Annotated in this window: 113 protein-coding genes, 6 tRNA genes and 2 pseudogenes (1 of these 121 cut by a window edge); 67 read left to right on the top strand and 54 right to left on the bottom strand. The window is 70.8% G+C overall.

The features are described 5' to 3' along the window. A protein-coding gene (locus tag IC605_RS11055) for a citrate/2-methylcitrate synthase (protein ID WP_216323358.1) crosses the window boundary here: on the bottom strand, positions 1–581 show its 5' portion. It extends 580 nt beyond the left edge of the window; the window shows 581 of its 1,161 coding nt (coding positions 1–581); the start codon lies at positions 579–581; the stop codon falls past the left edge of the window. Positions 582–680: 99 nt separating this feature from the next. Here IC605_RS11055 and tsaB point away from each other — a divergent pair, with 99 nt between their 5' ends. The 5 genes from tsaB to IC605_RS11030 all read left to right on the top strand — a co-directional run bounded on the left by tsaB (position 681) and on the right by IC605_RS11030 (position 5,807). Beyond that, entirely contained in the window at positions 681–1,253 is a 573-nt protein-coding gene (gene tsaB / locus IC605_RS11050; protein ID WP_246580703.1) for a tRNA (adenosine(37)-N6)-threonylcarbamoyltransferase complex dimerization subunit type 1 TsaB, read from the top strand. Positions 1,254–1,424: 171 nt separating this feature from the next. Further along, on the top strand, positions 1,425–2,657 hold the full coding sequence (locus IC605_RS11045) for an ABC transporter substrate-binding protein (protein WP_216323352.1): 1,233 nt from the start codon (positions 1,425–1,427) through the stop codon (positions 2,655–2,657). An 18-nt stretch (positions 2,658–2,675) separates the two neighbouring features. Further along, complete coding sequence (locus tag IC605_RS11040) at positions 2,676–3,611, top strand: carbohydrate ABC transporter permease (protein WP_216323349.1); 936 nt, start codon at positions 2,676–2,678, stop codon at positions 3,609–3,611. Position 3,612: 1 nt separating this feature from the next. Next, positions 3,613–4,455, top strand: a complete 843-nt coding sequence (locus tag IC605_RS11035) for a carbohydrate ABC transporter permease (RefSeq protein ID WP_246580702.1) — start codon at positions 3,613–3,615, stop codon at positions 4,453–4,455. Between the two features lie 218 nt (positions 4,456–4,673). Beyond that, positions 4,674–5,807: an LLM class flavin-dependent oxidoreductase gene (locus IC605_RS11030; protein WP_216323346.1), complete on the top strand. Its 1,134-nt coding sequence runs from the start codon at positions 4,674–4,676 to the stop codon at positions 5,805–5,807. A 251-nt stretch (positions 5,808–6,058) separates the two neighbouring features. Here the strand turns inward: IC605_RS11030 and IC605_RS11025 are convergent, their stop codons facing one another. Next, positions 6,059–6,406: an FUN14 domain-containing protein gene (locus IC605_RS11025; RefSeq protein ID WP_216323343.1), complete on the bottom strand. Its 348-nt coding sequence runs from the start codon at positions 6,404–6,406 to the stop codon at positions 6,059–6,061. A 73-nt stretch (positions 6,407–6,479) separates the two neighbouring features. Here IC605_RS11025 and IC605_RS11020 point away from each other — a divergent pair, with 73 nt between their 5' ends. Continuing rightward, a complete protein-coding gene (locus IC605_RS11020; RefSeq protein WP_216323339.1) occupies positions 6,480–7,055 on the top strand; it encodes an RNA polymerase sigma factor in 576 nt (191 codons plus the stop codon). A 63-nt stretch (positions 7,056–7,118) separates the two neighbouring features. Then, entirely contained in the window at positions 7,119–8,126 is a 1,008-nt protein-coding gene (locus IC605_RS11015) for a CAP domain-containing protein (protein WP_343216584.1), read from the top strand. A gap of 149 nt (positions 8,127–8,275) precedes the next feature. Here IC605_RS11015 and IC605_RS11010 read toward each other — a convergent pair whose 3' ends face one another. The 3 genes from IC605_RS11010 to IC605_RS11000 all read right to left on the bottom strand — a co-directional run bounded on the left by IC605_RS11010 (position 8,276) and on the right by IC605_RS11000 (position 10,523). After that, entirely contained in the window at positions 8,276–8,635 is a 360-nt protein-coding gene (locus IC605_RS11010; protein ID WP_216323337.1) for a DUF3060 domain-containing protein, read from the bottom strand. Positions 8,636–8,745: 110 nt separating this feature from the next. Beyond that, the gene (locus IC605_RS11005; protein WP_343216583.1) at positions 8,746–9,978 is read right to left on the bottom strand and encodes a sensor histidine kinase; all 1,233 of its coding nucleotides are present in this window, start codon (positions 9,976–9,978) and stop codon (positions 8,746–8,748) included. Continuing rightward, positions 9,975–10,523 (bottom strand): hypothetical protein, encoded by a 549-nt coding sequence (locus IC605_RS11000; RefSeq protein WP_343216582.1) that lies wholly within the window; start codon positions 10,521–10,523, stop codon positions 9,975–9,977. Before IC605_RS11000 ends, IC605_RS11005 begins: the two co-directional genes overlap by 4 nt. A gap of 138 nt (positions 10,524–10,661) precedes the next feature. Between IC605_RS11000 and IC605_RS10995 the strand changes: the two genes are divergently transcribed. Next, a complete protein-coding gene (locus IC605_RS10995; RefSeq protein ID WP_216323334.1) occupies positions 10,662–11,576 on the top strand; it encodes a DUF4384 domain-containing protein in 915 nt (304 codons plus the stop codon). A 65-nt stretch (positions 11,577–11,641) separates the two neighbouring features. Here IC605_RS10995 and IC605_RS10990 read toward each other — a convergent pair whose 3' ends face one another. Then, positions 11,642–12,139 (bottom strand): hypothetical protein, encoded by a 498-nt coding sequence (locus tag IC605_RS10990; protein ID WP_216323331.1) that lies wholly within the window; start codon positions 12,137–12,139, stop codon positions 11,642–11,644. Positions 12,140–12,353: 214 nt separating this feature from the next. Here IC605_RS10990 and pdhA point away from each other — a divergent pair, with 214 nt between their 5' ends. The 5 genes from pdhA (at position 12,354) to IC605_RS10965 (ending at position 18,677) form a co-directional block, all read left to right on the top strand. After that, the gene (gene pdhA / locus IC605_RS10985) at positions 12,354–13,448 is read left to right on the top strand and encodes a pyruvate dehydrogenase (acetyl-transferring) E1 component subunit alpha (RefSeq protein ID WP_216323327.1); all 1,095 of its coding nucleotides are present in this window, start codon (positions 12,354–12,356) and stop codon (positions 13,446–13,448) included. Between the two features lie 82 nt (positions 13,449–13,530). Beyond that, positions 13,531–14,532, top strand: coding sequence for an alpha-ketoacid dehydrogenase subunit beta (locus tag IC605_RS10980; RefSeq protein ID WP_216323324.1), 1,002 nt, complete (start codon positions 13,531–13,533; stop codon positions 14,530–14,532). A gap of 102 nt (positions 14,533–14,634) precedes the next feature. Beyond that, complete coding sequence (locus IC605_RS10975) at positions 14,635–15,876, top strand: C39 family peptidase (RefSeq protein ID WP_216323321.1); 1,242 nt, start codon at positions 14,635–14,637, stop codon at positions 15,874–15,876. Between the two features lie 101 nt (positions 15,877–15,977). Continuing rightward, positions 15,978–17,669, top strand: a complete 1,692-nt coding sequence (locus IC605_RS10970) for a glycoside hydrolase family 15 protein (protein ID WP_216323318.1) — start codon at positions 15,978–15,980, stop codon at positions 17,667–17,669. 36 nt (positions 17,670–17,705) lie between these two features. Beyond that, a complete protein-coding gene (locus tag IC605_RS10965) occupies positions 17,706–18,677 on the top strand; it encodes a hypothetical protein (RefSeq protein WP_216323316.1) in 972 nt (323 codons plus the stop codon). Positions 18,678–18,745: 68 nt separating this feature from the next. Here the strand turns inward: IC605_RS10965 and IC605_RS10960 are convergent, their stop codons facing one another. The 6 genes from IC605_RS10960 to rpmH all read right to left on the bottom strand — a co-directional run bounded on the left by IC605_RS10960 (position 18,746) and on the right by rpmH (position 22,356). Continuing rightward, a complete protein-coding gene (locus IC605_RS10960) occupies positions 18,746–19,273 on the bottom strand; it encodes an SRPBCC domain-containing protein (protein ID WP_216323312.1) in 528 nt (175 codons plus the stop codon). 35 nt (positions 19,274–19,308) lie between these two features. Continuing rightward, a complete protein-coding gene (locus IC605_RS10955) occupies positions 19,309–19,692 on the bottom strand; it encodes an ArsR/SmtB family transcription factor (protein ID WP_216323538.1) in 384 nt (127 codons plus the stop codon). Between the two features lie 207 nt (positions 19,693–19,899). Then, entirely contained in the window at positions 19,900–21,483 is a 1,584-nt protein-coding gene (locus IC605_RS10950) for a YidC/Oxa1 family membrane protein insertase (RefSeq protein ID WP_216323309.1), read from the bottom strand. Continuing rightward, complete coding sequence (gene yidD / locus IC605_RS10945) at positions 21,480–21,734, bottom strand: membrane protein insertion efficiency factor YidD (protein WP_216323307.1); 255 nt, start codon at positions 21,732–21,734, stop codon at positions 21,480–21,482. Before yidD (IC605_RS10945) ends, IC605_RS10950 begins: the two co-directional genes overlap by 4 nt. Continuing rightward, entirely contained in the window at positions 21,731–22,123 is a 393-nt protein-coding gene (gene rnpA / locus IC605_RS10940) for a ribonuclease P protein component (protein WP_216323535.1), read from the bottom strand. The genes yidD (IC605_RS10945) and rnpA overlap by 4 nt, the downstream gene beginning before the upstream one ends. Positions 22,124–22,212: 89 nt before the next feature. Then, positions 22,213–22,356: a 50S ribosomal protein L34 gene (rpmH, locus tag IC605_RS10935; protein ID WP_011530697.1), complete on the bottom strand. Its 144-nt coding sequence runs from the start codon at positions 22,354–22,356 to the stop codon at positions 22,213–22,215. Positions 22,357–22,720: 364 nt separating this feature from the next. On the opposite strand from rpmH, the gene IC605_RS10930 reads away from it, so the two are divergent. From IC605_RS10930 to IC605_RS10920, 3 genes are read left to right on the top strand one after another with little or no spacing between them, the layout of a single operon-like run. Continuing rightward, positions 22,721–23,770: an Mrp/NBP35 family ATP-binding protein gene (locus IC605_RS10930; RefSeq protein ID WP_216323304.1), complete on the top strand. Its 1,050-nt coding sequence runs from the start codon at positions 22,721–22,723 to the stop codon at positions 23,768–23,770. 1 nt (position 23,771) lies between these two features. Then, the gene (locus tag IC605_RS10925) at positions 23,772–24,434 is read left to right on the top strand and encodes a helix-turn-helix transcriptional regulator (RefSeq protein ID WP_216323301.1); all 663 of its coding nucleotides are present in this window, start codon (positions 23,772–23,774) and stop codon (positions 24,432–24,434) included. 5 nt (positions 24,435–24,439) lie between these two features. Continuing rightward, complete coding sequence (locus IC605_RS10920) at positions 24,440–25,024, top strand: 2'-5' RNA ligase family protein (RefSeq protein ID WP_216323532.1); 585 nt, start codon at positions 24,440–24,442, stop codon at positions 25,022–25,024. Positions 25,025–25,282: 258 nt separating this feature from the next. On the opposite strand, the gene IC605_RS10915 is transcribed toward IC605_RS10920, so the two are convergent. From IC605_RS10915 to IC605_RS10895, 6 genes and pseudogenes are all read right to left on the bottom strand, one after another. Then, positions 25,283–26,377: a bifunctional 3-deoxy-7-phosphoheptulonate synthase/chorismate mutase gene (locus tag IC605_RS10915; protein ID WP_216323298.1), complete on the bottom strand. Its 1,095-nt coding sequence runs from the start codon at positions 26,375–26,377 to the stop codon at positions 25,283–25,285. Between the two features lie 95 nt (positions 26,378–26,472). Further along, positions 26,473–26,901 (bottom strand): globin domain-containing protein, encoded by a 429-nt coding sequence (locus IC605_RS24605; protein ID WP_246580721.1) that lies wholly within the window; start codon positions 26,899–26,901, stop codon positions 26,473–26,475. Positions 26,902–27,114: 213 nt separating this feature from the next. Next, a pseudogene (locus IC605_RS25390) lies at positions 27,115–27,729 on the bottom strand (ABC transporter permease subunit); the annotation flags it as partial. Further along, positions 27,719–28,621, bottom strand: a complete 903-nt coding sequence (locus IC605_RS10905; protein ID WP_216323294.1) for an ABC transporter ATP-binding protein — start codon at positions 28,619–28,621, stop codon at positions 27,719–27,721. The gene IC605_RS10905 and the pseudogene IC605_RS25390, both read right to left, overlap by 11 nt. A gap of 337 nt (positions 28,622–28,958) precedes the next feature. Next, positions 28,959–29,960 (bottom strand): MBL fold metallo-hydrolase, encoded by a 1,002-nt coding sequence (locus IC605_RS10900; RefSeq protein ID WP_216323292.1) that lies wholly within the window; start codon positions 29,958–29,960, stop codon positions 28,959–28,961. Positions 29,961–30,059: 99 nt separating this feature from the next. After that, a complete protein-coding gene (locus IC605_RS10895; RefSeq protein ID WP_216323290.1) occupies positions 30,060–30,692 on the bottom strand; it encodes a YczE/YyaS/YitT family protein in 633 nt (210 codons plus the stop codon). Positions 30,693–30,822: 130 nt separating this feature from the next. Between IC605_RS10895 and ychF the strand changes: the two genes are divergently transcribed. Continuing rightward, entirely contained in the window at positions 30,823–31,920 is a 1,098-nt protein-coding gene (ychF, locus tag IC605_RS10890) for a redox-regulated ATPase YchF (protein ID WP_216323288.1), read from the top strand. A gap of 94 nt (positions 31,921–32,014) precedes the next feature. Continuing rightward, complete coding sequence (locus IC605_RS10885) at positions 32,015–32,602, top strand: antibiotic biosynthesis monooxygenase (protein ID WP_216323276.1); 588 nt, start codon at positions 32,015–32,017, stop codon at positions 32,600–32,602. Between the two features lie 4 nt (positions 32,603–32,606). Here the strand turns inward: IC605_RS10885 and IC605_RS10880 are convergent, their stop codons facing one another. Next, positions 32,607–33,293 carry an MBL fold metallo-hydrolase gene (locus tag IC605_RS10880; RefSeq protein ID WP_216323274.1) on the bottom strand — a complete coding sequence of 229 codons (687 nt, stop codon included), beginning with the start codon at positions 33,291–33,293 and terminating at the stop codon, positions 32,607–32,609. A gap of 90 nt (positions 33,294–33,383) precedes the next feature. On the opposite strand from IC605_RS10880, the gene IC605_RS10875 reads away from it, so the two are divergent. Then, the gene (locus IC605_RS10875; protein ID WP_246580700.1) at positions 33,384–33,944 is read left to right on the top strand and encodes a TetR/AcrR family transcriptional regulator; all 561 of its coding nucleotides are present in this window, start codon (positions 33,384–33,386) and stop codon (positions 33,942–33,944) included. A gap of 46 nt (positions 33,945–33,990) precedes the next feature. Here IC605_RS10875 and IC605_RS10870 read toward each other — a convergent pair whose 3' ends face one another. Together IC605_RS10870 and murD are read right to left on the bottom strand one after the other, a co-directional pair. Further along, the gene (locus IC605_RS10870) at positions 33,991–35,103 is read right to left on the bottom strand and encodes an FtsW/RodA/SpoVE family cell cycle protein (protein WP_216323272.1); all 1,113 of its coding nucleotides are present in this window, start codon (positions 35,101–35,103) and stop codon (positions 33,991–33,993) included. Further along, the gene (murD, locus tag IC605_RS10865; protein WP_343216581.1) at positions 35,100–36,410 is read right to left on the bottom strand and encodes a UDP-N-acetylmuramoyl-L-alanine--D-glutamate ligase; all 1,311 of its coding nucleotides are present in this window, start codon (positions 36,408–36,410) and stop codon (positions 35,100–35,102) included. The genes IC605_RS10870 and murD overlap by 4 nt, the downstream gene beginning before the upstream one ends. Before the next feature lie 77 nt (positions 36,411–36,487). Here murD and IC605_RS10860 point away from each other — a divergent pair, with 77 nt between their 5' ends. Further along, entirely contained in the window at positions 36,488–37,279 is a 792-nt protein-coding gene (locus IC605_RS10860) for an aminoglycoside adenylyltransferase domain-containing protein (RefSeq protein ID WP_246580699.1), read from the top strand. Here the strand turns inward: IC605_RS10860 and IC605_RS10855 are convergent, their stop codons facing one another. Next, the gene (locus IC605_RS10855; protein ID WP_216323270.1) at positions 37,280–37,606 is read right to left on the bottom strand and encodes an HNH endonuclease; all 327 of its coding nucleotides are present in this window, start codon (positions 37,604–37,606) and stop codon (positions 37,280–37,282) included. Between the two features lie 87 nt (positions 37,607–37,693). Between IC605_RS10855 and IC605_RS10850 the strand changes: the two genes are divergently transcribed. Then, the gene (locus tag IC605_RS10850; RefSeq protein ID WP_216323267.1) at positions 37,694–38,158 is read left to right on the top strand and encodes an NUDIX domain-containing protein; all 465 of its coding nucleotides are present in this window, start codon (positions 37,694–37,696) and stop codon (positions 38,156–38,158) included. A gap of 45 nt (positions 38,159–38,203) precedes the next feature. Here IC605_RS10850 and IC605_RS10845 read toward each other — a convergent pair whose 3' ends face one another. Beyond that, positions 38,204–39,190, bottom strand: a complete 987-nt coding sequence (locus IC605_RS10845) for a DUF1517 domain-containing protein (protein ID WP_216323265.1) — start codon at positions 39,188–39,190, stop codon at positions 38,204–38,206. Positions 39,191–39,295: 105 nt separating this feature from the next. Here IC605_RS10845 and IC605_RS10840 point away from each other — a divergent pair, with 105 nt between their 5' ends. From IC605_RS10840 to IC605_RS10825, 4 genes are all read left to right on the top strand, one after another. Then, positions 39,296–39,691 (top strand): hypothetical protein, encoded by a 396-nt coding sequence (locus tag IC605_RS10840; protein ID WP_216323263.1) that lies wholly within the window; start codon positions 39,296–39,298, stop codon positions 39,689–39,691. 57 nt (positions 39,692–39,748) lie between these two features. Further along, positions 39,749–40,708 (top strand): YtxH domain-containing protein, encoded by a 960-nt coding sequence (locus tag IC605_RS10835; RefSeq protein ID WP_216323261.1) that lies wholly within the window; start codon positions 39,749–39,751, stop codon positions 40,706–40,708. Between the two features lie 118 nt (positions 40,709–40,826). Next, positions 40,827–41,162, top strand: a complete 336-nt coding sequence (gene clpS, locus IC605_RS10830) for an ATP-dependent Clp protease adapter ClpS (RefSeq protein WP_216323258.1) — start codon at positions 40,827–40,829, stop codon at positions 41,160–41,162. 10 nt (positions 41,163–41,172) lie between these two features. Further along, positions 41,173–43,398: an AAA family ATPase gene (locus IC605_RS10825; RefSeq protein ID WP_216323255.1), complete on the top strand. Its 2,226-nt coding sequence runs from the start codon at positions 41,173–41,175 to the stop codon at positions 43,396–43,398. Between the two features lie 299 nt (positions 43,399–43,697). Here IC605_RS10825 and IC605_RS10820 read toward each other — a convergent pair whose 3' ends face one another. The 3 genes from IC605_RS10820 to IC605_RS10810 all read right to left on the bottom strand — a co-directional run bounded on the left by IC605_RS10820 (position 43,698) and on the right by IC605_RS10810 (position 46,672). Further along, positions 43,698–44,924 carry an FAD-dependent oxidoreductase gene (locus tag IC605_RS10820; protein WP_216323252.1) on the bottom strand — a complete coding sequence of 409 codons (1,227 nt, stop codon included), beginning with the start codon at positions 44,922–44,924 and terminating at the stop codon, positions 43,698–43,700. 81 nt (positions 44,925–45,005) lie between these two features. Further along, entirely contained in the window at positions 45,006–45,566 is a 561-nt protein-coding gene (locus tag IC605_RS10815) for a putative glycolipid-binding domain-containing protein (RefSeq protein WP_216323249.1), read from the bottom strand. 2 nt (positions 45,567–45,568) lie between these two features. Next, entirely contained in the window at positions 45,569–46,672 is a 1,104-nt protein-coding gene (locus IC605_RS10810) for a Gfo/Idh/MocA family protein (RefSeq protein ID WP_216323245.1), read from the bottom strand. Positions 46,673–46,778: 106 nt separating this feature from the next. Here IC605_RS10810 and IC605_RS10805 point away from each other — a divergent pair, with 106 nt between their 5' ends. The 4 genes from IC605_RS10805 (at position 46,779) to IC605_RS10790 (ending at position 49,064) form a co-directional block, all read left to right on the top strand. Next, entirely contained in the window at positions 46,779–47,345 is a 567-nt protein-coding gene (locus tag IC605_RS10805) for a GNAT family N-acetyltransferase (RefSeq protein WP_216323228.1), read from the top strand. Positions 47,346–47,418: 73 nt separating this feature from the next. After that, positions 47,419–47,730 (top strand): membrane protein insertion efficiency factor YidD, encoded by a 312-nt coding sequence (gene yidD / locus IC605_RS10800; protein ID WP_216323225.1) that lies wholly within the window; start codon positions 47,419–47,421, stop codon positions 47,728–47,730. A gap of 107 nt (positions 47,731–47,837) precedes the next feature. Beyond that, positions 47,838–48,389, top strand: coding sequence for a GNAT family N-acetyltransferase (locus IC605_RS10795; RefSeq protein ID WP_246580698.1), 552 nt, complete (start codon positions 47,838–47,840; stop codon positions 48,387–48,389). A 45-nt stretch (positions 48,390–48,434) separates the two neighbouring features. After that, positions 48,435–49,064: a hypothetical protein gene (locus tag IC605_RS10790; RefSeq protein ID WP_216323220.1), complete on the top strand. Its 630-nt coding sequence runs from the start codon at positions 48,435–48,437 to the stop codon at positions 49,062–49,064. Between the two features lie 97 nt (positions 49,065–49,161). Here the strand turns inward: IC605_RS10790 and IC605_RS10785 are convergent, their stop codons facing one another. Further along, on the bottom strand, positions 49,162–50,478 hold the full coding sequence (locus tag IC605_RS10785) for a S41 family peptidase (RefSeq protein ID WP_343216580.1): 1,317 nt from the start codon (positions 50,476–50,478) through the stop codon (positions 49,162–49,164). 187 nt (positions 50,479–50,665) lie between these two features. Here IC605_RS10785 and ftsE point away from each other — a divergent pair, with 187 nt between their 5' ends. The 10 genes from ftsE (at position 50,666) to IC605_RS10735 (ending at position 58,461) form a co-directional block, all read left to right on the top strand. After that, the gene (gene ftsE, locus IC605_RS10780; protein WP_216323217.1) at positions 50,666–51,349 is read left to right on the top strand and encodes a cell division ATP-binding protein FtsE; all 684 of its coding nucleotides are present in this window, start codon (positions 50,666–50,668) and stop codon (positions 51,347–51,349) included. A gap of 10 nt (positions 51,350–51,359) precedes the next feature. After that, positions 51,360–52,223: a cell division protein FtsX gene (locus tag IC605_RS10775; protein WP_216323214.1), complete on the top strand. Its 864-nt coding sequence runs from the start codon at positions 51,360–51,362 to the stop codon at positions 52,221–52,223. Continuing rightward, positions 52,220–53,701, top strand: coding sequence for a murein hydrolase activator EnvC family protein (locus tag IC605_RS10770; protein ID WP_216323211.1), 1,482 nt, complete (start codon positions 52,220–52,222; stop codon positions 53,699–53,701). The genes IC605_RS10775 and IC605_RS10770 overlap by 4 nt, the downstream gene beginning before the upstream one ends. Before the next feature lie 319 nt (positions 53,702–54,020). Further along, entirely contained in the window at positions 54,021–54,626 is a 606-nt protein-coding gene (locus IC605_RS10765; RefSeq protein WP_216323208.1) for a carboxymuconolactone decarboxylase family protein, read from the top strand. A 510-nt stretch (positions 54,627–55,136) separates the two neighbouring features. Then, the gene (rpsP, locus tag IC605_RS10760) at positions 55,137–55,385 is read left to right on the top strand and encodes a 30S ribosomal protein S16 (protein ID WP_216323205.1); all 249 of its coding nucleotides are present in this window, start codon (positions 55,137–55,139) and stop codon (positions 55,383–55,385) included. Between the two features lie 145 nt (positions 55,386–55,530). Then, positions 55,531–55,770: a KH domain-containing protein gene (locus IC605_RS10755; RefSeq protein WP_216323202.1), complete on the top strand. Its 240-nt coding sequence runs from the start codon at positions 55,531–55,533 to the stop codon at positions 55,768–55,770. Next, entirely contained in the window at positions 55,767–56,306 is a 540-nt protein-coding gene (gene rimM, locus IC605_RS10750; protein ID WP_216323200.1) for a ribosome maturation factor RimM, read from the top strand. Before IC605_RS10755 ends, rimM begins: the two co-directional genes overlap by 4 nt. A 19-nt stretch (positions 56,307–56,325) precedes the next feature. Continuing rightward, positions 56,326–57,138 (top strand): tRNA (guanosine(37)-N1)-methyltransferase TrmD, encoded by an 813-nt coding sequence (trmD, locus tag IC605_RS10745; protein WP_216323197.1) that lies wholly within the window; start codon positions 56,326–56,328, stop codon positions 57,136–57,138. A gap of 104 nt (positions 57,139–57,242) precedes the next feature. Beyond that, positions 57,243–57,854 carry an LON peptidase substrate-binding domain-containing protein gene (locus IC605_RS10740; RefSeq protein WP_246580697.1) on the top strand — a complete coding sequence of 204 codons (612 nt, stop codon included), beginning with the start codon at positions 57,243–57,245 and terminating at the stop codon, positions 57,852–57,854. A gap of 91 nt (positions 57,855–57,945) precedes the next feature. Then, positions 57,946–58,461 (top strand): hypothetical protein, encoded by a 516-nt coding sequence (locus IC605_RS10735; RefSeq protein ID WP_216323194.1) that lies wholly within the window; start codon positions 57,946–57,948, stop codon positions 58,459–58,461. Between the two features lie 7 nt (positions 58,462–58,468). Here the strand turns inward: IC605_RS10735 and purU are convergent, their stop codons facing one another. Continuing rightward, a complete protein-coding gene (gene purU / locus IC605_RS10730; RefSeq protein ID WP_216323191.1) occupies positions 58,469–59,344 on the bottom strand; it encodes a formyltetrahydrofolate deformylase in 876 nt (291 codons plus the stop codon). Positions 59,345–59,390: 46 nt separating this feature from the next. On the opposite strand from purU, the gene IC605_RS10725 reads away from it, so the two are divergent. The 3 genes from IC605_RS10725 to IC605_RS10715 are packed head-to-tail and all read left to right on the top strand — an operon-like array spanning position 59,391 to position 61,417. Further along, on the top strand, positions 59,391–60,491 hold the full coding sequence (locus tag IC605_RS10725; RefSeq protein WP_216323188.1) for an aminopeptidase: 1,101 nt from the start codon (positions 59,391–59,393) through the stop codon (positions 60,489–60,491). Then, the gene (locus tag IC605_RS10720; protein ID WP_216323185.1) at positions 60,488–60,892 is read left to right on the top strand and encodes a hypothetical protein; all 405 of its coding nucleotides are present in this window, start codon (positions 60,488–60,490) and stop codon (positions 60,890–60,892) included. Before IC605_RS10725 ends, IC605_RS10720 begins: the two co-directional genes overlap by 4 nt. 12 nt (positions 60,893–60,904) lie before the next feature. Continuing rightward, complete coding sequence (locus tag IC605_RS10715) at positions 60,905–61,417, top strand: AAA family ATPase (protein WP_216323183.1); 513 nt, start codon at positions 60,905–60,907, stop codon at positions 61,415–61,417. Between the two features lie 5 nt (positions 61,418–61,422). Here IC605_RS10715 and IC605_RS10710 read toward each other — a convergent pair whose 3' ends face one another. The 4 genes from IC605_RS10710 to IC605_RS10695 form a co-directional block, all read right to left on the bottom strand. Next, positions 61,423–61,983 (bottom strand): C39 family peptidase, encoded by a 561-nt coding sequence (locus tag IC605_RS10710; protein ID WP_216323181.1) that lies wholly within the window; start codon positions 61,981–61,983, stop codon positions 61,423–61,425. A gap of 79 nt (positions 61,984–62,062) precedes the next feature. Continuing rightward, positions 62,063–62,620 (bottom strand): hypothetical protein, encoded by a 558-nt coding sequence (locus IC605_RS10705; RefSeq protein ID WP_216323179.1) that lies wholly within the window; start codon positions 62,618–62,620, stop codon positions 62,063–62,065. Positions 62,621–62,645: 25 nt separating this feature from the next. Then, complete coding sequence (locus tag IC605_RS10700) at positions 62,646–67,079, bottom strand: SNF2-related protein (RefSeq protein WP_216323177.1); 4,434 nt, start codon at positions 67,077–67,079, stop codon at positions 62,646–62,648. Positions 67,080–67,083: 4 nt separating this feature from the next. Further along, on the bottom strand, positions 67,084–68,667 hold the full coding sequence (locus IC605_RS10695; protein ID WP_216323175.1) for a peptide chain release factor 3: 1,584 nt from the start codon (positions 68,665–68,667) through the stop codon (positions 67,084–67,086). Positions 68,668–68,889: 222 nt separating this feature from the next. On the opposite strand from IC605_RS10695, the gene IC605_RS10690 reads away from it, so the two are divergent. Continuing rightward, positions 68,890–70,320 (top strand): hypothetical protein, encoded by a 1,431-nt coding sequence (locus tag IC605_RS10690; protein ID WP_216323172.1) that lies wholly within the window; start codon positions 68,890–68,892, stop codon positions 70,318–70,320. On the opposite strand, the gene IC605_RS10685 is transcribed toward IC605_RS10690, so the two are convergent. Beyond that, positions 70,310–71,239, bottom strand: coding sequence for a histone deacetylase family protein (locus IC605_RS10685; protein WP_216323159.1), 930 nt, complete (start codon positions 71,237–71,239; stop codon positions 70,310–70,312). The two genes, IC605_RS10690 and IC605_RS10685, sit on opposite strands and share 11 nt — an antisense overlap. 35 nt (positions 71,240–71,274) lie before the next feature. Between IC605_RS10685 and IC605_RS10680 the strand changes: the two genes are divergently transcribed. The 8 genes and pseudogenes from IC605_RS10680 (at position 71,275) to deoD (ending at position 76,793) form a co-directional block, all read left to right on the top strand. Beyond that, positions 71,275–72,288 carry an NAD(P)H-dependent flavin oxidoreductase gene (locus tag IC605_RS10680; RefSeq protein WP_216323157.1) on the top strand — a complete coding sequence of 338 codons (1,014 nt, stop codon included), beginning with the start codon at positions 71,275–71,277 and terminating at the stop codon, positions 72,286–72,288. Next, positions 72,279–72,830 carry a GNAT family N-acetyltransferase gene (locus tag IC605_RS10675; RefSeq protein ID WP_343216579.1) on the top strand — a complete coding sequence of 184 codons (552 nt, stop codon included), beginning with the start codon at positions 72,279–72,281 and terminating at the stop codon, positions 72,828–72,830. Before IC605_RS10680 ends, IC605_RS10675 begins: the two co-directional genes overlap by 10 nt. A 35-nt stretch (positions 72,831–72,865) precedes the next feature. Next, a complete protein-coding gene (locus IC605_RS10670; RefSeq protein WP_216323155.1) occupies positions 72,866–73,810 on the top strand; it encodes a S1C family serine protease in 945 nt (314 codons plus the stop codon). 20 nt (positions 73,811–73,830) lie between these two features. Further along, positions 73,831–74,424, top strand: coding sequence for a helix-turn-helix transcriptional regulator (locus IC605_RS10665; protein WP_216323152.1), 594 nt, complete (start codon positions 73,831–73,833; stop codon positions 74,422–74,424). A gap of 103 nt (positions 74,425–74,527) precedes the next feature. Further along, a complete protein-coding gene (locus IC605_RS10660; RefSeq protein ID WP_343216578.1) occupies positions 74,528–75,292 on the top strand; it encodes a class I SAM-dependent methyltransferase in 765 nt (254 codons plus the stop codon). A gap of 16 nt (positions 75,293–75,308) precedes the next feature. Further along, positions 75,309–75,473: pseudogene (locus tag IC605_RS25110) on the top strand (metallophosphoesterase family protein); the annotation flags it as partial. A 154-nt stretch (positions 75,474–75,627) separates the two neighbouring features. Then, a complete protein-coding gene (locus tag IC605_RS25105) occupies positions 75,628–76,050 on the top strand; it encodes a metallophosphoesterase family protein (protein WP_281416269.1) in 423 nt (140 codons plus the stop codon). Positions 76,051–76,070: 20 nt separating this feature from the next. Then, the gene (gene deoD / locus IC605_RS10650) at positions 76,071–76,793 is read left to right on the top strand and encodes a purine-nucleoside phosphorylase (RefSeq protein ID WP_216323149.1); all 723 of its coding nucleotides are present in this window, start codon (positions 76,071–76,073) and stop codon (positions 76,791–76,793) included. A gap of 473 nt (positions 76,794–77,266) precedes the next feature. Here the strand turns inward: deoD and IC605_RS10645 are convergent, their stop codons facing one another. The 4 genes from IC605_RS10645 to IC605_RS10630 all read right to left on the bottom strand — a co-directional run bounded on the left by IC605_RS10645 (position 77,267) and on the right by IC605_RS10630 (position 82,133). After that, positions 77,267–78,544: an RsmB/NOP family class I SAM-dependent RNA methyltransferase gene (locus IC605_RS10645; RefSeq protein ID WP_343216577.1), complete on the bottom strand. Its 1,278-nt coding sequence runs from the start codon at positions 78,542–78,544 to the stop codon at positions 77,267–77,269. Positions 78,545–79,125: 581 nt separating this feature from the next. After that, positions 79,126–80,355, bottom strand: a complete 1,230-nt coding sequence (locus tag IC605_RS10640) for an MFS transporter (RefSeq protein WP_216323143.1) — start codon at positions 80,353–80,355, stop codon at positions 79,126–79,128. Between the two features lie 173 nt (positions 80,356–80,528). Continuing rightward, positions 80,529–81,185, bottom strand: coding sequence for a TetR/AcrR family transcriptional regulator (locus IC605_RS10635; protein WP_246580696.1), 657 nt, complete (start codon positions 81,183–81,185; stop codon positions 80,529–80,531). A 105-nt stretch (positions 81,186–81,290) separates the two neighbouring features. Beyond that, complete coding sequence (locus IC605_RS10630; protein ID WP_216323140.1) at positions 81,291–82,133, bottom strand: hypothetical protein; 843 nt, start codon at positions 82,131–82,133, stop codon at positions 81,291–81,293. 73 nt (positions 82,134–82,206) lie between these two features. On the opposite strand from IC605_RS10630, the gene IC605_RS10625 reads away from it, so the two are divergent. Continuing rightward, a complete protein-coding gene (locus IC605_RS10625; RefSeq protein ID WP_216323139.1) occupies positions 82,207–82,533 on the top strand; it encodes a DNA-binding protein in 327 nt (108 codons plus the stop codon). Between the two features lie 11 nt (positions 82,534–82,544). On the opposite strand, the gene IC605_RS10620 is transcribed toward IC605_RS10625, so the two are convergent. From IC605_RS10620 to IC605_RS10610, 3 genes are all read right to left on the bottom strand, one after another. After that, on the bottom strand, positions 82,545–83,711 hold the full coding sequence (locus tag IC605_RS10620) for a sensor histidine kinase (RefSeq protein WP_216323135.1): 1,167 nt from the start codon (positions 83,709–83,711) through the stop codon (positions 82,545–82,547). 159 nt (positions 83,712–83,870) lie between these two features. Beyond that, a tRNA-Val gene (locus tag IC605_RS10615) sits at positions 83,871–83,945 on the bottom strand. 34 nt (positions 83,946–83,979) lie between these two features. Next, a tRNA-Cys gene (locus IC605_RS10610) sits at positions 83,980–84,053 on the bottom strand. A gap of 151 nt (positions 84,054–84,204) precedes the next feature. Between IC605_RS10610 and IC605_RS10605 the strand changes: the two genes are divergently transcribed. Then, positions 84,205–85,086, top strand: coding sequence for a glycerophosphodiester phosphodiesterase family protein (locus IC605_RS10605; RefSeq protein WP_216323131.1), 882 nt, complete (start codon positions 84,205–84,207; stop codon positions 85,084–85,086). Between the two features lie 50 nt (positions 85,087–85,136). Here the strand turns inward: IC605_RS10605 and thrS are convergent, their stop codons facing one another. The 4 genes from thrS to infC all read right to left on the bottom strand — a co-directional run bounded on the left by thrS (position 85,137) and on the right by infC (position 88,888). Next, positions 85,137–87,086, bottom strand: a complete 1,950-nt coding sequence (gene thrS, locus IC605_RS10600; protein WP_216323128.1) for a threonine--tRNA ligase — start codon at positions 87,084–87,086, stop codon at positions 85,137–85,139. Between the two features lie 243 nt (positions 87,087–87,329). Then, on the bottom strand, positions 87,330–87,827 hold the full coding sequence (locus tag IC605_RS10595) for a GNAT family N-acetyltransferase (protein WP_216323112.1): 498 nt from the start codon (positions 87,825–87,827) through the stop codon (positions 87,330–87,332). Positions 87,828–87,909: 82 nt separating this feature from the next. Beyond that, positions 87,910–88,155 (bottom strand): glutaredoxin domain-containing protein, encoded by a 246-nt coding sequence (locus IC605_RS10590; RefSeq protein WP_216323109.1) that lies wholly within the window; start codon positions 88,153–88,155, stop codon positions 87,910–87,912. A gap of 157 nt (positions 88,156–88,312) precedes the next feature. After that, complete coding sequence (gene infC / locus IC605_RS10585; protein WP_216323106.1) at positions 88,313–88,888, bottom strand: translation initiation factor IF-3; 576 nt, start codon at positions 88,886–88,888, stop codon at positions 88,313–88,315. A 258-nt stretch (positions 88,889–89,146) separates the two neighbouring features. Between infC and IC605_RS10580 the strand changes: the two genes are divergently transcribed. The 6 genes from IC605_RS10580 (at position 89,147) to IC605_RS10555 (ending at position 92,777) form a co-directional block, all read left to right on the top strand. Continuing rightward, a complete protein-coding gene (locus IC605_RS10580) occupies positions 89,147–89,824 on the top strand; it encodes an NUDIX hydrolase (RefSeq protein ID WP_216323102.1) in 678 nt (225 codons plus the stop codon). A gap of 81 nt (positions 89,825–89,905) precedes the next feature. Continuing rightward, on the top strand, positions 89,906–90,196 hold the full coding sequence (locus IC605_RS10575) for a YbaB/EbfC family nucleoid-associated protein (RefSeq protein WP_216323098.1): 291 nt from the start codon (positions 89,906–89,908) through the stop codon (positions 90,194–90,196). 58 nt (positions 90,197–90,254) lie between these two features. Beyond that, positions 90,255–90,911 (top strand): recombination mediator RecR, encoded by a 657-nt coding sequence (recR, locus tag IC605_RS10570; protein ID WP_216323094.1) that lies wholly within the window; start codon positions 90,255–90,257, stop codon positions 90,909–90,911. A gap of 81 nt (positions 90,912–90,992) precedes the next feature. Beyond that, positions 90,993–91,622, top strand: a complete 630-nt coding sequence (locus IC605_RS10565; RefSeq protein WP_216323092.1) for a GNAT family N-acetyltransferase — start codon at positions 90,993–90,995, stop codon at positions 91,620–91,622. Between the two features lie 45 nt (positions 91,623–91,667). Continuing rightward, on the top strand, positions 91,668–92,150 hold the full coding sequence (locus IC605_RS10560; RefSeq protein ID WP_216323089.1) for a hypothetical protein: 483 nt from the start codon (positions 91,668–91,670) through the stop codon (positions 92,148–92,150). A 39-nt stretch (positions 92,151–92,189) separates the two neighbouring features. After that, on the top strand, positions 92,190–92,777 hold the full coding sequence (locus IC605_RS10555) for a TetR/AcrR family transcriptional regulator (protein WP_216323086.1): 588 nt from the start codon (positions 92,190–92,192) through the stop codon (positions 92,775–92,777). Here IC605_RS10555 and IC605_RS10550 read toward each other — a convergent pair. Then, positions 92,774–93,511 carry a helical backbone metal receptor gene (locus tag IC605_RS10550; RefSeq protein WP_216323083.1) on the bottom strand — a complete coding sequence of 246 codons (738 nt, stop codon included), beginning with the start codon at positions 93,509–93,511 and terminating at the stop codon, positions 92,774–92,776. The two genes, IC605_RS10555 and IC605_RS10550, sit on opposite strands and share 4 nt — an antisense overlap. A gap of 175 nt (positions 93,512–93,686) precedes the next feature. On the opposite strand from IC605_RS10550, the gene IC605_RS10545 reads away from it, so the two are divergent. From IC605_RS10545 to IC605_RS10535, 3 genes are all read left to right on the top strand, one after another. Continuing rightward, positions 93,687–94,607, top strand: a complete 921-nt coding sequence (locus tag IC605_RS10545; protein WP_216323079.1) for a c-type cytochrome — start codon at positions 93,687–93,689, stop codon at positions 94,605–94,607. Positions 94,608–94,676: 69 nt separating this feature from the next. After that, positions 94,677–95,504: a group III truncated hemoglobin gene (locus IC605_RS10540; protein WP_246580694.1), complete on the top strand. Its 828-nt coding sequence runs from the start codon at positions 94,677–94,679 to the stop codon at positions 95,502–95,504. 4 nt (positions 95,505–95,508) lie between these two features. Further along, a complete protein-coding gene (locus IC605_RS10535) occupies positions 95,509–97,122 on the top strand; it encodes a S49 family peptidase (protein ID WP_216323073.1) in 1,614 nt (537 codons plus the stop codon). Between the two features lie 104 nt (positions 97,123–97,226). On the opposite strand, the gene IC605_RS10530 is transcribed toward IC605_RS10535, so the two are convergent. The 9 genes from IC605_RS10530 to IC605_RS10490 form a co-directional block, all read right to left on the bottom strand. After that, positions 97,227–99,017: a M3 family oligoendopeptidase gene (locus IC605_RS10530; RefSeq protein WP_216323070.1), complete on the bottom strand. Its 1,791-nt coding sequence runs from the start codon at positions 99,015–99,017 to the stop codon at positions 97,227–97,229. Between the two features lie 69 nt (positions 99,018–99,086). Next, a complete protein-coding gene (locus IC605_RS10525) occupies positions 99,087–99,443 on the bottom strand; it encodes a hypothetical protein (protein ID WP_216323067.1) in 357 nt (118 codons plus the stop codon). Positions 99,444–99,490: 47 nt separating this feature from the next. After that, positions 99,491–100,141 (bottom strand): phosphate signaling complex PhoU family protein, encoded by a 651-nt coding sequence (locus tag IC605_RS10520; RefSeq protein ID WP_216323064.1) that lies wholly within the window; start codon positions 100,139–100,141, stop codon positions 99,491–99,493. A 74-nt stretch (positions 100,142–100,215) separates the two neighbouring features. Further along, on the bottom strand, positions 100,216–100,974 hold the full coding sequence (pstB, locus tag IC605_RS10515) for a phosphate ABC transporter ATP-binding protein PstB (protein WP_216323062.1): 759 nt from the start codon (positions 100,972–100,974) through the stop codon (positions 100,216–100,218). 99 nt (positions 100,975–101,073) lie between these two features. Next, positions 101,074–101,937 (bottom strand): phosphate ABC transporter permease PstA, encoded by an 864-nt coding sequence (gene pstA, locus IC605_RS10510; RefSeq protein WP_216323059.1) that lies wholly within the window; start codon positions 101,935–101,937, stop codon positions 101,074–101,076. Next, positions 101,937–102,953: a phosphate ABC transporter permease subunit PstC gene (gene pstC / locus IC605_RS10505; protein ID WP_216323055.1), complete on the bottom strand. Its 1,017-nt coding sequence runs from the start codon at positions 102,951–102,953 to the stop codon at positions 101,937–101,939. Before pstC ends, pstA begins: the two co-directional genes overlap by 1 nt. Positions 102,954–103,098: 145 nt before the next feature. Beyond that, positions 103,099–104,127, bottom strand: a complete 1,029-nt coding sequence (gene pstS / locus IC605_RS10500) for a phosphate ABC transporter substrate-binding protein PstS (RefSeq protein ID WP_216323052.1) — start codon at positions 104,125–104,127, stop codon at positions 103,099–103,101. 474 nt (positions 104,128–104,601) lie between these two features. After that, entirely contained in the window at positions 104,602–106,473 is a 1,872-nt protein-coding gene (locus tag IC605_RS10495; protein ID WP_216323049.1) for an ABC transporter ATP-binding protein, read from the bottom strand. Next, positions 106,470–108,392 (bottom strand): ABC transporter ATP-binding protein, encoded by a 1,923-nt coding sequence (locus tag IC605_RS10490; protein WP_216323046.1) that lies wholly within the window; start codon positions 108,390–108,392, stop codon positions 106,470–106,472. The genes IC605_RS10495 and IC605_RS10490 overlap by 4 nt, the downstream gene beginning before the upstream one ends. Positions 108,393–108,684: 292 nt before the next feature. Here IC605_RS10490 and IC605_RS10485 point away from each other — a divergent pair. The 5 genes from IC605_RS10485 to IC605_RS10465 form a co-directional block, all read left to right on the top strand. Next, positions 108,685–108,760 (top strand) — tRNA-Thr (locus IC605_RS10485). Between the two features lie 33 nt (positions 108,761–108,793). Then, positions 108,794–108,879: transfer RNA gene (locus tag IC605_RS10480), tRNA-Tyr, on the top strand. Positions 108,880–108,882: 3 nt separating this feature from the next. Continuing rightward, positions 108,883–108,955: transfer RNA gene (locus IC605_RS10475), tRNA-Gly, on the top strand. 6 nt (positions 108,956–108,961) lie between these two features. Then, positions 108,962–109,036, top strand: a tRNA-Thr gene (locus tag IC605_RS10470). Positions 109,037–109,203: 167 nt separating this feature from the next. Continuing rightward, on the top strand, positions 109,204–109,453 hold a 250-nt coding region (locus IC605_RS10465), incomplete at its 3' end, for a GTP-binding protein (protein ID WP_246580693.1).

Raw genomic sequence — 109,453 nt, 5'->3', positions numbered from 1 at the left:
GCCGTGAAGGTTGAGGCGTTCATGCCGTGGTCGGCGTGCAGCACGAGCGCGATGTCGAAGAGCCGGGCCTGCTCGGGGCTGGGCTCCTTGTCCGTCAGCATGTACAGGAAGTTCCCCGCGTGGGTGAGATCCTGCCGGGGGGCCACGACCTCCTGGCCCTGTTGCGCCCGGTAGATCGCGGCGATCACGGTGGCGAACTGGGCGATCATCCGGACCGAGATCGCGCGGCGGGCCTGTTCGGTCGTCTCCTCGGCCTGGGGGTCGAGCAGGCCCAGGTAGGAGACGGCGGTGCGCAGCGCCTGCATGGGGTGCACACCCCGGGGCATCGCGGCGATGACCTCCAGAAGCTGCGGGGACACCGCACGGTTGGCCTTGAGTTCGGCGTCGAAGGCCGCGAGGTCGCCCGAGGTGGGAAGCCCGCCGTCGAGCAGGGCGAGAGACAGCTCCTCGAAGGTGCTGTTTTCCGCCCACTCCTGAATCGGGATGCCCAGGTGCGTGAGGATGCCCTCCGTCCCGTTGATGAAGGTGAGTTTGCTCTCGGTGAAGAGCACGCCTTCCAGCCCCTTGGCGATGTTCGTCATGATGCGATCACCATACCACCGGGCCGCGCCGGGGCTGATCGCGGCAAACCTCACGTTCCTGGAGGGGTGACAAGGCGGGCCGGGCCTAGAATGCCCGCGATGCCTGGAGCCCCCCCCGTCACCCTCGCCCTCGACACCGCCACGCCCTTCCTCACGCTGGCCGTCATGTGGCCGGGCGGCGAGCGGCAATTCTCCGAGGAGGTGGGCCGCGCCCACGCCGAACGCCTCGCCGACGCGGTGCGGGCGATGTTCGGGGAGGCCGGGCTCCCCTTCCGGGCGGACCGCATCGTGATCGGCACCGGGCCGGGCTCGTACACGGGGGTGCGGGTGGGCGCGAGCTACGCGCTGGGGCTGGGGCGGGCGTGGGGCGTGCCCGTCCTCGGCGTCTCCACCCTGGAGGGGCTGGTGCGCGGACCAGGTGGGGAGACGCCGGAGGGCCGGGTCGCCGTCTCCCAGGACGCGCGGCGCGGGCAGGTCTACGGGGCGATGTACGGGGTGCGAGGGGGCGCCGTTTCGGACGTGATCCATCCCCCCGCGAAACGGCCCCTGGAGGAGTTCGAGGCGCTCGCCGCCGGGCTGCCTCACCACCGGGATACCCCGCCGGACGGGCTCGCCCTCTTGAAAGCCGGGCTGGGGCACGGGCGGGCGGAGTGGTCGCTCGCGTACCTCTGAGGCGAAGGTGGACCGGAGGGTGGAGTGCGGGGCGCGCACGCTCTACTCTGGAGGAGCAACGACAGTTCCTCGCGTTACCCCGGCACATCGGGGCAGCCTGCTGGTTCCTGATGGTTGACAGATTCGGTCGTCTTTTCCCCTGGGCCACCACCCCAGCACCGGAGGTTTTCCATGCGTACCCGCCTCACCCTCACCGCCCTCCTCGCCCTCACGGGAGCCGCCAGCGCCGCGCCCACCACCCTGACCGTGTTCATGGGGAGCCAGCAGCGACCCGAAATCTTCCAGCCCCTCTTCGACCGCTTCGAGCGCCAGAACCCCAATATCGAGGTGAAGATCGAGACGGGCGGCGCCACGAGCGAGGCGCAAAACCAGTACCTCACGACCGTCCTCGCCGCGCGGGACCCCAGCCTCGACGTCTTCCTGATCGACGTGGTGCGGACCGCGACCTTCGCCGCCGCCGGGTGGGCCGAGCCGCTCGACGCCTACCTGCCGAGCAAGGACGCCTACCTGCGCGCCTTCCTGAAGGGGCCGATCAACGCGGCGACGGTGGGGGGCAAGCTCTACGCGATGCCCGCCTTCACCGACGCGCAGTTCCTGTACTACCGCAAGGACCTCCTGGCGAAGTACAACGCGAAGGTGCCGCGCACCTGGGACGAACTCGCCACGACCGCCGCGCGCATCCAGAAGGCGGAGGGCGGAAACCTTCAGGGCTTCAACTTCCAGGGGGCGCCCATCGAGGGGACGGTCTGCAACTTCCTGCAAACGCTGTGGACGGCGGGCGGCAACGTGGGGGCGGTGGACAGCCCGGCGGGGCGGCAGGGGCTGGGCTTCCTCGTGAACTCGGTGAAGACGAAGATCGCGCCTCCTGCCAGCGCCGAGATGAAGACCGACGACTCGCGCCAGCAGTTCCAGGCGGGCAGCGTCCTTTTCGGCCTGAACTGGAGCTACGCCTGGGCGCACTTCCAGGGCAACAGCCCGCAGCCCACGCGGGTCAAGGGCGACGTGGGGGTGGCCCCCCTGCCCGCCTTCGGCAAGAACGCCACCGCCACCTGCACGGGCGGCTGGCAGTGGGCGGTCAGCGCGTACAGCCGGAACAAGCCCGCCGCCGCGAAACTCCTGCAATTCATGGCGAGCGCCGACGTGCAGCGCGAGATGGCGGTCAAGGGTGCCTACCTCCCCGTGCGCGCCAGCCTCTACAACGACCGGGCGGTGCTCGCCGCCAACCCGCACTTCAAGGACCTCTACCGCATCGTGACGGGCGCGCGGCCCCGGCCCATCACGCCCGCCTATCCGCGCGTGTCGGAGATCATCCGCAACAACGTGTCGGCGGCGGTCGCGGGCAGCAAGACGGTGGACGCGGCCCTGAAGGACATGCAGCGCGACCTGGGCGGCGTGCTGAAGTGAGGGAAGGGAGGTCCGGTCTTGCGCACTGAGGCGGGCAACGTCGGCACGGCCCCCGCTCCCCGGTCGCGGCGCAGGCGGGGGGGAGACGGGCTGCTCGCCGCCCTCCTCCTGGCCCCCGCCGCCCTGCTGCTGTGCGGCGTGCTGCTCTTTCCCATGCTGACGACCTTCCGCGACAGCCTGTTCGTGAACAAGCTGACCGAGCCGTGGGCGGGCACGCCCTTCGTCGGGTTGGGGCAATACGCGCAGATGGTGCAGGACCCGCGCTTCCTGACCGCCCTGCGCAACACCCTCTTCTTCGGGGTGCTGACGGTGGGCGGCTCCTTCCTCGTCGGTATTCCGATGGCGCTGCTCGCCCACACGCCGAGCCGGGTGCGGGGGCTGGCGCGGGTGGCCCTGCTGCTCCCGTGGGCGATGCCGCCCGTCATCACGGGATTGATCTTCGCCTGGCTGTTCAACGGGCAGTACGGGGTGGTGAACGACGTGCTGGTGCGGGCGGGCATCGTCGGGGAGCCCCTGCGCTGGCTCTCGACCCCGGGACTCGCGGTCGTGGCGATGGTGATCACGATTGTCTGGAAGACGAGTTCCTTCGTCGCCCTCATTGTGCTGGGCGGCCTTCAGGGCATCCCGCGCGAGCTGACGGAAGCGGCGGACGTGGACGGGGCGACGCGAGTGCAGACCTTCTGGCGGGTGATCCTGCCGCTGCTCGCGCCGAGCCTCGCGGTGGCCTTCATCTTCCGGGCGATCAGCGCCGTGCAGGTGTTCGACATCCCGTACACGTTCATCCAGCAGGCCCCGGCGCAGGGACTTCTGGAAACGCTCGGCGTCTACATCTACCGCACGAGCATCGAGTTTCTGGACTTCGGGTACGCGGCGACCCTCAGCGTGGCGCTGTTCGCGGTGAGCCTCGCCGTCACGCTCGTCTACGTGCGCTTCGTGCGCGGCGGGGAGGGCTGAGATGGAACAGGCTCCCCGACTGAACCTGAGCGAACGGGTTGTTCGCGCCCTCGGCCTCGCCCTGCTCGTCTTCGGCGGCTTCTTCCCGCTGGTGTGGATGCTGCTCACCAGCCTGAAGACGGAGGGAGAACTCCAGCAGTTCCCGGTGCAATACCTCCCTTCCCAGCCGGATGTCGCCAATTACGCGCGGGTGTTTTCCGAGCAGCCCTTCGGCACCTTCTTCATGAACTCGCTGATCGTCAGCCTGCTCAGCACGGCGCTGTGCGTGGCGGTCGCGGTGCCCGCAGCCTACGCGCTCTCCAGGTTGGAGATTCGGGCGCGGGGGCTGCTGCTCACCCTTGTCGTCGCCTTCTCCATGCTGCCGGTCGTGAGCCTGCTCGTGCCCCTCTTCCGGCTGATGCGGAGCGCGCAACTCCTCAACACCTACCCCGCCCTGATCCTCCCCTATGCGGCGCTGAGCCTGCCCGTCGCCATCCTCACGCTCGTCGCCTTTTTCAGCGCCATCCCGCGTGACCTCGAATCGGCGGCGATGGTGGACGGCTCCACCCGCGTCGGCGCGATGACCCGAATCGTGCTGCCGCTGAGCCTGCCGGGCGTGGTGACGGCGGCGCTCCTCGTCTTCGTCAACTCGTGGAACGAATTCCTGCTGGCGCTGAGCTTCAACACGCGGCTCAACATGCGGACCGTATCGGTCGGCGTGACGCTGTACCAGGGGGAATTCGCGTTCCCGTGGCCGCTGATCAGCGCGGCGGTGGTGATCGCGGTGGTGCCCATCGTCGTGCTGATCGCCGTGTTCCAGAAGCGGTTCGTGGCGGGGCTGACGGCAGGCGGGGTGAAGGCGTGAAGGGGAAGTATCACCGCTTAAGCGTTCACGTTACTACCCCTTCCCCTTGAGGGGGGAGGCTGGGAGGGGGTGACCGCAAGCGACCACCAGCGCGGCGGGAGGAAGAGGCAAGCCCTCTTGATGGCCCTGACGCTGGTCACACGCCCCCTCACCCCGGCCCTCTCCCGCAGGGGGAGAGGGAGAAAAGAACCGACACCCGCTCACCTAGCGAGGCTCCCATGACCCAACCCTCCCCATCCGAATTCCTGTGGTTCCTCCAGCTCTCCCGGGACGGCGAGTTCATCGGCACGCGGGAGAAGCCGCCGCGCAGGCCCACGCTGCCCTACCTCTCCAGCCTGATCACGACGGCGGGCGAAGCGGGATTCGAGGCGCTGCTGACGGCGACGAACTACCACAGCGAACACGAGAACTACACGGCGGCGATTGCGGCCCTCGCGCGGACGGCGCAGACGGACCCGGGGCTCCTCATCGCGGTGCGGCCCGGCATGTTCCACCCGGCCATGTACGCGAAGATGCTCGCCACGGCGCAAAACCTCTTCCCCGGGCGGGTGCGGGTGAACATCGTGACGGGGAGCAGCCCCGCCGAGAACGCGATGTACGGCGACTTCGAGCCGCACGCCCAGCGGTACGAGCGGACGCGCGGGTTCATGTCCATCCTGCGTCAGCTCTGGACCCAGCCGCCGCCCGTGAGCCACCGCTCGGAGCTGTTCGCCTTCGAGAACGCGGTGCTGGACCCGCCGCCTGTGCAGCCCATCCCGATCTACTTCGGGGGCGCCTCGCCCGTCGCGCAGCGCATCGCCGCCGACCTCGCCGACGTGTACCTGATGTGGGGCGAGCGGGAGGACATGCTGGCCGAGCGAATGGGCCAGATGCGGGCGCTGGAGGGGGAAACGGGCCGAGCCCTCCGCTACGGCCTGCGGACGCACGTCGTCGTGCGCGAGACCGAGGAGGAGGCGTGGCAGGCGGCTGAACGCCTGATCTCGCGGGTGGACCCCGAGGTGCGCCAGGCCTTTGTGGAGAGCTACAAGCACGTGGACGGCGTGGGCCAACTGCGCCAGATCGAGATGCTGCGCGGGCTGGAGGACGGGAACCTCCTCGTCGAGCCGAACCTCTGGGCGGGCGTCGGCATGGCCCGCAGCGGGGTGGGCGTGGCGCTGATCGGCAGCCCAGAGCAGGTCGCGGCCAAGATTCGGCGGTACGAGACGATGGGCTTTTCGTCCTTCATCTTCAGCGGCTACCCGCACCTGGAGGAGGCGCGGCGCTTCGGCGAACTCGTCATGCCGCTGCTCAGGGGGCAGGGCGGCGAGGGCTCGCGGCAGATTCACACGGACACGGTCGCGCCGGTCGCGTAGGTGCGGGTAACTCCTTCCCCCTTGTGGGGGAGGTTGGGACTTGTAAAGCTCCGCATGAGAGGGGGGTGACGGGCCCGCCCCCCAACGCGCCTGGAGTGCGGCTGCCTCGATATTCCCCCTGCTCCCGACGCCCTGCCCGCTCACCCCCTCCCAACCTCCCCCTCTGCAAGCAGCTCCACGAGTCAAGGGGGAGGAACTTCTCAGGCCGTTCCAGCCCCAGGTTCTTGCTCGGCAGAAGGACGCTTTGCAGCTCACCCCCGCGCCCGCAGCCCCACCAGCAGCCCCGCCGTGAACGCCCCCGCGAAGGGCAGCCGCGCCGTCAGCACCCGCCCCAGCCACCCGGCCCCCGCCTCGCCTCCCTGCCGCAGCCACGGGTCGGCGAGGGCCTGCACGCGCGACCAGTGGACGGTCACGAGGTCGAAAGAGGCGAGGAGTTGCAGGGTCAGAACGAGCAGGCCCAGCGCGACGAGGGTGACCCGCCCGAGCTTCTTGAGGGCGAGCCCGGTGGCAAATCCCAGCAGGGCACCGACGCTGAGGTCGGGGAGGAGGGGCCGAAGGGCGCCTATGAGGGCGGTGGTGGAGAGGGTGTCGGGGGGCACGGGCGGGGCGCAGCCTAGCGTCCGCCGTATGGCTGACTCCTTGCACGGAACGAGGCGGTATGGTGGGCGGGACGTGACCGAAGTGCCCGATGTCCTCACGCCCGAGCTGCTCGCCCGCCTCAGTAACGGGGAGGAGGCCGCGTGGTACGACTTCGTGAGCGCCTACGAGGGGCGGATGTACGCCTACCTCTACCGTCTGGAGGGCAACGCGGACGACGCGCTCGACCTCACCCAGGAGGTTTTTTACCGGGCGTGGAGAAGCATCCGCACCTTCCGCGCGGGTGAGCGGGTGCTGCCCTGGCTGTATCAGGTCGCGCGGAATACCCAGATCGAGTCTCACCGCCGCAAGCAGCTCCAGCGCTTCAGCCTGGAGGAGGCGCGCGAGGACGTGGGCTTCGAGGTGACGAGTGCCGCCCGCTCGCCGGTGCAGGCCGCCGAGAGCGCCGACGCGCAGGACCGGGTGCAGCGGGCCCTGATGCGGCTGCCGGAGGAGTACCGCGAGGCGGTCGTGCTGCGCTTCGTCGAGGACCTGCCCTACGACGAGATCGCCCGGATTCAGGGGGTGGCGGTCGGCACGGCGAAAAGCCGCGTCTTCCGGGCGAAGGAACAACTGGCGGAACTGCTGGCGGACGTGACGGACGTGCATTGAGGGGGCGGGCCGTGGTGGCTTCCCTCACGCCGGACGTGGCCCCCGGGCCGCTAGGCTGTCCGGGTGACTCGGTTGAGGATGCGGAGGGGCCTGCTGGCGCTGCTGGCGGGCGTGCCCGGGATGGCGTTGGTGGGGGCGTGTGCGGCGCAGCCCGTGGGATTCCGGGTGAGCCTCTCGATGAACGAGGAGCAGCGCGCCCCGCTGAGCGTGTCGTTCACGGCGCAGGCTCCCGCCGAGTACCGCGTGGAGTGGGACTTCGGGGACGGCGGCACCGGGCAGGGACGGCGCGTGACCCACACGTACTACCGGCCCGGGACCTACACCCTGCGGGCGAGCCTGCTCGACGCGCGCGGCCGGGTCCGCTCCACGGCCACCAGCCAGGTCGAGGTCGCCAGCAGCGGACCCGAGCGGGCCGGACTGGTGCTGCTGCTCGGCGACGGCGAGGTGCGCCTTAGCGCGGCGGGCAGCGTGGTGTACCGGCCCACCACGCCCAGTTTCACGCTCGACGGGCGGGCCGTGGGGGCGGAGCCCGTCCCCGTCCCGGCGGGGCAACACCGCGCCTCCGTGCGGCTGACGGGCACGGGCGGGGCGCTGGAGCAGTCACTCACCTTCCGCATGGCCCCGCTGACCCTCAGCGTGCCCTTCGAGACCGAGGTGCTGCGCCTGACCAATCAGGCCCGCGCGCGCGGCTGGAACTGCACCACCCTGCAAGGCGGCGGCCCCGCCCTCCCCCCCCTCACCCGCGACCCGACGCTGGAGGTGGCCGCCCTCGCCCAGTCGGCGGGCATGGCCCTGCACGGCTACTTCGACCACCAGAGCCCGGTGGACGGCAGCACCCCGTGGCTGCGGGTTCAGGCGGCCGGATTCGAGGCGCAGACGACCGCCGAGAACATCGCCGCCGGGCAGACCACGCCGGAGGAGGTCGTCGCCGGGTGGCTGCGCAGCCCCGGCCACTGCCGCAACATCATGGGCGACTTCACCCGCCTCGGCGTGTCGTACGTGAGCGGCCCGGACTCCGAGTACGGGCGCTACTGGACCCAGGTGTTCGCCACCCCGGCACCGGGGCCGTGAGGGGCGCTCCCGTCCGGCTAGCTCCGACCTGCGGCTGATCCGTCGCGCTGCCTCCGCTTCCCGGAGCATTCGACGAAAGAAGGGTCTCGGCCGGCGCGTTGGAGACGCTTCGCTGCGCTCAGCATGACAGCTTTACCGTGTCAAACGCTCTACCGGGCCTGCGCCGCCGTGTTCCCGGTCGTGCGGGCGTTGGTGAACACGTAGCGGGGGCGTCTGGTCCAGGTCACGCGGTTGTCGTTGCCGAGGAATTGCAGGACACGCGCGCCTCCCAGCGTGATCACGTTGCCGCTCCCGGTGACGTTCACGAAGTCGCAGACGCCTTGCAGCGAGAGCGTGTTGCCGCCCCCCGCGACGGTCACGCTGCGGCCCGCGCAGTCGAGGGCGAGGGTGGCGCCGCTCTCCGCCACGGTGAGGGCCCCGGCGGGCGCCTGCACCGCCCGGTTGAGGGTCTGCGGCTGCGCGAGGACGGACGGGCACGACAGCAGGGCCAGCGCGAGGAATCTTCTCATGGGCCGCTCAGCATAACGGCCCCCTGGACGGCGACGGGCGCGGTGTTCCTCAAGGGACGTTGCGCCGTCCTTGGCGGCAGCTTGAGGTCGGGCGGAAGGACCGTGGCCCCTCAGCCCCGCCCCTCGCCCGCGTCCACCAGGGGGGGCTCGCCCAGGGTGACGCGGGCGAGGGTGCCGCCGCCTTGGGCGTCCTCCAGGGTCACGTCGCCGCCGTGGGCGCGGGCGTAGCGGCGCACGAGGGAGAGGCCCAGGCCCTGCCCGTCCGCGAGGCCGCGCGGACCGCGCTCGTAGGGGAGGAAGACGCGCCGCCGCAATTCGGGGGACAGGCCGGGGCCGTGGTCGCGCACGGTGATCTCGGGCTGCCCGGCCCTCATCCTCAGGGTGACCCCGACCGGGCCGGGGGTGTACTTCAGGGCGTTCTCGACGAGGTTCTCGACGATCTGGCGCACCCGGCCCGGGTCCACGACCCAGGACACGGGCTCTTCCGGCAGGTGAACGCTCACCCGGCCCCCTGCGAAGCGGCCCAGCAGGGGGCGCAGGTCGGTGCGGGCGGCGCGCAGGGTCACGTCGAGGTACAGGTCGTTCAGGCGGGTGAGGTCGGCGCGGCTGGCGAGCTGGGCCGCGCTGTCCTCGATGAGCGCGAGGAGGTGCTGGCGCTGTTCGGGGGTATCGGCGTGCCGGAGCAGGTCGCTGGCGAGCATCAGGGCCTGGAGGGGGCGGCGCAGCTCGTGGCTGGCGAGGCTGAGGGCTTCGCGCTGGCGGGCCTCGCGGTGGGCGCGGCGGTCGCGCTCGGCCCGCCACAGCAGCAGGGCCCGCCCGGTCAGGAACATGCTCAGCAGCCCGGTCACGAAGGCGGTGAAGATCAGCGCGCGCCGCATGTCCTGAAGGGCGCGCAGGTACGCGACCCCCGTCTCGCCCGCGTAGCTTCCCGCCTGCGCGTTGAGCCGGACGGCCTCGCGGGCGGCGGCGGCCAGCGAGGCAGGCGTGTTCTCGCGCAGCAGCCGCTCGACCCGGGCGAGCCGGGCGTCCCCGTAGCCTTCCACCGTCGCCAGGGCCGTGAACTGGGCCGGGTTCCCGGCGCTGGACAGGGCGCGGTCGCGGATCTCCTGCCGCTCCTCGTCGCCCAGGGTGGGGTCGAGCCGCGCCACCTGAGAGGCCTGCACGTCCTGGGCGAGCCCCTGGTAGGCGTAGGGGGACCAGCCGTTCCCGTTGCGGAGCAGCGTGTCGTACGCGGGCTGGGTGGCAAGCAGCAAGAGCGCCACGGTCAGCAGCGCGGGCAGCGCGGCGAGCAGCCCCTCGCGCACCATGACCGCCCGGGGAACGCGGCGGGCGGCGGGGGTCACGGGGCGGGCGTGATGCGCTCGGCGAACCACACCCACGCCGCCCCGTACAGCCGGGCCGGGAAGCGGGCGGGGTCGCTCGGCAAGACCACCGTGAGGGGCCCCTTCTCGAGGACGGGGATGGGCCTGCCGTTCGCCGTGTGCGCGAGCATGATGGGCGCCGCCAGGTAGTCGGAGGCGCGCAGGGTGGTCACGAAGCCGTTGGACGCGTAGACCCGCAGGTCCTGCCCCGCGAAGCCTCCCAGCGCGGCGAGGTTTCGCAGCGGCACCCCCTCGTAGGTGAAGGTGCGGTGGAGCTGGGCGTGCTCGGTCGTGTACCGCACGGTGGGCAGGGCCAGGAGCTGGGCGCGCGTGAGCCGCCAGGTGCGCGGCCCGCCCTCCAGGGTCAGCAGGGCGCGCTCGCCGGGCCGGGCCGGCGGCAGCGGACGCCCCGCCCGGACGTAGCTGAAGGGGCGGAAGCCGGAGTCGTCCCCGGCCTGGGGCACGCCGAGCGCCAGCCCGGAGGCGAGCGCCGCCAGCGCGAGCAGGGCACGAAGCTGTGCGGACACGCGCAGAGTCTAGTGCGCCCGCCCCCGCCCCGTCTGTGGTGGTCTGGGGAACACGGTGAAACCCGGATGAGGAAGCCGGGAGAACCGGCTGAGAGCCGGGGTCAGGCGCCCGTCAAGTGATCCCGGCACAGTCGGGGCATGAGACCCAGCTCCTCCCGGCTGACCCTCGGCCTCCTCTGTGCCCTGCTCGGCGTATCGGGGCTCGGCACGGCCGCCGCCGCCCCGCGCGTCAGCGCCCAGAGCATCATCGTGAACCCGGTGCCCACCACCCTGAGCGTCAGGGTCTGGACCGACCGCACGCCGGGCGGGACCGGAACGGCGATCTACGCCCCCGGCGACCGCATCCGGCTCTTCACGAGCGTGAACCAGGACGCCTACGTGTATCTCTTCAACCTCGACCCGCGCGGAAACGTGGACCTGATTCTCCCCAACCGCTACGGGGGCGGGGGCAACTTCCTGAAGGCCAATACCACCAAGGTCTTCCCCGACGCGGGCGACCCCTTCACCTTCGACATCGCCACGCCCTACGGCCTGAACAAGGTCCTCGCGCTGGCGAGCCGCACGCCGCTGAATCTGGGGCAGATCGCCTCCTTCAAGGCGGACCAGAATACGTTCGCCACCGTGAACGTGCAGGGCCAGGAACGGCTCGCGCAGGCGCTGAGCATCGTCGTGACGCCGGTCGATCAGGCGAGCTGGGTGAGCGGCACGGCGTCCTATAGCGTGGTGCCGCGTGCGGCGGGGGGGCAGCCCGCTCCCCTGCGCCCGGCCCCCGTGCCGCCCGTGCGCCCGGCGCCCACCCAGCCCGCCCCGGCCCATCTGGAGGACTTCCTGGACCGCGACTGGCAGACCTCCTTCGAGCGCCAGTCCCGCGTGGAGGACGTGTACGCGGAATACGCCGCCCGCCTGCGTCAGCAGGGCTACCGCCAGGTCGAGCGGCGCGAGAACGGCAACGGCCTTCGCCTGCGCGGCGAGTTCCGCCGGGGCCAGGAGCGCGTGACCCTGGAGGTCCGCCAGCAGGGCAACCGCTTCGAGGTGAACGTCACCCACCGCTGAGCCCGCCAAACCCGCACGCCGCCCTGTGAGCGACCGGGGCGGCGTGGCTCCTTGACCGCACCGCGCTACTTCTTGTGGGTGGCCTTCCACGCGAGGGCGAGTTCCTCGTAGTACTCGCGCACGCTCCCCACGGCCATGTCGGCGAGGTCGTCTTGGCCCGCGACGCTGCCGTACCCCGAGGAGGACCACAGCTCAAGGGCCTTGGCGTCGAAGGTGTGCGTTCCCAGGGTCAGCCGCGCGGGCTTGGCCGTCTGGAGGCTGAGGTCGAGGGCGTAGAGCATCCGCCCGTCGCGGGCCTTGAAGGCGTCGAGGGTAAAGATCTGGTCGACCGTGCAGGTCTTGGGGTCGCCGTAGGGCACCCCGTAGAGGGTGGCGTACCGGTCGAGCTGCTCGTCGAGCGCGACCGCGAGGTCTTGCTGCTCCTCGTCGTCGACGGCGACGTAGGCGACGGGCGGGCACAGGTCACTGCTCGTGAGGGGCCGCAGGTTGTCCTGCTGATGGTCGGCCCGGGCCGTGCCGAGCAGGAGGGCGAGGACCGTCAACCCCAGGAACGCGCGTCGCATGGGGGCAGTGTACGCGCCGGGAGGCCGGGCCCGGGGGGCATCTCTGCTACGCTGGACGCCTTCCCCCTCCGGGTGGCCCGCCCACCCTCCGCATCCCCTTTCCCCCCGCTTGCCGTGCACCAGGCCGATGCCGCGTCCCCTTCCTGATCCGGGTTCACCGCCGGAGGGGCGCCGCACGCCGGGCGTGACGAAGCCCACCCGCCGTGGAGGCCCCATGACCTCACCCGACACCGCCCGCCCCGACCTCCTCTCCCCCGAACCGGGCGAACACGAGCCCTTCGGGCTCCTCGCGCCGGACGGCACCGCCTCCCGACCCGCCGAGTTGCCCGACCCCGGGACCCGCCTCTCGCTCTACCGCCACATGCGCCGCATCCGCCACTTCGACGAGCGCGCCTGGGTGCTCTACCGCACCGGGCGGCTGGGCGTCTTTCCGCCCTACGGCGGCATGGAGGCGAGCCAGGTCGGCACGGCGGCAGCGCTGGACGCGGGCGACTGGCTTTTCCCCACCTACCGCGACACGGGGGCGGCGCTCACCCACGGCCTGCCCGTCGCGCAGACCCTCGCCTACTGGCGCACGAGCCCGCACGGCTGGGCGATGCCGCCGGACGTGAAGGTGCTCCCCTTCTACATCCCCATCGCCACCCAGTACCCGCACGCGGTCGGGGCCGCCCTCGCCGAGAAGCGCCGGGGCACCCGCAACGTGGCCCTGGCCTACATCGGGGACGGGGGCAGCTCCGAGGGCGACTTCCACGAGGCGCTGAACTTCGCGGGCGCCCTGAACGTCCCCTGCGTCTTCATCCTCCAGAACAACGGCTGGGCGATCAGCGTACCCACCCGCACCCAGACCCGCGCGGTGAACCTCGCCCGCCGCGCCGACGGCTACGGCATTCCCGGCGTGCGGGTGGACGGCAACGACGTGCTCGCGACGTACCTCGTGACCTCCGAGGCGGTGAAGCGGGCGCGGGACGGCCAGGGCCCCACCCTGATCGAGACCGTCACCTACCGCGTCAAGCCCCACACCCTCGCCGACGACCCCAGCCGCTACCGCACCGACGCCGACAACCACGGCTGGGAGGAGAAAGACCCCATCACCCGCCTGAGCGCCCACCTCCTGAACGAGGGCCTGCTCACCGAGGACGAGGACGCCGCCCTCACCCGCGAGATCGAGGCCGAGTTCGAGGCGGCGCTGAGGGAGGCCGACGGCTACCCCGAGCCCACCCCCGCCGAGATTCTCGACCACGTGTTCGCCGAGCCGACCCCGCAGCTTCGCCGCCAGCGGGCGCAGATCGAGGCGGAGGAGGGGGCGTGAGGGAGCGTTCAGCCGTCAGCCATCAGCTCTCAGCCTCCACAGGCGACGAGCCACAAGCCACCCGACCCCACGAGGTTCCCGCATGACCGCCACCGCCACCCCGACGAAGACCATGACGATGGTCGCCGCCATCAACGACGCGCTCGCCCTCGCGCTGGAGGCGGACGAGACGGTCCACGTCTTCGGGGAGGACGTGGGCGTGATGGGGGGCGTGTTCCGGGCGACGGACGGCCTGCAAGCCCGCTTCGGGGCGGAGCGGGTCTTCGACACGCCGCTCGCGGAAGCCGGGATCGTGGGCATGGGAATCGGGATGGGGCTGGCGGGCCTGAAACCCGTCGCGGAGATTCAGTTCGCGGGCTTCCTCTACCCGGCGCTCGATCAGGTCCTCTCGCACCTGGGGCGCTATCGCCACCGCACCCGGGGCCGCTACCACCTGCCGATGGTCGTCCGCGCACCCTACGGCGGGGGCGTCCACACCCCCGAACAGCACGCGGACAGCCCGGAGGCGATCCTCGCCCATACGCCGGGCGTGAAGGTCGTGATCCCCAGCACGCCCGCCGACGCCAAGGGCCTGCTGCTCGCCGCCATCGCGGACCCCGACCCGGTGTTCTTCCTGGAGGCGATCAAGCTCTACCGCTCGGTGAAGGGGGAGGTGCCGGAAGGGCCGTACACGGTGCCGCTCGGTCAGGCCCGCCTCGTCACTCAGGGGGACGACGTGACGGTGATTTGCTACGGCGGCATGGTGGAGGTGGCGACAAAAGCCGCCGAGGCCGCCCGCGTCCACGGCATCGGGGTGGAGGTCATCGACCTCAGAACGCTGGTGCCGCTGGATACAGAAACGGTCCTCGCCTCCGTCCGCAAGACGGGCCGCGCCGTCGTCGTCAGCGAGGCGCCGCGCACGAACGGCTTTCACAGCGAAGTCAGCGCGACCATCGCCGAAGAGGCCATCGACTTCCTGCGGGCGCCCGTCGTGCGGGTGACGGGCTTCGACGCTCCGTACCCGCCCTTCACCTCGGTCGAGGACGTGTACCGCCCCAATCCGGTGCGGGTGGCGCGGGCGATTCGTCAGGTCATGGGGTACTGAGGGAGGAGGGACGCAGACCACGAACCGTGCACGGCTTGATTCCCGCCCAGCGCACGTTTGCGCCTCAAGCAGAAATCATGAAGTCTGGGAAAGATAGGAAGGATGCGTGCTCCTTCCCTCCCCGCCCTGCTGCTGACCGCTGGCCTGCTCGTGGGAGCGACCGTCCTCGGCGCGGGCCTCCTTCAGCCCGAGACGGGTGGGGGAGGAACGACCCCGGCAACCTCCGTCCCGGTCGTCCAGACCCAGCCGGAGCCTGTCGAGGCAGCCCCAGAGAGAGAGGCGGAGCCGGACACACCGCCCGCCGTGCCGGAGACGACGCAGGAGACCACGCCCCCCACGCCCGAACCCGAGGCCGCCCTGCCTCCGCCGCCCCCTCCCCTGCCCGCGTCCGCGAGCGTCTCCGGCATCCGGCACGAGTACCAGCGGCTGAACAACTGCGGGCCGGTGACGGTGGGCATGGTGCTCAGCCGCTGGGGCGGAACGCTCGACCAGTACGACATCGCCCCGCGCCTCAAGCCCAACCGCGGGGACGTGAACGTCTCGCCGGAGGAGCTGGCCTCGTTTGCCCGCTCGCAGGGCATGGACGTTCACCTCGCCACGAACGGGGACCGCCCCCTGCTCAAGCGGCTGCTGGCGGCGGGGTATCCGGTCGTCGTGGAGACGTGGTTCGTGACCCACGACAGCGGCGGAATGGGGCACTACCGCCTGCTCACCGGGTACGACGACGCGAAGGGGGTCTTCAGCGCGCTCGACTCGTACCTGGGGCCGCTCTCCATGCCCTACGCCCGCTTCGACGAGCTGTGGCGCTCCTTCGGGCGGACCTTCCTCGTCGTCTCCCCGCCCGCACAGGCCGGGGAGGTGCGCGAGCTGCTCGGCTTCCGCGCGGACCCGGCGGCGGCCAGGCGTGAGGCGCTGCGGGTGGCCCTGGCCGAGGCGGAGCGGCGGCAGGACGCGGTGGGCTGGCTGAACCTGGGGCAGGCCAAGCTCGCCCTGGGAGATGCGCGGGGGGCGGCGCGGGCCTTCGATCAGGCGTTCGCCGCCCGGCCCGACCCGGCCCTCGACCCCACCCGCCCGGCGCGCGTGGTGGGCGGGCTGCCGTGGCGGGCGATGTGGTACACCTTCGGGCCGCTGGAGGCGTATACCCGCACCGGGCGCTACGCGGACGTGCTGCGGCTGACGAACGCCGTGCTGCGCGACGCTCCCGCCCATGAGGAAGCCCTCTACTGGCGGGGCCGCGCGCTGAGCGCCCTGGGCCGCGCGGCGGGGGCGAAGGCCGCCTACCGTGAGGCGGTGCGGCTGCGGCCCGGATACGTTCGGGCACAGGCGGCGCTCGCCTCGCTCTGAGGCGAACCAGGCAGCTCTCCGGATGAGGGCCTTCTCACCCCAGTTGTCGGAGAGGTTTACCCAGCCGGGTGACACGGTGGGGAACTCCCTACCCTGTCGCCATGACTCAGGAACCCAGCCTTCGCGACCTCGGGATCGTCGGGGACCGCCGCACCGCCGCCGTCGTGACCCGCGCGGGAAGCGTGGTCTGGTACTGCCCCGGCCAGTTCGACGCCCCCTCCCTGCTGGCGGGTCTGGTGGACCCGGCCCGGGGCGGCGAGTGGCGCCTTGAGGGGGACGTAACCCCGCTGCGCCGCGCCTACCTCGGGGACAGCGGCGTGCTGGAGACGCACCTGGACACGGCGGGCGGGGAGGTCACGCTGGTGGACTTCATGCCCTACGGGCCGGAGCTGCCACGCGGCGTGTGCCGACTGGTGCGGGGAACGGCGGGCGCGACCCTCGTCCTGACGCCCGCCCCCGACTACGCGCGGCGCCCTCCCCTCCTCACACGGGACGGGAACGCCGTGCGGGTCGACGGCAACTGCTGGCTCAGCGCCTCGCACCCCCTCCACGTCGAGGGGGACACGGTGCGGCTGAGCGTTCCGCCCGGCGAGTCCGGCTGGGCGCTGCTGGGAGAGCGCCCGCAGGGGACGGCGAACCCCGAGGGATGGCTCGACGCGACCCTGACCGCGTGGCGGGGGGTGGCCGCCGAGACGACCCACAGCGGCCCCTACGCGGGAGCCGTGCGCGACTCGCTGCGGGCCCTGCGGCTCCTGACCTTCGAGGAGAGCGGCAGCGTGATCAGCGCGGCGACCACCTCGCTGCCGGAAGTGATCGGGGGGACACGCAACTACGACTACCGCTACGTGTGGTTTCGCGACTCGGGCATGATCGTGCGGGCACTGTCGCGGCTCAGCCCGGACCGGAAGGGCACGCTGGGGCACGGTTTCCTCGATTTCGTCTGCCGCTACGCCTCCGGGCGGGACGGTGATCAGGTCCTGCCCCCGCTGGCGACGGTGTGCGGGGAGGACGCGCCCCCCGTGGAGGAACTGCCCCTCGCCGGATACCGGGGAAGCCGCCCGGTGCGGATCGGGAACGCCGCCGTCTCGCAGGTGCAGCTCGACGTGTACGGCAACATCCTGCTGGCGAGCGCCGCCCTCTACGACCGCGCCGAGCTGGAGGAGCACTGGCCGACGCTGGAGCCCGTCGCCGAGTACCTGTGCGGACACTGGCAAGACCCCGACAACGGCATCTGGGAGGAGGAGGAGACCCTGCCCTACCTGTCGAGCAAGGTGCTCGGCGCGGTGGGGCTCGAACGTCTCGCGGACCTCCACCCCGACCCGGCGACGGCCCAGCGCTGGCGGTCGGTCGCCGGGGACATCCGCGCCTGGGTCTCCGCCCACGGCCTGACGAGCGAGGGCGCCTTCGCGGCGGTGGCGGGCGAGGAGGAGGTGGACGTGGTGGCGGCCCTCTACCCCGCCTGGGGCTACTGCGCGCCGGGCGCCCCCGAGATGCGGGCGACCCTGCGCGTGCTGGAGCGCGACCACTGCCGGGAGGGCCTGTACTGGCGGGCGCTGCGGGAGAAGGGCACGGGCGAGGGCGCCTTCCTCGCCGGGACCCTCTGGGTGGCCCTGTACTGGACGGCGCTGGACCCGGAGCGGGCCCGCCGGATTCTGGAGACCGTGCTGGGGTACACCAACGACCTCGGCCTGATCGCCGAGGAGGCCGACCCCACCTCCGGCACGCCCCTCGGGAACTTCCCGCAGACCTTCGTGCACGCCGCGCTGCTCGGGGTGATCGCCGAGCTGACGTAGGCCACGCGTCAACCCGGCGGTGTTACGCTTCCCCCCATGACCCCGCCCACCTCCGCGCGCCTGTCCCCGGAAGCGTTCAATCGCGCCCGCGCGTTCCTGCTCGAACGGGGCCGACCCCTGGAACGCGCCCGCTTCCGGCACGCCTTCGAGGGCGGCGACGTGGAGGCCGTACTGGAGGCCCTGCGTGCCTACCGTACCCCGGACGGCGGCTTCGGGCACGCGCTGGAGCCGGACGTGCGGGCGCCGCACGGCAGCGTGCTGGCGACCTCGGTGGCGCTGGAGGTGCTGCACGGCCTGAACGTGGGGGCGGACGAGCCCCTCCTGCGGGAGGCGGTGAGGTGGCTGCGCTCGCAGTTGCACGTGGGCTCACACGGCACGGTCTGGCCCTTCCTGCCGCCCGAGGCGCAGGCACATCCTCACGCCCCGTGGTGGAGTCAGGGCAAGGAGGGTCAGCTCGCGGCGACCTTTGGAGGCTTCCGGGTCAACCCCCGCGCGGGCATCGTGGCCCACCTCCACCGCTGGCCGGGGCTTACGCCGGACCTGATGCCGGAAGGGCTGCTCGCCCTGCTCACCGTCGAGACGCGCGACGACATCCTGGCGGGGCTGGAGCCGGGCGACGTGAACGGGCACCTCGTCGCGTCCGTCTTCGCCCAGGCTCATGAGGTGCCCGAACTCCACCGCGCCCCCGTCCTCGACTACCTCGACGAGGTGCTGCCGGGCCGGGTCCAGCGCGAGCCCCACGCCTTCGACGAGTACGGCCTGAATCCCCTCAGCGTCGCGCCCACGCCCGCCTCCCCCCTGGCCCGCGCCGTCACGGAACCCCTCGCGGCGGCCCTGACCCACCTCCTCACCTCGCAGGGGGAGGACGGCAGTTGGGGGCCGAACTGGTCGTGGGGCGGGGGGTTCCCGGACGTGTGGCCGCAGGCCGAGCGCGACTGGCGCAGCGTGCGGACGCTGGAGGCGCTCTTGACGCTGCGGGCGTGGGGGAGGCTGGAAACCGGGGCGTAGAACGGTGAGGACTCTGGGAGAGGGCCCTCACCGTTCGTCGGCAGCCCGGATGGGCGGGCGGAAGACCCTCAGCGCCGCTGCGCCTCCAGATGCTCGGCGAGGCGGTCCCACGTCTCGGTGATGCCCTGCAACATGCCCATGTCCATGACCGTCTTCAGGGCCTCCTCGGAGTCGTAGGCGGCGCGGTTGGTGACCCTGGTGCCGCCCTCGACCTCCTCGAAGGTCAGCGTCGAGAGGGTCGGCGGCAGGTTCTCGTTGACGTTGCCCTCCGCGTCCGAGAAATAGTCGGTGTAGACGATGCGCTCCGGGGCCTCGATCTCCCGGTAGATCCCCAGGCCCCAAGACTCCATCCCGTAGAACTCGCCCTGAGCCTGATCGACGCACCTCATGCAGTAGTGCCACCGGCCCCCCGGGCGGAGGTCGACGGTGCAGACGGGCATCTCCCAGCCCCGGGGAGCCCACCACTGGCGGAGGTGCTCGGCCTGCGAGAAGGCGCCGAAGACCAGCTCGCGGGGGGCCCTGAAGACGCGCTCCAGAACGAGTGTCTTGCCTGCTTCGACGTTCGAGGTCATGGGGGACGTGGCGGTGCTGGACATGGGAAAGCCTCCTGGTCGGGGTTGAAGCTCCCGAGCTACTGATCTTGCGGGTCGGGGTGTGGGTCGGTCTCGGGCTCGGCGGGGTTGCTGCCTGTGGAGTCGCTGCCCTTCCGCTGAAGCCGTTGCAAGTAGTCGTCCAGCCGGTCGAAGCGGTCTTCCCAGAGCCCCCGGTAGGTGCCCAGCCACTCGTCCAGTTCCTGAAAGGGCTCGGCCCGCAACGTGCAGATGCGCCGGTTGGCGACCGCCTCGACCGCGACCAGCCCCGCCTCGCTCAGCACCCGCAGATGCTTGGACGTCTGGGGCTGGCGAAGCTGGAGACGTGCGGCGACCTCACCGACCGTCAGGGGCCCCCGGATCAAAAGTTCGACGATGTGCAGCCGGTTCGGCTCGGCCAGAGCGTTGAAGGTGTCGGCGTTCAGCGAAGGTTTCTCCTCTCCGCAGCGAGTGCGTGGTTTGTTGACCTAAGTATGCCACTTTAGGAATATTCCTGTCAAGGCATACGTGGGGCCGCTCCTCACGTCAAGACGGGTGCCGGGAGGGAGGCACCGCGAGTCCGACCCGCCGGGCCCGGACCGCTAAAAAAGACCGCCCCACCTCTCCGGCAGGGCGGCCTCTTCCAGTTCCGCTTACTTCTTCGGGGCCTCGATGGTCTTCGCGGGCTTGCCGCTCGGACGCGGCGGCGCCTTCTGCACGGTCTGGCCGATGGTGGCCGTCTCGCGCTCGACCTGCTTGTTGATCAGAATCTGCTGGCCGATGCCGATCAGGGTCGAGAGGATGATGTAGATCGTCACGCCCGCCGGGAAGGTCAGCGCGAAGTACAAGAAGATGATGTAGATGAAAGCCTGCTGCCGGAACATCTCGGGCGTCTTGCGCGTCATCACGTAGAGCTGGCCGATGTTCACGACGAGGTAGATCAGCGCGAGGATGTAGAAGGGATCGGGAATCGCCAGGTCAGGGAGCCACAGGAAGCCCGAGTCGAACTCGAAGTTGCGGATGGTGGACCACAGCGCGATGAGGACCGGGAAGGGCAAGAAGGTCGAAAAGCACCCCGCCGGGTTGAAGTTGTAGTCGCGGTAGAGCTGCTGCATCTCCGTCTGCATGGCCCGCTGCGAGTCCGCGTCGCGCTTGCCCTTGTACTTCTCCTGAATCTCCTTGATCTTCGGCTGCATGACCTGCATCCGGGCCGTCGTGCGGCCCTGCGCCTGCATCAGCGGCCACATGATCAGCCTCAGCAAGATGGTCAGCAGCACGATCACGAGCCCCCAGTTCCCCACGAAGCTGTACAGACTTTCCATCAGCTTCACGATGAGCAGGCTGATCTGCCCGAAGAAGTTGGGGTCGAACAGGCCGGGCAGGGTGCTGTACCCGCTCTGGTACAGGTGGATGAGTTCGTTCTTGCCGCCGTAGACCTCCAGGTTGCTGTTCCCCTGAAGCGCCACGCTGACCTGCGCCTGCGTGGGCCCGCCGCCCGTGAGGGCCGCACTCGCCGTCGTGCCCCCCTGCGGGCGGACGATCAGGGCGTGGGCGACCTGGCTGGGGTTTTCCTGAAGGGCGGCGTACAGGATGTTGGGGACGCTCAGCGTCCCGCTGCCCTGCACGGCGGCGGGCTGACCGCCAACCGGCACCGCCTGCACGCGGGGATTGTCCGCCTTGCCGAGCCCTGGGAAGAGCATGTTGTAGCGTTCGGGTCCGCCCTCCAGGGTCGTCCGCACGTCCACCTTGAAGTTGCGCGGGTGCAGGGTGACCGTCTTGGTGACCGCCACGCCGTTCTGGGTGTAGCGGAACACGGCGTCCTGACGGTTTTGCGGCAGGTTCTGGGTCAGGGTGGGCGCCGTCACCTGGGCGGGCTGCGAGGGGCCGAGACCCTCGCCCACCACGGCGAGCGCGCGGCGGGTCCCCACCATGTTCACGATGCCGCGCTGGTCGCGCAGGGCGCTGAAATCGTAGGTGCCGTCGGGCCGAGTCCGGATGAAGGGGGTGCCCGCGTAGCTCTTGACGTACCAGCCGATGACCTCGCCACGTGCGTTGAACACCACGTCCTGAAGGTTGCTGGTGGCGATGAACTCGTCGCCGGGTCGCCCGTCGAAGTCGGCGCGAATCCACTCGGGGGTGATCGCCTTGCCGAAGGTGGGAAGGGGGCCGGTCTGACCGCACCCCGTGAGGAGCAGGGCACCGAGGGCCGTGAGGGGAAGGAGCTTCTTGGTCTTCATGGGGTCGTCTTTCTGCCTTGCGGGAAGCGGTGGGGCACCGGATCGAAGCCGCCCGGCACGAGGGGATTGCAGCGCATCACGCGCCACGCGGCGAGCCAGCCGCCCCTCAGGGCACCGTGGCGCTCGACAGCCTCCACAGCATACTGAGAGCAGGTGGGGGTAAAGCGGCAGGTCGGTGCCGGTTTGCGCGGCGAGAGGTGCCGCTGGTACCCCCTCACGACCCGCACGAGTCCTCTGGCAGCGAGACTCATGGTGAACCTCCCGGGGCCGTCTTCTGTCCCTTCCCCCGGCCCCCGCCCCGCTTGACCCGGCCCGGCACCTGGGCCAAGACCCGGGCGAGCGCCGCCTGCAACTCCGGGAAGGGCACGGTGAGCACCCCGGGGTTGGGCAGCAGGACCCCGCGGCAGGGGGGCAGGCCGCCGGGCAGGGTCCGCAGCGCCTCGCGCACCCGGCGCCGGGCGCGGTTGCGGTCCACCGCGTGGGAGAGGGTCTTCTTGGGCACCACGATCCCGATGATGGCGCGCGGACGCCACGCCTCACCGTGCCGGGGGCGATAATCGGTGACCCGCAGGGTGAAGAGGGGATCGCGCAGCGGGGTGCCATGCTGCCGCACCCGCCGGAACTCGCGCTCGCCCTTCAACGAGGTCAGCGCCACCGGACGGCGGGGCCGCTCCTGCGTGGCGCTGGTCTGTTCTGGGATGACGATAGAACCGCTCCTTGCGGCGAGGATTACTCGTCGCTGACGGTGAGGCGGTGACGGCCCTTGGCGCGGCGACGCGCGAGGACGTTGCGGCCCGCCTTGGTCTTCATGCGGGCGCGGAAGCCGTGGGTCTTGGCCCGCTTGCGGACGTTGGGCTGGTAGGTACGCTTCATCTCGGTGCTCTCCTTCTCGCGTCGGGGGACACGGGACCCCTTCTCCCCGGCAACCCGCCGACCTTGTGCGCGAAAACTCGCCCCCCTGGGGAGGCAAACTGGGGAAGTGTACCACGCGGGCGGGCGGGGCGGGAAGGGCGGGGCGGCAGCGGTCAGGCCGAGCCCTGGCGAAGCCTGTCGAACGGTGCTCAAGCCGAGGCCCCTCGCTGCACTCAGGGCGACAACTCTAACCTTCACGGCCTGTTCGCAAGCCCGCGTGATCTCGGAGAATGCAGCGCCCCGGCCCCCCAGGCAATCGTGCCCTGAGCCCACTGTGAGGCCGTGTCTTGCCCCCTCCCCCCCCGACGCGCTACTAATGCGGGGTATGCGTGACGCCCTGTGGGATGCCCTGAAGACCGTGAACGACCCGGAGCTGCACCGGGACCTGGTGTCGCTGGGCATGATCGAGCGCGCGGAGGTCGAGGGCGGCGTGGCCCACGTGAAGGTCAACCTCACCACGCCCGCCTGCCCCCTCAAGGGCAAAATCGAGGGCGACGTGCGCGCGGCGGTCCTCGCCGTCCCCGGCATCCGGGACGTGGCCGTGACCTTCGGGGCGATGGTGCGCCCGCCCGCGCAGCCCGCCCTGCCCGGCGTCAAGCACGTCCTGCTGGTGGGCAGCGGCAAGGGGGGCGTGGGCAAGAGCAGCGTGGCGGTGAACCTCGCGGCGAGTCTGGCGGTGGAGGGGGCGCGGGTCGGCCTGATGGACGCGGACGTGTACGGCCCCAGCGTGGCGCACATGCTGGGCCAGGGCGGGGCGCGCATCACCGCGAACGCCGAGCGCAAGATGCAGCCTATCGAGGCGCACGGCCTGCGCTTCATCAGCATGGCGAACCTCTCGCCCGCGGGCCAAGCTCTCGTGTGGCGCGGGCCGATGCTGCACTCGGCGATCCAGCAGTTTCTCAAGGACGCGGCGTGGGGGGAACTCGACTACCTGATCGTGGACCTGCCGCCCGGCACCGGGGACGTGCAGCTCTCCCTCACGCAGACGGTCAACGTGACGGGCGCCGTGCTTGTCACCACGCCGCAGGACGTGGCGCTGATCGACGCGGCGCGGGCGCTCGACATGTTCCGCAAGGCGTCGGTCCCGGTGCTGGGGGTGGTGGAGAACATGAGTTACTTCGTGGCGCCCGACACCGGCCTCACCTACGACATCTTCGGGCGGGGGGGCTCGCGCAAGCTCGGCGGGCTGCCGCTGCTCGGCGAGGTGCCCCTCGATGTGGAGGTGCGGCAGGACGCCGACCTGGGCGTGCCCGCCGTGCTCTCGCACCCGGACTCGCCCGCCGCGCAGGCGATGCGGCAGGTCGCGCGCAACCTCGCGGGGCGGGTGAGCGTGCAGGCGCTGGGGTCTTTGCCCGAGCAACTCCCGGTGGTCTGAGATGACCGCCGCAGCGACCCTTCCCGCCGCGCCCCTGCCGCCCGCACCCGAACGCACCAAGCAGCGGGTCCTCGAACTCCTCAAGCGGCACGGCACGCTGACCGCCCAGGCGCTCGCCTCGGGGCTCTCCGTCACCGTGCCCGCCGCGCGGCGGCACCTGCAAGACCTTCAGGAACAGGGCCTGATCGAGGCGCGGACCGAGCGGCCCGGCGGGCGCGGGCGGCCCCAGCACGTCTTCGGGCTGACCGAGCGGGGGGAGGCGGCCTTTCCCAAGACGTACTCGACCCTGTGCGTGGACGTGCTGCGGCACGTGGAGGGGCTGTTCGGGGAGGGGGCCGTGTTGCAGGTCTTCGATGCCCGCAGCGCGGAGATGGCGGCGGGGCTGCGGGCCGAGCTGCCTGCGGGCGGCCCCCTGGAGGAGCGGGTGCGCCACCTCGCGTCGCGGCTGTGCGGGGCGGGCTTCGACGCGGTGGTCGAGTCGGGACCGGACGGGGCGTGGTACATCGTGGAGCGCAACTGCCCGAATCTCACGGTCGCGCGGCAGTACGGGGAGCTGTGCGCGAGCGAACTCGCCATGTTCGTGAATGTCCTCGGCGTGCCCGTCACCCGCGAGACGCGGATCGCGTGCGGGCAGGGCGCGTGCCGCTACCGGATCGGCCCTTGACCCTCATGCGCACCCTCTCCCCGGCGCCCGCGCCCCAGGCCCTCCACAGCCTCGTCGCGTGGCCGCCCGAGGTGCTCGACACGTGGCTCAGGCGCACCCAGGAACGGCTGGGCGTGCGCGGCTTCGGGCTGCCGCACCTCAACCTGCGGGCACCCTTCCAGACCGACCTCAGCGGCCCCGATCTCGTCGCCGCCTTCCGTGACGTGCTGCGCGGGCAAGAAGCGTTCGAGGTCCACCTCAAAGGCTGGAAGCGCCTGCCGCACGTCCTCTTTCTGGAGTGCGAACTCGGCCCTACCCTGGGCCGGCTGCACGCCCGGGCTCTGAGCGTCGGGCCGTCGAGCCGCGCCCCCCACGACGGCGCCGCTTACACGCCGCACCTCACCCTGGGCCTGGGCATCCTCCCCTGGGCCGAGGACCTGCTGTGGGACGAGGTGCGGACGCTGACCCCCCCGGTGGACAGCTTTCTCGTCACCGCCCTGAGCCTCACCCGCGAGGAGCGGGGCGAGGTGCTGGAGCTGCACACCTTCCCGCTGGAGTGCCCGGAGGAGGTCTGGGAGCGGGAGCGGGGGGCGCAGGCGGCGTCGGGGTGAGAAGAGGGGGCTGGGGGGCGGTTGCGTCCGCGTACTCCCCTCCCCAGCCCTCTGCAAGCAGCTCTGCGAGTCCCCCACAAGGAGGGAGGGAGAAAGAAGCCGAAGCCTCAGCGTTCCTGTTGCTCCTCCCCCCTCCCAGCCTCCCCCACGAGGGGGGGCACACGCCAACACCCCACCCCACAAGCCAACCTTCCTGAGCCTAACCACCCAAGAAAAACCGGGCCACCCCCAGGCAGCCCGGCCCCATCCTCCAACCGTTTACACCCCGACGGGCTGCCTCAGCATCGGGGCCAGCGCGTCTATGAACCGCTCATACCCGGCGAAGTCGAGCTGCTGCTCGTTGTCGCTCAGGGCCGTGGCGGGGCTAGGATGGACCTCGACGTGGATGCCGTCGGCGCCGACCGCGAGGGCCGCCTTGGCGAGCGGGATGAGGAGGTCGCGGCGCCCGGCGGCGTGGGTCACGTCCACGATGACGGGGAGGTGGGTCTCCTGCTTGGCGAGGGCCACCGCCGAGAGGTCGAGGGTGTTGCGGGTCCACTTCTCGAAGGTGCGGATGCCGCGCTCGCAGAGGATGACCTCGTTGTTGCCCTCCGAGAGTATGTACTCGGCGGCGTAGAGCCATTCCTCGATGGTGGCGCTCAGGCCCCGCTTGAGGAGCACCGGGCGGCGCGAGCGGCCCACCTCGCGCAGCAGGGCGAAGTTGTGCATGTTGCGCGCGCCCACTTGCAGGAGGTCGGCGTGCTCGGCCACCACCTCCACGTCGCGGGTGTCCATCACTTCCGTCACGAAGAGCATCCCGTTGTCACGCGCCGCCCGGCCCCCGATGATGAGGCCGTCCACGCCCATCCCCTGGAAACCGTAGGGGCTGGTGCGGGGCTTGTACGCGCCGCCGCGCAAGATCTTGACCCCCCGGGCGGCGAGGAAGCGGGCGGTCTCGTCCATCTGCTCTTCCGACTCGATGGAGCACGGCCCGGCCACGATCACGGGCGGGGCGTCGCCGCCGATGCGCACCCCGTCGATGTCGAGCACGGTGTCCTCGACTTTGACCTTGCGGGAGACGAGAAGCTGCTTCTTGTCGTTGCTCTCCTCCAGCGCGAGGCTCGCCTTGAAAATCTCCTTGAAGATCGCCTTGACCGCCGCCCCTGTGAAGGGACCGGGGTTGAGGGCCTCCAGCGTCTTGAGCTGCTGTTCCTCGCGGGCGGGGTCGTAGTGGTGCGGGCGGCCCTCACGCGTCTTGGCGTGGCCGATCTGCGCGACCACCTCGCCCCGGCGGGAGAGCAGGGTGAGGAGGTCGCGGTTGATCTGGTCGACTTCCGAGCGGAGGTCGTCGATGCTGCGCTGGGGCTGGGTCATTCCCGCAGTGTAGGAAAGCGGCCCGGAATCGGCCACAGACCGTACTAGTCAATTGAAAAGAATTGTCCAGGTTCCTCCGGTGAAAGAGGTCCGGGTCAGCCGACGCCGGGTTGGTCCTCCCGGCCCGGCTCCGGCGTGTTCACCATATGGGCCGCCACCCGGGCGAGCGCCGCGTACAGCTCGCGGGCCTCGGCCTCCCCGATCTCGGGCGTCTCGCGCAGGGCGGCGTTCATGCAGGCGAGCCAGGCGCGGGCCCGCGTCGGCGTGATCTCGTGCGGGAGGTGCCTGGCGCGCAGCCGGGGGTGCCCATACCGCTCGTGGTAGAGGGGCGGGCCGCCCAGAAAACCCGTCAGGAAGGCGTATTGCTTCTCGGCGGTCAGGGTCAGATCCGGCGGGAAGATGGGCGCGAGGTCGGGGTCACGGGCCACCCTCGCGTAGAAGCGGCGCACGAGGGCCGCGAGCGCGTCCGGGCCGATGCGGTCGTACAGGCTGCCGCCCTCGCTGAGGGTCAGAGGGGCCGTCATGGGGGCCAGGGTAGCGCGGGGAGGGGCCCGGCCCTCAGTGGCCCACGTCCCGGCGCAGGAAGGCGGGCACGGCGAGCAGGACGCAGGCCAGCCCCGCGAGGAGCAGCACGAGCGCGTTCGCAGGATGAATCTCCCCCGGAAGGGGCTTTCCCCGATGGCGTACCAGAAGGGCGACACCGGGCGCAACTCCCGCAGCGCCGCCACCTGCGGCGAGAGCGAATGCACGAGGTAACCCGCCAGCGTCAGGGCGAAGGCGACCCCCGAGGCGAGGCCGGGCCGCCCGCTCGCCGTCCCCACCGCGAGGGCGAGCGCCCCGAGCAGCCACGCGAGCAGCGTGACCTGGGCCGTCGCTATCCCCAGCCGCCCGGCGTCGAGGTTGGCCCCCACCAGCGCCGCCCCCGCGAGCGCGGTCCCGAAGACCACCAGGCCCAGCAGGGCGAGGTTGACCCCCAGCGCGAGGGTCCGCCCGGCCACGAGGTCGCCGCGCGTCACGGGCTGGGCGAGGAGGAGTTCGAGCCGACCGTCCTCCTCGTCGCCCGCGACGGCGCGCGTGCCCGCCCGGACGGCGTAAATGATCAGGGTGACGGGCAGGAACACGCTGAACATCCGCGCCCAGGCGTACCCGCCCGGCGAGATCAGGTCCTCGATCCCGAAGGCCTGGCGCAGGGCGGCGGGCAGGCGCTGAACGAGCCCGGCGATGTCGGGGCTGTCCCGCACGGCGGGGTAGAGGGCCCAGTTCACGGCGACGTAGACGGCCAGCCCGCAGGCCCACCACAGGATGCCCCGGCGGGTGGCGCGCAGGTGGTCACGCAGGACTTCAGGCCACATGGGACTCCTCCTGGTAGGAGGAGAGGAAGGCCTCCTTCAGGTCGGGCTCGTGCCCGCGCAGGTCGAGGACCGGGTAGGCGGCCAGCGTCTTGACCAGGGCGTCGGCCCCGCCCGTGAGGACGCAGCGCAGGGTGTCGCCGCGCACCTGCACCCCGCTCACCCCCGGCAAGCGGGCGAAGGCGGCTTCTGGCACGGGCGACGCGAAGCGGACCTCCAGCCGGTGCGGCAGCCGCGCCTTGACCTCGGCCACGTCCGCCACGGTCACGAGTTCCCCGGCGCGGATGATCCCCACCCGGTCGGCCACCCGGTCCACCTCGGCGAGGACGTGCGACGAGAGGAAGACGGTGCGGCCCTGGGACCGGGCCTCGCGCAGCAGGCGCAGCACCTCCTCCTGCACCAGCGGGTCGAGGCCGTCCGTCGGCTCGTCGAGCAGCAGCACCTCGGGGCGGCCCAGCAGCGCCGCGATCAATCCGACCTTCTGCTTGTTGCCCTTGGAGAGGGTGCCCAGCCGCCGGGAGGGGTCGAGCCCGAGCCGCTCGGTGAGGTCGTGCAGCCGGGCACGGTCCACCCCCCCGCGCAGCCGCCCCAGGAACTCGAACAGCTCGCGCCCCGTGCGGCTGGGGTCGAGCCGCAGCTCGCCCGGCAGGTAGCCCACCCGGGTGTGGAGGTCGCGCACGTCCCGCCGCACGTCGAGGCCCAGCACGCGCGCCTCGCCACCGGTGGGGCGCAGGAAACCCAGCAGCAGGCGCAGGGTGGTGGTCTTCCCCGCCCCGTTGGGTCCCAGGAAGCCGAAAATCTCGCCGCGCCGCACCTGAAGGTCGAGGGGCCGCAGGCCCACCCCGCCCCGGTAGAGCTTGCTGAGGGAACGGGTCTCGATCACGCTGTCCGTCATGGGAGCCTCCCCGGGGGCACTTCACCCCCGGCGCCTCATCGGGCTCGCCACCTGCCGCCACGCCGCCTCACCCGCGGTAGGAGGGGGCAGGCCGTCCCTCGCCACGTGGGCATGCCGCCAGACGGGCTCGACCGGGACAGACCGCCGCGCACGGTTCATGACCGCACCTCCGGGCGACGCGCGGACCCCGGGTCACAGGCACCCCACCAAAAGCACAGGTGGAGCCAGGCTGGGCTGACTCCACCGACTTCGGCTCACCTGGGCCGGTCCACCGCGTCGTCCCGACTCTACTCCCGCCGGAGTGGGGGGACAAGGGGGCGGGACCGGGGTCCTCCCCTCAACTCCACTGCCACACGGTCGGCTCGTACTCGTAGTTTCCGGCGACGATGCGGCGGATATGGCCGATGGCCGGGAAGGGGAAGTGGTAGCCCGTCACCCACATCTTGTCGGCGACGACCTGATCGAAGAGGCGCTGGCGGGTGCGGGCGGCGAGGGGACCGTCGGTGTCGAAGCCCACGTAGGCGCCCCGGTGCCGCAGGCTGAGGAGGAAGTGTCCGGCGGCGTCCCCGAAGACCATGAGGCCCTGATCGCCGCTCCCGCCGCGCACCGCGAGGTGTCCCAGCGTGTGCCCCGGCGAGGCGACGGCGGTGAGGCCGGGGACGATCTCGGCGTCCGGCTGGATCAGGGTGAAGCGGTCGCGCAGCCCGATCAGGTTGGCCTGCACGGCGGCGTTGGGGCTTGGCTGGGTGGTCCAGAACTGGAACTCCGAGGCGCCCATCACGTGTCGCGCACCCGGGAAGGTGGGCTGCCCTCCCGTGGTGAGCCCGCCGATGTGGTCGCCGTGCCCGTGGGTGACGAAGACGGTATCGATGCCCGCCGGATCGATCCCCGCCCGGCGCAGGTTGGCGAGGAGCTGCCCGTTCGCGCCGCCGCGCCCGGTGTCGATCAGGACGCGGTTTCTGCCCGTCTCGATCACGACCGGGTTGAAGTGGTTGACCGTGTTCGTGGCGGGGACCCCGTACTCGGCCAGCGTCGCGGCGAACTCCTCCTGGCGGCCCGGATTCGCCCCCCAGGTCGGCAGCAGGGCGGCGAGCGGGGCGGTGCCGTCGCTGACGACGTAGACGGTGAAGTCGCCCACCCGCTGGCGGTAGAAACCGTTGCCGTTGACCGGAGGCGTGGGGGCGGGCGCCGCCTGCGCGGGGGCCGCCGTCTGCGCGCGGGCGAGGGGCGCGGCGGCGGTGACCAGGCCCGCCACCCCCAGCAGGCGCAGGGTGTCGCGGCGGTTCACGGGTCGCTCGGGGGCTTCGGGCGGGGCGGGCGGCTGGGGCTGGTCGCTCATGGGTGGAACCTCCTGGCTCGGAACGTCCCTTCGATGTTGAGCGATCTGTCCACGCCGTGGATGCGGCGGTCTTCCGAATTCGTTGAGCCTGACCCGTGCTCAGCGGGGCTGGCCGCGTGTGAGACCGTACAGCGCGAGCCCCGCCGCCATCGCCGGGCCGCTGCCGAGGGCGAAGACGAGGGTGCCCCACCCCACCAGCCCGCCGAGCGCCCAGCCGAGGGCGAGGACGGCGAGTTCGATGCCGGTGCGTACGCGCGCCACGTCCCAGCCTGTCATCCGGCTCAGGCCCAGGATCAGCCCGTCGCGCGGCCCGGCGCCCAGCCCGGCGGCGACGTAGGTGCCGGTGGCGAGGCCCAGCAGCGCCACCCCGAGCAGGAACTGCGCCCAGCGCCCGGCCAGCGCCACGGGGTCGGGCACGAGCGGCCCGAGCACGTCGAGGAACAGGCCGATCAACAGCACGTTGATCACGGTCCCCGGGCCGATGGGCTCGCGCAGCCGCAGCGCCGTGAAGGCGACGATCAGCACGCCCGTCAGGATGCTCACCAGGCCGATGCTCAGCGGCAGGTGCCGGGTGACGCCGAGGTGCAGCACCTCCCAGGGAGCCACGCCCACCCGCGCGTCGAGCATCAGGCGCAGGCTCAGTCCGTACAGGAAGAGGCCGAAGACGAGGAGGAGAAAGCGCCGCCCCACCGGCTGGGCCGTGACGAAGGCGAGCGGGGCGGGGCGGGTCACGCGGGCGAGCGTAGCATCCCCGCCTTCATCCCACTGCCAGGCAGCGCTCCACGGTACAATTCCGAGGTTGCACCCTCGACGCCGCGAGGAACGGCTCGGGTGCCCACGGGAAAGACCAACAGGAGACACTATGGGACTTGCAATCGGAATCGTCGGTCTGCCGAACGTCGGCAAAAGCACGCTGTTCAACGCCATCACCCGCGCCGGGGCGCTCGCCGCCAACTACCCCTTCGCCACCATCGAGCCCAACGTGGGCCGGGTTCCCGTGCCCGACGAGCGGCTCCCGGCGCTCTCCAGGATCTTCACCAAGGGCGAGCGGGTGCCGCCCATCATCCCCACCTACGTCGAGTTCGTGGACATCGCCGGGCTGGTGAAGGGCGCTTCGCAGGGCGAGGGGCTGGGGAATCAGTTCCTGGCGAACATCCGCGAGGTGGACGCCATCGCCCACGTCGTGCGCTGCTTTACCGACGACAACGTGATCCACGTTGCGGGCCGGGTCGATCCCATCGACGACATCGAGACGATCAACACCGAGCTCATCCTCGCGGACCTGGCGGGGCTGGAAAAGCGGCTCGCCAACCTCCAGAAAAAGGCCAAGGGCAACGACAAGGACGCGAAGGAACAGGCCGCCCTCGCCGAGCAGATTCTCGCCGTGCTGGGGGAGGGCCAGCCCGCCCGCGCCGGGACGTACGAGGCACCCATCCCCAAGGACTTCGGGTTGATCACCACCAAGCCCGTGATCTACGTGGCGAACGTGGGCGAGGACGAGCTCACGGAGGACAACGACGCCGTGCGGCAGGTGCGCGAGTACGCCGGGCGGGAGGGCGCCTCGGTCGTGAAGATCAGCGCCCAGATCGAGGGCGAGCTCGCCGAGATGCCGGAAGATGAGGCGCGCGAGTTCCTGCATGACCTCGGCGTGGAGGAAAGCGGCCTCGACCAACTGGTCAAGGTCGGGTACGAGACGCTGGGGCTGATCACCTTCATCACCTCGGGCGAGAAGGAGGTGCGCGCCTGGACGATCCGCCGGGGCGAGAAGGCCCCCGAGGCCGCCGGGGAAATCCATTCCGACCTGGAGCGGGGCTTTATCCGCGCGGAAGTGATCGAGTGGCAGAAGATGGTCGAGGCGGGCGGCTGGGCGAACGCCAAGTCCAAGGGCTGGGTCCGCACCGAGGGCAAGGAGTACGTGATGGCGGACGGCGACATCATGAACGTGCTGCACAGCAGCTAGGGGCGAGGGGCGGAAGGCAGAGGGCGCGGGCTTCCCGGGCGCCTTCTGCCTTCGACCCTGTGCCCTCCCACCGCTGCGGTAGAGTGCCCTCCCGATGGCCGACCCGTCCCCCTCCTCAAACGCCGCCTCTCCACCCGCACGCGAGGGGGTCACGCTCGTCGTGACGGAGTTCGTGCGGCCCCCTCGCGTGCGGGAATACGAGGCGTGGGCCTCCGACCTCCACGCCCGGGCCGCGCGGCAGCCGGGCTTCGTGGGGGTGCACGTGTTGCGGGGCCAGGACGGGACGCTGGCCGAGTACGTGACGCTGGTGCGCTTCGCCTCGCCGGGGGCGCTGGCGGCGTGGCGCGCGTCTCCCGACTATCAGGTGGCGCTGGAGCGGCTACCCGAGTTCACGGCGGGCGAGGTCGACTACCGCGAGTCGGTGGGGCTGGAGGCGTGGTTCGACCGCCCGGCCCGGCCCACCGCCGCGCCGCCCCCCTGGAAGAACGTGGTGCTGGGCTTCGCGGGCGTGTATCCCCTGATCCTGCTGTTCACGTGGCTGTGCCGTCCGCTCGTGCAGGGCTGGCCCTGGTGGGCGGCGATCCTGCCCTCGGCGCTGCTGGCGACCGTCTTCCTGAACTGGCCGGTGCTGCCGCTGCTCTCGCGGGTCTTGCGCGGATGGCTGTACCCCGAGCGCCGCTAGCCCTTCAGTGGTCCAGCCGGGCCAGGGCGCCGCGCATCGCCGGGACGGGATGTTCCACCACCGGCCCGTGACCGGGAGCGAGCCGGGCCGGGTTCAGGTCGGCGAGGCGGCGGGCGGTGGCGAGAGCGGTCGGCGCGTGCCAGGTGGCGAGGGCCGGGAAGGGGAAGAGTGGGCGGCGCTCGCTGACGACGGTCACGCCGCCGACGGCGTGGTAGGCGTCCCCCGCGATCAGGGTGCCGTCCCTCGTGTCGAGGAGGGCGATCTGGCCGGGGGTGTGGCCGGGCGCGGTGATGACCCGCAGGCTCCCTACCCGGTCGCCGTCGTGGAGGGGCTGCACGGGAACGGTGCTGGGACGCCAGCCACCGCGCAGGGGAGAGAGGGGCTCGTCCGGGTCAGGCTGCCTTTCGCCCCGGAGCAGGCGCACTTCCCGGGAGGAAAGCAGGACGGGAGCATCGGGCAGGGCCGCGTGCAGCGCGTCGAGGCTCCCGGTGTGGTCCACGTGCGCGTGCGTCAGGACGATGCGGCGGACGGGCTGCCCGAGCGTCCGAGCCGCCTTCAGGATGCCCGGCGCACTTCCGCCGATCCCGGTGTCCACCAGCGTCAGGCCGTCCTCCTCCCCCACCAGATAGACGTTGACGAGACCCAGACGGGCGAGCCGATGAAGATACGAACCGTGACGGGTGTGTCGCATGGAGCGCCTCCTCAAGGTGAACACTCTTCGCCTTGATATCGACCAGCGTAGGCCTTCAACCTTCCGTCGTCAAGACGTACACTGTTCGGCATGGTGTACCCGGCCAAGCTCAGCCCGGAGGCCATTCTCCAGACGGCCCTCGACCTGCTGGAGGGGGGAGGCGAGGGGGGGCTGAACATGCGGTCACTCGCCGAGCGGCTGGGCGTGCGCCCGAGCAGCCTCTACCGGCACTATCCCGACCGGGCGGCCCTGGTCGCGGCGCTGGAGGACCACGCGGCCCTGGGGCTGCACGAGCGGTTGCGGGAGGCGGCCCAGAGCCGTAGGCCGGGGGAGGCCCTGCGCGCCGCCGCCCACGCCTACCTGGACTACTCGCGGACGCACCCGCACCTGTATGGGCTGCTGCTCGCCCCGCGTCCGCCCGCGCCCGCGGGTCCCGGCCCGGGCAAGGACCTGTGGAACCTGGTGCTGCGTCTCGTCGGTGCGGTGACCGGAGACGCGGACGACACGGCGGCGGCGGTCGCGTACTGGGCCTTCCTGCACGGCTACGTTCAGCTCGAACGCAGCGGGGGGTTTGGGCTGAGCGGTCCGCGCGGCGGCTTCGAGCGCGGGCTGGAGGCGCTGATCCGGGGTCTTTCGCCTCCCTTCCCATAGCAAAGGGGACGAGGGCCACCTCTCCCCCGCCCCCTCGCCCTGCGCCTCAGTCCGCGGGCGTCGCCACCAGATCGGTCCCCTCCTCCCCGGCGGGCAGGTGGCGCCGCACCTCGCGCATGGCGCTGTGGATGACGCCGAGGGCGAGGCTCATCGTGAGCATGGAGGAAAAGCCGTAGCTCACCAGGGGCAGGGGCACGCCCGTCACCGGGAAGATGCCCGCCGCGACGGCGAGGTTCACGAAGGCCTGCCCGACGACCATGAACATCGCGCCCGTCGCCAGGATGGTGGCCCCGTGAATCTGCGGGGTCATCGGGCGCACGCGGGCGGCGAGCTGCGAGACCTGGAGGGAGGTGGAGACGATCAGCCAGTACGCGAACAGGAGCATGGTGACGCCCAGCAGGCCCGAGGAAAAGCCCACCGAGGCGACCACCATGTCGGTGTGGGCGGCGAAGTACCAGTAACGGGGACCGTCCGGGCCCAGGCCCCACAGCCCGCCGAAACTCAGGTCGCGGTGGGCCATGCCGATCTGGTCGAGGCCGACCTCCAGCCCCTCGGCGCGGTTCACGTGCCCGAAAAAGCGTTCGAGGATGTAGGGGTGCGTCTCCAGGTAGCGCCCCGCGAAGGGGATGGCGACCAGCCCCAACGCGAGCAGGAAGCCCGTGATGTTGGTAATCCGCACCCCGGCCGCGTACATCAGGATGATGCCCAGCCCGAACATCAGGACGCTGGTGCCCAGGTCGGGTTCGAGCAGGACGAGCGCCGTCGTGCAGACGATCATCAGGGTCGCGCTGATCAGCTTGTGCTGCACGCCCCGCCGCGAGAAAAAGGACGCGAGTTGCAGCACCAGCCCCAGTTTCGCCAGCTCGGAGGGCTGGAAGCGCACGGGCCCGAACTCCAGCCAGCGTTTCGTGCCGGGGCTCGTCTCGGTGCCCTGCCCGACGAAGAGGGTCAGGATCAGCAGCGCCAGCGTGCACAGCCAGAAGGGCGTCGCCAGCCGCAGGAACACGCCGGGCCGCAACCGCGCCACCAGAAAGGTCAGCCCCAGCCCGATCAATGCCTTGCTCCCGTGGTCCACGATCAGGTCGGGGCGGGCCGTCGCCACCCCCAGCAGCCCCAGCGTCAGCAGCAGGACCTGCGCGATCACCAGTTGGGTGCTCATGCCTCCACCTCCTGATGGGTCAGCGACCGCGCCGCCCACGCGAAGCTCTCCCCGCGCGCCTTGTAGTCGCGGAACAGGTCGAAACTCGTCCCGACCGGCGCGAGCAGCACCGTGCCCCGCCCGCCCGCTCCTCCCAAGGCGGCGAAGCCCAGCGCGGCGGCCCGCCGCATCACCTCGTCCCCGTCCAGCCCCGGCTCGAAGGGAAGGAGGTCGAAGGGGAGACCGAGGGCCTGCGCCATCTTCCCCCCGTCCTCCCCGAAGGCGATCACCCGCACGACCCGGCCCCGCGCCGCCTCCCGCAGCGGAGCGAGGTCGGCCCCCTTGTCCCGCCCGCCGACGAGCCAGGCAATCGGAGGCGTGGCGCGGGTGAGGGCCGCTTCCACCGCGAGGGTCCGCGTGGCGATGGAATCCTCGATAAACCGCACGTCCCCGACCCGCGCGACCGTCTCGAAGCGGCCCGCGACCGGACGGGCGGTGCGGAGAGCGTCGGAAAACGTTTCCATTTCGGCTGCGCGCCCAAGCCTCTGAAGCAGCGCCTCGGCGGCGAGGACGGCGGCGGCGGCGTTGGCGGGGTGGAGGCCCTCGGGAAGGTCGGCGGCGGGCAGGACTTCCCGGCTGTCCGCGAGCGCGATCCGGTCGGGGGGAAAGGTCCGCACGGTGGCGCGGGTGGGCACCTCCAGCCCCGCCGGGAGGACGAGCACATCCCCCTCCTCCTGCCCCGCCGTGATGTTGCGCTTGGCCGCGTGATACGCCTCCACGGTGCGGTGGCGGTCGAGATGGTCCACGCCGAGGTTCGTGATGACGGCAACGGGCAGGCGCAGGCCGGGCACCCGCTCCAGTTGGAAGCTCGACAGCTCGACGACGCCGACCTCCGCCTCGTCCACCACGTCGAGGAGGGGGGGGTCGATGTTGCCGCCCTCGCGCGCGTTCAGGCCGCACGCCCGCAGCAGGTGGGCGGTCAGGACGGTCGTGCCCCCCTTGCCCGCCGTGCCGGTGATCCCGACGAGCGGGAGGTGGGGGCGCCTGCGGGCGGCGAGGGCCACCTCCCCGATGATCTCCGCCCCGCGCGATGCGAGCGCGAGCAGGTCGGGGTGGTCGATGGGCACGCCAGGGGCGGCCACGACCGTCCCGTACGTCCCCGCCACGTCGCCGCGCGCGAAGCCCAGTTCCCGCATGAGCGCCCCGTCCTCGTCCGAGGGCCGCGCGTCGTGCCACTCGGCCGTCAGTCCCTCGCGCGCCAGAAACCGCGCCACCCCCCGCCCGCTTCGCCCCAAGCCGTACAGCAACACCTTTCGCCCCCCGTTCACGCCCCCAACATAAGGGAAAGACCAAGGGCCGCGGCCGGAAGGGTGAGCGCCGCGACCTTTCCAGCTAAGCTCTGGACATGCTCTCCCCGCCGAACGCCGAGGTCGGCGCGTTGCTGGACCGCCTGGGCGCGGATATTCGGCACGCTCTGGGTGACCGTCTCGTCGGCCTGTACCTCTACGGCTCGCTCGTGGCGGGCGACTTCGACCCCGAGCGCAGCGACGTGGACCTGCTCGCGGTCCTCTCCTCGGAGGTCGGTGAGGAGGACGTGGAGGAGCTGAACCGGATGCACGCGCGTCTCGTAGAGGATTTCCCCGCCTGGAACGACCGCATCGAGGTCGATTACCTGCCGCTCGCCGCCCTGCGGACCTTCCGGACCGAGCCCGGCGTGATGATCCGGATTAGCCCAGGAGAGCCGCTGCACCTCCTCAACGCCGGGCCGCATTACCTCGTGAACTGGTACCTGGCCCGGCAAAGCGGAGTCACGCTGTTTGGCCCGCCGCCGGGGGAGGTCATCCCCGAGATCACGCGGGCGGAGTTCGTGGCGGGCATCCGGGGACACGTCGGCGCCTGGCCCGGGTGGGTGACGGAGATGCACCACCCCGGCGGGCAGGCGTACGCCGTCCTAACCCTGTGCCGCGCGCTCTACACGACCACCCACGGCGAACAGCTTTCCAAGCGGCGGGCGGGGCTGTGGGCCCAGGAACGGCTGCCGGAGTGGAGTTCGCTGATCGGCTGGGCGCTGGATTGGTGGTACGGAGGCGGGCTCCAGACACCCGACCAGGACCACTTCGCACAGACGGCGCGCTTCGTGGAGGACGTGGCGGGACGGATCGCCGCCCTCCCGAGCTGGCAGGACCGCTCCCCCTGACTACCGCACCCGCACTCCCTTCGTCGCGGGCTGCTTGCGAACCCACGCGACGAACCTTTGCACGTCCTCGTGGGCGAGGAGCGCGTCCACGCTGTTGTACTCGCCCGCCAGCTCGGCGTTCGTGAAGGTGCGGTGGAGGAACTTGTGGCAGGCCGGGCACAGGGGCACGGTGGGCAACTCGTGAATCTTGACCCCCTGTCGCCGCCCCTGCGACTTGGGAACGAGGTGGTGTTCGGTGAGGACGGGAGTCTCGCGTCCGCACAGGCCGCAGCGCTCGGGCTCGGCGGGCGGCGGAGGCCAGTTGGACTCGGGACGGCGGCGGGACATCGGGGAGGATGATCGCGGGTGGGAGGCGGAAAAACCGGGTGGGGCGTTACGGGGGCGGGAAGCAGACTCCGGAGCTACCGTGTGGGCATGTCCTTCCCCCGAACACATCTCCTCGCACGCGCCGTCATCGAGCAGGACGGGCATATCCTCCTCGCCCAGGCAAGCGGTCATACCAACACTTTCCTGCCCGGTGGGCACCTCGAGGCTGGGGAGGGGCTGGCGCGGTGTCTGACGCGGGAACTGTTCGAGGAGACGGGGCTCGGTTTCTCGGTCGGGGCCTTTCTCGGTGTCGTGGAGCATGAATGGCGGGATAAAGACGGAGGTGTCCACCACGAGATCAACCATCTCTTTGCCGCGACCTGCGAGGGACTCAGCCGTCGTCAGGCCGTGAGGGCACGGGAGGCGCACCTGACTTTCGAGTGGGTCTTCCTCGACCAACTGGACGCCCGACAGCTCGAGCCCTCACCTCTGCGCGCGCTGCTCACCCGGGGGCGGACACCCGGCGCGTGGTTCGCCTCGACCCTCCCGAACCCCGGCCCCGAGACGCGATGAGGCGGGAAAAAGGCCGAGAAAGACAACGCTGACCCCGCCTCCCACTCACAGCTTCGTGAGCTTCGGGTACTTCAAGATCGCCTCGTCCTCGCTGAGGAACTCGCCGGGCGCGTCGGGGCTCCAGACGACCTCGGCGCGGATCAGGTCGCCGGGGCTGACCGAGCTGATCGCACCCAGGGCGGCGCGGGCCTCGGCAGCGGTCGTGACTCCGGCGGGCGGCAGCGAGGCGAGGGCGTGCGCGGCCACCGCGATGGTGACGGCGAGGTAGAGGTCGGTGCCCTCGCCCTGGAAGGTGTAGTCGCCCCGCTGCTCGAAGCCGGTGTTCACGTCCCGGTTCTGGTAGTTGCTGGTGGTCTGCTCGGTGAAGGCGGCGCGGGCCTCGGTCGCCCAGGCGCCCACCTGACTGTCGGCGGCGCTCGCGGAGCCCTGGGCGCGCTCGACGTTGCCGTACACCCAGCGCTCGGGGTGGCGCAGGGCCACCAGGGCGGCCTCCTGAAGCATCCGGGCGAGACCCTCGTTCGTGTCAGGGTCGCCGCTCTGGGCGACGCGTTGCAAGGAGCGCTTCACCTCGTCGCCCTCGGCCATCAGGATCTGCACGGACACGGCCTGCGCGGTGCCGCTGAGGCTGCCCAGGCCCCCGCCGCCCAGGGTCTGCGCCCCGCCCCCACCCAGACTGCGGCGCATGAAGCCCACCACCGAGAAGACCACCAGCCCGAAGAGGAGCAGGCCGATCAGCCCGAAGCCCCCGCCCCCGTAGCCGTACCCTCCCCCACCGACGATGACCGGGCCGCCGCCCCCGACGATCACGGGCCCGCTGCTGTAGCCGCCGCCCGGGAAGCCGCCGGAGTAGCCTCCCCCCCCGCCGCTGTACCCGCCCCCCGCCGAGCCTCCCCCGCCGCCCGCGCTGCCCCCGAAGCCCCCGCCCGACTGCGCGCCCGCATGGCTCAGCAGGATCAGGGCGGCGAGGCACAGGGCGAGGGTGGCGAGGAGGACCAGGGCGCCCCGCAGGGTCTTGGGGGAGAGGCTCGGCATACTGGCCCCAGTGTAGGGGCTGGGCACCCCGGATGCCTTCCAGGGCGTGAAGTTTCGGCCAAGACCCGTCTTCTTCCCCGGGGGGCGCGCCGTACACTGCCCCCCATGAGCGGCGAGACGGGCGGGGGGCAGACGATAGAACTGACGCAGGCGCAGTGGGAGACCTTTCTGGCGGGCCTGTACGAACGGGACGACCAGCTCCAGCGCCGCGTGCCGGGGACCGGGTACCCCCCCGAGGAGGCGGTGGACGCCTACGTGCTCAGCGGCCACGCGGAGGCCCTGCGCAGCGCGGAGGTGGAGGGCGACGTGTGGGGAACCCTCTTGGATATCGAGGAGGAGGCCGGGGACGAGGAGGAGGCGTGGGCCAAGATCGTCGCCTTCTACCTCGACCGGGGGTGCGTCCTCGTGCGGGTGCAGGACGCCCAGGAGCCCGAGGAGTGGCTGCTCGCCGACGGGCTGGCCGGGCGGCTGGGGCTCCCCGAGGCGGCGAAAGGGCCGTGAATCCGGCCTGAACCGGACCTCATCCGCCCCCGGACGGGGGGGACTAGGCTGACTTCCATGTCCGATACTCATGAACGCCACTTTCCCCTCAAACGCCTCCTGTTGCTGGGTGCGCTGATCGGCGCGGGGGCCTATTACCTCAGCCGGGAGCAAAACCGCCGGGCCCTCGACCAGAAGCTCGGCGAGCTGGGCCTCAAGGACGCCGCCGAGAACGTGGGCGAGAGCGTGGCCCAGGGCTGGGAGAAGACGAAAGGCGCCGCCGTGAGCGCCGGTCAGGTGATCGCCGAGAAGGCGGGCGAGGTCCAGCAGGCCGCCGCCTCGGGCGGAGCCGAGGCCGGGGTGGACCGCGCGAAGCAGGTCGCCGACGACGTGAAGGCCGCCGTGGCCCAGGTGGCGGGTGAGGCGAAGGACGCGGCGGGCGACGTGGCCGCCACCGCCGGGCGCGAGGCGAAGGACGTGAAGGGCGAGGTGAAAGACGCCGCCGGAGACGCCAGTGACGCCGCCCGGCAGGCCGCCGAGCAGGCCCGGAGCAAGGCGCAGGACGTCGCCTCCGACGTGAAGGCCGCCGCCCAGAACGCCAAAGACGACGTGCGGCAGGGCGCGGGCCAGGCCAGGGACAAGGCCCAGGACCTCGCGCAGGAGGCCAAGGCCACCGCGCGGGACGTGAAGTCGGACGTGCAGCAGGGAGCCCGGCAGGCAGGGGCGGACGTGAAGGACGCGGCCCAAGGCAATGCGGGCCACCTCCAGCAGGTCACGCAGGACCTGAGGATGGGTGAGCAGAGCGGCGCCACCGTTCCCTCCTCCGCCCAGCAGGCCAAGAGCGACGCCCAGGCCGCCGTGAGTGGCGCGACGGTCGAGGTCAAGGACGCGGCGCAGGACGCCAAGGCGGGCGCTCAGAGCGCGGCGAACAAGGCGCAGAACGCGGCCCAGGACGTGAAGAAGGACCTGAAGAACACGGCCCAGGACGTGAAATCCGACGCCAAGAACGCCGTGCAGGACGCCAAGCGCAACCTCTGAGGGCTCGGCGACCCCGCTCAGGAACCTCCTTTCGCGGGGGGTTCCTTTTCGTTCCCCCGTTCGCCCGACCGTGACGTTCACCGCGCCCCCCTTCCCGGCACGCGGGTAGACTCCCCCCATGACGCGCCGCGACAACGAGACGGGTGGGCGCACGGGGACGCTGGAACGCACCGAGACGCAGAACCAGACGCAGCGGCCCCGGCTCTACCGCGTGCTGCTGCTCAACGACGACTACACGCCGATGGAGTTCGTGGTGCGGGTGCTGACGCGCTACTTCCGCAAGTCGGGGCCGGAGGCCGAACTCATCATGCTCGCCGTCCACCACAAGGGACAGGGGGTGGCGGGCGTCTACACCCGCGACGTGGCCGAGACGAAGGTCGCCCAGGTCACCGCCCACGCGCGGCGCGAGGGGCACCCCCTGATGACCGTCGCCGAGCCGGAGCCGGGCGAGTGAGGAGACGGGAATGATCGGAGACCACCTGCAAGTCACCATCGGCCGCGCCGCCGACTACGCCCGCGAGGCCGGGCACGAATACGTCACCCTCGAACATCTCCTCCTGGCCCTGACGCACGACCCGGAGGCGCGCGAGGCTTTGATCGCCGTCGGGGCGGATGTCGAACGGCTGCGGGGCGAGCTGGAGGACGTGCTCGCCGAGTACGAGGCCGTTCCCGGGGCCGAGCCGGACTTCACCCTGGGCGTGCACCGGGTCGTGCAGGGCGCCGTGCTGCAACTCCACGCCAGCGGCAAGGGGAACCAGACGGCGGACGGCGCGCGGGTCCTCGTCGAACTGCTCGAAGAGGAGGACTCGCCCGCCCGCGCGGCCCTGGAGGCGCAGGGCGTCACCCGGCTCGACGTGCTGGGCTACGTCTCCCACGGCACGGCGAGGGTGGCGGGCCGAGAGCGCGAGCGGCACACGGCGGGCGTGGACGGCGAGCCGAGCCCTGAGACCACGGAGACCGCCCAGAACCCCCTCGAAGCCTACGCGACCGACCTCACCGCCGGGGCGCGGGCCGGGGAGTTCGACCCGGTGATCGGGCGCGAAGGAGAGCTGGAGCGCACCGTCCATATCCTCGCCCGCCGGGTGAAGAACAACCCCGTCCTCGTGGGCGAGCCGGGCGTAGGCAAGACCGCCCTCGCCGAGGGGCTGGCGCAGCGGGTCGCGGACGGGAGGGCGCCGGGCTTCCTGAAGGACGCCTCCGTCTACGCCCTCGACCTCGGCGCCCTGCTCGCCGGAACGCGCTACCGGGGCGACTTCGAGCAGCGGCTCAAGGCCGTCCTCGCCGCACTCGACGGGCAGAACGCGGTCCTCTTCATCGACGAGCTGCATACGCTGGTCGGCGCCGGGGCGACCGAGGGGGGCAGCGTGGACGCGGCGAACCTCCTCAAGCCCGCCCTTGCGCGGGGACGGCTGCGGGTGCTGGGAGCGACGACGCCGGGCGAGGTCCGCTACCTGGAGAAAGACCGCGCCCTGTGGCGCCGCTTCCAGACCGTCGAGGTGCCCGAGCCGTCCGAGGAAGACGCCCTCGCCATCCTGCGGGGATTGGCACCCGGGTATGCCTCCCACCACGGGGTCACGTACACGGAGGGGGCGCTTGACGCCGCCGTGCGCCTCTCCGCCCGCCACCTGCGCGACCGCTTCCTGCCCGACAAGGCCATCGACGTCTTGGACGAGGCGGGGGCGGCGCGCTCCTCCACCGGCCAGGGCGGCGAGATCACCGAGGGAGACATCGAGGCGACGGTCGCCCGTATGGCCCGCGTGCCCGTCGGCGCCGTGAAGGCCGAGGAGGTCGGCTCCCTCGCCACGCTGGAGGCGGACCTGGGGGCGCGGGTCTTCGGGCAAGGCGCCGCCGTGAACGCAGTCGCCAGCGCGGTCAAGCTGGCGCGGGCTGGGCTGCGCGACCCCCAGAAGCCGCAGGGGGCCTTCCTCTTCGCCGGGCCGACCGGGGTGGGCAAGACCGAACTCGCCCGCGCGCTCGCCGACAGGCTCGGCATCCACCTCGCCCGCTTCGACATGAGCGAGTACCAGGAGGCGCACACCGTCGCGCGGCTGATCGGCGCCCCTCCCGGCTACGTGGGCTTCGACCAGGGCGGGCTGCTCACCGACGTGGTGGCGAAGAACCCGCACGCGGTCGTCCTCCTCGACGAGATCGAGAAGGCGCACCCGGACGTGTACAACCTCTTCCTGCAACTGATGGACCACGGCACCCTCACCGACCACACCGGCAAGAAGGTGGACGGTCGCGGCCTGATCCTGATTTTCACGACGAACGCCGGGGCCGCCGACGCCTCGCGCCCCGCCCTCGGCTTCTCGCGGGAGGGCCGCGCGGGCGAGGAGGCCGAGGCGGTGAGGCGCACCTTCACCCCCGAATTCCGCAACCGCCTCGACGCGGTGATCCACTTCCGCCCCCTCGCGCCCGAGGTCATGGCGAGCGTGGTGGACAAGTTCCTGCGCCAATTGGAGGCGCAACTGGGCGAGCGCGGCGTCGTGCTGACGGTCACGCCCGCCGCCCGCGCTCTGCTCGCCAAGCTCGGCTACGACCCGCAGATGGGCGCTCGACCGCTTGCCCGCATGATCGAGGAGCGGGTGAAGCGTCCGCTCGCCGACGAGCTGCTGTTCGGGCGGCTGAAGGACGGGGGCGCGGTGACGGTGGACGCCCAAGGAGAGGGGTTCAGCTTTGGGGCGGGGTAATCGTGGTCTCCTTCTCCCCTCGTGGGAGAGGGCCGGGGTGAGGGGGCGTGTGACCGGCGCCGACGCCTGGAAAATGCCTTCCCCCGTCCACGGGCTCCTTCACGCCGCGACGGTTCACCCCCACCCGGCCTCCCCCCTCAAGGGGAATGGGCAAAGCTCCAACGTCTGAACCCGTGAAAGATCGGCTAAGAGTGCGGCAGGCGAGGACAGAAACTTTCCTCATCGAGTTCGGGCCGCGCCACGCATTCGGTCGCGTCGAAGTTCGAGGCGTGGCTGAAGAGGAACGTAGTGTAGGCAGGTCACACCCGCTCCACCGCCCACCTTGGGTGCAGCCGCACCGGCTTCAGCCCATACGCCGTGACGTACCCGGGCAGGCGGCGCAGGCCGGGCAGCCCGTGCAGCACCCGGATCAGGGTGGTGGGAACGTGGAGCTGGGCCCCCGTGTGAATCCCCACCACCTCGCGCTCCTGGATAACCTGCTGCCCCTGAAGCACGGCGATCTGCCACGCGCGCTCCCGCTGCACCCGCGCGAGGTGCCGGGGCCGCACCCACCCCGAGCGCAGGGGACCCGAGAGCACGTTGGCCGCCGCCACTGCGTCCTGCACGGCCATGTTGATGCCCATGCCGCCGATGGGGGAAATGGGGTGCGCGGCGTCCCCAATCAGGAGCAGGCCGGGCCGCCACCAGCGCCGTACCCGCGCCACCTCGACCGCGAGGAGGTGCAACTGGGTCCACTCGGTCAGCAGCCCCACCCGGTCGGCCAGCCAGGGGATCGTCTCGGCCACGGCTTGCCGGATGGGACCCACGCCGTGTTCCCGCGCCTGCCCGTAACTGTCCTTGCGGATGGAGTACCCCACCTGCCAGCGTTCGCCGTGGTCGGTGGTGACGATGCAGTGAGGGCCGCCGAGGTGCAGGTCGATGCTGCCGCCGGGGTCGTCCTCACGCCGGGGCAGGGCGAACCACAGCACGTCCTGACCCGGTGAGAGGCGCCGCAGGGTCAGACCCGAAAGCGAGCGCACCTTGGAAAACCGCCCGTCCGCCCCCATCGTGAGCCGCGCGGGGAGGTCGTGCAGGGTGCCGCCCTGCCGGTAGCGCACGCCCGTCACCCGGCCACCTTCCTCCAGCAGGCCCTCGACCCGGGCGCCCATGACGACCCGGGCGTGCCCATACCGTCCCAATTCCCCGGCGAGGAAGGTCAGGAAGCGGGCCTGGGCCATCACGGTGAGGTAGGGATAGGGCGTGCGCAGGCACGAGAAGTCGGCGATGACCTGGGTGCGCGCGGGCGTGATGAAGCGGGCGCGGTGGGCGCGGGTATGCGCCAGACGCAACAGGGGCTCGGCGAGGCCGAGCCCCTCGAGGAGTTCCATGATCGCGGGGTGGAGGGTATCGCCCCGGAAGGAACGCTCGAAGTCGCGGGCCGCCTCCAACACCGTCACGGCGATGCCCTGGCGCGCGAGGAGCAGGGCCAGGATCATCCCCGCCGGGCCGCCCCCCACGATGCACACGTCTCCCTCTCCGAACAGCATGGCGGGCATTCTGGCGGGAAGGGGAAACCGCGGCTGTAGGGAATGACGCCGGTTCGCGGGGAGGGGCGGCTTGCGCTCCCCTTAAGACTGGGCCCCCGGCTGCACTCGCTCGAACGCCCCCGGATAGAGGGTGACGAGCCCCGCCGCGTCCACGGTGAGCTCCGCCGCGTAGCCGCTTTCCAGATTCTCGTAGCGGTACGTGTGGTCACCCAGCCGGGTATAGCGTTGCCGGACGGCCCGCACCCCCAGCTCGGGCACGCCCACCCACGCGGCGAGAACCACGGCCCCCGCCCCTAGGGGCAGGTTCAGGCGGCGCAGGGGCAGGGTGTTCGTGAAGGGGGTGGCCTGGATGTCGATGTCGGTGCAGCCCGTCAGCTCGGGGAGAGGCCGCCCGTGGGCGTCGCTCCAGCCGCCGTCCCAGGCCCGGCGCAACTGGAGGGTGGGGCCGTCCACCACCCGCAGGGTCGTCAGGCGGGGATATCCCTCCGGGTCGATCTCCACCACGTAGCCCAGGGTGAACAGCACGCCGCCCGTTCGCGCGACGACCGTGCCACGTGCCCGCGCGGACTCGAGCCGCAGGTGTTCCAGGCTCTCCCCGCGCGGGTCGAGGCCGCGCCACAGCACGTCCACCCCACCCGTCACGTCTATTGGCCCGCCGCCCCGGGCTTCTCGCCCCGGAAGACGTCGCGGCCCTGGACGGGCGTCAGGCGCACGACCTGTCCCGTGCGGGCGCTCTCGTAGATCGCGTCCATGATGCGGTGGTCTTGCACGCCCTCCTCGCCGGGGGTCCACGGCGCCCTGCCGTCGCGCACCCGCTGGGCGAAGTGGTCGAACTCCAGGCCGAACTGGTCCTCGTCGGGGAGCTTGGGTTGGAAGTCCCCCTTCTGGTCGGAGATGGTCAGGCTCAGGCCCTGGTAGGTGAAGGCGGGGTCCATCAGCACGGTGCCCTCCTCGCCGAGGACGCGCAGGGTGGCCGTCTTGTGGATGCCGTAGCTCGTCAGGCAGTTGGCGACGATGCCGCCCGGGAAGCCCAGCATGAAGCTCACCGACTCCTCGACCTCCCGGAAGCGCTCGTCGTCTTCCGGCCGGTGCAGGGTGGCAAAGACCCACTCGGGCTCGGTGCCGAGGACGAAGCGCACGGTGTTCAGGCTGTAGATGCCCACGTCGGGGAGGGGACCGCCACCCGCCAGGGCCATCCTCATGCGCCACGCCTCCGGGTCGTCCTCCGACTGCCCGTGGACGCTATCGAGGAGCTTGACCTCGCCGAGCCTGCCCCCCTGCACGGCCTCGCGGGCGGCCCAGTGCTGGGGCGTGTACTGGCAGCGGTAGGCGGTCATCAGCAGCACGTTCGCCTTCTTGCAGGCGTCCACCATCGCCTGCGCCTCCTCCGCGTTCACCGAGAGCGGCTTCTCGCACAGGACGTGCTTGCCCATCCGCGCGGCCCGCTCGGTGAAGTCCCGGTGCAGGCTGTTGGGCAAGACGATGTAGACGGCCTCCACGTCCTCGCGGCCCCCCAGGTCCTCGAAGCGTTCGTAGGTGTACACGTCCTCTTCGGTGAGGTCGAGCGCCCGGGCGTAGGCGCGGCCCTTCTCCTCGTCGTCGGTAACGAGGGCGGCCACGCTCGCGTGCTCGCTCGTGCGCGCGGCGGGGATAAGTTCCTCCACGCTGAGTTGCCCGAGGCCGACGATGGCAAAGCCCACGCGGCGCGTCTCGGATTCGGGAAGGGGCAGGTCCGGTTTCAGGGGCATGGCTGCACCGTAAGCTCGCCGGATGGTCCTGCCGACCGGGCACGATGAGCGGGCCTTTACCGTTCGGCCTCCCCCGCGCCGTTCGGGCGTGTCAGGCTGTCCGGGCATGACCGCCCCCCTCCAGATCCGCCCCGCCCGCCCCTTCGACGCGGCCTTTGCCGTGCCGCTCATGCAGGCGACCATCGGGAGGATCGGGCTCGCCCTCACCGGAGCGGAGTCGGACACCGGGGCGGCGCGGGTGCTGCTGGGCTTCTTCCCGCTGCGGGACAACCGCCTGAGCCACACGCACACCCTGATCGCCGAGGGCCCGGGGAGGCCGCTGGGGCTGGCGGTGGCCTACCCCGGCTCGGAGGCGCAGGCGCTCGACGCCCCCTTCCGCGAGCGGCTGCGGGCCCTGGGCCTCCCGGACCGCATCGACCCCGAGGCCACGCCGGGCGAGCTGTACCTCGACACGCTGGCGGTGGTCGAGGAGGCGCGCGGGCAGGGCGTGGGAGGGCGGCTGCTCGGCGCGGTGGCGGCGCGGGCGCGCGAGCTGGGCCTGTCGCGCGTGGGGCTGCTCGCCGGGGAGGCGAATCCGGCCGCCCGCCTCTACGAGCGGCACGGCTACCGGGCGGCGGGGGAACGGGTGGTCGCGGGGGGGCGCTACCGGCACCTCGTCCTGGAGCTGACCTGAGCCCGGGCGCCTCCCGGCTTCACCGTCGGTTGACGCACTCCCCTGCGCCGCCGCGCACCCGTTACGGTGGGGCATGACCCCGCTCGACCGGCTCACCCTGCTCGGCATCGGCCTCTACCGGCGGCGGCTCTCGCCCCGCAAGGGCTTTCGCTGCGCGCACGCCGCACTCCACGGCGGCGAGTCGTGCTCGGCGGCGGTGGCCCGCATCGTGCGCGAGGACGGGGTGATCGGGGGCCGCGCCCGCGTCGCCGCCCGCTTCGGGGAGTGCCGGGCGGCCCACCGCGCCCTGCACTCGGGCTCACCCCTCGCCCTCGGGACGAACGGGCCGCGCGTGCGGGGGCTGTGCTGCTGCGGGCCGGTTCCCATTCCCTTCCGCTGCGGCTGACGCTTTCCGAGCCGCCACGCACTCGGGCCGCGTCCACGGGAGCCCAGGTCAGGCGAGCCGACCGCGCAGGCCCGGACTGCGGCCCAAACTGTGGCATGGTAGGCCCGATGTCGTCCGACCCCCCCCACGTCACCCTGCGCGACCGCCAATCCCGGGACATGCCCGTCCTCACCCGCTGGCTGACCGACCCGGGGGCCGAGTGGCGCCGCTGGGACGCGCCCTACTTCCACGCCGACACCACGACGCAGACCATGCAGGCCTACGTCGCCCACCTCGCGGGGAGCCCGCCCGACCCCGACGAGCAGGTGATCGACGTGGGGGGCGAGTGCGTGGGCATGGTCAACCGCTCGGAGGAGCCCCCGGAGGGCGGCGGCTGGTGGGACCTCGGCATCCTGATCTACGACCCCCGGCACTGGGGCGGCGGGGTGGGCACGCGGGCCCTGGGCCGCTGGGTGGCCGACACCTTCATCTGGACGGACGCGCACGTCGTCACCGTCACGACCTGGGGCGGCAACGAGCGCATGATCCGGGCCGCGCGGCGGGTGGGCTTCCGGGAGTGTATGCGGGTGCGGGGGGCGAGGGTCGTGAACGGGAGGCGCTTTGACAGCGTGCGCCTCGACCTGTTGCGGGACGAGTGGGAGGCGGGCGCGGGGCGGTAGGGTAGGGGGGTGAGGGCCCCCCCACCTGTCTCCCCCGTCCCGGCCATGAGCCCGCGCCCGTCCAAGTCGCCCAGGCCCAAGGGCCCGCCGCCCCTCAACCCGCCCGGCTTCCTGGCGACCCAGGACCTCAAGGAGCGGGGGTGGACGCCGCGATTGATCGAGAAGTTCCTCGGCGAACACGACGCCAAGCGCGAGAATGGCCTCAAGATGGGCCGCCGCCGTCTCCCCCCCGTCAAGCTCTACCGCGAGGAGCGCGTGGTGGAGGCCGAGCGGGACGAGAACTTCCTCGTCGCCCAGGCCCGCGCTGCCGACGCCCGCGAACGGGCCGAGCGCCGCAGGGAGGTCCGGCAGGCCGAACGCGACGCCCTCCTCCGCGCCGCCGCCGAGACCTACACCCCCGCCATCCACCCCGAGCCGCTGCGCAAGGGGGCCGTCCGCCTCGCCCGCGATCCTTACCTTTCCGGGCTGGAGGCCACCCTGACCCACCTGATCGGCGAGATCGGCAAGGTCACGGCAGCGGAGGAAGCGACCCTGCGCGCCCTACTGATGGAGCGGCTGCACGCCGCCCTGGCCGCCACCTACCCCTGGTATCCGGCCCCCGACGCCGCGAAGGCCAGGAAGACGGCCAGCCGCGAGGCGAGACCCAGCGACTGGCGGAAGTGGGAGTGGGACTGAGGGAAGCTTTTAGCCATCAGCGGTCGGCCAAAAGCAGCGAGGGCGCCCCACTCCCCCAGGGCGCCCTGCTGACTGCTGAAAGCTGACGGCTGACCGCTTACCGCAGCAGTTCCACAGCCTTTTTCAGGATCGCGTCGCCCTGCGTGTCCACCACGGCCTCGCCCTGGGTGGTCGAGCGGGTGGGGCGCTTGACTTCGGCGGTGTAGGTGAACTTGCCGTCCTTGTCGGCGGTGACGGTCACGGGCTTGCCATCCACGGTCAAGGTGAGCTTGGCATTCGCCGTGAGGCCGCTGCCGCTGAAGTTCAGGGGCGTGGTGTAGCGGGTGTCGGTCACGACCACATCCGGGGTGATGCCCTTCTTGTGAATCTGGCGCCCCGCCGGGGTCAGCCACTCGCTGTTGACGATGGCGACCTTGCCGCCGTCGGCCGTCTCGAAGGGAAGCTGCGCCACGCCCTTGCCGAAGGTCTGCTCGCCGACGACGGTCGCGCGCTTCATGTCCTGGAGGGCCCCCGCGACGACCTCGCTCGCCGAGGCGCTGTTCTTGTTCACGAGGACGACGAGCCTCCCCGCATAGTCGCTCGCACTCGTGGTGGCCGGGTCGTAGACCTCGGTGCGGCCGCTGCGGTCGCGCAGGCTGACGATGGTGCCCTTGCCCAGGAACTGGTCGGCCACGTCGGTGCCCGCGCCCAGCAGCCCGCCGCCGTTGTCGCGCAGGTCGAGGATCAGCTTTTGCACGTTCCGCTTTTTCATGTCGGCCACCGCCGCGCGGAACTGCTCGCTCGCCTTCTCGTTGTAAAAGGTGTTCAGGGCGATGTAGCCGACGCCCCCCGGCAACACCGTCTGCTCCACGCTGACGACCGTCACGGGCTGGCGCTCCATCCTCACCGTGTAGGGCTTGCCGCCCCGCGCGAAGGTCACGTTGACGGTCGTGCCCCGCTGACCGCGCACGAGCCGCACGATCTCGTTGAGCTTGCTCGTCAGGACCTCGGTGTCGCCGATCTTCACGAACACGTCGCCGATCTGCACCCCGGCGTTCGCGGCGGCGCCGCCCTTGAACACGTTGTCCACCTTGCCGCCCGTGCCGTCGGGGTTGGCGCCCACCAGGGTCACGCCGATGCCGTAGAACTCCCCGGCGAGGTTCTGGGCGTCGATGGCGTTGTCGGCGGGCTCGGAGTAGTACGTGAACTCGTCGCCGAGGCTGCCGAGCGCCCCGTTGATCGCGCCGCGCAGCACCTTCTCGTCGTCCACCGGGTAGAGGTAGAAGCGGTCGAGGCCGCCGAGCACCTGAAGGAGCGCCTGGCCGGTCTTGGATTTCGTCAGTTCCGATTCGGTGTAGCCGCCGAGCTGGGCGTACCCCACGGCGGCGGTCGCGGCGAGGGCCCCGGCCACGAGCGTCATGCGTTTGCGGTTCACGGGGTCAGAATAGGGTGGGCGGGTGAAGACCGTTTGAGTCCCCTGTTACCAGCCTGAGACCCCACCCGGGGCCCGCCGTCATGAGGCGCCCTTCACGGTTTCCTGAAGACGGTGGGCTATCCTGGGCCGCGAGCATGACGCGACCCTTCCCCCCGCGCCGCCGCGCCGTCCCCGCCCGGAGGCGCGCATGATCGAGTTCCGCCACGTGACGCTGGAGTATCCCGTCACCCGCACCCTCGCGCTCGACGACCTGAGCCTGTCGGTGGGCAAGGGCGAATTCGTGTACCTCGTCGGGCACTCGGGGGCGGGCAAGAGCAGCTTCATGAATCTGGTGCTCAAGCGCGCCCTGCCCACCCGGGGCGAAATCCGGGTCGTCGGCGAGCCGCTGGCGCGCTACCGGGGCCGCCGCACCGCCCTGCTGCGCCGCCGCATCGGCACCGTCTTCCAGGAAAACCTGCTGCTGGAGCACCTCAACACCCAGGACAACGTGGCCTTTACCCTGCGCGTGACGGGCGTGCCGCAGCGCGATTGGGCGCCCCGGGTCAACGCGGCCCTGCGGACCGTGGGCCTGGAGCACAAGAAGCACGCCCTCCCCGTCCAGCTCTCCCAGGGCGAGCAGCAGCGCGTCGCCATCGCCCGCGCCATCGTCAGCGACCCGCCCCTGCTGCTGGCCGACGAGCCCACCGGCAACCTCGACCCCGAGAACGGGCGCGAGGTCCTCAAGGTCCTCCAGAACGTCAATCTGCGGGGCACCACCGTCATCGTCGCCACGCACGCCCGCGAGCTGGTGGAGACCTTCCGCCACCGCACCCTGACCCTGCGCAAGGGCAAGCTGGTGCGGGACGATCCCTACGGGGGGTACGCGCTGTGAGGACGGGGGCGTGAGCTACCACCTCCGACAGGCCCTCCTCGCCATGCGCGGGAACCTCACGGCCACCTTCGCCACGCTGATGACGATGACCCTCACGCTGCTGATGCTGGGCTTCGTGCTGCTCCTCACGCTGAACGTGAACCGCACGCTCTCTCAGCTCGAATCGCAGGTGGAGGTGGCGGCCTTTCTGCGGGAGGGGGCAGACGGGCCGCTGCTCCTGACCCAGGTGCGGGCGCTGCCCCAGGTGCGCGAGGCGACGCTGGTGACGAGCGAGCAGGTGCTCAACGAGATGACGCGCGACTACCCCTACGCGCGGGACGCCGCCGAACTCGCCGGGAACCCCTTTCCCGACACGCTGCGGATGCGGGTGTCGCGGGTGGAGGACTCGCGCGCCGTCGCCCGGGCGGTGGGGACCCTCGCCGGGGTGGAGGACGTGGAGTACGGCGCCGGGTACGTGGACCAGACGGTGCGGACGCTGACCGCCGTGCGCGGGGCCGGGTACGCGCTCGTGGGGCTCCTCCTGCTCGGGACCCTCTTCAACATCCTCAACGCCGTGCGGGTCGCCATGTACGCGCGGCGCCAGGAGATCAGCGTGATGCGGTTGCTCGGGGCCACGCGGGGCTTTATCCGGATGCCGCACGTCATCGAGGGGCTGATCCTGGGCGTGACGGCGGCGGCGCTCGCCCTGGCGCTGCTGACGCCGACGTACCTCGAACTCGCGGAGCGGGTGGGGCTCTTCGCGCCCGTGTTCCCGGTGGTGCGCGACCTGCCCACGCTGCTGCCGATCCTGGGGGCGGTGGGGGGGCTCGGCGTCGTGATCGGCCTGTTCGGCAGCCTCTTCGCGTCCCGCCGCTACCTGCGGGAACTCGAATGAGACCGCGCTGGGCCCTGCCCGCCCTGCTCTCAGCGGCGCTCCTCGCGGGCGCGCAGACGACCAGCGAGCGGCTGGAGAACTTGCAGCGCCAGTTGCAGGAGCAGCGGCGGCTCGGCGCTGGACAACGACAGGAACTCGAACGCCTGCGCGCGAACATCCAGAACCTGACGGCGCAGCAGCGGCAGACCCTGACCCGGCTCGACACGCTCGCCGGGAACGTCGCCGACCTGGAGAATCAGGCGGCGACCCTGGCGGCGCGGGTGGCCCTGGCCCAGCGGCAACTGGACGACACGACGGCCCAGCGTGACCTCACCGAGAAACGGGTGGTCCGGCTCCAGGGGGACGTGCGCGCCCTGCTGGGGGCCCTCTACCGCGAACGCAGCGGGCGGTATCTCCAGCTCCTCTCGCAGTCGGCCAACCTCTCGGACCTCCTGATCCGGCTGCGGTACGCCAACCTCGCCGGGCAGCACGACATCGAGGTCATCGAGACGCTGCGGGGGGCGGTGCGGACCCTCGCCGCACAGCAGACGCAGCAGCGGCAGCAGACGGCGACCCTCCGGAGCCTCCAGACCGAACGCCTCGCCCGCCTGGAGGACCTGCGCGACCGCCGCGCCGAGCAGCAGACCCTCCTCGCCACCTTGCGCCGCAGCGAGCAGGGCCAGCGTGCCCTCGCCGTGCAGACGCAGGCGGAGCAGGCCCTCACCGCCCGGACCATCGACCAGCTCGTCGGGGCCGTGGTCAAGGAACGCGCCCGCCTGGAGGCCGAGCGCCGCCGCCGCCTGGAGGAGGAGCGCCAACGCCGCGAGGCCGAGTTGCGCCGCATCCGCGAGGCCCAGGAACGCGCCCGGCAGGAGGCGTTGCGGCTGGCCCGGGTGCGCGCCGAGCAGGAACGGCAGGCCCGCCTCGCCCGCGAACGCGCCCGCGCCGAGGCCGAGGCCCGCGCCCGCGCTCAGGCGGAGGCCAGAGCGCAGGCAGCACGCGAAGCGGCCCTCGCCGCCCAGCGCCAGCGGGAAGCGCAGCTCCGCAGCGAGCAGGCCGCCCTCAGCCAGCGGCAGGATCGGGTGCAGCAGGAGGCGGCGCAGGTCGAGCGGCAACTCGCGCCCCTGCCGAGCGTCAGCGGCCCGGTCGGCTTCCCCCTTCCCGGCGGCAGCGTCACCCAGCCCTACGGCGCGAACGGGGCGCAGTGGGTCGTGCTCGGCGCCCCCGACGGAAGCTCCGCCGTCGCCGCCCTCGACGGCAACGTGATCGCCACGACCTACTACGCCAGCCTGGGCTGGGTCGTCCTGCTCGACCACGGCCCCACCGTCACCGCGTACTTCGGCCTGCAAGATGCGCGGGTGGGCGTAGGGGAACGGGTCGCACGCGGCACCCCCCTCGGCTCGGTGGGCGGCAGCCCCATCTTCGGGCCGGGGCGAATGGCCTTTCAGGTCAACAGCGTGAGCGGGGGGAGTCGCAGGCCGGTGGCGCCGCCGTTTTGAGCGCACGTTTCAGAAAGACCCTCACGGAAGGGAAAGTACGCTGGGACGGCTGCGCCGTCCACCCCCTCCCAACCTCCCCCACAAGGGGGGAGGGGCAAAAGCAGCTTCACCTCTGACATGAGGCACAACTGACATCTTGCAGTTTAGGTATCGAGGGCAGGCTGGCAAGAACCGGGCGGTTCTCGTTTGTACCCAAAAAGCGTCGCCGAGCGCTCCACTTGGAGTTGAAAGCACTCGACGCCTTCGAGCACGCACTTCCCGCCCTTGAGAGCTACCTGCAAGATATCAGTTGAAATACAAGCATGCCTTCCCTACGTTCTTGACGACCACCAGCGTTACCGCACCCGGAGCAGAGAGGATGAACATGGCAAGGATCACACCGTTACAACCGCCGTACGAGACCCCGGCGGGTGAAGAAGTAAAGCAGATGTTTGGCGAGCAGACCCCGTACGTCCTGTTCACGACGATGGCGAGCAGCGAGCGGGCTTGGGCCAAGTTCCGCGCGGGCTCGTTGCTGGATGGCCGACTTCTGTCCCTCCGGGAACGGGAGATCATCATCGAACGAACCTGTGCTCGCACCGGCTGCGAGTGGGAGTGGGGCGTGCATGTGATGGTGTTTGCCGAGAAAGCAGGGTTGAGCCGCCAGGACGTCGCCGAGACTCTGCGGGTGCCTGCTGATCCTTCCAGGTGGTCGGCGAGCGAGGCCGCGCTGATCCGGGTGGTCGATGCGCTGCACGAGCGCTCAACTCTGTCGGATGAGGAGTTTGCCGAGCTGTCAGCGCACTACAACAGTGAGCAAATCCTGGAGATCATCATGCTGACCGGGCACTACCACACCATCTCCTACCTTGCTGCGGGCCTTGCTCTTCCGCTGGAGGACGGGGCGGCTCGGTTCGCGGATTACGAGGCGCTGGTTTCAAGCTGAACGGGTCGAGGCTCTGGCGTGGCTGTCGCCGCTGGAGGACCAAGGCGTCTCAGGTTGATCCTTGTTCGAACGGCCGAGGCCGATGCTCCGGGACACGTTGTGCACTGTGCGTGAGCCCAAGGTGCTGCTCGTGGGACATAGAGGACAGAAGGTCTGCACATAGCGTCTGGAACGCAATTCTTTTGGGTTTAGACCCCCAGATGGGGCCAAAAGCACGTCCCAGACGTCTTCTGCCGAAACTGCCAGATGTCAGACAATGCTGGATTTTTAAAGCCAGAGAGCGTGTGACTTGCAGCGCGCCTTTTGTGGAAAGAGTCGCCTCCGTTTCCAAGCGACAAGCAGCGGCCTACTCAGCTACACTCGCCCCTTGCCCCTCCCCCCTCCTCTCTGATACTCTCCTTCGGTGCGCTTCCGGTTGGCTGCTGCGGGCGCATGAGCCCCGCGACCTAGGCGGGAGACAACCCTCATCACCCCCAACCCGAGGCCCGGCCTCCAGAGGTACTTCCCAACATGGTCAAGATTCGCCTGTCCCGTTTCGGCTCCACCCACAACCCCCACTACCGCATCGTGGTCGCGGACGTGCGCCGTCCCCGCGACGGTGGCTACATCGAGAGCCTGGGGCACTACGACCCCCGCAAGAAGACCGAGACCTACCTGAAGATCGACGCCGAGCGCGCGGCCTACTGGCTTTCCCAGGGCGCCCAGCCCACCCAGACCGCCCGCCGCCTGCTCAAGTCGCAGGGCGTCAAGCTCGGCTGAGGCGACCAAGAACACGAGAAAGGGGCTCCTGCGGGGGCCTCTTTTTTGGCTTGTGGGGTGTAGGTCGTGGGTTGTGGGGGGGGCAGCCCTCTTCTCCCACACCCTACGGCCCACAGCCCACAACCTCTCCCCTACAATGCGCCCCATGAAGACCGACCCCGTGGAATTGACGCTCTTTCTGGCACAGAGCGTGGTGGACCAGCCCTCGCTGGTGCGCGCCTCCAAACGCGGGCCGACCGTGATCGTGCGGGTGGGGCCCGGCGAGGAGGGGCGGCTGATCGGGCGGCAGGGGCGCGTGATCCAGGCCATCCGCACCCTCGTGCGCGCGGCGAGCGATCCCCGCGAGCGCGTGAACGTGGACCTCGACGCGCCGCGCAAGTCGTGACCGCGCCGGAAGACACCACCCGCCTGGGGTACTTTCTGGCCCCGCACGGCGTTCAGGGCGGGGTGAAGGTCTACGTGCTGGGCGACCCCGCGCAACTGCTGGACCTGCCGCGCGTGTGGGTCGAGGGCCGGGGCTGGCTGCGGGTACGGCGCGCCGAGTCCGTGCCGCCCGGCGTGGCCCTGCACCTCGCCGGGGTGACGACACGGGAGGGGGCGGAGACGCTGCGGGACCTCAACGTCTATGCCGCCGACGCCGAGCTGCCCGGGCTGGAGGAGGGGAGCTACTACTACCACGAGTTGCGCGGTCTTCCCGTGCTGGGAGCAGACGGCGCGCGGCTGGGCGAGGTGCGGGACGTGCTGGACGGCGGGCACCAGGATTTGCTCGTCGTGATGCACCCGGGCGGGGAGGATTTCGTGCCCTTGCAGGCGCCGTACGTGGTCGTGCAGCCCGGGGAGACGGGCCGCCCCGGCGCCATCGCCCTGACGGAGGACGCGCCGGGGGGTTTGCTCGGGGAGGGCGCGGAGGAGGCGCGCTGAGCCTCTCCCCTCACCTTCCATGCTGACCTTTTCCTTCCTGACCCTCTTTCCCGAACTGCTCGCGCCCTTCGCCTCCGAGGCGATTCTGGGCAAGGCGGCGGCGCGGGGGCTGATCCACGTCAACCTCGTGAACATGCGCGACTTTTCGGGGAACAAACACGCGAAGGTGGACGACACGCCCTACGGCGGCGGCGCGGGCATGGTGATCCGGGTGGACGTGGCGGAGCGGGCTTTGAGCAGCCTCCCCCCCGCCGACGAGGTGATCCTCTTCACGCCCGCCGGGGAGCCCTTCACCCAGCGGACGGCGGAAGAATTCTCGACCAGGACGCACCTCGCCTTCCTGTGCGGGCGTTACGAGGGCTTCGACGCGCGGGTGGAGAGGCTCGTCACGCGGGAATTGAGCGTCGGCGACTTCGTGACCATGGGGGGCGAGGCGGCGGCAGTCTGCGTGCTGGAGGCGGTCGCGCGGCTGCGGCCCGGGGTGCTGGGCGACGAGGACTCGCACCGGGCGGATTCCTTTTCGAGCGGGCTGCTCGACTACCCGGAGTACACCCGCCCCCCCGAGTGGCGCGGCCAGAGCGTGCCCGAAGTCCTGAAGGGCGGAAACCACGGCGCGGTTGCAACCTGGCGGCGGCAGCAGGCCCTGGCGCGGACGCTCGCGCGGCGGCCCGACCTCCTCCCCGCGGCGGGGCTGACCCCGCAGGACAGCGCCCACCTCCTGACTCTGGGGGTCACAACGGAGCAACTGGCGGGGTGGGGAGCGCCCCCGCCGCCCGCCCCGAAGCGGACGCGACGGCCACGTTCCACGGCGGCCCCCGGGACGGAGGAGTGAGGGGCGATCCCGTCCCGGTGTGGCGGCCACAACTGTCGGAAATCGTGCCTATAGTCGAGCTTCTGTGATCCCCGCCTAGTTCGGCGTCCCGGGATGAGCGCAGCATGGGGAGCGAGATGCAGGTGCCCCTCTTTCCCCTTCCCAGCCTCGTCCTGTTTCCGGGACAGATGTTGCCGCTGTACGTGTTCGAGCCCCGCTACCGGGAGCTGCTGGCGCGCGTGCAGGCCAGCGGGGAACCTTTTGGCATCGTCCGCATCCGCTGGTCGAGCGAGGAGTCGCCCCTGCCCTTCCACGAGCGGGTCTCACGCCTGGGCACCCTGGCGCACGTCACCCGCGCCCAGCGCCACGAGGACGGCACGAGCAGCATCCTGATCGTGGGCGGCGAGCGCTTCACGGTGCAGGACTTCGACCTGTCGCACACCTACCTCAGCGCCGACGTGGCCCTCACCCCCCTGGAGCAGGGCCCCCTGGAAGAGTCCGCCTTGGACGCCCTCGCCCGGCACCTGCTCTCGGGCGTGGTGCGCCTGCACCCGGACGACGCCGAGGCGATCTTGGAAAACGCCCCCGGCGACCCCCTGCTCGTCGCCAGTTTTGCCGCCGCCCTGCTGCCCCTCACCCCCGAGCAGCGCGAGGAGGCGCTGGGCGCTCCCACCTTGCTCGACCGCCTGGAGGCGCTGCTGCGCTTCGTGCCGCTGGAGGCTCGGGAGTTGAATTAGGGCTGGACGCCGGGCGCGTCCGCACGAAAACGTCACCCGGTAGAGTGAGCGGGTCCCCCTACTCCGTCCCCCTCACCCCCGAGGTCCAGCCATGAACGTTCTGCTTCCCGGTCTCGCCGCCCTGCTCCTGGCCTCCCAGGCCGCTGACACCCGCGTCACCGTCCCCGGCACGGGGGTGAGCCTCGCCCTCCCGGCGGGCTTCGTGCCCATGCCCCCGGAGGTCGTCGCCCTGAAATACTCGCGCGGGGGCACTCCGCCCACCTCCGTGTACTCCACCCCCGGCCCGAGCTGGGCGGTCAACATCGCCTTTGCCGTGCGGGACGTTCAGTTGCCCCCGGGGGACCTCTCCCCCGCGCAGGCCGCACTCGAACGCTCGGTGCAGGGCACCCCGGGCTTCCGCTGGGTGAAGCACGGCATCGAGCGTGTGTCGGGCCGGGACTGGATCGTGCTGCAATTCTGGGTGAACGGCCTGGACCAGCCGATCTACAACCACCTGCGGGCCACGCGTGAGGGCAAAAAGACACTCCTCGTCACCGCCAACGTGACCAAGACGCTCTACCCCAAGTACGCGGCCCAGCTCGACGCGGCGATGAAGAGCCTGAAGTAGGCGCCCGCTAGAACACCACCGTCTTGTTCCCGTACACGAGCACCCGGTCTTCCACGTGGGCCTTCACCGCCCGGGCGAGGACCTGACGCTCCACATCGCGGCCCAGGCGCATCAACGTGTCGGGCGTCTCGCGGTGGGTCACGGGAATCACGTCCTGGGCGATGATCGGCCCGGCGTCGAGTTCCTCGGTGACGTAGTGGCTCGTCGCGCCGATGAGCTTGACGCCCCGGTTGAAGGCCGCACGGTAGGGATTGGCGCCGATGAAGGCGGGCAGGAAGGAGTGGTGGATGTTGATGACGGGCCGTCCGAAGCCGTTCAGAAAGTCGCCCGAGAGAATCTGCATGTAGCGGGCGAGCACGGCGAAGTCGGCGTCGGCCTCCCGCATCAACCGGACCTGCTCGGCCTCGGCCTCGGCCTTGTTCTCCTTCGTCACGGGCACGACGTGGAAGGGGATGCCGAACATCTCCGCGTCCCGGCGCAGGTCCTCGTGGTTGGAGATGATCAGGGGCAGGTCCACGTTCAGCTCGCCCCGCCGCTTGCGCCACAGCAGGTCGAGGAAGCAGTGGTCGTATCGGCTCACCAGGATCGCCATGCGCTTGGGCTGGGTGGTGTAGCCGAGCCGCCAGTCCATCCCGAAGGGCTCGGCGACGACGTGCGCGAAGGCCCGCTCGAAGGGGCCGCGCGCGAGGTCGAGGCCGTCGAGGTGAAACTCCATCCGCATGAAGAAGGTGCCGCCCGCGGGATCGGTGGAGTGCTGGTCAGAGTGGATGATGTTCGCCCCGTGGTTGTGGAGAAACTGCGAGACGGCGGCCACGATGCCCCCCCGGTCCGGGCAGGTGATGGTGAGGGTGGCGGTGTTGAGCGGATCGAGCGCGGCCGTCATGTCCGGGCCAGGATAGCGGTCGGGGGGCGGTGCTAGGCTCGGGCGCGTGCAGACCAATCCAGCGGCCCCTCCCCTGAAGTACGACCCCGAGCGTCACGCCGCCCTGCTCGCCGATTACTGCCTCACGGCGGGGGCGGGGGAACGGCTCCTCGTCGCGGGGGGCGCCGAGGCCGTCCCCCTCGTGCGGGAGGTGACGCGGGCCCTCCTGAAACGCGGCGCCCGTCCGGTGGTCCGGCTCGACTACCCGGGGCAGGATGACGACTTCGCGGCCTTCGGGCAAGGCGACGTGCTCGACCAAACCCACCCCGCCGACCTCGCGGACGTGGAGGCGCTCGACGGCAGCCTGCGTATTCTGACGCCGGAGCCGGACACGGACGGGAACGCCGCCGGACTCGCCCGCCTGATCGCCGCCCGCGCGCCCATCGCCGCCGCACGCGCGAGGAAGAAGTGGAGTCTCACCCTCTACCCCACTACGCACGCTGCCGCTCAGGCGGGGATGACCCCGGAGGAGTTCGGCGCCTTCGTCATGCGCGCGATGTTCCTCGACCGCCCCGACCCGGTGGCCGCGTGGGGCGAGGTGCGGGAGAAACAGGCCCGCCTCATCGAACGCCTGATCCGCGCCGACCGGGTGCGGATCGAGGCGCCCGGCACCGACCTCACCCTGCGCGTGGGGGGCCGGACGTGGGCCAACAGCGACGGCAAGCGCAACATGCCCAGCGGCGAGGTGTTCACCGGACCCATCGAGGACAGCGCGCAGGGTGTGGTGACCTTCAGCGTCCCGGCGGGCTACAGCGGGCGGATGGTGCGCGGCGCCCGGCTCGTCTTCCGGGCGGGCGAGGTCGTGGAGGCGACCGCGGACGAGGGCGGGGACGTGCTGCGGGCGGCCCTCGCCACCGATCCCGGCGCGCGGCGGCTCGGGGAACTCGGCATCGGCACGAACGAGGGCATCCAGACGCCGACCGGCAACATCCTCTTCGACGAGAAGATCGGCGGCACCGTCCACCTCGCCCTGGGCCGCTCCTACCCCGAGACAGGCGGCGTGAACGGGAGCGCAATCCACTGGGACCTCATCACCGACCTGCGGGCGGGCGGGCGGTTGAGCCTGGACGGGGAGGTCGTGCAGGAGGGGGGGCGGTTCATCGGGTGAGCCGACGGGGTGCGGGACTTTTCGCGGCGGGGCTGGGCTTCCTGGCCGGGTTGCTCGTCGCCTGCCTCCTCTTCGCCGTGCTGGTCGCACCGAAAAAGCGCGTCGTGGCCCGGTGGGATGCGCCGGGTGGCGTCTATCACGCGCTGATCGTGGACGACGGCCCGAGTCCCGCCGCCCTGTTCGGCTCCCTCCACCGTTGGCGGCTGTACCTGGGGCGTGACGCCGAGCGGCCGAGCTACGGCCACTTCGTCAGCCTGCCCGAGCTTCCCGACCTGTACGGGCAGGACGGCTCGAAATGGCAGGAGAGCCGCGTGAACTGGACGCCCGGCGGGGTGCGGTTCACCTTCTGGACGGGGCATGAGCTGTTCGTTCCAGGGCGAGCTTATGAGAACGGTCGCTGAGGAGGTTTGCGGGTGACACGAACCCTGATCACCGGCATGTCGGGCACAGGGAAGACCTCCGTGATCGAGGAACTGTCCCGTCGCGGGTTCACCGCCGTCGACACCGACTCGGACGAATGGTGCGAGTGGACGGTCGGGCAGGTGAGCGGCGAGTCGGGCCGCGAAACGGCGGAACCCGACTGGATTTGGAGGGAGGACCGGATGTCGGACCTCCTCGCCTCGCCGCGCGATCAGCCCCTCTTTGTCTCCGGCTGCAAGACCAACCAAGGCAAGTTCTACGACCGCTTCGAGCACGTCGTTCTGCTCAGCGCTCCGCCCGAGGTCATGTTGGAGCGCATCGCAAGACGCACCAACAACCCTTACGGCAAGAGCCCGGAGGACCGCCGCCGCATCCTCCAGCACGTCCGCTTCGTCGAACCGCTGCTCCGGCGACGGGCAACTGCCGAGCTGGACACGTCGCTCATGACGGTGGCGGAGGTCGTGGACCGGCTTTTGGCTCTGACAATTCGACGTTCTGAGGCGTGAACCGTCTAACCGATCACCTTCCGCACCGTCTCCCTCCACCCCGGCGGGTACATCACGGCGAATTCCCCCTGGTGGTCAGCCCACACGCGGCCGAAGTCGGCGTAGCTCATCAGGACGTAGCCCAGCAGGGGGTCCATCAGGTACACCTGTTCGCGGGCGTCGTCGTAGCCGGTCACGACCCGCCAGTGGGGGATGATTTGCGTCGGCGTGACGTGCGATTGCAGGGCGATGAGCGGCACGCGGGCGCGAATGGCCGCACGCACGGTCTGGAGCGAACCGCCCCGGTACAGCCGCGCTTCCAGGCCGACCCTCGGCGCGAAGTCCACGATGGCCTGCGCCGTCATGTAGGACCGCTCGGTCGGGCGGGTCAGGCGGCTCACGTCGGCGAGGGCGACGTTGATTCCGAAGTAGCCCAGCACCTGCGTGATGCTCGCTGGGCCGCAGGCGTTGTAGGTCTGGCGGATCAGGGGCATCCCGGAGAGGACGTAGCCTGCCGGAGCCTGGGACGGGGCCGCCTGGGCGCCGCCGAGCAGGGAGGCGAGGAGAAAGGGCAGCAAGACGCGCACGGGCGCAGCATGGCCCAGCGACTCTGACGGAACGTTTACTGCCCTCAGCCCTTGTCCCTCGTGCTGGGGAGCGAGTTATTCAGAGCGTCCCCGGCGGCAACAGAACGCCGATTACAAGAGCGAGGACGCTGCCGCCCATCCCAATGGTCAGCTTCCAGCGTAGGGGGAGGATCATAATGGCGAGGCCCAGCCACAGGAACATCGCAGCAACTCCAAGTTGCAGGAGGACACCACCAAGAGACGACTCCTGACCCAAACCACTTAACGACACAAGGCCATAGAAGCCTGTGTAAACCAAGATTCCGCCTCCCAATTGCATCACCCAGGGCGCCTCCTCCCGCATCGGCCTCGGCGGTGGCAAGGGCTTGGACACAACCTTCACCGACCTGTCCCGCCTTTTGAAGACTCCAAAACCCAGCGTGAAACCGCAAACGAGGGCCGTGACACTGTTGAAGAGCAGAAGGTCAGGTCCTCCCGGAACGCCCAGCAGCAGCCCCCAGACACTCGCCACGCACGCCAGCAGGAGCAAAACCATACCGACGCGCTGCCCGGTCGAAGGCGGGCTCAGCGGAACACGGGCCACCAGCAGGGCGCCCAGGAAGCAGGCGAGGTAGACGAGAACCTCTCTCGATTCCATGCGTCCAGCGTAATCAGGGACTACTTCAAGCTTCTGACTCTTCCTCGAGCGGCGCAAATAGTCGTTCCAGATCGCCCGTCGTCAGTTGCGTCGCGCTCGTCAGCCCGCCATCCAACACTCCTTGGGCCAGCGCCGCCTTCCTGTTCTGGAGGTCGAGAATGCGCTCCTCCACGCTGCCCGCCGCGATCAGCTTGTAGACGAAGACGGGCTTGTCCTGCCCGATGCGGTAGGCGCGGTCGGTCGCCTGGTTCTCGGCGGCGGGGTTCCACCACGGGTCGAGGTGAATCACGGTGTCGGCGGCGGTGAGGTTCAAGCCCACGCCCCCCGCCTTGAGGCTGATCAGGAAGACGGGCACCTCGCCCCGCTGGAAGCGCTCGATCTGCGCCGCCCGGTTCTTCGTCTGCCCGGTCAGCTTGGCATACCCGATGCCGAGGCCAGTCAGCGTGTCCTCCAGCAGGCCAAGCAGCGTGGCGAACTGGGAGAAGATCAGGACGCGGCGGCCCTCCTCGACCATCTGGGGGAGGTTCCCCGTCAGCCAGTCGAGCTTGGCGCTGCCCCTCACCCGGCGGGCGGTCTCCAGCTTGACGAGCCGGGGATCGGTGACGGCCTGCCGTAATTTCAACAGCGCGTCGAGGATGGCGACGGTAGAGCGGGCCAGCCCCCGGGCGTCGAGTTCCTCCCGCACCCGTTCGAGCATGGTCACCCGCACCGTCTCGTAGAGGTCGCGCTGGTCGCCGTCGAGGGTGACGCGCACCGGGATTTCTGTCTTGGGCGGCAGTTCGGAGGCCACGTCCCGCTTCTCGCGCCGCAGGATGAAGGGTTTGACGCGGGCGGCGAGGGCAGCCTGACGCGCCCGGTCCCCCTGCTTCTCGATGGGCGTGCGGTACAGCTCGCGGAAGGTCCGCTCGTCGTGCAGCAGCCCCGGCGTCAGGAAGTTGAACTGCGACCACAGCTCACCGAGGTGGTTTTCCAGCGGCGTGCCGGTGAGGGCGAGGCGGTGGCGTGCTTTGAGTGCCCCGGCGGCCTTCGCGGCGGCGCTCCTGGGATTTTTGATGTTCTGCGCCTCGTCGAGGACGAGAAGGTGGAAATCGTGTTCCCGCAGGGCCTCAACGTCGCGCGGCAGCAGGGGGTAGGTGCTCAGCACGAGGTCGTGGTCGGGGATGCGACCAAAGTCTTCTTTCCGGCTAGGGCCGTGCAGGGTGAGCACCTTGAGATTCGGCGTGAAGCGGGCCGCCTCCGCGCGCCAGTTGCCGAGGACGCTGGTGGGCGCGACGACGAGGCTGGGGCGGTCGGCACGTCCTTCCTCCTTCTCGGTCTGGAGGTGGGCGAGGGTTTGAAGGGTGTTGTGGGTGACGATGTAGCCCTCCGTCACGTAGAGGTGATCGGGGGCGGCGACGGCGATGCATTGCGCCTCTTTGATGCCGACAAACTCTATTCGGCGAATTCCTCTTGTGGGCGGATACTTGGTCGGGCGGCGGTAGGCGGCCAGTTTCTCGGGCAGCCGGAATGGGTCAAGGTGCGGCGGCAGCTTGAGGGTGACGCGCCACGCCAGACCCTCGCGGCGCTCTCCCAGGTAGGTGTAGCTTGTCCGCTTCCGCCGGATGCGCGCCGTGCCTCCCAGGGATTGCGTCAATTCGACCACGCCACGTGCCAGGGCCTCGGAGACGCTGGTGTACTCCACGACCTCGCCCGCGTAGCCGTCCGTGTCCAGAAGTCCTTGCAGGAGGGCGAGGCGTTGCTCGACGCTGCCCAGCAGGTAGGGGGCGGGGATGAACTTCTCACGGCTGCCGAGGCCGTGCAGCCCGAGCGCGCGGAGGGCGTCTTTCAGGGGATTGGGCGTCCAACGTCCCTCTGTGACCAGACGGTAGGTGCTGACCTTGTGACTCAGCCGTTCAACCAGACGGGGGGAAACGCCCTGCGGGAGCGCCAGCGATCCAACCAACTCGTCCTCGGAGGAGACTTCAACGCTGTACCTCAAGCAACCGTCCCCCAGCAGCGCCCCCAGGGTGTACGGATCGACGGGCAGGTCGCGCTGGGCGAAGCGTACGGGCTCCACCATCGGGACGTAGTGCTTGAGGTTCCCGGCAGCGTCCGCCAGGTCACTCATGATCTGCTTCGTCGTGAGCACCCGCTCGGGCAGACCCCGCCGCTTGCGAACAGGAGTGTTAACAGCCCACAGATGCTCCTCGTCCACCTCCACGCTCGCCCCGTCCGTCAGCGTCACACGGGAGATGGGCCGTTCGCCCTGTGGGTAGACGCCGATCACCTGCGTCGGCCTCCCATTCCGCCCGATCACGAAATCCCCGACCTGAAGGTCACCCATCCGCGTCCAGCCCGAGGGAGTCAACACCTGAGCATCGAGCGGCTGGGCCTTCCCCAGCCCCATGTCGTCCGCCAGAATCCCCCCCAGGTCGTACTCGCGCAGGAATTGCAGCCACGACAGCCCCTGGCGCTGGTAGGGGCGCAGCTCGGCCCGCAGCCCCCCGGGCGGGTCCACCTCCGTCACCCCCCGGAAGGAGCGCAGGCGGCGCCCGAGGTCGAGCAGGCGGTCGGCCCCCAGCCAGCGGGCCTGCAACGCCTCATCCAGCGCGGCGAGGCGGGCCGCGTCGAGGAGGGGCAGTTTGAGGGGGCCCTCGGGCAGCTCGCGCAGGTGGAGTTCGACGAGCACGCTAAGGATCGCCCGCACCCGTCCGGCGGGCAGGGCGAGGCGGCGCCCGTCGGGGAGGCGGGCGGCGATCACGTCGTCATCCCCCAAGGTAGCGAGGGCTTCCGGCGTGAACAGTTCCGGCCGCTCGGCGATCAGCGAGACCAGGATGGGGATGAGGCTCAGCCGCTCGCCGTCCACCACGACCCCGAGTTCGAGGGTGAACCAGCCGCCCTCGTCCCCGGCCTCGCCATACCAGTCCTCGACCTCGGCGTAGCGATAGGGGAAGCTGGGGGCGACCTCCACCCGGAAGCCCCTGGCCTCCAGCTTCGGGACCTCGGTGGTGAGGAAGCGTTGCCACTCGGCCTCACCCACGAAGGCGTAGAGGTTGGCGGCCTCGGGATGCTCCACATGGTCGCCGCGCGGTTGGAGGCTCTGGAGGCGCTTGAGCCCAGTCCGGGTGACCTGCCCCGCGCTGCGCTTCTCGGCGGCGGGATCGCGCCCGCGCAGGTACAGCACGCCGTCCACGTACTTCTGCCGCTCGACCGGCAGGGATTCGCCGTCGTAGAGGTGGGTGAGGTGGGCGACGCCGAGGGTCCGTTCCTCCGTCTGGGTGCGCCAGCCCTTGCGGCGGCTCACCGTCACCCGCTCCTCGCGCAGGGTCAGGAGCGGCTGGTACTCGGCGGAAAGGCGCCGCACCCGGACGGGCCGGGGCAGGGGCAGCGCGTCTCCCAACGCGGGGAAGCTCCCCCGCAGGGCCTCGGCGAATCCGGCCGCCTGCGCGGGCGGTACGGGCGGGACGTGCAGGAAGGCATTTTCCAGGGCCGGGGGCAGGGCGGAGGTGACGCGGCCCAGCTCCACCCTCCGCTCGTCCGCGTACCAGCGCGGCGAGACGGGCAGCACGCGCACACCGGGCGGAAGGCTGAGGGTGGGCCGCTGCACCCCGCCCGCGTCCATCTGCCAGCCCAGGACGGTGGGCCGCTCGGGGCCGGGGGTGAGGGGTCTCGCCTCCCCGTTCCAGTACAGGCGGCCCGTGTCCAGCAGGCGGGCGAGCAGGGTGTCGGTGAGCGGGTGGTCGCCCAGATACCATGCCTCGTCACCCCCCACGACGCCGCTCTCGCCGCCCAGGGCGAGGACGGTCAGCACGTCGCGGTCGGGGGCGGCGAAGCGGGGCAGGCCGTCCCCATCACTCCGGTTCCAGCGCAGGGCGTGGGGGAGAGGAAAGACCGAGAGGGCGTGCAAGGCGCCCCGTTCCAACTCGCGGGTGGCCCGCCGCACCTTGAGCGTCAATGTCTCGCGCGCCGTGCGGGGCCGCAGGGTCACGCTGAGGTCGTACTTGAGGGTGAGGGGGCTCCTCTCCCCCGGCCCCTCCCCCGTCAACTCGGAGGCCGCCGTCAGCCACTGCCGCAGCGGGCTGGCGAGGGGGACGGCGGGGACCTCCTCGTCGGGGAGGTTTTCGGGCGTGGGCAGCTCGTCGGGCTGGACGGGGCTGGGTTCCGCACGCGCTGGAAGCGGGGCCGCCGTCCCCCCCACCCGCTCCAACTCGCGTTCCAGCGCCGGACTGAGCAGGGCGCGGGCGAGGTGCGGGCAGCCCTTGCGCCCGCACCCGCACTCGCCCCCCGTGAAGATGCCCGCCGGATTCAGCCGGAAGGTGGAGCGGTAGAGCTGGCCCTTGTCCCGGACCTGGGCGCTCCCCTGAAAACCGAGGGCCGTGCGGTTCAGGTTCAGCTCGGCCACGTCCCCGACGTTCAACTTCAGCGCCGCGCTGACGGCGGGCAGGCTGAAGAAGGCGGGCGGCACCCGGTCCAGATTCATGCGCCTAGACCCGCGTGAGGTCCCTCGGCAGCGGCAGGAACTCGATCTCCGGGTGCTGCTCGGCGGTGTAGTCGAGGTCGTACCGGCTGCGGAAGAGCATCACCGGGCGCCCCTGGTCGTCCTCCACGTGCCGGGCGAAGCGGGCCACGCTCCCCGCGTCCCCGGCCAACCAGCGGACGAGCTGGTAGGACGTGACGTGCATCTCCACCTCCACCCCGTACTCCTCGGCGAGGCGGGCCTGGAACACCTCGAACTGGAGGGGACCGACCGCGCCCAGGTAGGGGTCACGCGCCCCGTCCGTCGGGTAGAAGACCTGCACGACGCCTTCTTCCGCAAGCTGGGTCAGGCCCTTCATGAACGCCTTGCGCTTGCCCACGTCCCTCAGGCTGATGGTGGCGAAGGTCTCCGGCGTGAAGCGTGGGAAGGAGGGCAGTTGCACCTTGGGGTCCACGCTCACCACGTCGCCGATCTGGAAGACGCCGGGGTTCACGAGGCCCACGATGTCACCGGGGTACGCCTCCTCCACCTTCTCGCGGTCCTGGGCGAAGAGGGTGTGCGCCTGGGAAAGCCGCAGCTTGCGCCCCGTACGCGTGTGCGTCACGTCCATGCCGCGCTCGAAGTGTCCGCTCATCACCCGCATGAAGGCGGTGCGGTCGCGGTGCTGCTTGCTCATGTTGGCCTGGAGCTTGAAGACGAAGCCCGCAAAAGGGGCGTCCGGGTCGCGCTCGCCCACGTTCGTCTCCACCGGGCCGGGCGGCGGCGCGAGGTCCACGAAGTTGGCGAGGAAGTGCTCCACCCCGAAGTTGTTCATCGCCGAGCCGAAGAAGACGGGGGTGAGTTCGCCGGACAGGAAGTCGGCGGGGTCGAACTCCGGCATCGCGCCCTGGATGAGTTCCACGTCCTCCCGCAGCTTCGCGGACAGGTCGGGGCCCACAAGTTCGACGAGCTTCGGGTCGTTCAGGCCCGCCGTCTGCACGGGCGCGCGGTGTTTGCCGCCCGAGGTGCGCTCGAAGGTGAGAACCTGGCCGGTCTGGAGGTCGTACACGCCCTTGAAATCGGGGCCGTCGCCGATGGGCCAGGTCAGCGGGACGGCGGTGATCTTGAGCGTCCCCTCCACCTGGGAGAGCAGGTCGAAGGGGTCGAGCGCCGGGCGGTCCATCTTGTTCACGAAGGTGAGGATGGGGATGCCCCGGTTGCGGCACACGGCGAAGAGTTTCTCGGTCTGCGTCTGCACCCCGCGCGCCGCGTCGAGGACCATCAGGGCGGAGTCGGCGGCGGTGAGGGTGCGGTAGGTGTCCTCCGAGAAGTCCTGGTGGCCCGGCGTGTCGAGGAGGTTGATGTGCCTGCCCCCGTACTCGAAGGTCAGCGCCGAGCTTGAAATCGAGATGCCGCGCTGCTGCTCGATGCTCATCCAGTCGGATTTGGTGTGCGAGCGGCCCTCCTTGGCGGTGACGGACCCGGCCTCCTGGATGGCGCCTCCGTACAGCAGCAGCTTCTCGGTGATGGTGGTCTTGCCCGCGTCGGGGTGGGAGATGATGGCGAACGTCCGGCGACGCGCGATCTCGTTCATGAGTTCTGGGGTGGTCATGGTGGGGACTCCTGCGGGCGGCGAAGAGGCGCGGCCCGGACGAAACAGGGGAAAAAGACTGCGCGCACCTGCGACTCACGCTTACGGGGGCGGGAGGAGGAGCGTCATCCCTCCATGATACCGCTCCCGGCACGCTGTGGGGGCGCTTGTCTCTCTATGCGCCTCTTCCCCGCTGAGCCGAATGGGAAAGGGTCTGTGTACCAGAGCTGTGTACACTGCGTCATGCCCCACAACCCTGCCCGCGCGTTGTCCCGGGTCCTCCAGGCCGGGCTGTTCGGCCTCACGCTGCTGGGCTCGGCGCTGGCCGCGACGACCCAGCCGTTCGTGATGCTGCCGCAGAACATCGAGAAGCAGCAGACCAAACGCAGCTCCGTGCAAAAAGACGCCAGGGGCAACCTGCACGCCGTGTACAGCACGCTGGACGGCGACGTGCGCTACGCGACCTGCAAAGGCGCCTGCACGTCGGAGGGCGCCTGGAAATCCGAGCGGATCACCTGGACGCCCAATCTGCCCCCGGACGGGTTCGTCGTCCCCAAGCTGAGGGTGGCCCCCGACGGCAGCCTGCACCTGGGCCTCTACGTGAACACCAGCGGCCTCATGACCGAGCAGGGCAAGGTCTACTACGTGCGCTGCACCTCGGGCTGCCTGAAGGAACCGAACTGGAAGCTGGTCGACGTGACCACGCGGTACTACAAGCTGGCCCCCCCGCTGGACAGCGAGTGGTTTACCCTGGACCCGCAGGGCCGCCCGCGCCTGGCCTTCGTGGACAACATCGGCGCGGACCTCTCGGACCGGATCGGTGCCCCGAACGCAAAGGCGCTGTGGATAGGCTGCGACCGCGCCTGCACCACCGCGCCCGCCTGGAAGACCGCCGTGCTGGACTTGCCCCCCCTCGGCGGGTCCGGGGCGACCACCCTGACTTACGACGCGCGGGGCGTGGCGCACCTGCTCGCGTACTTCCGCACGCCCGACGAGGCGAACACCGAGCTGTTCTACTTCCAGTGCGCGCAAAACTGCCAGGAGGCCCGCAACTGGAGCCAGCGGATCGCGCTCGCCAGCGACCTGTACAGCCCGGACATAGCGCGCTCGTGGAGCGTGTCCGTGACGCCCCAGGGGGCCCTGTACGTGCCCGTCTACCTCGGCAGCACGCTGACCAGGAAGGGGCGCGAGGAGCTGGTCCTCCTCTCCTGCACCCGGAACTGCACCACCCGGAGCGGCTGGCAGCGCGTGAGCCTGCGCCAGGCGGCGGGGATTCCGGCCTCCGTCCTGAGTTTCGGCGCGGGCGTGGACAGCGAGCTCGTGGGGAACAAGCTGATCTTGTCCTTCACCGCCCGGCTCCGGACCCAGCCCGCGGCCACCGAGGTGATGAAGCTGACGTGCCAGGGCGACTGCGGCGCGAAGACCGCCCGCTGGACGAGGAGCACCGCCGCCTCCACGACGACGTTCAAGCTGCCGAACCGGGGCAACTGCCTGTTCGTCGGAACGGGCGTGGAGCCCCATACCGACGTGACCTCCGACGGGCGCGTCACCTTTACCATCGCGCCCACCTGGGGCTGCAAGGGGACCGATTACATCGTGTACCGCGGTGGGAATCCGGAGTACCGGTCGTACTCGGACATGAAGTGGCTGAACTACGTGGTGATCAGCCGCTGACAGCTCGCCGCCGGTACGCCCCCAGCAGCGCGTCCAGCGTTCCCAGCCGCGTCCCGATGAGCTGTCCCGGATCGCGGTTGTAGCCGCCCGCCATGACCGTCACGAGGGGGACGCGCGCCCGGGCGGCCCAGCGGAAGACCCGCTCGTCGCGCTCCCGGACCCCGGCGGGCGTGAGGGCCAGCTTGCCGAGCTGATCCCCCTCCAGCACGTCGGCCCCCGCGAGGTAGAAGGCGAAGTCGGGGCGGAAGGCGAGGGCGGCGGGGGCCACCCGTTCGTCCAGCGCGGCGAGGTAGGCGGCGTCCCCGGTGCCGTCGGGCAGGGCCACGTCCAGATCGCTCCGCTCCTTCTGGAAGGGGTAGTTGTTCGCCCCGTGGACGCTGACGGTCAGGGCGCGGGGTTCGTCCGCGAGCATGGAGGCCGTGCCATTTCCCTGATGCACGTCGAGGTCGAGGATCAGGAGGCGCGCCGCGTGCCCGTGATCGAGAAGCCAGCGCGCGGAGATCACCACGTCGTTGAGGAACGAAAAGCCCTCCGCGCGGTCGCGGTAGGCATGGTGCGTCCCGCCGCCCAGATTCACGCCGAAGCCGTGGCTCAGCGCGTCCCGTGTGGCGGCCAGGGTCGCGCCGCTGCTCGCCAGACCGCGCCCCACGACCGCCGGGCTCCAGGGAAAGCCGAGGGCGCGTTCCTCCGCCCGCGTCACCTCCCCCCGCCGCCAGCGGGCGAGGTAGCCAGGGTCGTGGACCCGTTCGGCGAGCGCCCAGTCGATGAGGGGCGCGTCGAGAAGGGGAAGGCGTTCGGCGGCCCCGGCGAGCAACCGTTCGAGGAATTCGCGGGGGAGGAACTGCCTGCGGGGCGGCGGGGTGCCCGCGTAGGCCGCCTGGCGAAAGGCGGTCCAGGCGCGGGGGAAGGGGAGGGTCACGGCCACAGGCTACGGCGTGCGGCTAAGCTGGCGGGGTGAGTGGCTTGATGGAACGGCTCGGCCTGCGCGTCCCCGTCGTGCAGGCCCCGATGGCAGGCGGGCCGACCACCCCGGAACTCGTGGCGGCGGTGTCGGAGGCGGGCGGGCTGGGCAGCCTGGGCGCGGCCTACCTGACGCCGGGGCAGATCGCGGAGGCGGGGACGGCGGTGCGGGCACGGACGGAGCGGCCCTTCGCGGTCAACCTCTTCATCCCCGAACCCCTCGCGGGTGTGACGGAAGCGGAGGTGGCGGCGGCGGTCGCCGAACTCGCGCCGCTGCACGAGGAACTGGGGCTGGCACCGCCGAGCCTTCCCGGACAGGTGCGGGAGGACTTCGGGGCGCAGTTCCGGGCGGTGCTCGACCTGCGGCCCGCCGTCTTCTCCTTCGCGTTCGGTCGGCTGGGGGCAGAGCAGAGAACGGCTCTGCGGGACAGAGGCATCCTCGCCGTCGGCACGGCGACCGGAGTGGAGGAGGCTCAGGCCCTTGAGGCGGACGGGGTGGACGCCGTGGTGGTCCAGGGTGGCCCGGCGGGCGGACACCGGGGCGGCTGGGCGCACGACGAGGTGGCGGACACCCTGAGCCTGACCCGGGCGGTCGTGAACGCGGTCGAGGTCCCGGTCGTCGCGGCGGGGGGCCTGATGGACGCGGCGGGCGTCCGGGCGGCGCGGGCGGCGGGCGCGAGCCTCGCCCAGTGCGGCACCGTCTTTCTGAGGGCGACCGAGGCGGGCACCTCCGCCCCGTACCGCGCGGCCCTCGTCTCGGCGGGACCGGGAGACACGACCCTCACCCGGGCCTTCAGCGGCCGGGCGGCGCGCGGCCTCGCCAACCGGGTGACCGGGGCGGTGGGGCACCCTCTCCCCTTCCCCCTCCAGAACGCGCTGACCCGTGATCTGCGCGCCGCCGCCGCGCGGGCAAGGCGGCCCGAATTCCTGAGCCTCTGGGCGGGCGAGGGCGTCCACCTCGGGTGGGACGGGACGGCGGCGGCGATTCTGGGGAGCCTGTGGCCCTGACCGTCACCCTCCGCCCCCTGCGTCCGGGCGACGAGGAAGCCGCCGTGCGCTGGGCCGCCGACCCCGAGTTCTGCCGGGCGGCGGGGTGGACGCCGGGCCTGGCGCCGCGCCTCGTGCGCGCCCACTGGCGGCCCATCGTGGCGGGGCTGGAGCCGGACTTCCTGCGGCTGGGCGTCGAGGCGGGCGGGCGGCTCGTGGGGTACGTGGACCTGGCGGAGCTGACGCCCACCTCGGGCCAGTTCGGGATCGGGATCGGGGAGCGGGCGCTGTGGGGGCGGGGCGTGGGGCGGGCGGCGGGGGAACAGATGCTCGCCCTCGCCTTCGGGCCGCTGGGGCTGGCGACCGTCACCGCGCAGGTGTACGCGCCCAACCTCCGCTCGCACGCGCTGATGCGCCGCCTGGGCCTGCGGGAGACCGGACGCGGCGAGCCGGAAGCGTACCGGGGCGAACTCGTGGAGGTCGTGCGGTACGCGCTGACCCGCGGGGAGTGGACCGTCACCCCTGGCCGTTTGGAGGGGAAGGGGTCCTCACCGTTCGGGTGAAGCGGTGTCCGGGCGCATCGGCGCACCCTGGGGGCATGACCACCTTCTCTGAACTGTCCAGCCAGATCGCCGACGCCGTAGAACAGGCCGCCGCCAGCGTCGTCACCGTCCACGGGGCCCGGCCCATCAGCGGCACGGTCGTGGGGGCCGAGCAGGTCCTGACCGTCGCGCACGTTCTGCACGCCGACGACCTCAGCGTCCGCACCCCGGACGGCGGCACCCTGGCGGGGGCGGTCGTGGGCCGCGACCCGGGCAGCAACCTGGCCCTGCTGAAGGTGCCGGGGCTCAGCGTGCCGCCGCTCGCGCCGGGTGCGGGGGGGCGGGTGGGCGAACTCCTCCTCGCGGTGGGCCGCCCGCCGCACGGGGTCCAGGCCACCCTGGGCCTGATGGAACGCGCCGCGCCCCGGCGGGGCTGGCTGACGACCGGCGCCGCCCCCTTCCCGGGCGTGAGCGGCGGGGCCCTGGTGGACGCGCGGGGCGGGCTCGTCGGCGTGCTGAACGCGGGCGAGCTGCGCGGCACGCTGCTCGCCGTCCCCGCCGAGCGGGCCATGCGGGTGGCCGACCTCCTCGCCACCACCGGCCGGGTGCCGCGCGGGTACCTCGGCGTCGCCACCCAGCCCGTCCACCTGCCGGAAGGACGCGACCCGGAGGAGGGCGCCCCGGACGACCGGCGCGGCGACCGGCGTGAAGGGCGCGCGCGCGACTTCGGGGGCCGGGGACCCGGCGGGCGCGGGCGCTGGGGACGCGGCGGGCCCCGGGGACGGCTGGGCCTGACCGTCGTGCAGGTCGAGGAGGGCAGCCCCGCCCAGCAGGCCGGGCTGCGGGTCGGCGACATCCTCCTCGCGCTGGGCGGCGAGGGTGTGCGTCACCCGCGCGAACTGCTGGAACGAGTCCGGGACCTCGCCGGGCAGACCGTCACCGCCCGCGTCCTGCGCGGGGGCGAGGAGACGGACGTGACGCTCACGGTCGGGGAACGCTGAGCCTCCCCTTACCATCGGGTATGTCTCCCGTTCCCCTTCCGTCCGTGCGGGTGGCCCTGCGCTCGCCCGCGCTGGCGGCGGGGGTGGCGGCCCTCCTGCGGGCGTTCGGGCTGACGGTGACGGACGGCGACGAGGCGGACGTGCTCATCGTGGACGACGGCTGGCTGGCCGACCCCGAGGCGCTCGCGGCGGAGCTGGAGGGAACGGCGGGGGTGGTGGCCCTGGGCTCCCGCGCCTGGGTGGGGGCGCTGCACGACCTCGCCCCGGACGGCTGGGCGGCGCTGGGGACCGACGCCACGCCCACCGAACTCCTCGCGGGCGTGCTCGCGGCGGCGGCGGGCCTGGCCGCCCTCCCCCCCGAGGAGGTCCTGACCGCCCGCGACGAGGCCGACGACCCGGGGCCCTCCCCCGAGGGCGTGACCCTCACTCCCCGCGAGCGCGACGTGCTCTCCCTCCTCGCCGCGGGGCTGAGCAACAAGCGCGCGGCCCGCGAACTGGGTGTCAGCGAGAGCACCGTCAAGTTCCACGTTCAGGCCGTGTACTCCAAGCTGGGCGTGCAGAGCCGCGCCGGGGCGGTGACGCGCGGGGTGCAACTCGGGCTGATCAGCGTGTAGACCGAGCGTGGGTCTGGAGCCTCGCCAGGCCCTGCCGGGAGCGTTCGGCTGCCCGCCCGGGTCCGGACAAGAGGAACGCCGCGGGCAGGCGTACATTGGCCCCGTGACCTCCCCCGCCAACCCCTTCGGGGGCCAGGACGGCGCGGCCCGTTACGCCGCCGGGCGGCCCTTCTTCCACCCGCTGTTCATGGCGCGGCTCGCGCCCCTGCTCGACGGAAGATCGCTCGGAGCCGACGTGGCCTGCGGCACCGGCCTGTCGAGCGTGGCCCTCGCGGGGGTGGTGGAGCGCGTCCACGCCTTCGACGCCTCGGCGGCGATGCTGGCCCGCGCGGCGCCGCACCCCCGCGTCACCTACGCGCGGGCGCAGGCGGAGAGTCTGCCCCTTCCCAACCACGCGCTCGACGTGCTGACGGTGGCGCAGGCCTTTCACTGGTTCGACCGGGCCGCCTTCCTGGCCGAGGCGCGGCGAACGCTAAAGCCCGGCGGCGTGCTGTTCATGTACGACGACTTTTTCCAGGGACAGATGCCGGGGCGGGGGGACTTCGCCGGCTTCGTGGCCGCGTACTGGGCGCGGTATCCGGCTCCACCCCGCCACCCCTACACCTTCGGCGAGACCGAGGCACGGGAGGCGGGCTTCTCCCTCGCGGAGGAACGTTTCACCCACCCGCTGCCCTTCACCCGGCCCGCTCTGGTCGCCTACCTCCTCACCCACTCGAACACCATCGCCGCCACGGACGCGGGACATGAAACGGCGGAGGAGGTCGCGGCGTGGCTCGACGGGGGGTTGCGGCCCTTCCTGCCGGATGGGGAGGAGCGGAAGCTGACCTTCGGCGGGCTGCAAACGGTGCTGAGGCCGCTGGAGGGCTGAGCGCTAGGCTGGCCCCATGCGGCTCGCGGTCTTCGGAGACATTCACGGGAACCTTCCGGCGCTCCGGGCGGCTCTGGCGGACCTGCGGGCGCAGGGTACGGACGCATTCATCTGCCTGGGCGACGTGGCGATGGGTGGAGCCTGGCCGCGCGAGTGCATCGCGGAGGTGGCGGCGCCGGGCTGTCCGGTGGTGCGCGGAAACGCCGACCGGATGCTGCTCGAACCCCACCGACCCTTCACGCCACGCGGCTTCCCCGACGAGCGCGAGTTGTGGGAGATCGACGGCTGGTGTCATGCCGGGTTGACGGAGGTTGACCGGGAGATGGTGCGCCAGTATGTCCCCACCGCCGAGTTTCCCGACCTCCTGGTTTCCCGACCTCCTGTGCTTCCACGGGAGCCCGGAGCGGGACGACGAGGAGTTGAGAGCGGAGACGCCCGCGACACGTCTCGATGCACTGCGCGTTGCCTACGGAACGCAAGCCCGCTGGGTCGGCGGCCACACCCATAAGCCCCTCCTCCGCACCTTGGATGGCTGGACCCTCCTCAACCCCGGCAGCGTCGGCCTGCCCTTCGAGCAGCGGGGCGGGCGGGATGTGAACCTCGCCCGGGCTGAATACCTGCTCCTCGACCGCGCGCCGGGCGGATGGCAACCCACCTTCCGCGCCGTCCCCTACGACGTGCGGGAGGTCCAGCAGGGCATCCTCACCTCGGGAATGCCCCACGCCGAGTGGCTCGCCGCCCAGTGGGGAAGCGCCTGACCCCTGCTAGCCTGTCTCCCATGAGCGTCCACCTGAGTGCCGAGCCCGGCCAGATCGCCGAGACCGTCCTGCTGCCGGGAGACCCCCTGCGCGCCCGCCACATCGCCGAGACGTTCTTCGAGAATCCCATGCAGCACAACACCGTGCGCGGAATGCTGGGCTACACCGGCACGTATAAGGGCCAGCGCGTCAGCGTGCAGGGCACCGGCATGGGCATCGCCTCCTGCATGATCTACGTCAACGAACTTATCCGGGACTACGGCTGCCGCACCCTGATCCGGGTGGGCACCTGCGGGTCGTACCAGGAAGGCGTGCATGTGCGCGACCTCGTGCTCGCGCAGGCCGCCTGCACCGACTCCAACATCAACAACATCCGTTTCGGCGCGAAGAACTTTGCCCCCATCGCCGACTTCGGGCTGCTGATGCGGGCATACACGGTCGCGCGGGAACGGGGCTTTACCACCCACGTCGGCAACATCATGTCCTCGGACACCTTCTACCACGACGATCCCGACCAGTTCCGGCTCTGGGCGCGGTACGGCGTCCTCGCCGTCGAGATGGAGGCCGCCGGGCTCTACACCCTCGCCGCCAGGTACGGCGTGAGGGCCCTGACCGTCCTCACCGTCTCCGACCACCTCGTCACCCGCGAGGAGACCACCGCCGAGGAGCGCCAGCAGACCTTCGACCAGATGATCGAGGTCGCGCTCGACGCCGCGCTGGGTGGCGAGGGGCTGAGCAGTTAGAGAAGGAGGAGGCAGGCCGCGTCCGGCACCCCCTCCCCGCCTCTGCAAGGCTGTACCAAGCCATACAAGGGGGAAGGAGCGCAGGGCGAGGGCATCCCCCGGGCCGTGGAGGTGGTCACACGCCCCCTCACCCCGGCCCTCTGCTTCGCAGCTCTCCGAGTCACCCGCAAGGGGAGAGGGAGCAGGCAAGCCAAAGCCTTTGCGCTGTCCAAAACGTCAATCTAGACGCCCCATGAGTGCCGGTGACTGAACGCTCCTGGCCCACGGCCACGTCGGCTCGCGCAGCGAGACGGTGGGCCCGCAGACGGGTTGCGACAAGATCACACCTTGCGTTCAGAAGGACCCGTCCACCCACGCCGCCCGTGTGCCCTTGCCGAGCGCAGCGCCACTCCCCCTGCCCCCTTTGGGGGTAGGGGGCTGGGGGGTGGGGGCAAACCTAATCAAGACACCCTGCCCTCAAGCTGTCACCCCCCTCACCCAGCCGAAGTAACCACCCCCGCCTCCTTCCTCCTCAGCCGGGCGATGAAAAAGCCGTCGAGGCCACTCTCGGGCACCGTCAGCACGCCGTCTCCGGCGGGCACGGTGGGAAGGTCGGGCTCGGGCAGGGGTTCGGGCACGAAGTCGGGATGGGCCGCGAGGAAATCCCGCACCACCACCTCCCCCTCCTGCGAAGTCACGCTGCACACGCTGTAGACCAGCACGCCGCCGGGCTCCACCAGGGCCGCCGCGTTCGGGAGCATTCGCGCCTGCAACGCCGCCATCTCCCCTACCACCTCGGGCGTGAGGCGCAGCTTGATTTCGGGGTGCGAGCGCAGGGTGCCCGTCCCCGTGCAGGGGGCGTCGAGAAGGACGAAGGGCGCGGGCGCCACGTCCAGCGGCGCGGTGAGGTCGTGGGTCAGGAAGTCGGCCTGGAGCCCGAGCCGTCGCAGGTTGGCCCGGGCGGCGTCGTGCTTGCGGGCGATCAGGTCCACGCTCGTCACGCTCGCCCCCCGCGCGGCGAGCATCGCGGCCTTGACCCCCGCCCCCCCGGCGAGGTCGAGGACACGCGAGCCCTCCACCTCCCCCAGCGCGTCCACGACGGCGAGGCTGGCGGGGTTGATGGGCTGGGCCTGTCCCCCCCGGTACGCCGCCGTCTCGCGCAGGGGCCGCGAGAGGGTCACCCGGTCCACCCCGTTCGGGCCGGGCTCGACGACGCTGCCCTCCTCCTTCAGGCTCGCCACCCCCGTCTCCGAGAGGCTGAGCCACAGCGGCTGCGGGGTGAGCAGGTCGGCGAGAACGGCGTCCGCCCGCTCCCCGTAGGCGCGGCGGAAGACCCCGATCAACCACCCCGGCAGGGCGAAGCGCGTCTCCTCCGTCTCGGCGGGCCGCTCCACCCGCCGCAGCACCGCGTTCACCAGCCCCGAGGGGGCCAGCCGCGCGCCCCGGGCCAGGCCCACATATTCGCTGACGACCGCGTGCGGGGGCGTACCCAGCACCAGCTTCTCGAAGCTCCCGGCGAGGAGGAGCGAGCGCGTCTTGGGGTGCGTCTCTCCGCGCAGCAGCGGCGTCAGGGCGGCGTCCAGCACCGGCGCGTACCGCAGCGTCCCGTACACGACGTGGGTGGCGAGCCCCGCGTCCCGCGCCGGGAGCCGGGCGTCCGCGAGCGCGGCGTCGAGCGCCGGGGCCGCGAAGGTCTCACCCGCCAGCACGCGCGTCAGGACGCGCACGGCGAGGGCGCGGGCCGGGTTGAAGGTGGGGCGCGGAGGGGTCACCGGGGCAGGATAACGGAGACCCCGTGAGGGCCACACACATCTGGAGGTGGCGCCCCACCGGGGAGTTCGAACACCACTTCGACACGTCCCGCCGTCCAAGGCATAGTCAGCATTTGAAAGCGTTAACATGAAGAAATGTGGGGTCGACCAAGCTCTAAACAGCCCAACATTTTATGTTTGGTTTTTATCTGTGTACCCATTCTCTTCGCAGTGCTGGGGGTGCTCGATAATTACACCTCCCCTCCACGCGCAGCCTTCGAGTCGGCTTGTAGACTGCAACTGATCGAGCTTTATGCAGAACCCAATGGTATCAGGTTCGACGAAACTCGTTTTCAATACTCTGGAAGGGGCGATATGGTGACATACCCACCCGGCCATGTAAATATGGCGATGATAACGGCCTATTACAATGATGCCCGGGATTATGTTGGTGGTAGCTGTCACGCCTCTCTCTACAGGGGAAGGGTCACCGCGACGATCAGCGACGTGGGCTTCTTCCACAGGTGATCCAGACCCAAGTGGAAGAACGGAGGAGGGAGAAGCGGCGAACACATTTCCGCTCCTCCCCCTTGCCCGCGGGGCTACGCGCTCGCCTGCCGCACCTCGGGCCGGGCCACCAGCGTCCACACGAGCAGGGCGGCGAGGACCCCGCCGCTCAGGAGGTACGGCGCGGCGTGTCCGGCGCTCTGGTAGAGGCCGGTGCCGAGCAGGGGGCCGGTCATGCGCCCCAGGGCGAGGGCGCTGCTGTTCAGCCCCGCGACGGCGCCCTGACGCCCCTGCCCGACGCTCAGGGACAGGGCCGCGCTCAGGCTGGGCCCCAGGATGGCGCTGCCCGCCCCGATCACGGCCAGGGCGGCGGTGATCGTCCAGAAGGTCGAGGTCAGGGGCAGCAGGAACATGCCCGCGCCCATGATCACGAGACCGAGGGTGATCAGGGGGCCGGGGGCGATCTTCCGGCTCAGGGGCCGGATCGCGCCCCCCTGCACGGCGGCGGCGACGAAGCCGAAGACGGCGAGCATCGTGCCGACGGTGCGGGCGGTCTGCGCGGGGTCGAGGCGCAGGGTGTCTTGCACGTAAAAGCCGATGGTCTGCTCCATCCCCACGCTGGCGAGCGTGTACAGCGCACTCACGGCGAGGAAGAGCCCGATGCCGGGCTGACGCAGCAGCGCGCGGCGGTCCCCCTTCGGCGAGGTGCCCTGCCCCGCCCGGCGCGTCTCGGGCAGGGTGAGGAAGGCGGCGAGGGCGGTCACGAGCCCCAGCCCCGCGCTGAAAAAGATCGGCACCGTGAGCCCGAAGCCGGAGAGAAGGGCGCCGATGGCGGGCCCGAACACCACCCCCAGCCCGAAGGCCGCGCCGATGAGACCCAGGGCGGCGGCGCGGTCTTTTTCCGAACTCAGGTCGGCCATCATCGCCTGGGCGGTGGGGAGGGTCGCGCTGGAGAGCAGGCCGCCGACGAGCCGGGCCGCGACGAGCAGGGCGAAGAGGACCCCGCCCGTCAGCACGCCCCGCGCCCCCAGCGTGGCGAACAGCCCGAAGAGGCCGAAGCTCAGCGAGAAGCCCACGAGCCCCAGGATCAGGACGGGCTTGCGGCCCACCCGCTCGCTGCGGCTGCCCCAGATCGGCGCGAAGAGAAACTGGGCGAGGCTGTAGACCGTCGAAAACCACCCGACCTGCGTCTCGCTGAGCCCGAGCTGCCGCCCGAGCGGCGCGACGATCGGAAAGAGCACGCTCAGGCCGAGCATGGCGACGAAAATCGTCAGAAACAGGATCAACTGGGGCTTGCCGCGTGGGGCGTGGGAGGCGGCGGTCATGCGGGCAGTCTATCAATCCCCTGACCGCGCGGTAAGGCTAGAAGTACCCCGCCCGCCCGGAAACAGGGGGAGGAGGGCATCCGTTCACGGAACCTGAGCGGCCCAACCCCCTTGTGACCGGTTACAGGACCGACCTGAGAGGTGAGGCGGACGCTCCCGTCACCACCACCCGCCTACGCATCGGCGGCGAGGCGCTCGATGACGGCGCGCAGGGCGAGGCCGAATTCGGGCTCGAAGCGGGGGACGAGGAAGGCGAGGTCATGTTGGCGCCGCACGAAGTCGGTGGCGAAGCTCTCCTCGCTGGCGTGCTGCCAGCCCATGCCCAGGGCGTGGGCGTGGATCAGGACACGCAGGGTGACCTCGGGGGCGAAGGGGAAACGCTCCACCACCGGCTGGAGCATTCGCCGGACCTCGCGTCCGAAGCGCAGGGTGAGGTCGAGCCCCTCGCTCTGGCCCAGGACCGTGCCGAGCAGGATCAGCAGCCGCCGCAGTTCCTCGTGGCCCCGGGCGGAGGCGACCAGCACGTCGGCCACCTCACCCGGCGTCTGCGGGCGGCGCTCGTCGAGCAGGGCCACCAGACCGCCGACCCACCGCTGGAGGTGCTCGGTCAGCAGCGCGAGGAACATCTCCTCTTTCGTGTCGAAATACAGGTAGAGGGTGCCCTTGGCGAGCTTGGCCTCCCGGGCCACCTGATTCATGCTGAGTTCGGCGTGCGGCGTCTTGGCCCACAGCCGCTCGGCCGCCCGGAGGATGTCGTCGCGGCGTTGGCCTTTTTCCTCGGGGCTGCGGGCGCGAGCGGGTCGAGATGTATCATTGGACACAAACGCCATCTTAAGCTCCTCCGCGGTCCGGATGCTGTGAAGGCCTTCACGCCCCTCCGGGCCGCCGTGCGGGGTGCGACGCCCTCCAGGGCGGCCCTCACAGGAGCTCACAGTCTAGGGGGTGGCCCACCCTCCCGCCTGACCCCGGTGGGGGTGGACTCCGGGGGAGGTGAGCCGTGCGCCGAGGGCGGCCCGGACGCCCTGACGCGGGTCCAGCCGCAGGGCCCCGGCCAGTTCGCCGGACAACTCCAGCGCCCGGAGGTACGCCTGCGGAGCCGCCACACCCGAGACGGTGGCCCGCAGCGCCCGGTGCCAGCGATCCGGGAGGTCCCCCTCCGCCCGGCGCGCGGGGTTGGGGGGCTGCGGGGCGTCCGAGGCTGCCCTCGCCAACCGCAGCAACCCGGCGCGCACCCAGAACATCTGATCCCAGGCGCGCAACTCCTCGCCCCGGGCGAGCACCGCCGAGCCGAAGACCAGCCCTTGCAGCACCCCGTCGTACTCCACCTGCGGTTCCGGCAGGGTGGCCCCGAAGGGCAGGGAGGCGGCCCGCCGCGCCAGCGCCTCCCGCAACCGGCCGTCCGCGTCCTTGAGCACCATGCGCCCGGGGTCGTCGCCCGTGTTCGGCCACCCGGCGACCTCCTCCAGCCGTTCCACGGGGACGACGTGCAGTTCCACCCGCGTCAGGTCCCAGGTGACGACGTTCGGGGTACCGAAGGGGTTGACGACCGCCAGCGCGACGGGCACGAGGGCCCCCAGGAACGCGAAGGGGTCGAGGGTCTGGCCCGCTCTCAGGAAGGCCCAGTATTCCAGGTCGCTCCAGCGGTCCCCCAGGGGCAGGCCGCGCGCGTCCACCTGCGTGCGGCTGCCGTAGGCGAGGGCGTGGGAGAGCCGGGGCTCGCTTCCCAGCGCCCCCCGGATGCGGTGGTCGAGGGCGTCAAGCGGGGCGGCGTCGGTCATGCCCCGACGGTAAAGCCTTCCGATAGGGTGAGGGGCTACCGACAAGGGCGGGAGGCGGGCGTCAGGGTGGGGCATGGCGAAGAAAGCAGCGGACCTGAAGGTTCCGGCAGACGTGCGCGAGAACGCGAAAAAGGGCCTGCGCCTGCGCGAGGAGCACGGCTACGGCGGCACCGAGGTCGGCGAGGAGATGGCCGGGCGGCTGGCGGAGGGCGGCGAGGTCAGCGAGGAGGAGGTGCGGCACATCGCCCAGTACTTCCCCCGCCACGCCCACGACAACCTGGACGAGACGGAGGAAAAGGGCAAGCCCTCGCGCGGGTACATCGCCTGGCTGCTGTGGGGCGGCGACGCCGGGCGGGCCTGGAGCGAGGCGGCGGTGGAGGCGCTCGACCGGGACGGGTAGGGCCGCCCCTCCTACTCCAGCAAGGCGGGACGCTTGGGCCAGGCGAACCAGAAGGTCGCCCCCTCGCCGGGTCGTCCCTCCCCCCAGGCCCGGCCGCCGAATCGTTCGCACACCCGCCGGATCACCGCCAGCCCCAGCCCCGACCCCTCGTACTGGCTGGACGGGTGCTGGCGCCCGAAGAGCCGGAAGAGGCGCTCCTGCCCGCGCGGGTCGAAGCCCACCCCGTTGTCCCGCACGCCGATGTGGAAGGCCGAGTCGGTCTCCTCCACCAGGATGTGGATTCTGGCCTCGTCCCGGCTGCGGGTGAACTTCAGGGCGTTGGAGAGGTACTCGGTAAAGACCACCGTCAGCGCCTGACTGTCGCCCTGAACCACCGGCAGGGGGTCGTGGGTGAGCTGCACGTTCCGGTCGGCGAGCAGGACCCGGATGTCCTTGAGCACCTCGCGCAGGACGACGCCCAGGTCCACGGGCCGGATGCGGGCGCGCAGGGTCCGGCCCTGCATGTAGCGGTTCACCGACTCGAAGAGCGCGACGATCTGCTGCAGCGCGCGCTCGATGTGCAGCAGGGGCCGGGTGACACCCTCCGGCTGTTCTCCCAGCGCCCGGCGCAACAGGCCGAGGACGCTCATGGCTTGCGTGGTAGGGCGCTGAAGTTGCCGGGTGAAGGTGGTGACGACGTGCTCCAGCTCCTCGTTCAGGGCGCGGGCACGGGCCGTGCGTTCCTGAAGCTGCCCGCTGAGGTCCGCGTTCCCGCTTTGTAAGGCGCGCTGCGCCTCCCGGTAGGGCGTGACCTCGGTGGCGACGAGGTGACAGCCGCCCTCGCCGTGGGGAACGGCGTTCAGGAGCAGTTCCAGGAAGGCGCCGTCCGGCCCGGCGACCTGGACCTCCTCGCTCTGCAAGGCGGGCGCGTCCTGCACCCGTCTGAGCAGCGCGTCCAGGGGAGGCCGGGACGCCGGGGCGACGAACCGTCCCAGCGGCAGGCCCAGCAGCGCCTCCCGGTCGAGTCCGAGCAATGCGCCGCCTCGCCGGTTGACCTCCCGGATCCGTCCCTGGGCATCCAGCAGGAAGGAGGCGACGGGCGCGTGGTCGAACAGGGCCGTCTCCTGCGGGGAAGGCCCGTTCCCCGGCGGCGCGGCACCGGGCGCGCCTGGACGCGCGGTCTTGTCGTGGTCAGTCATGGCACGGCTCCTGAAAAGTCATTCGGGCTGAGGGCGTTCGCAGGCGAGCTCCCCCAGGATTACGGGACCGCCCGCTTAACTTACCCTTCAAGGAGGCGCCGTGTTCCCGTCCGGCAGCCTGCGGGCAAAAGAAAAACGCCCCAATCGGGGCGCTTCTGGTGGTAGACCCGAGCGGATTTGAACCGCTGACCCCTACCGTGTCAAGGTAGTGCTCTACCCCTGAGCTACGAGTCTGTACCGGGGCTGAACTGTCCTGTGGGAAGAGGTTTGGAGGCGCTGACCGGACTCGAACCGGTGGTGGAGGTTTTGCAGACCTCTGCCTTACCACTTGGCTACAGCGCCTTGCCGAAAAGGACGGGTCAGGCGGGAAAAGCTGTGCCCCAGTGGAGCAGACGGGGTGGAGCGGCTGGAGGGGCCTGCCTGCCAGCGGAAGGAATCTTAGCACGCACTCCCGGGGCTGTAAAGCTGGAGGCGGGCCGGTAGATTGGAGGCCATGCGAAGCCTCCCGCTGCTCGCGCTGGCCCTGCTGCTGACCGGGTGCCGGTCGGCGGCGCCGTCACCGAACCCCTTCGTCCAGGGCCGCACGCTGAACATCGCCCACCAGGGGGGCGAGGCGCTGTGGCCCAGCAACACGCTGCTGGCGTACCGGGGGGCCGCTCGGCTGGGCGTGGACATGCTGGAGATGGACATGCACGCCACCCGCGACGGCGTGCTCGTGTTGTCGCACGACCCCACGCTGGACCGGTTGACCGACACGCGGGGACGGATCGCGGAGATGACGCTGAGCCAGGTGCTCTCGGCAGACGCCGGGTACGCGTTCGACGGAACAGGCGGGCCGCCGTTTCCCTTCCCCTACCCCTTTCGTGGGCAAGGCGTCCGGGTCGCGCAACTCTCGGAGGTGTTGACCGAGTTCCCGAATCTTCCCCTGACTATCGAACTCAAGCAGGAGACGCCGAGCATCGCCGGGACGTTTTGTCGGGCGCTCAGGCAGGCGGGGGCGACCTCCCGCGTGATTGCCGCGAGCTTCAGCGACCGGGCGCTAGGCGAGTTTCGGAAAGAATGCCCCGAGGTCGCCACGAGCATGACCGAGCGCGAGTTGCGTCCCCTGGTCCTGCTGAGTAAGGTCGGCCTCGCGCGGCTCGCCCCCCTCCCCGGTCGCGTGGCCCAGGTGCCCGTGCGGGCGGGCGGGATCACGGTCGTCACCCCCGCCTTCATCCGCGCGATGCACCGCCGGGGCGTGGCCGTGCAGGTCTGGACGATCAACGACCCGGGCGAGATGCGCCGCCTGATCCGCCTGGGCGTGGACGGCATCATCACCGACCGGCCGGACCTGCTTAAGACGGTGCTGGCCCAGGCGGAACGGGCCGGGTCGTAAGCCACCAGAAAGGAGGCCATCCGTCATGGACAGCCTCCCCTTCTTGAACGTCAGGCGCGCGTGCGGTACCGCTCCTGCAACTCGGCCAGAAGCTCGTCGAAGGGTACGCCCTTGCGCTCCTTGTGCCCTTCCGGGGTGCGCTCGCGGACGCTGACCTCACGCCGCTCCTCCTCGCGGTCGCCGACGATGAGCATGACGGGAATCTTGCTCAGCTCGGCGTTGCGGACCTTGGCGTTCATGCGGTTCGTGGAATCGTCCACCTCGGCGCGCAGGCCCGCGGCCTTGAACTCCCGCGCCAGCGCCTCCGCGTAGGCGTTGTGGCGGTCGGCGATGGGGATGATGGCGATCTGCCGGGGCGCCAGCCACAGCGGGAAGTCGCCGCCGTAGTGCTCGATCAGAATGCCCACGAAGCGTTCCAGGCTCCCGAAGGGCGCACGGTGGATCATCACCGGGCGGTGGTCCTGGCCGTCCTCGCCCGTGTAGGTGATGTCGAAGCGTTCGGGGAGGTTGTAGTCCACCTGAATGGTCCCGAGCTGCCACTCGCGGCCCAGCACGTCCTTCACCACGAAGTCGAGCTTGGGCCCGTAGAAGGCCGCGTCGCCGGGCTCGACCGTGTAGGGCAGGCCCACTTCCTCGGTCGCCTCGATGATCTCGCGCTCGGCCTGTTCCCAGTGGGCCGCGTCGCCGACGTACTTATCGGACCCCGGCTCGCGCACCCCGACCCGGAAGCGCACGTCGTTCATCCCGAAGGTCCGCAGGACGAGTACCGTCAGGTCGAGCACGTCGAGAAATTCCTTCTTGAGTTGGTCGGGCCTCACGAAGAGGTGGGCGTCGTCCTGGGTGAAGCCGCGCACGCGCGTCAGGCCGTTGAGCTCGCCGCTCATCTCGTAGCGGTACACCGTGCCGAACTCGGCGAGGCGCACCGGGAGGTCGCGGTAACTCCGGGGCCTGCTCGCGTAAATCCGCACGTGGAAGGGGCAGTTCATGGGCTTGAGCATGTACTGCTCGTCGTCCACCGTGATGGGCTCGAACTGGCTGTCGGCGTAGTAGGGATAGTGCCCCGAGGTGCGGAAGAGGTCGAGGTTGCCGATGTTCGGCGTCACGACCCCCTGGTAGTCGCGCTCGAACTGCCGCTCGCGCAGGAAGCGGGTCAGTTCCTCGCGCAGGGTCGTGCCGTTCGGCAGCCACAGCGGCAGCCCCTTGCCCACAAGGGGGTCGATGGTGAAGAGTTCGAGTTCCCTGCCCAGACGGCGGTGGTCGCGCCGCTTGGCCTCTTCGAGGTTGTGCAGGTACTCGTCGAGCTCCTTCCCGGTGGCGAAGGCGACGCCATAGACCCGCTGGAGGATCGGGTTCTTCTCGTTCCCCCGCCAGTACGCCCCGCTCGTGCTCATCAACTTGAAGGCGGTGGGCAGCTTGCCCGTGTTGGGGAAGTGCGGGCCCCGGCACAGGTCCACGTAATCGCCCTGCGTGTAGAACGTGACCGGCTCGTCGTCGGGGAACTCGCGGATGAGTTCGACCTTGTAGGGGTCGTAGCCGAAGTGGTCCAGGGCCGCTTCCTTCCCCACGTCCTGACGAACGATGTCGAGGTTGCGCCCGATGATCTCGCGCATGATCCGCTCGATCTCGGGCAGGTCCTCTTCCTTCAGCGGCTCCGGCAGGTCGAAGTCCTGGTAGAAGCCGTTCTCGATGGCGGGGCCCACGCCGCGCCTGACGGCCTCACGCGGGTAGCCCTTGCGCTGGTAGAACTCGCCGACCGCCTGACTCAGCACGTGGCCGAGCGAGTGGCGGAAGAGGGGGGCGGCGTCCGCCGGGTTCTTCCTCGTGATGAGAGCGACGCTCGCGCCGTCGGGCAGCGGGCTCATCAGGTCCACGAGGTCGCCGTTCGCGGTGGCGGCCAGCGCGTCCTGGGCGAGGCGGGGGCCGATGGCGCGGGCGGCGTCGAGGGCCGTGGCCCCCTGGGGCAGGTCGAGTTGTTTTCCGTCGGGGAGGGTGACGTGCATGGGGTGGCTCCTTGGAGAGGGCAGCAAAAGGCACGAGTAGGCCCGGTCTGGACGCGTTCCAGCACAACGCCTGAGAGCGGATGGGCAGGCTCTCAGGCGCCGGGAGTTCGCGTGACCAGACCGGGCAGGTGGGGCATTCGTCGTAGCACGCCGCACGGCATCACCAGACCGGAGTGATGGGCGGGGAGCTTCATGAGGACAGGATAGCGGGCGCGGGCGGCGGGGAGCAACCCGCCGACCTGCCTACGAGCCGCGCAGGGGGTGAGGGGTGCGGGTGTTCGCCTCCCCGAAGTCGATCTCGAAGAAGCGGTAGCCTTCCTGCCCGGCGTCCGCCGAGCGATAGCCCATCCGCTCGTAGGCGGGCGCGGCGCTGTGATCGTTGGCATACCAGAAGACGTAACGCAGGGGCCGGGCACGGGCCCAGTCCTCCACCGCGTGCATGAGCAAACGGGCCACGCCCTGCCTTCTTGCGTCGGGGACGGTGTAGAGGTCGTCCAGTTTGGCGGTACGCTGCGAGTCCCCCGAGCGGAGGTGAGGGCCGTAGTCATGGACAGCGGCGTACCCGAGCAGGCGGCCCTCCGCGTCCTCCGCGACCAGCAGGGCGAAGTCGTCGCGGGTGCAGAAGGAGGGAAAACGGGCGGCGAGGGCGCCCTCGTCCTCCACGAAGCCCAGGTCGAGCAGCATGGGGCACAGGGCGGGGAAGTCGGCGGGGCGGGCCGGGCGAACGGGAGGCGGGGCCATACACCAGTCTCTCGCACGGCGGGAAGGTGCAGGGCGAAAAGGCGGTCCCACCCGCAGACCGCCTTTTCGCCAAGGCCCGAAACTAGAGCCCGGCGGCCGCCAGGAAGGCGTCGAGCTTCTGCGGGCGGAAGCCGCTGAGGCTGTGGGCCACGTCGCCGCTGACGAGGGTGGGAACGCTCCGCCGCCCACCGTTGACGCTCATCACGTAATCGGCGGCCCGCTCGTCCTGCTCGATGTTGATTTCCTCGTAGGCGATCCCCTTGCTGCTCAGGGCGCGTTTGGCGGCGTGGCAGTCGGGGCACCAGCTCGTCGTGTACATCTTGATCATGGGGGTCCTCCAGGGGTTGGAATGGGGCCGGGCACGGGGCCCGCCTCCATACTTTACAAAATAAACTAGGGCTCCCGGTGAGGTGTCCCCGGAGCGGAGACGGCAACCCACGGAAAAACGGCCCACCCGGGGGTGGGCCGTCGGCCGGGCAGGCGGGTCAGGCGTTGACGGCGACGCCGCCCTCGGGGGCGTCGGCAGGGCGCCGGGGGGCCGCGCCAGCCTTGGGGGCCATGATCATGTTCATGTCCATGCCCATCATCGAGGGCATCCCTTCCGGGGCGCCGATGTCGGCCAGGGTGTCGGCGACCCGGTGCAGGATGCGCTCACCGAGCTCGGGGTGAGTGCGTTCGCGGCCACGGAACATGATCGTGACCTTGACCTTGTGGCCCTCTTCCAGAAAGCGGCGCACGTGTCCGGTCTTGGTGTTGAAGTCGTGGTCGTCGATCTTGACCCGGAACTTGATCGCCTTGACCTCCTGGGCCCGGACCCGCTTGCGGTTTTCCTTCTCGTTCTGCTGCTGCTCGTAGCGGAACCGGCCATAGTCGAGCAGGCGGCAGACGGGCGGCACCGCCTGGGGACTCACCATCACGAGGTCCAGGCCCTTCTCACGCGCCATGCCCAGGGCGTCGCGCGTGTCGATGATCCCGATCTGCTCACCCTCCGCGCCGATCAACCGAATCTGGCGAACGCGAATCTGCTCGTTGACCTTGTGTTCTTTCGCTATTGTCATCACCTCCGCGCGTCCCCCACACGCTGGCGGGCAGACGGCTCACACGCCTTAGCTGGCATGACAGGGCATTTTACCACGCGGCCCGCACCTTCCGGCAGGGTCTCTCTCACGCGACGTTGGGTTCCCGTCCATTCAGCTCCCAGAAGCCCACCCAGCCCCCACTAACGCCGGCCGCAAGTACGTGTGGAAGGGCTTCCACGCACCCCCCACCCTACACTTACTCCTTGACGTTCCCGCGACACGAAGCCTACAGTTTGTGTCATGGGGACACTCTCCTTGCCGCCGCAGGCCACCCAGGTGGGGTTGGCCGTGGATGTGGCGGCCTTTGCCATGCACGGGGGGGAGTTGCGCGTGCTGCTCGTGCAGCGGGGGGAATTGCCCCACGCCCGCGACTGGGCGTTGCCGGGCGGCTTCGTGGGGCCGGGCGAGGCCCTGCACGAGGCCGCGCTCCGGGAACTGCGCACCGAGACGACGGTGGAACTCGAACCCCGGCACCTGGAACAGTTCTACACCTTCGGGGAGCCCAGCCGTGACCCACGCGGGCGCATCGTGTCGGTCGCGCACCTCGCCGTGCTGCCCCACGGCACCGTCCGGGTGACGGGCGGGGGGCACACGCTGGGCGCCGACTGGTTCCCCGCGCACCGTCCGCCCCGGCTCGCCTTCGACCATGCCCTGATCCTCGGCCGGGCGCTGGGGCGGCTGCAACTGCGGCTGGAGTACGCCAACCTCGCGCTCGAATTCCTGCCCGACGCCTTTACCCTGCCCGAACTTCAAACTGTCTACGAGGGGGTCCTCGACCGCTCGCTCGACAAGCGCAACTTTCGCAAGCGTGTTCTGGCGCAGGGCATCCTCGTCGCCAGCGGGGAGCGGCGCAGCGGGGTGGGGCGCCCCGCGCAGCTCTACCGCCGGGCGAAGGGGGCGAAGGCGGCGGCGCTCTGAGCGGGCGGCCTGTCGAGCAGGCCCTCTGGACCTCCACAACCCACGTTCGCCGTTCCCCGCCCCCGGTATCATGGGCGGGTTATGGACATGAAGAAGCTGATGAAGCAGATGCAGCAGGCGCAGGCCGCTGCCGCCAAGATTCAGGAGAATCTGGCCGCGCAGACGGTGGAGGGCAGCGCCAGCGGGCTCGTCACCGTCACGATGAACGGGCACGGCAAGGTGACCGGGCTGAAGATCAAGCCCGAGGCGGTGGACCCCGGCGACGTGGAGGCCCTCGAGGACCTGCTGCTCGTGGCGCTCGCGGACGCCTCCGGCAAGGCCGACGCCCTGCAACAGGAGGCGACGCGCGGGCTGGGGATTCCCGGCTTCTGATGGGGCGTCGCCAGTCACCAGTCGCCAGTCGTCAGGCCAGCGGTCAGGGGGGTGAGGCGTGAAGTACCCGCCTTCGCTGGTGGCGCTGATCCGGGAGCTGTCGCGGCTGCCGGGGATCGGGCCGAAGAGTGCGCAGCGGCTCGCCTTTCACCTGTTCGAGCAGCCGCGCGAGGACATCGAGCGGCTCGCGGGGGCGCTGCTCTCGGCCAAGCGGGAACTGCACACCTGCCCGGTGTGTTTCAACATCACCGACGCGGAGTTGTGCGACGTGTGCAGCGACTCCACCCGCGACCAGGCGACGATCTGCGTGGTCGAGGAACCCGGGGACGTGATCGCCATCGAGCGCAGCGGGGAGTACCGGGGGCTGTACCACGTGCTGCACGGTGTTCTCAGCCCGATGAACGGGGTGGGGCCGGAGAAGCTGCACCTCCGCCCGCTGCTGCCGCGCGTGGGGGAGGGCATGGAGGTCATCCTGGCGACGGGCACGACCGTGGAGGGGGACGCGACGGCGCTCTACCTCCAGCGGCTGCTCGAACCGCTCGGCGCCGTGGTGAGCCGCATCGCCTACGGGCTGCCGGTGGGCGGCGCGCTGGAGTACGCCGACGAGGTGACGCTGGGCCGGGCGCTGAGCGGGCGCCAGCGGGTGAGCCAGCCCCCCGCCTTCCCCCCGCGCCGGGACGACGAGCCGGACGGGGCCGCTCCCCCGCCGCGCTAGACCGCCGCTCTTCTTTCCAGCGCCTCGCCCCCTCACCGGCGGGGCGTTTGCTTTTTCTGGCCCCTGGGCTAGCGTGAACACGTGACCTCCGAGCCCCGTCCCGTTCCTCCCGCCCCGCTCGCCGAGTGGCTCGACCCCGTGACCCTGGCCGGGCGGCACGTCACCCTCGTGCCGCTGGGGGAGGCGCACGCCGCAGACCTGCACGCGGGGGCGGACGAGGACACCTACGCCCTGCTGGCGCGGGGCGGACCGGAAGCGCGCACGGCACAGGGCTGGGCGGCCTACCTCACGCGGCTGAACGCCCTGCCGGGCCGGGTGAACTGGGCCGTCCTCGTGGGCGGGCGGGCCGTGGGCCGCATCAGCTACAGCGAGGTCAGGCCCGCCGACCGCTGGGCCGAGATCGGCACCATGCTCGTGCCCGCCGCGCAGGGCACCGCCGCGAACCCGGGGGGCAAGCTGCTGCTGATGACGCGCGCCTTCGAGGAGCTCGGCGCGAACCGGGTGCACTTCAAGGTGGACGCCCGCAACGCCCGCAGCCTGCGCGCGCTGGAAAAGCTCGGCGCGGTGCGGGAAGGCACCCTGCGCCAGTTTCAGGTGCGGCCCGACGGCTACGCCCGCGACAGCGTGATGTTCAGCGTGCTGGGCCGCGAGTGGCCGGGGGTGAAGGCCGGGCTGGAGGCGCGGCTGGCCGCCCTCCATTCCCCTGGATGAGAGGACGGTCATCCACGGCGGGCGGGCGCTGCTACAGTTTCCGGGATGCGTGCCCCGTCTCCCCGCTTTGCCCGCCACGCCGCCCTTCGCCTCGGCCTGCTGGGGGCGCTGCTCGGCCCTCCCGCGCAGGCCCTGATCGTGCCGCTGAGCGGCTGGACGCCCGTGAACGGGAACGCGAACGTCTGGACCGACCCGGCGGGCGCGTGCCTGTTGCGGGAAGAACGCCACGGGCAGCCCCTTCCGGCCTTCGTGACCCAGGACCAGGCGCTCACCTTCGCCAAACGCCTCCAGACCTCGCTGGGCAAGGGCGAGGTGCGCGAGGTCGTGACGCAGCCTGTCGGGCGGGCGGGGGGCTGGGCCGTGCTCGCCGCGTACACCTACGAGGACGCGGGGGTGGATTACCGGATCAGCCAGCTCTATGTCAGCGACTCGGGCCTGTTGCGCACGGTGACGGGCAGCAGCGCCCAGCACGAGGCGAGCACGTGCGTGAACGAGATGCGCGAGTTCCTGCGGTATCTGGCGAACTGAGGAAAAGTCGGAGGGCGGGGACTTGCTACGCTCTGCCCTATGGCCCGCAGCGTCAACCCCATTCAGGACCGGGCCCGGCGCGCGGCGCTGGAGAAGGCGGCCTACCTCGCCCTGTACGAGCGGGGCTACGCGGGCGTGACCCTCGCCGACATCGCCGGGCACGCGGGGGTCAGCAAGGGCACCCTCGCCTACCACTTCGGGAGCCGGGCCGGGCTGCTCGCGGCGGTCATGCGCAGATTCACCCGCACGATCACGGTCGCCACCCGGCGGGCCCTGCGGCAGGCGGAGACGCCCGGGGCCAAGTTGCGCGCCTACGTGGAAAACCAGTTCTACGGGGTGGAGAACACCCGGCGCTTTTACACGGTGTCGCTCGACTTCCTCGCCGCCGCCACCCGCGACCCCGCCCTGATGGACGTGCAGCGCGACTTCCAGCGCGAGACGCTGGCCCTCGACCTCGAACTCGCGCGGCTGGCGGGGGAGGCGGGCGCCCCCGAGCGGGCGAGGCTGCTGCGCGCCCTCGTCGAGGGCCTGAGCGTGCGCTTCCTCGCCGACCCGGAACCGGACCTCTCCGCCTACCGGGCCGAGTGCCTGCGGGGCCTGCGCGCCCTGCTGGGCTGGGAGGCTTAGGCCACCGGCAGCCCCGCCAGCGCCGCCGCTATCGCCCTCGCCCCCTCGATCAGCCGCGGACCGGGACGGCCCAGCCCGCTTTCCGGCACGCAGACGACCGGCACGCCCAGTCCGCGCGCCTCGATCACCTCGGGCCGCAGCCGCCTGGCCCCGCACCACGAGCACACGATCAGGTCGGGGCGAGCGGCCCGGACCTCCTCCAGGGTGAGGGGGGAGCTGCGGCCCGGACGCCCGGCGAGGGCGTTCACGGCCCCCAGCGTTCCCAGCAGCCCCGTGACCCACGAGTCGCGCGTCGCCGCGATGATCGGGCGGGGCCACCACTCCACGAGCACGCGCGGCGGGCGGGGAAAGGGCCGGGCGAGGGCGCGCAGGTCCGCCTCCAGCCGGGCGGCGAGCGCCTCTCCCCTCTCGGGCAGACCGACCGCCGCGCCGATCTCGCGGATGTCGCGCAGGGTGCCTTCCACGCTGACGGGATCGAGGACCAGGGTGGGCAGGCCTGCCGCCCGCAGTCCGTCCACCACCCGCTCCATGCCGGGCACGCTCAGGCTCGCCAGCACGAGGTCGGGCCGGGCCGAGCGCAGCGCCCCCACGTCGATGTTCAGGTCGGGGCCCACGCGCACGGCGCCCTCCAGGCCGGGGGCGTCGCTGTGGCCGTCCACGGCGACCACCCGGCCCGCCACCCCCAGCGCGGCGAGGATATCCGAGTTGCTGGCGGTCAGGGAGGCGAGGCGCATGGGGGCAGGGTAGCGGTCCCGGGGGGCCGTGAACAGGCGCCGGGGGGCGCAGGGCCCGTCCAGGGACGCCGCGAAACTTTGCCGTGCAGGACACGTTTTCGGGGAGCCGAAATCGCATTTGAACGGTGCCCGTCGCGGTCAAACGCCCCCTGACCGTGTGGTAGGGTGAGGCGCTATGAAGAACACCTTCGCCGTCACCATGACGCTGCTGCTGGCGCTCACGCTGGGCGGCTCGTTTGCCGGGTACCGCATCGCCACGACGCCCCACCACGAGGAGGGGGTGGGGGCCGCCGGGAAGCTCGCCGAGGGCGAGACCCCCGGGGGCGGGGACCCCACCACCGGCAAGGTCGTGAGCGAGGAGGCGCCGTCGGCGCGTGAGGCGGCCACCGGGGCGGCGGGCGCTCCCGGGGCGCTGGGCGACGTGATGCAGGACCAGGCGGGCGGCACCCAGTCGGGCGAGAACGGCGCGGTCGCCGCCCCCGGCAGCGAGTCGAACACCGGCACCCAGACGGGCGAGGCCCAGGAGGGCGACGCGCAAGACGGCGGCGCCGGGGAGGCCGGGGAGGCGAGCCCCGGCGAGGGCGGCGCGACCTCGGCGGCGGGCAATGCCGAGAGCGGCTCGGCGCCGGGGGTCTCCGAGGACCAGGCCCCCGCCGCGGGGGTGAGCCCGGAAGACGGCCAGGGAACGGGCGCCGACGCGCCCTCCCCGACCGCGGCCCAGAGCGACGAGACCACTCAGCTCGGGCAAACCGGGGCCTCCAACGTCGAGCGCGGCATGGCCGCCGACCCGGCCACGGGCGACGCCAAGGCCGCCGAGGTCGCCAACGCGATCACCGGCAACACCGCCGACGGTCAGGCGAAGTTCGTCTCCGCGTGCGCGGGCTGCCACGGCCAGCAGGGCCAGGGCGGCATCGGCCCGAACCTCGTCGCGACGGAGGGACCCCGGAGCTGGCAACTGGCGCAGTTCGAGGCCGCCCTGCGCGAGGGCCACGCCCCGGGCCGCGACCTCGGCGCCGTGATGCCCCGCTTCACCGAAGAGCAGCTCAGCGACGAGGATGTGCTCAACATCTACACCTACCTGCGCTCGGTGAACTGAGCCCCTCGCCTCCCCGGGCCCGCCCCTCCAGGCGGGCTTTATTCTTGGGGGGTGACGTGCGGCCCGCTGTTGACCACCACTCCTCTCAAGGACTGGGAGAGGGTGGAAGCGGCCACCCCGGACGCCCTGCCCACGGCGCCGGGCCTGCTCGTGCCCCACGACGGTGGGCCCGTGGCCGACGTGCGGGACCGGCCCGACCGCTGGGCGCTGCTGACCCTGGTGTCGGGGGCGTTGAGGCGCGGCGTGCCGGTGCTCGCCTGGGGCACGGGCGCGGCCCTCGTCGGGCGGGCGCTGGGGGCGCGGGTGGGGGCGGGTGAGCCCGGCAACGCGGACCCTCCCCTCGCCTCCGAGTGGAGTGAGCCCCCCCGGGGTGCCGCCGTGGAGCGGTGGGCGGGCGAGGTCCCGCTGCTCTGGCGGCTGGGCACCGTGACCGCCTGGGCCGGGGTGACGTTGCCGGACGAGGTGCGGACCGAGTTTTTGGCGGGGCTGGGCCAGACCGCGCCGCGTTCTGCGGGATCGCCCCTGGAAGAGGTCGGCGGGGAGGCGGCGCTGCGGACCCTGCTCACCGACTTCTACGCCCGGGCGCGGGTGGACGATCTGCTCGGCCCGGTCTTCGAGACGCACGTGGAGGACTGGGAGGCCCACCTGGACCGGGTGACGGCCTTCTGGGTGACGCTGCTGGGCGGTGGGGCCGTCTGGCGCGGCCACCTGAACGAGGTCCACGCGGGGCTGGGGCTCCGGGGGCTCCACCTCGCGCGCTGGCTGGCCCTCTTCGGGGACTCGGCGCGGGCGCACCTCTCGCCGGGGGCGGCGGCCCTCCTGACCTCGCGGGCGGAGGCGATGGGGGCGCGTTTGGGCGCGCGTCGGAACCCTCCTCATACCGGGGGCGTACCGTAGGGGTATGGCTCCCTTCAACATTCCCTTCCTGTCCAAGGCCGCCGAGCAGCTTCCCAACGGACTGAGCCGCCCGACCTGGGTCATCCTCGACCTGACCGGCCCCTACCCCGCTCGGCAGCCCGCCAACCCCATCCAGGCGCTGCTGAGCCGCGAGGAGACGCTGGAGGCCCTGGGGGCCCGGGTGGAGAAGCTGCAAGACGCCGACTGGCTGCACGGGGTCCTCGTCCGCTTCTCGGAGTTCACGGCGGCCCCGGCGACGGCCCACGCGGTGCGGGGAATCCTCTCGCGGCTGGCGGAGGACAAGCGGGTCGTCGCCTTCCTGCCGCAGCTCACGATGACGGCCCTGATCGCGGCGAGCGGGGCGCGCGAGGTCGTGGCCCCCGAGTCGGCGGACGTGATGGTGCCGGGCTTCGCGGTCGAGCCGACCTTCCTGGGCGCTTTCCTGAAAAAGCACGGCATCGAGTTCGAGAACCTGCGCATCCGCGAGTACAAGGCGGCCCTGACCCGCTTCTCGCAGGAGGCGATGGACGACGCCAACCGCGAGCAGCTCTCCGCCTTCCTCGCCGGGCTGGAAACCGCCTGGGCGCGCGACCTCGCCGCCGCGCGGGGGGTGAGCGAGGACGCAGCCCGCGCGTGGCTGACCGGGGACCTGACGAGCGCCCGCGCCGCCCTGGAGGCGGGGCTGATCACGGGCGTCGCCTACGAGGACGAACTCGTCGGCCCCGGCACCCGGCCCCTGGCGGCGGTGCTCGACCTGCTGATGCCGTCAGGGCGCGGGGGCGCGAAGGCGGGGCGGGTCGCCGTCGTTCCGGTGATCGGCACCATCGTCACCGGCAAGAGCCGCAACAACTCGCTGCCCCTGCCGCTCCTGGGCGGCCCGATGGCGGGGTCGGACACGGTGGTCGCCTCCTTACGGCGGGCCAAGAAGGACGACAAGACCAAGGCCATCGTCTTGTACGTGGACAGTGGGGGCGGCTCGGCGCTGGCGTCGGACCTGATCTGGCGGGAGGTCGCCACCTCCGACAAGCCCGTCGTCGCCGTGATGGGCGAGTACGCGGCGAGCGGCGGCTACTACGTCCTCACACATGCCAGGCGGGTGATCGCCAGCCCCTACACGCTGACGGGCAGCATCGGCGTGGTGAGCGGCAAGCCCGTGATGCGCGAGTTCAACGCCCGCCAGGGCTTCCGGCCCGAGCCCGTGGGCCGCGAGCGCGCCCTGATGTACTCCCCCTCCCGCCCCTACAGCGAGGACGAGCGGGCCCTGGTCGAGCGCGGCATCGGCGAGGTCTACGACCGCTTCGTGAGCCGGGTGGCCGAGGGCCGCCACCTCTCCCCGGGGCGCGTGAACGAGATCGGGCGGGGCCGCATCTGGAGTGGTCTCGACGCCCTGAATCTCGGCCTGGTGGACGAGCTGGGCGACCTCCACACCGGCATCGAGCGGGCGCGCGAACTCGCCGGGCTCTCCGGGGACGCCCCCGTCTGGAACGTCACCCCCGCCAAGACGGGCCCCCTCCCCGAGTTCGCCCGCGAGGCCGCCCGCGCCGTGGGGCTGGAGGTCTGGCCCTTCGGGCGCGAGCGGGTGCTGACGTGGCTGGATACGGAGGTGAAGGTCCGGTAAGTGGGGGAGTGGTCAGTCGTCAGTGGGAGGAGAGGAGGTGAACGCCAATCCGGGTGCGTCCACCTCCTCCCCTTTTGTTCATTTCCCAACCCACTCCCCACCCCTCAGCCCGTCGCCTCCTCGTACGCCGCGATCTGCCCCCGGATCACGTCCAGGCTCCCCTCCCAGAAGTCGGGCGCGTGGAGGTCGATCCCGAAACGGGCCGCGAGGGTGCGGGCGTCCGCGAGGCCGGTGCTGGAGAGGAGGTCGTCGTAGCGGGCCTGGAAGCTGGCCTCCTCGCCCCGTTCCTTCGCCTGCACGTACTGGGCGTACAGGCCCAGGCCAAAGAGCAAACCGAAAGTATACGGGTAGTTGTAATAGGCGAGGCTGTAGTAGTGCGGCTTGACCGCCCACATGTGGGGGTGGAGGGTCGCCAGCGCGTCGCCGTAGGTCTCCCGCTGCGCCCAGGTCATCAGGTCGCCCAGTTCGCCCGGGGTGAGGTCGCGCTCCGCCCGCTTCTCGAACACCGCCCGCTCGAAGAGGAAGCGCGAGTGGATGTCCACCACGACCTGCGCGTGGCCGAGGAGCTGGGTTTCGAGGACGTAGAGCCGCTCCGCCCCGGTCGCCCGCTCCAGCGCGGCGTTCTGGATGATCGTCTCGCAGAAGATGCTCGCCGTCTCCGCGAGGGTCATCGGCGTCTCGCGTTGCAGGGGCGTATGGACGGACTTGAGCAGGTTGTGGTAGCCGTGCCCGAGTTCGTGCGCCAGGGTGCTCACGCTGTCGAGGCTGGGGTCGTGGTTCATCAGGATGCGGCTGGCGTCCCCCTCCCAGGACATGCAAAACGCCCCGCCGCGTTTGCCCTCGCGCGGCCCGGCGTCAATCCAGCCCTCCCGGAAGGCGCGGGCCGCGAAGTCCCCGAGGCGGTCCGAGTAGGAGCGGAATTGCGCCTCCACGAAGCGCGTCCCCGTCCCGTACGTCCACTCGGTCCCGGAGCGGCCCACCGGGGCGAAGAGGTCCCACCAGTCGAGCTTCCCCTTGCCGAGCGCACGGGCTTTGGCGGCGAAGTAGCGCCGGAAGTCGGGAAAGGACCGCACCACCGCCCCCTGCATCGCCTCCAGCGTCTCGCGGTCGATGCCGTGCGCGAGCAGGCTGGGGGCCACGCTGTCTGGGAAACCCCGGCGCGTGCTCAGAGTGCCCTCCTCCCCCTTCACCCCGTTCATGGCGGCGGCGAGGACGACCTCGGCGTTCTCCCAGACTTTGATTTCCGCGTCGAAGGCGCCTTTGCGCACCCCCTCCCCGGGATCGGTGGCGAGGGCGCGCAGGGCGGTGACGGGCAAGTTCTCGCCCCGGAACTCCCCGGTGAGCTGGCTCGTCACGTTGCCGTGGAGCTTGGCCCAGCCCCCCGCCCCGCTGGGCCGCAGCCGGGCGGCGAGGTCTTCCTCCTGCGGGCTCATCTGGTGCCGGGCATACTCCACACTGCGGCGGATCAGGTGCTCGTGGGCGCGGGCCACGTCGGACGCGGCGAGCAGCACCTCTACGTCCCCCTCGCCCAGCCACGCGGTCAGGCGTGAGCGCAGGGGCCCGAGCGGCAGGCTCAGGGTGGTGAGGTCACCCATGCGCTCCTGGGCCAGCGAGTCGCGGCTGTCGGTCGTGACGAAGGCGGACACGAAGCCGCGCAGGCGGGAGAGGAGCCCAGCCACCTCATTCAGCCCGTCCAGCACCCGCGCCAGGGCCTCCGGCGTCGCCACGGAGCCGCCCTTGCGCACGCCCAGCTCGTCGAAGGCGGCCTCCAACGCCGCCACCCGGGCACGCAGCTTTGCGAGGTCGGCGGTAAGGCGGGAGTCGTCCAGGCCCGCGTACAGGTCGTCGGTGCGCCAGCGCGGCAGCTCGTCCGCCCGGGGGTGCAAGGTGGTCATGGGGGGCAGTGTACGCGCTCGCTGGGCCGGGACGGTTTGGCCTGACGTGTCCTCCGTCCAGATCAAGCCCTACAGGAAATGGTTCCCCCAAGAGAGATGGACATGCGGCTTGAGCTGGAGTTCGAAGGTCTTGAAGTCCGACGCCTCCCCAAACTCGACCACCAGCGCCTCACAACCCTTCTCATTCCGAATCGAACTACGCCGAATCCTGAAGAAATCAACGGCGACGATCTCGGTCTCTTGCAGGGAAAGACGAAGAGACAGGTCGCCGTAGGACGGCAGGATAGAACACACGACCTCCAGGCCGTTTCTCTGCGTCTTGAAGGTGATCGTGTTGAATAGCCACGGCTCCTGCGGGTTGAGAATCTCCGGCTCAGATTCGAAGAGCCAGATCAGCTCGTGGTTTTCAGGGAAATCTTCGATCATCCGCTGGGAGGAGCATAACGAATTGAATGTTTAAAGGAAGAACGCTCCTAGAGAGCCGGAATACGCTTCCCCAAAACCAGCACTTCCAGCCGCTCGGCCACGTTGACGAGGTGGTCGCCCAGCCGCTCCAGGCTGCGGGCCATCCGCCCGGCGGTCAGGGCGACCTCCGTGTCGTCGGGACGCTCCAGCAACCGGGTCACGCTCGCGCGGGTCATCTGCTCGTACAGGGCGTCCACCTCCTCGGCGTCGAGGCGCATCACCTCGCGGGCGGCCCCCACGTCGCGCTCGGCGAAGGCGTAGGCGAGGCGCTCGACCATCTCGACGAGCAGATTCACGAGCGGAAGCACGTCCTGCAAGGTGGCGCTGCGCGTGCGCGGGGCGAGGTGTTCGAGGTCGCGCGCCACCCGCAGGGCGTAGTCGCCGACACGCTCCAGATTCGTCAGGCTGCGAAAGACCATCAGGTGGAAGGCGAGCTCAATCGGCGTGAGCGGCCCGGCGAAGGCGGCGAGGCAGGCGTCCTCGATCTCGCGCTCCAGCAGGTCGGTCTCGCGCTCCAGTTCCCCCGCGCGGGCGGCGAGCCCCGCGTATTCCGCCCGCCCGGAGGCGTCCCGCACGGCGTCGAGTTCCTCCAGCGCGATGCTGAGCATCCGCAGGAACCGGGCCGTCAGGTGCGCCGTGCTCGCCTCGCCGTTCGTCATCCCCGGGAGTATGGTAGCCCCTTGTGAGGGCGGGGTCAGGTCCCGTGAGGGCAGAGGGGACCGCGAGGAAACGCTCAGCCGAAGCGCCCGGTCACGTACGCTTCCGTCCGGTCGTCGCGCGGGCTGGTGAAGACCTGACTCGTCACCCCATGCTCCACGAGGTCGCCGTTGAGGAAAAACGAGGTCGTGTCCGACACCCGCGCCGCCTGGTGCATGTTGTGGGTCACGATGATGATGGTCGTGACCTTCCCCAGGCCCGTCATCAGGTCCTCGATCTTCGCCGTGCTCGCCGGGTCGAGCGCCGAGGTCGGCTCGTCCATCAGGAGGATTTCGGGCTCGACCGCCAGCGCCCGCGCGATACACAGCCGCTGCTGCTGCCCGCCGGATAAGCCGGTCGCGGGCATCTTCAGGCGGTCCTTGACCTCCTCCCAGAGCGCCGCCCCCCGCAGCGAGCGTTCGGCGACCTCCATCAACCGCCCCCTGTCGCGCACGCCCGCGAGCTTGAGGCCGCTCAGCACGTTGTCGAGCACGCTCATGGTGGGAAAGGGGTTGGGCTTCTGGAACACCATGCCCACCCGGCGGCGCATGGTCACCGGGTCCACGCCGGGGCCGTACACGTCCTCGCCGTCGAGGGTGATCCGGCCGGTCACGCGCGCCCCGGGCGTCAGGTCGTGCATCCGGTTGATCGCCCGCAGAAAGGTCGTCTTGCCGCAGCCGCTCGGCCCGATCAGGGCGTTCACGGTGCCGCGCTGAACGTCGAAGTGGACGCCCCGCACGGCCTGCTTGTCACCGTAGTAGATGCTCACGTCTTGCGCGCTGAGAAGGGGGGACATGGGTTCAGAGGCTCCTTATGGGGTGGTGTGGGAGCTTTCAGCCGTCAGCGATCAGCAAAAGGAATGTCTTGTACTGACGGCTGAGAGCTGACCGCTCGCTCACCTGCGGCGGCTCGCCCAGCGGGCCAGCAGGCTGGTGAGGAAGATCAGGGTGATGAGGAGGAGCGCACCGGCCTTGGCGAGGCGCTGGTTCTCGTCGTAGGCGCTCGTGGCGCCCCGGTAGATTTCCAGGGGGAGGGCGCTCATCGGCTTGGTCGGGTCGAGGTTGACGCTGACGTTGCCGAAGGCCGTGAACAGCAGCGGCGCGGCCTCCCCGGCGACGCGGGCGAGGGCGAGCATCACGCCCGTCACGATGCCCCCGGCGGCGGCGGGCAGCACGATCCGCAGGATGACGAGCCACTGGGGCAACCCCAGCGCCAGACCGGCTTCCCGCACGGTGAGGGGCACCAGCTTGAGCACTTCCTCGGTCGTCCGCACGACGATGGGGATCATCAGGAACCCGAGCGCGAGCGCTCCGGCGATGCTCGAGAAGCCGAACTGCAACACGAGCAGCCCGTAGGCGACGAGCCCCATCACGATGGCCGGAATCCCGGCGAGCACGTCGCTGAGCATCCGGACGCTGGGCATCAGCGGGTGGCGCGGGTACTCGGCGAGGAAGATGCCCCCCGCCACGCCGACCCCGACGCCGATCACGCTCGCCATCGCCAGCATGGTCAGGCTTCCGGTGATGGCGTTGAGCAGCCCGCCCCCCGCCTCCCCCTCCGGCGCGGGCGTGCGGGTGAAGAACGCCAGGTTCATCGCCCCCAGCCCCTCGCGCAGCAGGTACACGAAGATCAGGATCAGGGGCGCCACCACGATCACCGTGGCGAGCAAGATCAGGGCGCCCATCAGCAGATTCTTCACCCGCCGGGCCGGGCTGAGCCGGGCGCGGGGACGGGCGGGGGTCGCCGTCGCGGCCCGCATCACTGGATGCCCCTGGGCGTCAGCCGGGCGATGATGAGGCGAGCGGCGAAGTTCACGACCACGCTCAGGAAGAAGAGGGTCAGCCCCAGCGCGACCACGCTCGAACGGTGCAGCCGCTCCTGCGCGTCGCCGAACTGGTTGGCGATCACGGAGGCCATCGTGCTCGCGCCGCCCCACAGGCTCCTGAGAATCTCCTGGCTGTCGCCGATCACCATCGCCACCGCCAGCGTCTCGCCCAGCGCCCGGCCCAGCGCGAGGATCACGCCGCCCAGAATCCCGGCGCGGGCGTAGGGCAAGGTGGCGCGCGAGATGACCTCCCACTTCGTCGCCCCCAGCGCGTACATCGCTTCTCTCTGGTCGGCGGGCACGAGCCGGATCACGTCGCGCGCGACCGACGCCGTGTACGGCAGGATCATCACGGTCAGGATGATGATGGCGAGCGCCAGCCCGCGTCCTCCCGCGCCCGGCGGCACGAGGAAGCACTGGAGGCTCGTCTGGCCCTGCGCCCACAGCTCGTTGCAGCGGGTGATTGTCGGGAGGTTGGCCGGGTCGAGGAAGAAGGCGGTCTGCCAGCGGCCCAGGATCGGCGCGATGACGAAAAGCGCCCACAGCCCGTACACCACGCTGGGCACGGCGGCGAGCAGCTCGATCAGGTAGCCCACGGGCTGCGCCAGCCACTTCGGCGCGTACTCGGCCACGAACAGGGCACTCGCCACCGCCAGGGGAACGCTGATGGCGAGCGCCGCGAGGCTGGTCACGAGCGTGCCGACGATCATGCTCAGGGCGCCGAAGGTCCCCTCGACCGGGTTCCAGGTCCGCTCGGTGAAAAAGCGCCACCCGAAGGTCTGGAGGGCGGGCCACGACTCCCGGGCGAGCTGGTACACGCTCAGCACGAAGACGAGCACGATGACGGAGGCGAGCGCGAGGATCAGGCCCCGGAACACGCGGTCGCCCCCGCTGGAGAGGGCGGCGCTCCGGGCCGGGCGGACGGAGGATCGGCGGGCAGATTCACTCATGGTGGGGTTGACCTCGCGCAGGCGGGCGAGCCTCAGTTCACACGCCGGGTGTCAGCCCGAGGTCAGGCGGCCAGGAGACGGGCGGGGCGGCCCCAAGGGCATGGGCGGCCCCATCCTCCGGGCCGCCCGCGTGGACGTTGCGCGTTCAGAGCTTTTTGCCGCCGTAGGTCATCGAGTTCAGGATGCCCCTGACCTTGCTCGACACGTTGGCGGGCAACCTGGCGTAGTCGAGCGGCTCGTTGAACCCCTGCCCGCTGGTCGTCATCCAGCCGAGCAGGCTTTTGAGGGCCCGGCCCTGTGCCTCGGTGCGGTTGCCGTACTTCTGGTCCTGGTAGAAGATCACGTAGGTGAAGCTGGCGATGGGGTAGGCGTCCGCGTTCGCGCTGTTCGTCAGGCTCACGCGGGTGTCGGCGGGGATCACCACGCCCTGCGCGGCGGCGGCGGCGGGGCCGTTGTCGGCCAGCACGAACTTCCCGGCACGGTTTTGCACGCTGCCGTAGGGGAGCTTGTTCTGCTTGGCATACACCAGCTCGACGTACCCGATGGCGCCCGGCGTGCTCTTCACGACGCCCGCCACGCCGTCGTTGCCCCTGGCCCCGGTGCCAACCGGCCACTGGAGGGAGTTGCCCACGCCGACCTTGCTCTTCCACTCGGGGCTGACCTTGCCGAGGTAATCGGAGAACACGTAGGTCGTGCCCGAGCCGTCGCTGCGCCGCGCCACGGTGACGGGCAGGGGCGGAAGGGTCACGCCGGGGTTGAGCGCCGTGAGGGCCTTGTCGTTCCAGGTCCTGATCTTGCCCAGGTAGATATCGGCGAGCACCCGACCCGTGAACCTCAGCGGTTGCGTCACGCCGGGGATGTTGTAGGCGGGCACGACCGCCCCGATGGCGGTGGGGACGTGCAGGAGTTTGGCGGGCGCCGCCTTCATCGCCTCGTCGCTCATGGGGTTGTCCGAGCCCGCGAAGTCCACGGTGCGCTCGACGATCTGTTTCTGGCCCGCCCCGCTGCCGACCGACTGGTAGTTGACGGTGACGCCGGAGCTTTCCTTGTACTCGGCGAACATCTTGGAGTAGAGGGGATAGGGAAAGCTCGCGCCCGCGCCCGTGAGAGCAGTCTGCGCGGCGGCACTTCCGGTCGTCACCAGGGCGAGGCCCAGGAGAAAGGTCTTCTTCATGCCGCCAGTGTCGGTGCGAACTGTCAGGCGGGCGTCACTGGCGTGTCAGCGGACGGTCAGGAGGGGGCGCGGAACGAAGGGCGCGGTATGAGAGAGGAGCCTCGACTCGTACCGCCTGCTTATCTGGGGTCTGTTGACCAAGAACCTCAATGGAAGTGCCAGCTAAAACTCTATCTCCTCAAAGGCACCAGCCACCAAGTCCCAACACCCCGCGCTCGTGATCTCGGCAGCAGTAGCCCCACGAGCCCCTCCACCTTCGATGGAAAAGTAAGTGCCAGGAATTAACCAACCTGAATCGAACTGAGGAAACCGCGCTTGATCCACTTCTATACGTCGCGGATCAAGCCAAACGGAATCACACTCCGGCCAAAAAAGGAACAGGGAGTCTCGGTGCGAGCCTAGCCGAAAAAATAGCGGTGATCCGGCACAAATTAAGCACTCCGTAACCACGTGATATGCCATGCACCAACGCCTTTAATCCGCCGCGTCCGCCTGCGCGTATTGCAGCCGGTGGAGCCGCGCGTAGTACCCGCCCCGCGCGAGCAGCTCGCGGTGGCTACCCTCCTCCACGATCTTACCCCGGCGCATCACGACGATGCGGTCACAGTGTTCGATGGTGGACAAGCGGTGGGCGATGATGATGCTCGTGCGGCCCAGCATCACCTTCTGGAGGGCCTGCTGGATGCGCAGTTCCGCCTCGGTGTCCACGTTCGCGGTCGCCTCGTCGAGGACGAGCAGGATGTCGGGATTCTGGATCAGCGCCCGCGCGAAGGCGAGGAGCTGCTTTTGCCCGGTCGAGAGGGTCGCGCCGCGCTCGCGGACCTCGGTGTCGTAGCCTTCCGGCAGCGAGACGATGTAGTCGTGGACCCCCACGTACCTGCACGCCTCCACCACCCGCTCGTGGGGGATGTCGGCGTTGCCCAGCGTCAGGTTGCTCTCGATGGTCCCCGCGAAGAGGAACACGTCCTGCAAGACGACCCCGACGTGTTTGCGGAGGTCGTGCTGCGCGAGGTCGCGCACGTCGATCCCGTCCACCTTCACCGCCCCGCGCTGCACGTCGTAGAAGCGGCTCACGAGGGCCGTGACGCTCGTCTTGCCCGCGCCCGTCGCGCCCACCAGGGCCACGCTCTCGCCGGGCTGGATGTGCAGGTCGATCCCGCGCAGAATCCAGCGGTCGTCGGTGTCGGGCGTGTCCCTCGTCACCGTCTGGTCGTAGGCGAACCACACGCCCTCGAAGGCCACCCGGCCCTCGAAGTTCTCCAGCCGTTTGGCGCCGGGCTTGTCGCTGATCTCCTCCTCGGTGTCCAGCACCCCGAAGATGCGCTCGCTGCTCGCCATCGCCGCCTGAAGGTTGTTGAACACGTCCGCGAGGTCCTGGATGGGTTGGAAGAGCTGCTGCGTCCACTGCACGAAGGCGAAGAGGGTGCCCACCGTGATGGCCCCCGCCACCGCCCCGCCCAGCGCCTCCGCCCCCAGAATCTGCCGCGCCGCGAAGTACAGCACGAGCGCGACGGCAACCTGCCCCAGCACCGCGACCGTCGGCATGAAGAGCGAGAACCACCGCACGCTGTTCACGTTCGCGGTCAGGAGCGCCCGGTTCGCGTGGTCGAAGTCGAGCGCCGTGCGGGCCTCGCGCCCGAAGAGCTGGACGGTCAGCATCCCGGTGATGTTCTCGTTGAGCCGGGTGTTCACGATGGCCTGCTGGGCACGGGTCGCCCGGAAGGCGTCGCGCAGCCGGGTCCGGAAGAAGTTGGTGGCGAGGTAGAGCACGGGCAGCACCGCGAAGGAGACCAGCGCGAGCTGCCAGTTCACCCGCAGCATGATCACCACGTACGCCGTGATCAGGAACGCACTCTGGATCAGGCTGACGAGCCCACCCGTGATGAACTGGTTGATCGCGTCCACGTCGCTCGTGACGCGGGTGATCAGCCGCCCGACCGGGTTCTGGTCGAAATACGCGAGGTGCAGCCGCTGGAGCTTGCCGAACACGTCCGCCCGGATGTCCCGCAGCACGTTCTGCCCGAGATACCCGATGGCGAGCGTGAAGCCGTACTGGAGGCCGAACTCCACCACCTTGAGGGCCATGTACCCCAGGGCGGCGAGGGTCAGCCCCCGGTACAGGTCGTCGGGGCTCAGCGTCCGGTCGCGCTCGAAGGGCAGCAGGTAGGCGTCGATGGCGTGCCGCTGGATCAGGCCGAACACGGGCTGCGCGACGGCGATCAGCAGGGCGAGGACGACGCCGAGGACCACCAGCCACACGTAGGGCCTCAGGTACACGAAGATGCGGCGGGTAAGCCGGGCGTCGAACCCCTTCTGGCTCACGTCGAGGGTGTCGGGCTGGGTCACTTCACGGCCTCCGGGATCTGGAGTTCGAGGTCGTCGGCGGCCACCTCCGGGTCGAGGGTGGGCTGGTCCTCCGCGTCGAGGTCGCTGGCGAGACGCTGAAGGCGCTCGAGTTCGGCGTAATGCCCGCCCAGCGCGAGGAGGTCGTCGTGCGTCCCCTGTTCGACCACCCGGCCCTCTTCCAGCACCACGATCTGGTCGGCGTGCCGCAGGGTGCTCACCCGGTGCCCGATCAGGAGGACGGTGCGCCCCCGGCTGATCTCCCGCAGCCCGTCGAGGATGCGCCGCTCGGTCTCGGTGTCCACCGCCGAGAGGCTGTCGTCGAGGATCAGGATGCTTGGATTGCGCACGATGGCCCGCGCGATGGCCGTGCGCTGCCGCTGCCCGCCGCTGAGGGTCACCCCGCGCTCACCGAGCATCGTGTCGTACCCGGCGGGAAAGTTCTCCACGTCCCCCGCGAGGCCCGCCAGCCGCGCCGCCTCCCGCACCCGGCCCAGGTCGGGCTGCTGGGGCATCTCGGGGGGCGGCGGGGTCGTCACCACGCTCACCCCGGTCGGGACGGCGGGCAGGTCGCGCCCCTCCAGCCCGAAGCCGATGTTGTTGGCGATGGTGTCGCTGAAGAGAAAGGGTTCTTGCGGCACGACCGCGATGTTCTCCCGCAGGGTCCGCAACGGGACCTCGCGCACGTCGTGGCCGTCGATCCGCACCACGCCGCCCGTCGGGTCCATGCTGCGGGTGATGAGGCTCGCCAGGACCGTCTTGCCGCTCCCGGTCGGCCCGGTGATCCCCACGAAGGTCCCGGCGGGAATGTGCAGATTCACCCCGTCGAGCACCGCGCGGTCGCCGTAGCGCAGCGACACGTTCTCGAAGCTCACGTCGCCGCGCAGGGTGCGGATACCCGGCTGGGTGCGCCCGCGCTCGTCGTACACATTGGGCCGGGCCTCCAGCAACTCGCGCAGCCGCAGCCACGAGGCCAGCCCGCGCTGGGTGATTCCGGTGATCCAGCCCACCATCAGCATCGGCCACGTCAGGCGCTCCAGCGTGCCCACGAACTGCACGAACATGCCGACCGTGAAGGAGCCGTCGTTGGCGGGGTTCAGGATCAGCCGCCCGCCCACGAGGAGGATCAGGCCGAAGGCGATGCCGATCAACAGGCTCATGAACGCGCGCAGGGGGCCGTCCACCTTCGCCAGGGCGATGTTGCGCCGCAGGAGTTCGAGGTTCATCGCCCGGTAGTCGGCAACCTCGCGGTCCTCGATGGCGTACCCCTTCACGACGCGGGCGCCGCTGAAGTTCTCCTGCGCCTTGGCGGCGATCAGGCTGTTTTGCTCCTGCGCGAGGGTGTGACGTTTGTTGATGAGCCGCGCGAGGTAGGTCAGGATGCCCACGATGATCGGCAGCACGGCCAGGACGATCAGGGTGAGCTGCCAGCTCAGGCCGAACATCACGGCGAAGGCGGTGGCGAAGCCCGAGACGATGTTCACGACCTGCCACGCGCCGAAGCCCAGCATCTCGCGCACGGCGCTGAGGTCCCCGGTGAGGCGGTTCATGATGTCGCCCGTCCGCGCCCGGTCGTAGTACCCCTTGTCGAGGGTCTGGAGGTTCGCGTAGATGTCCCGGCGGATCTCGTACTCCGTCTGCCGCGAGGCGATCACGATCTGCCGCCGCATGACCAGCATCAGCGCCCCGGCGGTGGTCGCCGCCAGGACGATCCCGAGCGCGTAGAGCCCGACCTGCCCGAGCGTGACGCCCGGGGTGCCCGGACTGGCGTCGGTCGCCCCCGTCAGCCCGTCGATGGTCAGGCGGATGAAGTAGTACGGCAGCAGGTTCACGGCATTGGCGACCACCACCGCGAACAGGCCGATCACGTACTGCCGCGTGTGAAGCCGCAGGTACGGCCAGAGGGTTCGCAGACTGTCCAAGGGTTCACCTCAGGAAAAAGGATGGGGGGAGGCCACACGGTCCAGGGCCGCGGGAAGCCCGAAAGGCGGCCAGTCTACGCCCCCTGACCGAGCCATGAATGCGCGCAATGGCGGAGTCCCCTGGTTCCGGAGACAGGGCAAACGTTAATCCACAGACGCCCCTCTGCGGCGCGCGCGCCGTGTTGACACCCCCGGGGTCCGATGCTACTATTCACAGCCGGAAGTCAGCGCCCAGGCGTGCCGCTTCCGTGCTCAGGGACCTGCTCCGCGTGTTCCGGCGTGCAGGAAGGGTGCCACTCTAGCTCAACTGGTAGAGCACCCGACTTGTAATCGGAAGGTTGGGAGTTCGATTCTCCTGAGTGGCTCCACTCTGTCTCACAGGTCAGGGCCAGGGACAATCCGGGTAGGTGGCCGAGTGGTTAAAGGCGACAGACTGTAAATCTGTTCACGTACGTGTACGGCGGTTCGAATCCGCCCCTGCCCACCACACGCGGGAATAGCTCAGTTGGTAGAGCGTCAGCTTCCCAAGCTGAATGTCGCGAGTTCGAGTCTCGTTTCCCGCTTTTTCCGCTCTTGTAGCTCAGTGGTAGAGCACTCCCTTGGTAAGGGAGAGGTCGTCGGTTCAATCCCGACCAAGAGCTCCAGCCCAGAACGTGGCCCGCTTTCCCGGCAGGCCACGTTTGCCTTGATGGGGTTGGGCTGGCAGCTTGCGTGAGGCATCGTCCGAGTCGCACAGTCGGACCCGCCCAGCCTTGTATGCTGTTCAGGCCCGTCCCGCAGCCGGGACACCAGCTTTCAGGAGGATTCGAGTATGGCAAAAGGAACGTTTGAGCGGACGAAGCCCCACGTGAACGTGGGGACGATTGGGCACGTCGACCACGGCAAGACCACGCTGACCGCGGCGATCACCTTCACGGCGGCGGCGGCGGACCCGACGGTCGAGAAGCTGGCCTACGACCAGATCGACAAGGCCCCCGAGGAAAAGGCCCGCGGCATCACCATCAACACCGCCCACGTCGAGTACAACACCCCCACCCGCCACTACTCCCACGTCGACTGCC

This window comes from Deinococcus aestuarii, assembly GCF_018863415.1.
GTDB lineage: Bacteria > Deinococcota > Deinococci > Deinococcales > Deinococcaceae > Deinococcus > Deinococcus aestuarii.
Note: the sequence above shows the minus strand (reverse complement) of the source record. Positions and strands in the feature narration are given on the sequence as shown.

What these genes read in the sequence shown, in the direction of transcription:
- IC605_RS11045 (WP_216323352.1), top strand. Translation starts at nt 1,425, where the DNA reads ATGCGTACCCGCCTCACCCTCACCGCCCTCCTCGCCCTCACGGGAGCC.
- IC605_RS25105 (WP_281416269.1), top strand. Translation starts at nt 75,628, where the DNA reads ATGTCCCCACCGCCGAGTTTCCCGACCTCCTGGTTTCCCGACCTCCTG.
- IC605_RS10805 (WP_216323228.1), top strand. Translation starts at nt 46,779, where the DNA reads ATGACCGCCCCCCTCCAGATCCGCCCCGCCCGCCCCTTCGACGCGGCC.
- IC605_RS10920 (WP_216323532.1), top strand. Translation starts at nt 24,440, where the DNA reads ATGCGCACCCTCTCCCCGGCGCCCGCGCCCCAGGCCCTCCACAGCCTC.
- IC605_RS10810 (WP_216323245.1), bottom strand. Translation starts at nt 46,672, where the DNA reads ATGCCCCTGAAACCGGACCTGCCCCTTCCCGAATCCGAGACGCGCCGC.
- IC605_RS10580 (WP_216323102.1), top strand. Translation starts at nt 89,147, where the DNA reads ATGGGGACACTCTCCTTGCCGCCGCAGGCCACCCAGGTGGGGTTGGCC.
- IC605_RS10755 (WP_216323202.1), top strand. Translation starts at nt 55,531, where the DNA reads ATGAAGACCGACCCCGTGGAATTGACGCTCTTTCTGGCACAGAGCGTG.
- IC605_RS10990 (WP_216323331.1), bottom strand. Translation starts at nt 12,139, where the DNA reads ATGCGACGCGCGTTCCTGGGGTTGACGGTCCTCGCCCTCCTGCTCGGC.
- IC605_RS10530 (WP_216323070.1), bottom strand. Translation starts at nt 99,017, where the DNA reads ATGACCACCTTGCACCCCCGGGCGGACGAGCTGCCGCGCTGGCGCACC.
- IC605_RS10620 (WP_216323135.1), bottom strand. Translation starts at nt 83,711, where the DNA reads ATGACTGACCACGACAAGACCGCGCGTCCAGGCGCGCCCGGTGCCGCG.
- IC605_RS10885 (WP_216323276.1), top strand. Translation starts at nt 32,015, where the DNA reads ATGGCCGACCCGTCCCCCTCCTCAAACGCCGCCTCTCCACCCGCACGC.
- IC605_RS10625 (WP_216323139.1), top strand. Translation starts at nt 82,207, where the DNA reads ATGGCGAAGAAAGCAGCGGACCTGAAGGTTCCGGCAGACGTGCGCGAG.
- ftsE (WP_216323217.1), top strand. Translation starts at nt 50,666, where the DNA reads ATGATCGAGTTCCGCCACGTGACGCTGGAGTATCCCGTCACCCGCACC.
- IC605_RS10520 (WP_216323064.1), bottom strand. Translation starts at nt 100,141, where the DNA reads ATGACGAACGGCGAGGCGAGCACGGCGCACCTGACGGCCCGGTTCCTG.
- rpmH (WP_011530697.1), bottom strand. Translation starts at nt 22,356, where the DNA reads ATGAAGCGTACCTACCAGCCCAACGTCCGCAAGCGGGCCAAGACCCAC.
- IC605_RS10590 (WP_216323109.1), bottom strand. Translation starts at nt 88,155, where the DNA reads ATGATCAAGATGTACACGACGAGCTGGTGCCCCGACTGCCACGCCGCC.
- IC605_RS10980 (WP_216323324.1), top strand. Translation starts at nt 13,531, where the DNA reads ATGACCGCCACCGCCACCCCGACGAAGACCATGACGATGGTCGCCGCC.
- yidD (WP_216323225.1), top strand. Translation starts at nt 47,419, where the DNA reads ATGACCCCGCTCGACCGGCTCACCCTGCTCGGCATCGGCCTCTACCGG.
- deoD (WP_216323149.1), top strand. Translation starts at nt 76,071, where the DNA reads ATGAGCGTCCACCTGAGTGCCGAGCCCGGCCAGATCGCCGAGACCGTC.
- IC605_RS10575 (WP_216323098.1), top strand. Translation starts at nt 89,906, where the DNA reads ATGGACATGAAGAAGCTGATGAAGCAGATGCAGCAGGCGCAGGCCGCT.
- IC605_RS10965 (WP_216323316.1), top strand. Translation starts at nt 17,706, where the DNA reads ATGACCCCGCCCACCTCCGCGCGCCTGTCCCCGGAAGCGTTCAATCGC.
- IC605_RS10690 (WP_216323172.1), top strand. Translation starts at nt 68,890, where the DNA reads ATGCCCCACAACCCTGCCCGCGCGTTGTCCCGGGTCCTCCAGGCCGGG.
- IC605_RS10630 (WP_216323140.1), bottom strand. Translation starts at nt 82,133, where the DNA reads ATGACCGACGCCGCCCCGCTTGACGCCCTCGACCACCGCATCCGGGGG.
- IC605_RS10880 (WP_216323274.1), bottom strand. Translation starts at nt 33,293, where the DNA reads ATGCGACACACCCGTCACGGTTCGTATCTTCATCGGCTCGCCCGTCTG.
- IC605_RS10670 (WP_216323155.1), top strand. Translation starts at nt 72,866, where the DNA reads ATGACCACCTTCTCTGAACTGTCCAGCCAGATCGCCGACGCCGTAGAA.
- IC605_RS10640 (WP_216323143.1), bottom strand. Translation starts at nt 80,355, where the DNA reads ATGACCGCCGCCTCCCACGCCCCACGCGGCAAGCCCCAGTTGATCCTG.
- IC605_RS10950 (WP_216323309.1), bottom strand. Translation starts at nt 21,483, where the DNA reads ATGAAGACCAAGAAGCTCCTTCCCCTCACGGCCCTCGGTGCCCTGCTC.
- IC605_RS10925 (WP_216323301.1), top strand. Translation starts at nt 23,772, where the DNA reads ATGACCGCCGCAGCGACCCTTCCCGCCGCGCCCCTGCCGCCCGCACCC.
- pstS (WP_216323052.1), bottom strand. Translation starts at nt 104,127, where the DNA reads ATGAAGAAGACCTTTCTCCTGGGCCTCGCCCTGGTGACGACCGGAAGT.
- clpS (WP_216323258.1), top strand. Translation starts at nt 40,827, where the DNA reads ATGACGCGCCGCGACAACGAGACGGGTGGGCGCACGGGGACGCTGGAA.
- pdhA (WP_216323327.1), top strand. Translation starts at nt 12,354, where the DNA reads ATGACCTCACCCGACACCGCCCGCCCCGACCTCCTCTCCCCCGAACCG.
- IC605_RS11035 (WP_246580702.1), top strand. Translation starts at nt 3,613, where the DNA reads ATGGAACAGGCTCCCCGACTGAACCTGAGCGAACGGGTTGTTCGCGCC.
- IC605_RS10870 (WP_216323272.1), bottom strand. Translation starts at nt 35,103, where the DNA reads ATGAGCACCCAACTGGTGATCGCGCAGGTCCTGCTGCTGACGCTGGGG.
- IC605_RS10790 (WP_216323220.1), top strand. Translation starts at nt 48,435, where the DNA reads ATGAGCCCGCGCCCGTCCAAGTCGCCCAGGCCCAAGGGCCCGCCGCCC.
- tsaB (WP_246580703.1), top strand. Translation starts at nt 681, where the DNA reads ATGCCTGGAGCCCCCCCCGTCACCCTCGCCCTCGACACCGCCACGCCC.
- IC605_RS10770 (WP_216323211.1), top strand. Translation starts at nt 52,220, where the DNA reads ATGAGACCGCGCTGGGCCCTGCCCGCCCTGCTCTCAGCGGCGCTCCTC.
- pstA (WP_216323059.1), bottom strand. Translation starts at nt 101,937, where the DNA reads ATGCGGGCCGCGACGGCGACCCCCGCCCGTCCCCGCGCCCGGCTCAGC.
- IC605_RS10975 (WP_216323321.1), top strand. Translation starts at nt 14,635, where the DNA reads ATGCGTGCTCCTTCCCTCCCCGCCCTGCTGCTGACCGCTGGCCTGCTC.
- IC605_RS11030 (WP_216323346.1), top strand. Translation starts at nt 4,674, where the DNA reads ATGACCCAACCCTCCCCATCCGAATTCCTGTGGTTCCTCCAGCTCTCC.
- rpsP (WP_216323205.1), top strand. Translation starts at nt 55,137, where the DNA reads ATGGTCAAGATTCGCCTGTCCCGTTTCGGCTCCACCCACAACCCCCAC.
- pstC (WP_216323055.1), bottom strand. Translation starts at nt 102,953, where the DNA reads ATGAGTGAATCTGCCCGCCGATCCTCCGTCCGCCCGGCCCGGAGCGCC.
- IC605_RS10525 (WP_216323067.1), bottom strand. Translation starts at nt 99,443, where the DNA reads ATGATCGAAGATTTCCCTGAAAACCACGAGCTGATCTGGCTCTTCGAA.
- IC605_RS10820 (WP_216323252.1), bottom strand. Translation starts at nt 44,924, where the DNA reads ATGCTGTTCGGAGAGGGAGACGTGTGCATCGTGGGGGGCGGCCCGGCG.
- IC605_RS10705 (WP_216323179.1), bottom strand. Translation starts at nt 62,620, where the DNA reads ATGGAATCGAGAGAGGTTCTCGTCTACCTCGCCTGCTTCCTGGGCGCC.
- IC605_RS10875 (WP_246580700.1), top strand. Translation starts at nt 33,384, where the DNA reads ATGGTGTACCCGGCCAAGCTCAGCCCGGAGGCCATTCTCCAGACGGCC.
- IC605_RS10840 (WP_216323263.1), top strand. Translation starts at nt 39,296, where the DNA reads ATGAGCGGCGAGACGGGCGGGGGGCAGACGATAGAACTGACGCAGGCG.
- trmD (WP_216323197.1), top strand. Translation starts at nt 56,326, where the DNA reads ATGCTGACCTTTTCCTTCCTGACCCTCTTTCCCGAACTGCTCGCGCCC.
- IC605_RS10555 (WP_216323086.1), top strand. Translation starts at nt 92,190, where the DNA reads ATGGCCCGCAGCGTCAACCCCATTCAGGACCGGGCCCGGCGCGCGGCG.
- IC605_RS10740 (WP_246580697.1), top strand. Translation starts at nt 57,243, where the DNA reads ATGGGGAGCGAGATGCAGGTGCCCCTCTTTCCCCTTCCCAGCCTCGTC.
- IC605_RS10835 (WP_216323261.1), top strand. Translation starts at nt 39,749, where the DNA reads ATGTCCGATACTCATGAACGCCACTTTCCCCTCAAACGCCTCCTGTTG.
- IC605_RS10795 (WP_246580698.1), top strand. Translation starts at nt 47,838, where the DNA reads ATGTCGTCCGACCCCCCCCACGTCACCCTGCGCGACCGCCAATCCCGG.
- IC605_RS10855 (WP_216323270.1), bottom strand. Translation starts at nt 37,606, where the DNA reads ATGTCCCGCCGCCGTCCCGAGTCCAACTGGCCTCCGCCGCCCGCCGAG.
- IC605_RS10535 (WP_216323073.1), top strand. Translation starts at nt 95,509, where the DNA reads ATGGCTCCCTTCAACATTCCCTTCCTGTCCAAGGCCGCCGAGCAGCTT.
- IC605_RS10900 (WP_216323292.1), bottom strand. Translation starts at nt 29,960, where the DNA reads ATGAGCGACCAGCCCCAGCCGCCCGCCCCGCCCGAAGCCCCCGAGCGA.
- IC605_RS10905 (WP_216323294.1), bottom strand. Translation starts at nt 28,621, where the DNA reads ATGACGGACAGCGTGATCGAGACCCGTTCCCTCAGCAAGCTCTACCGG.
- IC605_RS10915 (WP_216323298.1), bottom strand. Translation starts at nt 26,377, where the DNA reads ATGACCCAGCCCCAGCGCAGCATCGACGACCTCCGCTCGGAAGTCGAC.
- IC605_RS10850 (WP_216323267.1), top strand. Translation starts at nt 37,694, where the DNA reads ATGTCCTTCCCCCGAACACATCTCCTCGCACGCGCCGTCATCGAGCAG.
- purU (WP_216323191.1), bottom strand. Translation starts at nt 59,344, where the DNA reads ATGACGGCCGCGCTCGATCCGCTCAACACCGCCACCCTCACCATCACC.
- IC605_RS10695 (WP_216323175.1), bottom strand. Translation starts at nt 68,667, where the DNA reads ATGACCACCCCAGAACTCATGAACGAGATCGCGCGTCGCCGGACGTTC.
- IC605_RS10635 (WP_246580696.1), bottom strand. Translation starts at nt 81,185, where the DNA reads ATGGCGTTTGTGTCCAATGATACATCTCGACCCGCTCGCGCCCGCAGC.
- IC605_RS10960 (WP_216323312.1), bottom strand. Translation starts at nt 19,273, where the DNA reads ATGTCCAGCACCGCCACGTCCCCCATGACCTCGAACGTCGAAGCAGGC.
- IC605_RS10550 (WP_216323083.1), bottom strand. Translation starts at nt 93,511, where the DNA reads ATGCGCCTCGCCTCCCTGACCGCCAGCAACTCGGATATCCTCGCCGCG.
- IC605_RS10605 (WP_216323131.1), top strand. Translation starts at nt 84,205, where the DNA reads ATGCGAAGCCTCCCGCTGCTCGCGCTGGCCCTGCTGCTGACCGGGTGC.
- IC605_RS24605 (WP_246580721.1), bottom strand. Translation starts at nt 26,901, where the DNA reads ATGACGGCCCCTCTGACCCTCAGCGAGGGCGGCAGCCTGTACGACCGC.
- IC605_RS10860 (WP_246580699.1), top strand. Translation starts at nt 36,488, where the DNA reads ATGCTCTCCCCGCCGAACGCCGAGGTCGGCGCGTTGCTGGACCGCCTG.
- IC605_RS10665 (WP_216323152.1), top strand. Translation starts at nt 73,831, where the DNA reads ATGTCTCCCGTTCCCCTTCCGTCCGTGCGGGTGGCCCTGCGCTCGCCC.
- IC605_RS10995 (WP_216323334.1), top strand. Translation starts at nt 10,662, where the DNA reads ATGAGACCCAGCTCCTCCCGGCTGACCCTCGGCCTCCTCTGTGCCCTG.
- IC605_RS10930 (WP_216323304.1), top strand. Translation starts at nt 22,721, where the DNA reads ATGCGTGACGCCCTGTGGGATGCCCTGAAGACCGTGAACGACCCGGAG.
- ychF (WP_216323288.1), top strand. Translation starts at nt 30,823, where the DNA reads ATGGGACTTGCAATCGGAATCGTCGGTCTGCCGAACGTCGGCAAAAGC.
- IC605_RS10545 (WP_216323079.1), top strand. Translation starts at nt 93,687, where the DNA reads ATGAAGAACACCTTCGCCGTCACCATGACGCTGCTGCTGGCGCTCACG.
- IC605_RS11010 (WP_216323337.1), bottom strand. Translation starts at nt 8,635, where the DNA reads ATGAGAAGATTCCTCGCGCTGGCCCTGCTGTCGTGCCCGTCCGTCCTC.
- IC605_RS10845 (WP_216323265.1), bottom strand. Translation starts at nt 39,190, where the DNA reads ATGCCGAGCCTCTCCCCCAAGACCCTGCGGGGCGCCCTGGTCCTCCTC.
- yidD (WP_216323307.1), bottom strand. Translation starts at nt 21,734, where the DNA reads ATGAGTCTCGCTGCCAGAGGACTCGTGCGGGTCGTGAGGGGGTACCAG.
- IC605_RS10595 (WP_216323112.1), bottom strand. Translation starts at nt 87,827, where the DNA reads ATGGCCCCGCCTCCCGTTCGCCCGGCCCGCCCCGCCGACTTCCCCGCC.
- IC605_RS10700 (WP_216323177.1), bottom strand. Translation starts at nt 67,079, where the DNA reads ATGAATCTGGACCGGGTGCCGCCCGCCTTCTTCAGCCTGCCCGCCGTC.
- IC605_RS10825 (WP_216323255.1), top strand. Translation starts at nt 41,173, where the DNA reads ATGATCGGAGACCACCTGCAAGTCACCATCGGCCGCGCCGCCGACTAC.
- IC605_RS10970 (WP_216323318.1), top strand. Translation starts at nt 15,978, where the DNA reads ATGACTCAGGAACCCAGCCTTCGCGACCTCGGGATCGTCGGGGACCGC.
- IC605_RS10735 (WP_216323194.1), top strand. Translation starts at nt 57,946, where the DNA reads ATGAACGTTCTGCTTCCCGGTCTCGCCGCCCTGCTCCTGGCCTCCCAG.
- thrS (WP_216323128.1), bottom strand. Translation starts at nt 87,086, where the DNA reads ATGCACGTCACCCTCCCCGACGGAAAACAACTCGACCTGCCCCAGGGG.
- pstB (WP_216323062.1), bottom strand. Translation starts at nt 100,974, where the DNA reads ATGTCCCCCCTTCTCAGCGCGCAAGACGTGAGCATCTACTACGGTGAC.
- IC605_RS10560 (WP_216323089.1), top strand. Translation starts at nt 91,668, where the DNA reads ATGCGTGCCCCGTCTCCCCGCTTTGCCCGCCACGCCGCCCTTCGCCTC.